This window comes from Roseomonas indoligenes (assembly GCF_017813365.1).
Lineage (GTDB): Bacteria > Pseudomonadota > Alphaproteobacteria > Acetobacterales > Acetobacteraceae > Roseomonas > Roseomonas indoligenes.
Genome location: NZ_JAGIZA010000005.1, coordinates 165,613 through 277,241, shown reverse-complemented (window position 1 = coordinate 277,241; position 111,629 = coordinate 165,613). Strand labels below are relative to the sequence as shown.

Here is a 111,629-nt window from a genome sequence, read left to right as displayed (position 1 = left end):
CGGGGCCAGGGCCACGTGCAGGATGCCCATCTGCAAGGGGTCCGGCATTTCCAGCACCTCGTGGTGGAAGTCCGGCAGGGTTCCCCAGAGGGCGTCGCCTTCCGTGTCGAGATGGGCCATCTCCGTGCGCTCGTCGAGCGCGGCGCGGGCCTGCGGAGGCAGGCCGGGCAGGGCATGGAGGAAGCGGTGTGCCCGGGCGTCGCGCAGGTCGAAGTGCAGCCAGAGCTCCATGCCCGGCCGGCCATGGGCCAGGGCTGCCTCCACGGCGGCGTCGTCCAGGACTTCCGGGCGGTCCAGGCGCCGCGCCCAGAGGAGGCCGTGGCAGGGGGGCAGGCCGATGTCGGGCATCCGTGCTCCGTCCTCATTCGGCGGCCGGAGCGCCCCGCCCTGGCCGCTGCCGGCAGCATGGCCGAGGCGGCAACGGGCGTTCAGGCGCCCCGGAGCTGAATTCAGAAAACTGTCACGGCCCCGGTCGGGCCGGGAGGCGTGCTTTGTCCGGTCACCGATCCAGGAAGGCGAAGCCCATAGTGCGGGCGTGATAGTGCAGCCCGCCATCCTGGACGATCAGGAAGCGCGCCTGCACTGCGCCGCCGTTGTGGTGGGAATGCGGCTCGCCCGGCGGGGTGACGAGGGTGGTGCCGGGCGTCCAGAGGCAGCGCTGGTCGCCGATGGTGGAGTAGCAGCGATCACCCTGCAGGACGAGCGTGACGGCCGCGGAGTTGTGGCGGTGCGACGGCTGGGCATCGCCCGGTGGCAGGGTGTTGAGCGAGAGGGTGAGGACGGGGGTGAGGTTGCGCGCCGCCTCCAGCGTGTCGGACGAGAAGATCACGGCCAGGCCCGAGGTGCCGGGGTTGGTGGTGCAGTCCGCGAGGATCGCGAGCTGCCGCTCGATCTCGGGTGCGGGGTAGTGGACTGGCGCGAGCGGGACGGGGCCGGGACGGGCGGCGTCCAGGGCCAGCAGAGGCTCGTCCGTGACGATCCAGAGGAGGGTGTCCTCGCTCGCGTGCAGGGCCGCCGGGCCGCCGGGGAGGAGAAAGATGTCGCCGGCGTCCCAGGTGAAGTCGCCGGCGTCTCCCCGGCCGCGCAGCGCGTGGACGATGAGGCCGGTGGCCGTCAGATCCAGCGCCAGGGTCTCGCCGGGGCGGATGCGAGCGTAGCGCGCCAGCATCAACGGGGTGGTGGCGGGGAAGGGGCAGCCCAGCGCGCCGGCCTGGTCGCAGGCGTAGAGGCCGGTGCGGGCACCGGGTGCCTCCGCTTCCGCGAGCACCGCGGCGAAGTCTGCGGCGGGGACGGGCGGCAGCTTGATGTTGAAGGCGTTGCCGGAGTTGAAGAAGCGCGCTCTCCCGGCGGCGGCGCTGCGCGGCGCCTCCGGCAGTTGCACGGGCAGGTCGGCCATGTCGCTCATGCGGCGGGCTCCAGGACGAGGCCCGCCGCCACCTCCGCCAGCACGGCGGCGCCGGCGGCGACATGGGCTGGCTCAGCCCATTCGTGCTCCGCGTGGCTCACGCCGTCACGGCAGGGGATGAAGATCATGGCGGCGGGGCAGAGCGGCGCCATGTGGCGGGCGTCGTGGCCCGCGGCGGAGAGGATGGGCATCGCGGCGTGGCCCAGGGCCTCAGCGGCCGCGGCGATGCAGGCGCGGAGGCCGGGATCGAAGTCGTTCGAAGGGGCATCGACGAGGCGCCTCACCTGGACCGTGCAGGGCGGGGCATGGGTGGCGGCCAGGACCTCAAGCCTTTCCCCCGCGGCGTCCAGGACGGCGTTGTCGGGATGGCGCAGGTCGATGCGGAAGGTCAGGCGCGCGGGGACGACGGAAGGGGCATTGGGCTCCATCCGCACCAGGCCGATAGTGAGCTTGATGATGGAGTCGGTTGTGCCGACTTCCCTGAACATCGCGTCCGCCATGCGGGCGAAGGCGGCGAGGGCGTCGTGGCGGTCGGCCATGTCCAGCGTGCCGGCATGGCCCTCCTGGCCCTGCACCACCATTTCCCAGGTCTTCTTGCCCTGAATGCCGGTGACGATGCCGATGGGGGCATGGCGCTGCTCCAGCACCGGACCCTGCTCGATATGCGGCTCCAGGTAAAAGCCGATCGGGAAGCCCAGCGGGCGGCGGGGGATGGCGGGAAAGGCGGCGTGCAGCGCGGCCAGGGCTTCGGCAACCGTGGTGCCCGCCGCGTCGCCCGCAGCGAGGATGTCGTCCAGCGGGCGGACGCCGGCGAAGGCTTCCGATCCCATCATGCCCGGGGCGAAGCGGCTGCCCTCCTCGTTCATCCAGGCAACGACCGTGACGTCCCGCGCGGGGATGGCGCCGAGGGATTGCGCGGCTTCCAGCGCGGCGAGGACGCCGAAGGCGCCGTCGAACTTGCCGCCGGTGGGCTGGGTGTCGAGGTGGCTGCCCATCACCAGCGGCGGCAGGGCGCGGTCGCGGCCGGGCAGGGTGAGGAAGAGGTTCCCGGCGGGGTCGGTGGACGGCTCCATTCCCGCGTCCGCACCCCAAGCGATGACGAGGCGCCAGGCCTCGGTCTCGCCGGGGGAGAGGGCCTGACGGTCCACGCCGCCGCCGGGCAGGGCGCCGATCTCCGCCAGCGCCATGAGGCGCTGCCAGAGCCGGTCCGCGTCGATTCGCGGCTTCACTTCGTCTTCATCACCTGGCCGGGGAGGGCGCGGGGGTCGCGCACCTTCCAGGCGCCGTGCTCAACCTGAGCGAAGAACTCGGAGAGCAGGGCATTGAACGCGGCCGGCTCCTCGAGGTTCAGCGTGTGGCCGGTCTTGGGGAAGATCGAGAGGCCGCAGGCCGGGATAGTCTTCTTTAGGTAGATGCCGGGCTGTAGGCAGTGGTCGTCCTCATCGCCCACGACGACGAGGGTGGGGACCGGCATCGCCTTCAGCTCGTCCTCAAGGTCCCAGAAGGAGGGGCGGCGGGCCTGGACGCCGCGCATGGTCATGGCGGCGCCGACGCGGTCATGTGTGGCCAGCCGGTCCACGAATTCCTGCCAGCCCAGCGGGTCCTTGTTCTGGAACTGCACGCGGGAGGCGCCGGAGCCGTAGATGGGGGCGAAGGCCTCGGCGCCCATGCTCTCGAACTGATCCGCCACCTCCCGGGAGACACCGCGGAAGTATTCCTCGAACTCCTTCTCGCAGCCGTAGCCTGCGCCGGCGACGGTCAGCGACAGGGCGCGCTCCGGCGTGCGGAGACCGAAATGGACGGTGCAGAAGCCGCCCATGGAGAGACCGACGATGTGGGCCTTCTCGATGCCGAGGGCGTCCAGGACGGCGACGGCATCGTCGGCCGCGATGGCCTGGCTGTACCGGTCCAGCTCCGTCGGCACGTCGGAGGGCGGGTAGCCGCGCGCGGCGTAGGTGATGCAGCGATAGCGGCGGGAGAAGTGGCGAAGCTGCGGCTCCCAGCTCTCGTGATTGCCGCCGAACTCGTGGATGAAGAGGATCGGCGTGCCCTCGCCGACCTCCTCGTAGTGCAGGCCGATCCCGTCCTTCGTGGTGATGCGCGGCATGGTGTGCCCCTTCAGAACTGCGGCGCGACGTCGTTGAGGGTGCGCGCCTCCGCCGCGATGGCGGGGAAGGCGTCGCGCAGGCGCTCGGCCCATTCGGTGGGAACGGAGGTGCTGACCTTGATGAAGCGGTCGCCGAAGCGCTCCGTGTGATAGGTGCCCTGGCGGATCATGATGCCGCGGCGCCGGGCGGCCTCCACCAGAGCTTCCGGGCGCAGGCCGGTTGCGCCGGTCTCCAGCACCAGGAAGTTGCCGTGGCTGGGCCAGACGGGGCAGGTCAGGCCGATAGCGGCGGCGGCGTCCCGGATCATGACCTTGTTGGCGGTGTCGATCCGGCGAACCTCCTCCATCCATTCCTTCTTGACGGAGAGGCCAGCCAGCGCCGCGCGCTGAGCGATGACGCTGGCGCCGAGCACGCTGGTGGCCTGGGCCGCGAACTCGCCGAAAAGGCCGCGGGGCGTGACGAGGGCGCCGATCCGCATGCCGGCGAGGCCGAGCCACTTGGAGAAGGAGAGGGAGACGACGGAGTGCTCCGGCGCGACCTTGAGCGCGGGATGGTGGCCGTCGGCAAAATCGCGGTAGGTGCAGTCATGCACCAGCAGGGCGCCGCAATCCCTGGCGATCCGCGCGAAGGCCGTGATCTCCTCGGCGGTGTAGCGGATGCCGAGGGGGTTGTTGGGGTCCACCAGGTAGATGACCGTCGTGGTGTGATCGACCGCGGCGGCCAGGGCCTCCGGCGTCAGCTTGTACTGCGTGCCCGGGTCGTAGATCGGGATCTCCACCACCTCGGCGCCGGCCTGCCGGGCGAACATCAGCGGCCACTTCCAGCTGGGATCGGTGGTGACGAAGCGGGTGCCGGGCTTGCAGCGGGCGCGGCAGACGAGGGCCAGGGCGTTCACCCCGCCCTCCGTCACCAGCGCCTCCGCACCGGGTACGCCAAGATCGGCGGTGATGGCGGCGCGCAGGGCCTCGAAGCCGAGCGGCGGGGCGTAGGCATTGAACTCGCCGCCCTCGATCGCGGCCACCATCGCCGCGCGCACGGCGGGGTGGGCGGCGATGTGGTTGGTGTTCTGGCCCATCCAGGCCAGGTCTGGGGTGGCCGTCAGTTCGTCGAAGTAGCGGTTGCGGACGAGGGCCTTCTCGGTGGCGTCGAGCGGCATGGTCAGATCACCGAGCCGCGGGCGGCGATGCCGCCATCGATGGTGACGACGGTGCCGGTGATGTAGCCGGCGCGGGGGGAAGCCATGAAGGCGACGAGATCGGCGCATTCCCGCGCCGTCGCGGGGCGTTTGCCCGGGTACTTGTCGAACAGCTCCTCCCAGCGCTCCGCGTCGCCCAGCATGTCGATCGCCTTGGTGCGCATGATCTTCAGCATGCGGTCCGTGGCGACAGGGCCGGGGTTGATGCCCACCACGCGGATACCGTCGTCCAGGCTGCGGCCGCCGATGGCCTTGGAGAAGGACATGAGGGCGGCGTTGCCGGTGGAGCCTGCGAAGTAGGCGGCGTCCCAGTTCTCGCCGCTGTTGCCGATCACGTTGATCACCACGCCACCGCCCTGCGCCTTCATGCGCGGGTAGAAGAGGCGGGTGAGGGCGATGTAGCCGAAGACCTTCAGGTCGAAGCCGCGCCGGATCGCCTCGTCCGTGACGGAGGCGAGGTTGCCGGAGGGGATATCCCCGGCATTGTTGACGAGGATGTCGATCTCGCCCGCCGCCTCGGCCAGGGCCTCCATGGCGGGGGTGCTGCCGAGGTCGGCCGCGTGGACGGTGACGCGCACGCCGTGGTCGGCGCGCAGGCGGGCGGCCGTATCCTCCATGGCGGCGCCGTTGCGGGCGGCGAGGTGGAGGTGGCAGCCCTCCTCCGCCAAGACCTCGGCGCAAGCGAGGCCGATGCCCTTGGAGGCGCCGGTGATGAGGGCCGTCTTGCCGGTAAGATCGAGCTTCAAGGAAAGGCTCCGATGTTCAGTATGCAAGGTGCAGCAATTTGCATACCAACCTCTCACTCGAAGGCTGCGATGAAGTCCAGAAGGTTGTCGCCGAGAAGGGTGAGGTGAGAGCGCATGACGGAGTGGGCGCGTTCCGGGTCGCGGCCGGCGATGGCATCCATGATTTCCGCATGCTCCCGGATGGTGTCGCGGATCCGGTCCGGCATGCGGGTGACACGGCGGCGGTAGGTAGCGACGCGGTTGCGGAGCTTCCGCGTCTCCTCGGCCAGGAAGACATTGCAGGAAGCCTCGTAGATGGCTTCGTGGAACTCCTGGTTCACATCGTAGAAGAGGTCCGGGCCGCTTTCCGCGGCGGCTTCCAGGCGGGCGTGGATGGCCGTCATCCGCTCCAGCTGGCGCGGTGAGGCACGGCGAGCCGCGAGGCGGGCGCAAAGGCCTTCCAGTTCGCCCATGACCTGGAACATCTCGATCAGCGTGTGGACGCCGATGCTGCGGACCACGGCGCCTTGTCGCCCGCGCAGCTCGACCAGGCGGTCTGAGGCGAGAAGGCGGAAGGCTTCGCGCACCGGGGTTCGGGAGACGCCGAAGCGCTGGGCGACGTCCTGCTCGTCCAGGCGGGTGCCCGGGTCCAGGCGACCATCGGCGATATCGGCTTCCAGGCGCCGGCGCAGGGCGCTGGCGAGCGTCTCGCCCCCGGTGACGGAGAGGGGTTCCTGCCTCATTCCTGGGCGGGTTGCCTCCTGGCAGGCCTCAGCTTCGCTCATGTGTGTGCAATTTCCTCAATTTTGTATGCCGAGCAGCATATCCCGTGCCGCTGAATTTGGACCCTTCGCGGTGGGCGCTGCTTCGAGAAAGGCGTGGCTGGCATGGCGGTTGCTGAGCCGGAGGGGTAATCCCGCTATCTGCATGCCGGGAGACATGCTCCTTATACAAGGATCCTCCCGGTTTGCCTGAGCCCATGGACGCGACGAGCCCCCTCCTGGAACTGCGCGGGATCGACAAGACCTTCGGCGCCGTCCAGGCCGTGCGCGGACTGTCCCTGAGCGTGCCGGCGGGCGAGTTCGTGACCGTGGTCGGGCCCAGCGGCTGCGGGAAGAGCACGCTGTTCAACATGGTGGCCGGGCTGGACGAGCCGGATACCGGGGGCGCGATGCGCTTCAAGGGCCGCGGCTGCCACGCGCGGGAGCTGCTCGGGCGAGTGTCCTTCATGCCGCAGCGCGACCTGCTGCTGCCCTGGCGCAACGTGATCGACAACGCGATCCTGGCGAACGAGATCGAGGGGGCCGACCGCAAGACGGCCCGCGCGAAGGCGCTCCGGATGCTGCCGGAATTCGGGCTGACCGGGTTCGAGGCGCAGTACCCGCACCAGCTCTCCGGCGGCATGCGCCAGCGCGTGGCGCTGATGCGAACCTTCCTGTTCGAGCGCGAGCTGATGCTGCTGGACGAGCCCTTCGGTGCGTTGGATGCGCTGACGCGCAGCATCATGCAGCGCTGGCTCCTGGACGTGTGGGAACGGCACCGGCGCACGGTGCTGTTCATCACCCACGACGTGGACGAGGCCATCTTCCTCGGCGACCGGGTGCTGGTGATGACCGCGCGTCCCGGCGCCGTGAAGCTTGCCCTGCCGGTGAACCTGCCGCGGCCGCGCCCGGCGGAGCTGGTCACCTCGCCGGAGTTCATCGCCATCAAGCGCGAGATCCTGGCCGCCATCGAGGAGGAGAGCATGAAGTCCTTCCAGTCCTCGGGAATGGCGGCCTGACCACCGGCGCCGGCCGGACCACGAACACCAACGCCCATCGGGGCACCCCCAAGGAGACCGGACCCATGCAGAGGCGCACCCTTCTCACGGCCGCCGCCGCGGCGCCTGCCATCCTTCCCTTCGTCGCGCGCGCCCAGGGCACGCAGAAGGCGACGCTGCGGCTGAAGTGGCTGGCGCAGACGCAGTTCGCCGGCTTCTACCTTGCCAAGGCGCGCGGCTACTATGAAGCCGAGGGCATCGATCTCACGATCAATCCCGGCGGGCCGAACCTGCTGACGGAGAACCTGGTGGCCACGGGGGCGGATACCTTCGGCCTCTCCGGCGGGACGGACAGCGTTTTCGCGGCGCGGGAGAAGAATCTGCCGGTGGTCTGCATCGGCGTCTCGCACCAGCAGACGCCTTTCTTCTTCGTGACGCGCGCCGATGGTCCGATCCGCACGCTGCAGGACTTCAAGGGCAAGACGGTCACCACCTGGTACACCGGCGCAAACTACGTGCTGCTGGGTATGCTGGCGAAGATCGGGCTGAAGCCGGGCGACTTCACCATGCAGCCGCAGCAGGTCTCCGTGACGCCCTTCGTGGAAGGGCAGATCGATGTGGTGACGGCCACGAAGTACAACGAGTTCTACACGCTGATGACCCGCATGGGCCGCGAGAAGCTGCGAACCTTCGTGGCCGAGGACGAGGGCATCACCTTCCCGCGCGACACGCTGATCGTGAGCGAGACGACGGCGCGGCAGAAGCCGGAGACGGTGCGCGGCTTCCTGCGCGCCTCGATCAAGGGGTGGCGGGACGCGCTGAAGGACCAGAAGGCGGGCGTGGACGTCGTGATGGCGGCCTCGCCCGCGCTCGACCGCGCGCACCAGGAATTCATGCTGGTGGAGGCCGGGAAGCTGATGACGGCCGGCGCCGCCGCGCAGCAGGGGCTGTTCTGGATCGACGACGCTGCAATCCGCTCGGCGCATGACTTCCTGCGCCAGAACGACGTGATCAAGCAGCCGGTCGATCTCGCCAAGGCCTATGACGGCAGCTTCCTGGCGGCAATCCCCGTCGCGGATCGGATGGCTTGAGCGGGGCCGTTGCCCTCCCGGCCCCGCGCGGCGCGGCAGGCTTGCGCCGCGCCGCGCCCGTCCTGATGGGGCTGGGAAGGCTTGTGCTCGGGCTCGGCATCGCGGCGGCGGTCTGGGAAGGGGCGGTGCTGGGCTTCGGCATCCGACCGGAATACCTGCCGCGGCTGAGCGCGATCCTGTCCACGATCGCGGCGACGCCGGAGGCCTATGCGGCGGGCTTCCTGCGGACCGCGCTGGAGACGCTGATCGGCTTCGCGGCCGGCGTCGCGGTGGGCGTTCTGAACGGGGTCCTGTTCCTGCGGGCGCCGGTTCTGCGGGACATGCTGTTCCCGGTCTTCGTGGTGTCCCAGACCATTCCCGTCATCGCCTTCGGGGCGCTGGTGGTGCTGTGGTTCGGGAACACGCTGCTGGCTAAGGCGGTGATCGCCTTCTATCTCACCTTCTTCCCCGTCACGGTGAACACGCTGGTGGGGCTGCAATCCGTGGACCCGCGCCAGATGGCGCTGCTGCGCAGCTTCGGAGCGACGGGGCGGCAGGTCCTGCTGCGGCTGCTGCTGCCCTCGGCCCTGCCGCAGATCTTCGTCGCGCTGCGGCTTGGCGCCTCGCTCAGCCTTGTCGGCGCGATCGTGGGGGAGTGGTTCGGGGACACGACCGGGCTCGGCGTCATCCTGCTTCAGGCCATGTACACGGAGCAGGTGACGGTGATGTGGGCGGCCATCCTCTGCGCCGCCGTCCTGGGCACGGGGTTCTACGCGCTGGTGGCCCTGGCCGAGCGATATCTGGTGTTCTGGGGGGCGGAAGCGTGAGCCGCTCCGCGATGCGCGGCGTGCTGGGCGCCGTGCTGATCGTCCTGCTCTGGGAGGGTTCGGCGCGGGGATTCGCGCTGCCTTCCTATACGCTGCCGGCGGTGAGCGAGATCCTCGGCGGGATCTGGGCGCAGCGGGCCGATCTGCTGTCCGGCGGCGCGACCACGCTGCTGGAAGCGCTGCTGGGCTACGGCCTCGGCACGGCCATCGGGATCGCGCTCGCGACCGTCATCACCATCCTGCCCTGGTCGCGCACGGGAATCATGCCGGTGGTGATGGCGGTGAACTCCGTGCCGGTGGCGGCCTATTCGCCGCTGGTGCTGCTGTGGTTCGGGATCGGCGTCTCCTCCAAGATCGTGATGGTGACGCTGGCCGTGGGCTTCACCGTCTTCCTCAGCGCCCTGGCGGGGTTCGACCGGGTGGATCGGCGGTCCGTGGACCTGCTGCGGAGCTTCGGCGCGGGTCAGGCCTCGGTGCTGTGGCGGCTGCGGCTGCCGGCGGCAATGCCGCTGATCGCCGCGGGGATGCGGGTGGCGACCGTGCGCAGCCTGATCGTGGCGATCGTGACGGAGATGCTGGGCGCGCGGAGCGGCCTCGGCTGGATCATATACCAGGCGGTGGTGCAGATCGACTTCGTGCAGGTCTGGGCGGCCATCTTCGTGGCATCGGCCATCAGCCTTGCCTTCTTCGGGCTGATCGGCTGGGTGGAGCGAAAGGTGATCTTCTGGCGATGAGCGCGCGGCAAATGCATTTGGGCCTGTTCCTGCTGGGAACAGGCAGCCATGTCGCGGGCTGGCGCTACCCCGGCGCGGTGGACAGCTTCCAGGACATGGCGGCGCTACGGCAGATCGCGCGGACGGCGGAGCGTGGCCGGTTCGACATGATCTTCATGGGCGACAACCTCTACGCCGATCCGGCCGCCCATCCGTCCTACACGCTGCGGCTGGAGCCGCTGACGATGCTCTCGGCGCTGGCGGCGAGCACGACCCATATCGGGCTGGGCGCGACGGTGGCCACCACCTACAGCGATCCTTTCACCGTCGCGCGCGCCTTCGCCTCGCTCGATCATATCAGCGGCGGGCGCGCGGCTTGGAACGCGGTGACGGGCGCGAGCCCGGCTGCCGCACCGAACTTCGGCAAGCTGCATCCTAACCACGCGGAGCGCTACGCGATCGCGCGCGAGTTCCTGGGGGTGGTGAAGGGGCTATGGGATTGCTGGGCGGACGACGCCGTGGTGGCCGATCGCTCAAGCGGCCTCTACATCGATCCATCCCGGGTGCGGGCGCTGGACCATGACGGCCCGCATTTTCAGGTGAAGGGGCCGGTCAATATCGGGCGCTCGCCGCAAGGCCATCCGGTGGTGCTGCAGGCCGGCGGGTCGGAGCCCGGGCATGCGCTGGCGGCGGCGACGGCGGATGTCGTCTTCTCCGTGGTGCAGGACTTTGAGGAGGCGCGCGCGGGCTACGCCGCCCTCAAGGCGCGATTGCCGCCGCTCGGACGACGGCCGGAGGATGTGACGATCCTGCCCGGCGTGATGCCCGTGGTGGGGCGCACGGACAAGGAGGCCTTCGACAAGCTGGCCGTGCTGCAGGGCTTCGTGGACGGCGGCAATGCCCGGCAGCTCCTCAGCGACCGCCTCGGCGTGGACATGGGCGGCTACGACCTGGACGGCCCGATCCCCGACATCCCGCTGCCCGATACCTACCACAGCTTCGCGAGCGTGATGCTGGGCAAGGCGCGGCGGGAGGGCATGACGTTGCGCGACCTCTACAACCTTACGGCCGCGGCGCGGGGGCATTGGGTTCTCTGCGGTTCGGCGGAGCGGATCGCGGACACGCTGGAGCAGTGGTTCACCGGGGGCGCGGCGGACGGGTTCAACGTCATGCCGCCCTGGTTCCACGAGGGGTTCGAGGATTTCGTCGGTCTCGTCGTGCCGATCCTGCAGGAGCGCGGGCTGTTCCGGCAGGAGTATGCTGGGACGACCCTGCGGGAGAACCTGGGGCTGGAACGGCCGGGACGGGCGGCCTAGCCCGCCAGCCCGGCCATAGCCGCCCTGTAGCGCCCGGCGATCTCCTCCCGCCGGTGGTGCCGCCCGCCGGTGACCACGCTGCGGCCGCCGACGATCACCGTGTCTACGGCGGCCGGCCCGGCGCTGAAGGTGAGGGTGTCGAGCCAGCCGTCGCCTTCGGCCAGGGCGAGGGAGGGATGCGTCCGGTCCAGCACCACGAGGTCCGCGCGGTGGCCGGGTTCGATGCGGCCGATGCGGCGGCCCGCCGCCTGCGCTCCACCGGCCAGCGCCGACTCGTAGAGGCTGCGGCCGGTGGAGGCGCCGGGTGCCGAGGCCAGCAGGTTGCGGCCGCGGCGCGCGAGGCGCTGGGAATATTCCAGCATCCGCAGCTCGCCCGGCGCGGCGATCTCCACGTTCGAATCCGACCCGACGCCGAAACGGCCTCCGGCGGCGAGGAAGGCCGGTGCCTCGAAAACCCCGTCGCCAAGATTGGCCTCGGTGATCGGGCAGAGGCCTGCCACGGCGCCCGTGCGGGCGAGCCCCTCCACCTCCGACGGGTCCATGTGGGTGGCGTGGACAAGGCACCAGCGGGGATCCACCGGGGTATGGGAGAGCAGCCAGGCGACGGGGCGCTGGCCGGACCAGGCGAGGCAGTCCTCCACCTCGCGCATCTGCTCCGCGACATGGATGTGAACGGGGCCCTCGCTCCGGATGTCCAGCATCGCCCGCAGCCCCTCGGGCGCCACGGCGCGCAGGGAGTGGGGAGCCATGCCCAGCGCGGGATCTTCCAGCGGGGCGATCGCGGCGGCGGAGGCCTCGAGCAGGCGGGCATAGCCGTCAACGCCGTGGAGAAAACGGGCCTGGCCGGATGTCGCGGGCTGCGCGCCGAAGCCGCCATAGGTGTAGAGCACGGGCAGAAGGGTGAGCCCGATTCCCGTCTCACCAGCCGCGGCGGCCACGCGGGCGCCCATCTCGGCGGGATTGTCGTAGGGGCGGCCGGCGGGGTCGTGGTGAAGGTAATGGAACTCCGTCAGCGCGGTGAAGCCGCCCTCCAGCATTTCCACCATCGCCTGGGCGGCGACGGCCTGCACATCCTCCGGGGTCAGCCGCCCGAGGAAGCCGTACATCACGTTCCGCCAGGTCCAGAAGCTGTCCTCGCCCGGGCCACGGATCTCGGCCAGCCCGGCCATGGCGCGCTGGAAGGTGTGGCTGTGCAGGTTCGGCATTCCCGGCAGGGCGATGCCGGGCACCCGCTCGCAGCCCTCCGGCGAGCCGCCGGGCTGGACCGCGCGGATCCAGCCGGACTCGATCTCGAGGACGACACCCTGCGCCCAGCCCGAGGGCAGGAGCGCATCCTCCAACAGCAGCCTGCGCCTCGTCATGCCCGCTCCGTCACCCGATCGGGGCGCAGATTAGGCCGGACGGGTCCACTCGGCCAAAGCCCTGCGGCGGGGGTGGCTTTCGTTCCGCTTGCGCCGAACGCAATTACCACCTTAAGCTGTGTTAGTCATCGCGCGGGGGTTGTAGGTGTCCACCCAGGTCGGGCTACCCGATGTCGACGTGGCCGGGGACGCCGAGGTGCGCCTTCTGGTTCTGGAGATGACGGTGGCGGCCATCGCCGCCCGTCTTCCCCAGGAGGATTTCGAGGAGGTTGTCTCCATGCTCGTCTTCGTGGCGAAGAGCTCGGAGGCGGCGGCGGGTGGAATCGGGGAGACTCCCTCCGGCGCGCCCCGGCTAGAGGATGCCAGCCACTTCGCCACCCGGATGCTGGACCGGATCGCCGCCTCTCGGCGCTCGCCCCGCACGTCCGGGCGGCACTGACGAGGATCAGGGGTCCCGTCGGGGATCGGCGGCAAGCCAGCGCGCCTTCATCGATTCCCACTCCACGCGGTCGTCGCTGAACAGGCGCAACAGGTCGTCCGGTACGCGCTCGTTCAGGGCGGCGTCCCAGTTCTCGTGCAGGCTGCGGCGGAGCCAGAGGTCGAAGGGGTCGGCGGACTCGGATCGCCCAGTGGACTTGGCAGGGCGTGTTGGCATGCGGCCCTCGTAAGATTGATTCGCATTTGAAAACGCCCGGCGGCGCACATGGCTTCCACAGCCGAGCGATTTGCGGCGCTTCAGTCCAGCCGAACGCCCCCTTCCTTCACCACCTGTCCCCATTTTGCGACCTCCGCCTTCACGAAACGGGCGAAGTCGGCCGGCTCCGTCGCTTCCACCCGGAATCCCTGGGCGACGAAGGCGTCGCGGATCTCGGGGGCCTGCATGGCCGCGGCGACCTCGGCGTGCAGCCGGGCCAGGAGCGCCGGGGAGGTGCTGGGCGGGGCGAAGAGGCCCTGCCAGGACTCTGCCTGGAAGCCCGGCAGTCCGGATTCCGCCACGGTCGGCACCGCCGGCAGCAGTGGGTGGCGCGAGTCGCCCGTCACGGCCAGGGCCTTCACCGAGCCAGCCCGGAGATGGGGCAGGATCACCAGCAGGTCCGCGAAGGAGGACTTCACCAGCCCCGCCATCAGGTCCGTCACGGCCTGGGCTGAGCCGCGATAGGGCACGTGGGTCAGATCGAGCCCGGCCGCGAGGGCGAACATCACCCCGGTCAGGTGCATGGAGGTGCCGTTGCCCGGGGTGGCGTAGGTGACCGCGCCGGGAGCAGCCTTCGCCGCCGCGACGAAGGCCGCCAGGTCGTTCACCCCCATGGCCGGGTTCACCACCACGACGAGCGGCGCCGAGACGACGCGGGAAACCGGGGAGAAGCCCGCGACGGGGTCGTAGGGCAGGTTAGGGAAGAGGCTGGCGGCGATGGCGTTGCTGCCCGTCACACCCATCAGCAGCGTGTGCCCGTCCGGCGGCGACTTGGACACGTAGTCGGCGCCCGTGGTCCCGCCGGCGCCCGGGCGATTCTCGACCAGCACGGGCTGCCCGAGTGCGGGCGACATCCGTTCGGCCAGCCGGCGCGCCAGGACATCCGTGCTGCCGCCCGGCGGGAAGGGCACGACGATCCGCACGGGCTTCACGGGCCAGGCCTGCGCCCGCGCCGTCCCCGGCGCGGTGCCCGAGGTGGCGATCGCGAATGCGCCGAGCGCCAGGGCGCGACGGGGAAGGGGCGGGATCATCGGCCGGGCCTCCTGCAGGACGGTTCGGATGATTGCAGGAACCGGGCCGCCCGCCTCTCCCGTCAGGCAGCCCGCCGGAAGCGGGTGGGGGAGAAGGGGGAAAGGTCCAGCCCCGGCGCGCGCCCGGCGACGAGGTTCGCCACTTCCCGCCCCGTGCTGGCCGCGCCGCACATGCCGACATGGCCATGGCCGAAGGCGAACCAGGCGTTCTCCGCCCGGGGTGCCGCGCCGATCACCGGCAGACTGTCCGGAAGGCAGGGGCGGTGCCCCATCCACTGGCTGGTCCGGGCGGTGTCGAGGTGGGGGAACATGTCCTTCGCGCGTGTCAGAAGGACATCGGCCCGGGCGTAGTCCGGCGGCGCCTCCAGCCCCGCGAACTCCACCGAGCCGGCGAGGCGGAGGCCCATGCCCATGGGGTTCACCATCATGTTGTGCTCCACCGCCATCACGGTGTGCCGCAGCGCCAGGTTGTTGCTGGCGACGGTGACGTGGTAACCGCGCTGCGTCTCCAGCGGGATGGCGGGGCCGAGCTGCCGCGCCAGCTTCGCGGACCAGGCGCCGCCGGCGAGCACGACGCCGTCGCACTCCACCTCAGGCCCGCCCTCGGTCCGCACGGCGGCGACGTGGTGGCCGTTCATGCGGAAACCCTTGGCGCGCCTGCGGACCGTGGTCGCGCCATCCGCGACGCAGCGGGCGAAGATGGCGCGGGTGAGGGCGGCGGGATCGGTGGTGGAGCCGTTTTCCGGCGCCAGGATGCCGAAGCGGAAGCGGCCGCGCAGGTCCGGCTCCAGCGCCGCCAGCTCCTCCTCCCCCACGTCGCGCAGTTCCACCCCGAGGGAGCGGCGGAGGTTCATGCCCCATTGCCACTGCCGCGCGGCCTCCGGCCCGGAATAGACGTAGAGGCAGCCGCCGCGGTTCACGAGGCCGATGGCGTCGGCGCGCTGCAGGATCGGCTCGTAGCACTCAAAGATCGGCGCCAGGAGGTTGCGGAGGGCGGTGGCGATCCGCACCACCTCCCGCGGCTCGCTCGCGCGGAGGAAGCGGGCCAGCCAGGGCGCGACCATCGGCGCGTAGCGCCAGCGGACGGAGAGCGGGCCCAGCGGGTCCAGGAGCCAGCGCGGCACCTTTCTCCACATCCCCGGCATTCCCACCGGCAGGCAGGCGGAGGGGGAGAGGGAGCCGGCATTGCCGAAGGACGTCGCCTCGGCGGGGCCGAGCGGGTCGATGAATGTCACCTCATGCCCGTCCCGCTGAAGCCAGGCCGCGCAGCAGCTGCCGACGATGCCGTTGCCGATGACCGCGATCCGCATGTTCAACCCTCCGCGCCGGGACGCGCACCGCAAGAAGGATGCCGCCCGTCAGCCCGCGCCGCCATCCTCGCCCAGCAGGCGTGAGGCGCGCCGGCGCAGCTTCTCCAGCATGCCGCCGAGCGCTGCGATCTCCTGCGGCGTCAGCGCCTCGGCCAGTTCCGCTTGTAGCCCATGGGCGCGGGGGACGATGCGGCGGTAGAGTGCCTCGCCTCGCGGCGCGAGGCTCAGCACCTGGGCTCGCTGGTCCTCGGGGTGCGGAGCGCGGGCCACCAGCCCCTTATCGGCCAGGCGGATCACGGCGCGGCTGACCTTCACCCGGTCCATCTCGGTTGCCGCGATTACCGCCTGGGTGGAGAGGGGCGCGCCCTCGCCCAGCACGGCCATGACCCGCCATTCTGGGATGGAGAGGCCGAACTCCGCCTCGTAGCGGGCGGCGAAGGCGCGGCTGACGCTCTCGGCCGCCACGGAGATCCGGTAGGGCAGGAACTCCGCGAGGCGGAGGGGCGGGGGCTCGGGGGTGTCGATGGCGTGCCTCTTGAATCGTCTCAGATGAGATGATACCTCGTGATCATAACATCCAGGCCCCGCCCGTCGATGGGCAAGGTGGCCGGAACCCGGAGGAGTCGGACTTGCACGTCGACTACCAGTCGCTCCGCTTCGACTACCGCCGCTCGCCGGACCAGTCGGCGGGCTCCGCCGCGCGGCACCCGGTGGTGGTCGTGGGCGCGGGCCCGGTGGGGCTGGCCGCCGCGATCGACCTGGCGCAGGCCGGACAGCGCGTGCTGCTGCTGGACGACGACCGCTCCCTCTCCAGCGGATCCCGCGCGATCTGCTTCGCCAAGCGCACGCTGGAAATCTTCGATCGGCTGGGTTGCGGCGAAGCGATGGTGGAGAAGGGCGTCACCTGGAACCTCGGGCGGGTCTTTCACCGCGCCGATCCCGTGTACTCCTTCGACCTGTTGCCGGAAGGCGGTCATCGGCGGCCGGCCTTCATCAATCTCCAGCAATACTATGTCGAAGGCTTCCTGCTGGAGCGCGCCCAGGCGCTGCCGAATATCGAGATCCGCTGGCAGAACAAGGTCACGGCCGTCTCGCAATCCGCGGAGGCCGTGACGCTGACGGTCGAGACGCCGGAGGGCGAGTACAGGCTTTCCGCCGATTACCTGGTGGCCGCGGACGGCGCGCGCTCACCGATCCGCCGCGCGATGGGGCTGGAGAGCAAGGGGCGCAGCTTCCGCGACCGCTTTCTCATCGCCGATGTGCGGATGAAGGCCGATTTTCCGGCCGAGCGCTGGTTCTGGTTCGACCCGCCCTTCCACCCGAATCAGTCCGTGCTGCTGCACAGCCAGCCGGACGGGGTGTGGCGGATCGATTTCCAGCTGGGCTGGGACGCCGACCCGGTGGCCGAGCGCGCGCCGGAGCGGGTGATCCCCCGCGTGCGCGCCCTGCTGGGGCATGACGCGGAGTTCGAGCTGGAATGGGTAAGCATCTACACCTTCTCCTGCCTGCGGATGGAGCGGTTCCGGCACGGGCGCGTGCTGTTTGCCGGGGACTCCGCGCACGGCGTCTCGCCCTTCGGGGCGCGCGGCGCGAATAGCGGCGTGCAGGATGCGGAGAACCTCGCTTGGAAGCTGGCCCTTGTGCTGCGCGGCGAGGCGCCGGACGCGCTGCTGGACAGCTACGACAGCGAGCGGGTGGCGGCGGCGGACGAGAATATCCTCAACTCCACCCGCTCAACCGACTTCATCACGCCGAAGAACGAGGCCAGCCGCGCCTTTCGTGATGCGGTGCTGGACTTGGCGAAGGACTGCGCCTTCGCGCGCCGGCTTGTGAACAGCGGCCGGCTGTCCCTGCCCAGCACCTACCGGAATTCGCCGCTGAACACGCCGGACGAAGACGCCTTTGAGGGTGCCATGCTGCCCGGCGCCCCCGCGCTGGACGCGCCGCTGGAAGGCGGGGGATGGCTGCTGGACCGGCTGGGCCGGGACTTCACCCTGTTGCACTTCGGCGAGGCTGCGCCGGTGGTGGACGGGGTTCGCGTGGTGAACGTGACGCCCGGCGAGGATGCGCAGGGGCTTGCCGCGCGCCGTTACGACGCGCGACCCGGCACCGCCTATCTGATCCGCCCGGACCAGCACGTCTGCGCGCGCTGGCGTCGCCTGAATCCCGCGAAGCTGCGGGCGGCGGTGGACCGCGCCACCGCCCGAGTGCCGGAGATGGCCGCATGCTGAACACCAAGCCCAACATTGCCTCGCCCGACGACTTCTACGAAGCGCTGATCGCCCTGCACGGTGATCTGACGCCGGAGCAGAGCCGTGCGGTCGATGCGCGCCTGATCCTGCTTCTCTCCAACCACATCGGCGATGCCGCCGTGCTGCGCCAGGCGATGGCGCGGGCCCGGCAGGGCATTGAACCGGCGGGGCACGATACCATCCTCGCTGCCCGCGCCTGAACAAGGATATCCGCATGTCCGGTTTTGCCAGCACCAACGACCTCGCCGAGAAGGTCATCTCCTTCGACGAACTTGGCCCGGGCCTTTACGGCTACACCGCCGAAGGTGATCCGAATTCCGGCGTGGTGATCGGCGACGACAGCGTGCTGGTGGTGGACGCCCAGGCGACGCCGCGCATGGCCGCCGACGTCATCGCGCGCATCCGGACGGTGACGGACAAGCCGGTGAAGCATGTCGTCCTCTCGCACTACCACGCCGTGCGCGTGCTCGGCGCTTCCGGCTACGAGGGGGCGGAGATCATCGCTTCCGATGTCACGCGCGACCTGATCGTGGAGCGTGGGCAGCAGGACATGGACAGCGAAATCGGCCGCTTCCCCCGCCTGTTCCGGGGCAAGGAGAGCATCCCCGGCCTGACCTGGCCGCACGTGACCTTCCACAAGAAGATGACGCTCTGGCTCGGCAAGCGCGAGGTGCAGATCATCCATATCGGCCGTTCCCACACGGCCGGCGACACGGTGGTGTGGCTGCCGGAGGAGCGCGTGCTCTTCTCCGGCGACAGCGTGGAGTACGGGGCGACCCCCTATTGCGGCGACGCGCATTTCGCGGATTGGGCGGGCACGCTGGACGCGATCCGGGCGCTGAAGCCCGTGGCGCTGGTGCCGGGGCGCGGTGCCTCCCTCACCACGCCTGAGAAGATCGAGGAGGGGCTGCAGGGCACGGCGGATTTCACCTCCGACCTCTTCGGGATCGCGAAGAAGGGCGTGGCGGCCGGGCATTCGCTGAAGCAGGTCTACGACGAGGCGATGTCGGCCATGCGCCCGAAATACGGGCACTGGGTGATCTTCGAGCACTGCATGCCCTTCGACGTCTCCCGCGCCTATGACGAGGCCAAGGGCCTGGACCATCCACGTATCTGGACCGCCGAGCGCGATGTCGAGATGTGGAAGGCGCTGGAGCACGGCACCGAGATGAAGTCCGCCGAACTGGACCGGTAAAGAAGGAGCTTGCGATGAACGCCCCGTTCCGTCCGCAGCCGCTCACGACCAACGAGACCGGCTACATGCCGGGCTTCGGCAACGGCTTCGAGACCGAAGCCCTGCCGGGCGCCCTGCCCATTGGCCGCAACTCGCCGCAGCGCTGCGCCTACGGCCTCTACGCCGAGCAGCTTTCCGGATCGCCCTTCACTGCGCCGCGCGCGACGAATGAGCGGTCCTGGCTCTACCGCATCCGCCCGACGGTGGCGCATTGGGGCGCCTTCGAGAAGGTGGATGCCGGGCTGTGGCGCACGGCGCCCTGCGCGGAGGTGGATCTGCCGCTCTCCCCGCTGCGCTGGGATCCGCTGCCGCTGCCGGAGGGAAAGGTCTCCTTCCTAGAGGGCATCCGCACCATCACCACGGCGGGCGATGCCGGCAGCCAGTCCGGCATGGGCGCGCATATCTACCTCATCACCCGCTCAATGGAGGATGAGTACTTCTACAACGCCGATGCGGAGATGATGTTCGTCCCGCAGCAGGGCGGCCTGCGGATCTCCACGGAGTTCGGCGTCATCGACCTGCGCCCGACTGAGATCGCGGTGATCCCGCGCGGTGTGAAGATCCGCGTGGAGGTGCCGGAAGGCCCCGCGCGCGGCTACCTGTGCGAGAACTACGGCGGCGCATTCACCCTGCCGGAGCGCGGGCCGATCGGTGCGAACTGCTTGGCGAACCAGCGCGACTTCCTCACCCCCGTCGCGGCCTATGAGGACCGGGAGGTGCCGTCGCGGCTTACCGTGAAATCAGGCGGCTCGTTCTGGCGCACGGAGATCGGGCAGTCGCCGCTGGACGTGGTGGCATGGCACGGCAACTACGCGCCCTACAAGTACGACCTGCGCCGCTTCTCCCCTGTCGGGCCGGTGCTGTTCGACCACGCCGACCCCTCGATCTTCACGGTGCTCACCTCGCCCAGCGAGACGCCGGGCACGGCGAACATCGACTTCGTGATCTTCCCCGACCGCTGGCTGGTGGCGGAGAACACCTTCCGGCCGCCCTGGTACCACATGAACGTCATGAGCGAGTTCATGGGGCTGATCGAGGGCGTGTACGACGCCAAGACCGGCGGTGGCTTCACCCCCGGCGGGTTCAGCCTGCACAACTGCATGCTGCCGCACGGCCCGGACATGGACGCCTTCGAGAAGGCCAGCGCGGCGGAGTTGAAGCCGCACAAGCTGGAGGGCACCATGGCCTTCATGTTCGAGACGCGACTGCCCCAGAAGGTGACCCGCTTCGCGGCGGAAGCGCCGCAGTTCCAGCGGAGCTACACGAACTACGGCCATACACTCGCCAAACATTTCAACCCGAACCAGCGGTAATCCATGCCCGACGCCACGCACGACCCTGCCCTGAAGAGCTGGGTGCGATCCGCCAACGGCCATCCGGATTTCCCGATCCAGAACCTGCCGCTCGGCGTCTTCATTCCGCTCGACATGGGCAGCGCCCGCGTGGGCGTGGCGATCGGGGACATGGTGCTGGACCTGACCATGGCCCCCGTGGCCGAGGACGTTCGGGAGGCGGCGGCGAGCCCTTCGCTGAACGCTCTCTTTGCGCTCGGGGAGGGGCCGCGAAAGGCGCTGCGCGCACGGCTTTCGGAGCTTCTGGCGGACGGGAGCCCGCACCGCGCGGAGCTGGAGCAGCACCTGCACCCGATGGAGGCCTGCACGCTGCTGCTGCCCGCGAAGATCGGCGACTACACCGATTTCTACGTGGGGATTCATCACGCGACCAATGTCGGCAAGGTGTTCCGGCCGGATAACCCGCTGCTGCCGAACTACAAGCACGTTCCCATCGCCTATCACGGCCGCGCCTCCTCCGTGCGCGTCTCCGGCACGCCGGTGAGGCGGCCGAAGGGGCAGCTGAAGGCGCCGGATTCGGAGACGCCGCGCTTCGCGCCCTGCGAGCGGCTGGACTACGAGCTGGAGATGGCGGTCTGGATCGGGCCGGGCAGCACGCTCGGCAATTCCATCCCGGTCGCGAAGGCCGCCTCCCATGTCGCGGGCTACGGGTTGCTGAACGACTGGTCGGCGCGTGACATCCAGGCCTGGGAGTACCAGCCGCTCGGTCCCTTCCTGGCGAAGAATTTCGGCTCCACCGTTTCCCCCTGGGTGATCATGCCGGAGGCGCTGGAACCTTTCCGCATCGCCCAGCCCGCGCGGCCGGAGGGTGATCCGAAGCCGCTGCCTTATCTGCTGGACGAGGCAGATCAGGCGGGCGGCGCGTTGGATCTGGCGCTGGAGGTGCTGATCCTCACCCCCGGCATGCGGGAAAAGGGAATGGCGCCGCACCGGCTCTCCCTCTCCAATGCGCAGCACATGTACTGGACGGTGGCACAGATGGTGGCGCACCACAGCTCCAACGGCTGCGACCTGAATCCCGGCGACATGCTGGGCTCCGGCACCCTCTCCGCCCCGGATGCCGGGGGCTTCGGCAGCCTGCTGGAGACGACGAAGGGCGGGAAGGAGCCGGTTCAGCTTCCCTCGGGCGAGACGCGTAAGTTCGTGGAGGACGGGGACGAGATCATCCTGCGCGCCCGCGCCGCGCGGGAGGGTTTTGCCACGATTGGCTTTGGGGATTGCCGCGCGTCCGTTCTGCCGGCCAACTGATCGAAACGGGACGGGCCGGGCGGCAAGCCCGGCCATCGGGAAGGAAACAAGAATGAATGAGATGACGCTGGGCCGCCGTGCCCTGATGGGCGCCGGCCTTGCCGCGGCCCTGCCGCTGCCGGCGCTGGCCGCCTATCCCGACCGCGCACTGCGCTGGGTGGTGGCTTATGCGGCGGGCGGCGGCACGGACGTGCTGGCCCGCCTCGTCGGTGCCACCCTGTCACAGCGCCTCGGCCAGCCCGTGGTGATCGAGAACCGCCCGGGTGGCGCGACCAATGTCGGTGCGGAGTTCACCGCCAAGGCCCCGGCCGACGGCTACACGGTGATGACGGCCGACAACGGCACGCTGATCTTCAACACCGCCCTCTTCAAGCGCCTGCCCTACGACCCCGCGCGAGACTTCCGGCCCGTGGGCCTGATGGCGCGCTTCCCGCTGTTCCTCGTGACGGGCGAGAAGCCTGCCGCGGCGAATGTGCAGGAGCTGATCGGGAAGACGAAGGCGTCCCCGGTGGATTGCGCAACTGCCGGCATCGGGTCCCCGCACCACCTGGCGATGGAGCGGCTGGCGCGGGAGGCGGGCGTGCGGTTCAACCACGTGCCCTATCGCGGCGCCGCGCCGGCGCTGAACGACCTGATTGCCGGCAATGTGCCGCTGATGGTGCTGGATTACCCTTCGGGCGCCGAGTACCTGCGCTCGGGCAAGGTGAAGGCGCTGGCCGTCTTCTCGCCCCAGCCGGTGGAGGACATGCCGGGTGTCCCCACGATCCAGGCCGCCCTGAGCCTGCGCGGGTTCGAGGCCTTTGCCTGGCAGGGCGTGGTGGCGCCGAAGGCGACGCCGGACGCGGTCGTGGCCCAGCTGACGAAGGAGCTGGATGCCACGATGAAGGACCCCGCCGTGCGTGCCCGCATGCAGCAGATCGGGCTGGAGCCGCTGACGGGCGGCCCCGCGGAGTTCGAGGCGCTGTTGGAGCGCGAGCGCGGCGTGTGGCTGCCGCTGATCCGCGACCTCGGCATCACGCTGGACTAGGTCATGAAGCTTCACGGCTACTTCCGTTCCTCCGCCGCGTGGCGGGTGCGGATCGCGCTGAACCTCAAGGGACTGGGGGCGGAGCACGCGTTCCGCCACCTCCGCAAGGGCGAGCAGCGCGCACCCGACTACCTGTGCCTGAACCCGCAGGGGCTGCTGCCTTCGCTGGAGACGGATGACGGGCAGGTGCTCACCCAATCCATGGCCATCGTCGAGTGGCTGGACGAGACTCATCCGGAACCGGCGCTTCTGCCCGGCGATGCCCTGCAGCGGGCGCGCATCCGCGCCTTCGCCCAGGCGATCGCCTGCGACATTCACCCCGTGCAGAACCTGAAGGTCCTGGCGCGCCTGCGTGCCATGGGCCAGCCGGAGGAGGTGGTGACGGGCTGGGCGCGCGACACCATCCAGGAGGGGCTGGAGGCCTGCGAGGAGTTGCTGGCGGGCGGGGAGGGGCCATTCTGCTTCGGGCCCACGCCGACCCTGGCTGACATCTGCCTCATTCCCCAGTTGGGAAATGCAAAGCGCTTCGGTGCCGACAGCGCCGCGCTGGCGAGGATCAGCGAGGCCGCCCGGGCCTGTGCCGCGCATCCCGCCTTCATCGCCGCGGCACCGGAAAACCAGGCCGACGCCGAGTAACGAAACGGGGAGGGGAATAGCTTTCCCTTCCCCAGCTATTCCGCAGCATGCCGCGCCTACGCGGCCCAAAATGTTTGGAAATCCGCGCTCTATGCCGCGGCGCAGCGTGTTCTTAGCTTTCTGGCATGAACGACACGCCCCCTCGCGCTGCCCCGTTCGGCCGCTGGCCGGGTCCTTGTCGCGGCTGAACGCCGCAACAGACCCGACCGCCGCGCCCGCAGCGGCAACCTGCATAGCCCGGAGTTTCCCAGCATGTCCGAGCACGCCCTCGGCGCGCGCGGCGCCCTCGCGCCGTCCGAGCCTCTCCAAGCCCGCCTGCCGCGCATCGATCTCTCGCGCTATCGCCGCTTCGTCTCGCCGCTCGTCCTCGTCCTGCTCTGGCAGGCGGCCTCGATGGCCGGGCTGATCGCGCCGCGCACCCTTGCCGCGCCCAGCACCATCCTTGCCAGCGCCTGGGAGCTGGTCGTCTCAGGCGAGTTGCCGCGCCACCTGCTGGTCTCCCTCGGGCGGGTCGCCTCCGGGCTGGTGGTCGGCGTCACCACAGGCGCCGCGCTCGCCCTCGTCGCCGGCCTGTCCCGCCTGGGGGAAGAGGTGGTGGACGCGCCGATGCAGATGCTGCGCACGCTGCCCTTCCTCGCCCTCGTTCCCCTTTTCATCCTGTGGTTCGGCATCGGCGAAACGCCGAAGATCGCCCTTGTTGCCCTCGGCAGCGCCTTCCCCGTCTATCTCACTCTCTTCGCGGGCATCCGTGGCGTGGACCCGAAGCTGATGGAAGCGGGCAAGGTCTTTGGCCTCGACCGTCGCGGCCTGGTCCGCCATGTCGTCCTTCCGGCGGCGCTGCCCTCCGGCCTTGTCGGGCTGCGCTATGCGCTCGGCAGCGCCTGGCTCTCCCTGGTGATCGCGGAGCAGATCAACGCGACTTCCGGCATCGGCTTCCTCATCAACGACGCGCGGGATTTCCTCCGCACCGACGTGATCGTCGTCGGCCTGCTCGTCTACGCGCTGCTCGGCCTTTCCGCCGATGCCCTGGTGCGCGCCTTCGAGCGCCGCGCCCTGGCCTGGCGCCCCTCCCTGGTGAAGGGCTAATCCTCATGAGCGACAATCGCCCCCTGAACCGGGTTGTCTCCGTCCGCGGCCTTACCCGCCGCTTCGGCAGCAACACCGTCCTCAACGCGCTGGACCTGGAGCTGGAGCCGGGTTCCTTCACCGCGCTGCTCGGGCGATCCGGCTCCGGCAAGTCCACCCTGCTGCGGACGCTGGCCGGGCTGGACCCGGCGCCGGCCGATGCGGAGATCCGGGTCCCGGCCTCCGTCGCCGTGGCGTTCCAGGAACCGCGCCTGCTGCCCTGGAAGCAGGTCTGGCAGAACGTGACGATCGGGCTGCCCGGCAACGGCGCCCGGGAGCGTGCGGAACGTGCCCTGGCGGAGGTGGGCCTGACGCGCCATGCCGAGGCCTGGCCCGCCACCCTTTCCGGCGGCGAGGCGCAGCGCACCGCCCTGGCCCGCGCGCTGGTGCGGGAGCCCCGCCTGCTGCTGCTGGACGAGCCCTTCGCCGCGCTGGACGCGTTGACCCGCATCCGCATGCATGCGCTGGTGCTGGACCTCTGGCGCGTCCACACGCCCACCACCCTCATCGTTACCCATGACGTGGACGAGGCGGTGTTGCTGGCGGATCGCGTGCTGGTGCTGGATGCCGGGCGCATTGCCGCGGATATCCCGGTTGAGATGCCGCGCCCGCGTTCGCACGGCGATGCGCGCTTCGTCGCGCTGCGCCACCGTCTCCTCTCCGAACTCGGCGTCGAGGCCGAGGTGATCCGGGAGGCCGCGTGATGATCCCGCGCCGCACCGCTCTCCTCGCCGCGCTGGCCGTGCCCGCCATTGCGCGGGCGCAGGCCCCGGTCACCGTCCGGGCCGCGCAGTACAAGGCGGGCGACGGGCTCCTGCTGCGCCTCGCCGGGCTGAGCGACACGCCCTACCGCGTCGAGTGGTCGGAGTTCGGCTCCGGCAACCTGATGCTGGAGGCCGCCAATGCGGGCGCGCTGGACCTCGCCTATGGCAGCGAGATCCCGCCCACCTTCGCCGCCGTCTCCGGCGCGCGCGTGAAGCTCGTGGCCGTGATCCGCGGTGACGTGAACGAACAGACCGTGCTGGTGCCGAAGGACAGCCCGATCCAGTCGATCAAGGACCTCAAGGGCAAGCGTGTCGGCTATGTCCGCGCCACGACGACGCACTACTATCTTTCCCGGATGCTGAACGAGGTCGGGCTCTCCCTGGCCGACGTGCAGCTGGTGAACCTGACGCCCGCCGACGGTGCGGCCGCCTTCCGCAACGGTGCGCTCGATGCCTGGGCCATCTACGGCTACTCCGTGCCGATCGCGCGGCAGTCCGGGGCCCGGGTGCTGCGGACAGCGCAGGGCATCCTCTCCGGCAACTATCCTTACTTCACCCGCGCCAACATTGCCGACGAGCCGGCGCGGGCGGCGGCGGTGCGCGACCTTCTGGACCGCATCCGCCGCGCTCTGCCCTATATTCAGGAGCATCCGGCGGAGTACGCGGCCGCCCAGGCCGCCACGCTGAACGTGCCGGAAGCGACGATCCGCTCGCTGCTGGACAACGTCTCCCAGCCGCGCAGCCTGGCGCCGGTGGACGATGCGGCCATCGCGTCGCAGCAGGCGGTCGCGGACGAGTTCGCGCGCATCGGCGTGATCCCCCGCAAGGTGGACGTGGCGCCGATGTGGGATCGCGGCTTCTGGCGCCCGGGGCGCGCGGCCTGATGGATGGGACCATTCTCTCCACGCGCCCGGACCCCGTGCGCGACGTCGCCCGCCGCTTCGCCGCGACGGCCGCGCTCCATGACCGCGAGGGCAGCTTCCCGCACGAGAACATCGTGGCTCTGCGGGAGGCCGGGCTGCTCGGCCTGACCATCCCTGCGGAGTTCGGCGGGGCGGAGATCGGGCTAGCCGAGGCCGCCCGCATCGTCGGCGCGATCGCGGAGGGCTGCCCTGCCACCGCGCTGGTGCTGGCCATGCAGTTCATCCAGCAGCGCGGGGTCGCCCGAAACGGCGCCATCTCCCGTGCCGTGCGCGCGCGCCTGGCGGAGGGTGCGGTGAAGCGCGGCGAGGTGATGAACGCGCTGCGCGTGGAGCCGGAGCTGGGCACCCCCGCCCGCGGCGGCCTGCCCGCCACGGTGGCGCGCCGCACGGCGTCGGGCTGGGCGCTCAGCGGACGCAAGATCTACTCCACCGGTTCCCCGGCGCTGGACTGGGGCCTCGTCTTCGCGCGCACGGACGAGGAGGCGCCGCGCACCGGCCTCTTCCTCCTCCCGATGCGCGCGCCGGGCGTGCGGATCGTTGAGACCTGGGACCAGGCGGGCCTGCGCGCATCCGGCAGCCACGACGTGCTGATGAACGAGGTGACGATCCCGGAGGACCACGCGCTGGACCTCCGCGCACCGACCGGCTGGAACGAGCGCGACGCGGACGCCGCGGCCTGGAACACGCTGCTGATCGCCGCGCTCTATACGGGCGTGGCGCGGGCGGCGCGGGACTGGCTGGTCGGGTTCCTCCGCAACCGTGTGCCCGCCAATCTTGGCCAGCCCCTGGCCACCCTGCCGCGCGTGCAGGAGGCGGTGGGGCGGGTCGAGGCGCTGCTCCTCACCAATAACCGCCTGGTCGCCTGCGCGGCGCGGGAGGAGACGACCTCCGCCGAGCTCGGGCTGGTGAAGACCGTGGCCGCGGACAACGCCATCGCGGCCGTGCAGGAAGCGGTGGCCCTGTGCGGCAACCACGCCCTCGCGCGCAGCAACCCGCTGGAGCGGCACCTGCGCGACGTCCTCTGCGCCCGCATCCATACCCCCCAGCCCGACGCCGCCCTCCTCGCGGCCGGTCGCGCCGCGCTGCTTCCGATCTGAAAGGGAATGCTATGAGCCTCAACACCCTCCCTGCTGACGGCGTCGAGTTCATCGGCATGGTCCAGCCGCGCGAGCAATCGGAGATCCATCCGGCCAGCGGCCCGTCGATCGATCCGTCCTACCTGATCGCCTCCGCCAAGGCGCATGACGAGGCGGGCTTCGATCGCATCCTCATTGGCTGGCACTCCAATGGGCCGGATGGGCTGCAACTTGCCGCCCATGCCGCCGCGCATACGAGGAAGGTCGGCTTCCTCGTCGCCCACCGCCCGGGCTTCCAGGCGCCCACCACCGCGGCCCGCGCCTTCAACACGCTGGACCAGCTGAGCAATGGCCGCGCGGCGCTGCACACCATCTCCGGCGGCGATGACGTGGATCAGGCCCGCGACGGCGACTGGCTGGACAAGGACGCGCGTTACGAGCGCACGGACGAGTACCTGACGATCCTGAAGTCGGTCTGGGCCGCGAAAGCGCCCGTGGACCACGAAGGTGCCTTCTACCGCATCAAGGGCGCCTCGCCGGAGGTGCGGAGCGTACAGCAGCCCCGCATTCCCCTGTACTTCGGCGGCGCGTCCGAGGCGGCGCTGCGGGTGGCCGGCAAGCACGCCGACGTCTACGCGCTGTGGGGCGAGACCCATGCCCAGGTGCGCGAGATCATCTCCCGCGTGCGGGCGGAGGCGGCGAAGCACGGCCGCGCCGATCAGGTGCGCTTCTCGCTCTCCTTCCGCCCGATCCTGGCGGATACGGAGGACGCGGCCTGGGGCCGGGCGGAGGCCATCCTGCACCGCATCCGCCAGATCCGCGGTACTGCCATCCTTGGCGCGAACACCCATGCGCCGCAGAATGCCGGCTCCCAGCGGCTGCTCGCGGCTGCGGCGCTCGGCGACAGGCCGGAAGGTCGCCTCTACACCGCCATCGCGCGGGAGACGGGCGCGCGCGGCAACACCACCGCGCTGGTGGGCACGCCGGAGCAGGTGGCGGAAGCCTTCCTCGAGTACTACGACCTCGGCGTTACCACCTTCCTCATCCGCGGCTTCGACCCGCTGGAGGATGCGGTGGAGTACGGCCGCTCCCTCCTGCCCGCCACCAGGCGGCTGGTGCAGCAGCGCCTCGCTGGCCGCGTGCAGGTCGCCGCCGAATGATCGCGCGCCGCCTGCTCCTCGGGGGCGCGGCCGTGTTGGCCGCCCCCCGCATCCTGCGTGCCCAGACCCCGCTCCGCGTGGGCGACCAGCGTGGGAACGCCCGCGCGGTGATGGAGGCCTCCGGCCAGCTGCAGGGCTTCGGCGACCGTATTGCCTGGAGCGAGTTTCCCGCCGCGGCCCCGCTGGTGGAGGCGCTGAATGCCGGCGCCATCGACACGGGGCTGGTGGGCGACGCGCCCTTCACCTTCGGCGCTGCCGCCGGCGCACCGATCAAGGCCATCGCGGCCACGCGCGAAAACCGCGAGGGTCTTGCGATCCTCGTGCAGAAGGACAGCCCCTACCAGTCCATCGCGGATCTGAAGGGCAAGCGCATCGCCACGGGGCGCGGCTCCATCGGACATCAGGTGGTGCTGGCGGCGCTGGAAAGTGCCGGGCTGCCGCTGGACGCCGTGCAACTCGTCTTCCTGCTGCCGGCCGATGCCAAGGCGGCCTGGACCCGCGGCTCCGTCGAGGCCTGGGCCACCTGGGAGCCCTATGTGAGCCAGGAGGAGGTGCTGAACGGCGCCCGCCGCGTGGCGCATGGCCAGGGGATCACGCCCGGCCTCGGCTTCCAGGCCGCGCGCGACGACGCCATCGCGTCCCGGCGGGATGAGCTGGCGGAGTTCGTCCGCCGCCTTGCCGCGGCGCGGGAATGGGCGAACGCCAATGTCGCGGGCTATGCGAAGACCTGGTCGGAGCTGATGAACATCCCGGCCCCCGTGGCCGAGCACTGGTTCCGCCGCGCCGCGACCCGCGTCGTCCCGGTTGATGACAGCGTAGCGGCCGACGAGCAGAAGAACATCGACCTTTACGCCCGGGCCGGCCTCGTCCGCCGCCGCGTTCAGGCGAAGGACCTGCTCGACACCTCCTTCAACGCCGCGATCGCGGCCGGGACCCGCCGGGCATGAACCAGATCACCCGCATCGAGGCGCCGACCGAGGCCGGGATCCAGGATTTCGGCGACCTGCTGCGCAACGGCGAGCCGGGGCGCACGGTCGAGGAGGAGCGGCTGCACCGGAAGCAGCGCCTGGCCGCCACCTTCCGCCTCTTTGCCCGGGCGGGCTTCGATCAGGGCCTGGCCGGCCATGTCACGGCGCGCGACCCAGAGTTTCCCGACGAGTTCTGGGTGAACCCGCTCGGCCGCCACTTCTCGCAGATCCGCGTCTCCGACCTGATCCGCGTGAACCATCACGGCGAGGTGGTCTTCGGCGGCCAGCCCGTGAACCGCGCGGCCTTCGCCATCCATGCCGCCCTGCACCGGGCGCGTCCGGACGTGGTGGCGGCGGCGCACACGCATTCCACCTACGGCAAGGCCTGGGCCTCGCTGAACCGGTTGCTGGACCCGATCAGCCAGGATTCCTGCGCCTTCTACGAGGACCATGCGCTGTTCGACGACTTCACCGGCGTGGTGCTGGACACCTCGGAGGGGGATCGCATCGCGGAGGCGATCGGGGAGAGGAAGGCGGTGATCCTGCTGAACCATGGTATCCTCACCGTGGGCCATTCGGTGGAGTCCACGGCCTGGTACTACCTCTCCATGGACAATGCCGCCCGTGCCCAGCTTCTGGCCGAGGCCGCCGGCACGCCGCGCATCATCCCGCACGAGGTCGCGAGGCTCACCCACTCGCAGGTCGGGTCGCAGAAGGGCGGGCTGCTCTCCTTCCAGCCGCTCTACGCCTCCATCACCGCGCTTGAACCCGACCTGCTGGATTAGGCCGATGCAGAGACGCACCCTGCTTGGCGGGCTCCTCGCGGCGCCCGCCATCACCCGCACGGCGTTCGCGCAGGCCACGTCACTCCGCGTCGGCGACCAGCGCGGCGGCATCCAGCCGCTGATGGAGGCCGCCGGCCTTCTCTCCGGCACGCCCTACCGGGTGGAATGGTCGCAGTTCGCCGGCGCCCCGATGCTGCTGGAGGCACTGAACGCCGGCGCCATCGACACGGGTGGCATCGGCGATGCGCCCTTCACCTCCGCGGTCGCGGCGGGGATTGAGGGCAAGGCGGTCTCGGCCGTCCGCTCCGGTGGGGCGGTCACGGCGCTCGTCGTGCCCGGGAGTTCGGCCATCCGCATCGTGGCCGATCTGCGGGGTAAGACGATCGCGACGCTGCGCGGGCAGACCGGCCATTTCCTCACCCTCGCCGCCCTGGAGCGCGAGGGGATGCCGCTCGACTCCGTCCGCTTCGCCTTCATCGCCCCGGACGCCGCCAAGGCCGCCATGGCGAACGGCTCGGTGGATGGTTGGGCGACCTGGGGCCCCTATATCGCCCTGGCCAAGGTGCAGGACGGGGCGCGGGAGATCGTGAACGGCGGGGAAGGGCTGATGAGCGGCCAGAGCTACCAGATGGCCTCCGACACGGCCATCAAGGGCAAGCGCGAGGCCCTGGCCGACTTCCTTCGCCGGCTGCACCGCGCCCGGGAATGGGGCCTGGCGAACCCGGAGGAGCAGGCGAAGGTCTGGAGTGCCGGCACCGGCTTCCCGCTGCCGGTGGGCAGGGAGGTCGTCGCCGTCGCCTCCACCCGGACCGTTCCGATCGATGAGGGGGTTATTGCGGCGCAGCAGCGCGTCACCGACTTCTTCGCCAAGGTGAAGGTCATCCCGCGCGCCCACCGCGTGGCGCCGGCCTTCGATCCGGGCTTCAATGCGGCCATCTTCGCCGCCTGATCACACGAGGACCATCGACATGCCCGACGGCAGCATCACCAAGCAGCAGAGCAACCCGCAGGGGCCCGGTTACGACTGGCGCAACAAGGGCATCCGCCACGTCTCCGCGGCCGACCGCAGCTGCGACACGCCCGAGACGCTCGGCATGAACCGCGAGGTGGCCATCTCCGGCAGCCGCACCGGCTCCACCCATCTCTGGGCCGGCACGAACCGGATCGAGCCCGGCTCCCAGACCGGCCCGCACCACCACGGCGAGCTGGAGAGCATTATCTACATCATCTCCGGCACCGCCCACATGCGCTGGGGCGACCGGCTGGAGTTCATCACGGAGGCGAAGGCCGGGGACTTCTTCCAGGTGCCGCCCTATGTCCCGCACCAGGAGATCAATGCTTCCACCACCGAGGTGCTGCACTGCGCTCTCGTCCGCAGCGGTGTGGAGGAGGTCGTGGTGAACCTGCCGGACATCGAGGTGGCGGAGACGCCGGAGTGGGTGAACGTCAGCTCCGCCGCCATGCCCGGCAAGAAGCCGGTCTGATCGGGCCCCTTGAGGATGGGGGGCGGGGCAGGTGCCCCGCCCGCCCGATACGATGATGGACGAGATCGACCGCAAGATTGTCGGACTGCTGCAGACCGACGCCACGCTCTCCGTGGCCCAGCTCGCCGACCGGGTCGGCCTCTCTCCCACCCCCTGCTGGAAGCGGGTCCAGAAGCTGGAGGCGAGCGGGGTCATCACCCGCCGCGTGGCGCTGGTGGACCCGGAGAAGATCGGCGTCGGGCTGATCGTCTACGTGGCGATCGAGGCCGGGGACCACACGCCGGACTGGCTGGAGAGCTTCACCCGCGCCATCAGCGCCATGCCGGAGGTGATGGAGGCGCACCGCATGGCAGGAGAGGTGGACTACATGCTCCGCGTGGCCGTGACGGGGATGGCGGAGTTCGACGCTCTCTACAAGCGCCTGATCCAGGCCGTGCCGATGCGCAACGTCACCTCGCGTTTCGCCATGGAGCAGCTGAAATACACCACCGCCTATCCTCTCCACCGTGCCAACTTCCGGGATCGGGCGGGGAGGGACCTGGAGGGCGAAGTCCAAGGGCAGGGTTAGCGGGACAACCCCGGCGCCCCGGCGCCGTTGTGCGGGCACCACACGCTTACAGGAGTCTCGCATGAGCATGTTCCGCGACATCATGGGCAAGATCTTCGGTCATCCGGCCGCCGCCCAGCCCGCGCCCGGCGGCATCGGCACCCTGCCGGACGCCAGCGCCTCCTCCGCCAGCCCCGCATCCGGCACCACGGCGCCTTCCACCGCCGGCGCCGCGTCGGGCACCCCCGCCCAGGCCGTGGACGTTGAGGCCGTGCTGACGGACATGGCCTCCAAGAACTCGCAGAAGCTCAATTGGCAGAGCTCCATCGTGGACCTGATGAAGCTGCTGAACCTGGACAGCGGCCTCGAGAGCCGCAAGGAACTGGCGCACGAGCTGGGCTACAGCGGCAGCACCGACGATTCCGCCAGCATGAACATCTGGCTGCACAAGCAGGTCATGCAGAAGCTGGCCGAGAACGGCGGCAAGGTGCCGGACAGCCTCAAGGGCTGATGATCGGCGCCGCTCCGGTAGGTCCGGGGCGGCGCCTTGCCGCTGGACAGGATCGCGCCGTGGGTTCCCAATGCCGCCGAGCATTGGGAGACACGCGCGTGGATGGCATGACCGGGGCCGGCTACCGGCCCGACGCCTTTCGGCAACTCACCTTCCATGACGCGGCCGCTGCCTTCGCGAAGGGCAAGGATAGCCCACGCGCCTATCTCGAACGCTGCCTGGAGACGATCGCGGAGCGCGAGCCCGGGGTGAAGGCCTGGGTCGTCGTGAACGAGGCGGGAGCGCGGGAGGCCGCGGATGCCAGCGCCGCCCGCTGGCAGGCCGGCACGCCCCTCTCGCCGATCGATGGCATGCCGATCGGGATCAAGGACCTGATCGAGACGCGGGACATGCCAACCCAGATGGGCTGCGAGGCCTTTCGCGGCAACTTCCCCAAGCGCGACAGCGCCATGATCCGTGCCCTGCGCGACGCCGGGGCAGTGGTGCTGGGGAAGACGGTCACCACGGAGCTTGGCCAGGGGCATCCCGGCCCGACGACCAATCCCTTCGATCCGCGCCACACGCCCGGCGGCTCCTCCTCCGGCTCTGCCGCCGCCGTCGGCGCGCGGATGGTGCCGGCCGCCATCGGAACGCAGGTCGGCGGCTCCATTATCCGCCCCGCCTCGTATTGCGGGAACGTCGCGCTGAAACCGACTCAGGGCGCCATCAACCGCGGGGAACGCCAGGGCCTGTCGCAGAGCACCGCGGGCGTCCATGCCGGGTCCATCCAGGACATGTGGCTGGTCGCGAAGGCGATCGCGACGCGTGCGGGCGGCGATCCCGGCTCGCCCTCCCTCTTCGGGCCGAACGCGCCGCCCGTGGCCAGCAAGCCCACCCGCCTGATCGTCATGGAGGCGGAGGGCTGGGCGGTCCTCGACGAGGGGTCGCGCCACGCCTTCGCGGCCGTGCTGGATAACCTCCGCGCGGCGGGCGTCGAGATCCTGACCCGTGACTCTTCCCCGGCCATCGAGGCCTTCGAGCGCGCCATCGCGGACGCCAAGGCCGTGACCAACGACATCGGCAGCTTCGAGACGCGCTGGAGCCAGCAGAACCTCGTCGAGGCGAGCCCGGAGGGGGTCAGCCAGCGCTTCCTCAACCGCCACGCGCGCGGGATGTCGATGACGCTGGAGGACTACCGCGCCCGCCTGCTGCAGCGGGAGGCCATGCGGCGCGCCCTGGCCGATCTTGCCCCCCTGGGGGATGCCCTGATCGCCCCTGCCTCGCCCGGCCCGGCGCCGGTCTGGGAAGGGGATCGGCCCGGGCAGCCGCTGGCCCCCCGGCCGACCGGTGACATCGTCTACAACGCCGCCACTTCGGCGCTCGGCGTGCCCTGTGTCACGGTTCCCATGACGGCGGTGCGCGGCCTGCCGATGGGCGTGCAGATCATCGGCCACCCCCACATGGATGCCCGCGTCACGGGCTACGCGCGCTGGATGCTGGAAAAGGTGAAGCCCGTGGTCGTGTGACGGCGGCCTAGGCGTCCGGGCGCACGCCCATGGCGATGGTCCGCTCATCCATGCGCGGATCGTGCCGCAACCCGCGCCGGAAGGCCCAGGTGTTGGTGAGCTGCAGGAGCTGGATGTAGGGCACCGTCTCCGCGTAGTGCGCCACGGCATCCCGCAGCAGCCCTTCCCGCGCCGCGTCGTCCATGGTGGCGGAGGCGCGGGCCACCATCTCGTCCAGCGCGGGGTCGGAGAGACGCCACATGTTGTTCGAACCCGTCAGCTTCTGGCGGTTCGGCGTGCCGGTGATGTTGATGAGGTAGTTCGTCGCCTCGCCGGTGGAGCTTCCCCAGGCCGCCATCTGCATCGGGAACTCGAAGCGCGTCCGCCGCGGGACGAAGGCGGCGTAGGGCATGGAATCCACCGTGGTTCGCACGCCGATGCGCGTCCACATCTGCGCCACCGCCTGGGACAGCCGCGAATCATTCGGCCAGCGGTCGTTCGGGGTCGCGATGGTCAGGCGGAAGCCCTGCGGGTAGCCCGCCTCGGCCAGCAGCCGCTTCGCCGCATCCGGGTCGAAGCTGTCCGGCTTCACCTCCGGGTTATAGCCGAAGGCGCCGCGCGGCAGCCATTGCCCGGTCGGCTCCGCCGCGCCTTCCATCACCCGCTCCACCAGCGCCTCGCGGTTGATGGCCATGGAGAGGGCCCGGCGCACGCGGATGTCGAGGAAGGGATTGCGCGTAAGCGGCGCGCCGCCATTGTCCGTCACCGCCGAGCTGCCGCCTTCCGGCGAGTGCATCGGGGCCATGAACATCGTCCGCAGGCTCGCGATCTCGGAGACGGCCACGCGCGGGTCGCGCTTCAGCTTCGCCAGGTCGCTCGTCGGGATCTGGTCGATCAGGTCCACGTCGCCGGAGAGCAGGGCGGCGGTGCGGGACGCGTCGTTCGCCAGGAAGCGGTAGTTCACGGTCGCCCAGGGCTCCGCGCCGCCCCACCATCCCTCGTTGCGCGCCAGCACCGCGCGGTCGCCGGAGGCGTAGGAGATAAGGCGATAGGCGCCCGTGCCGATCGCCGCCCTGCCGCTGTTGTAGTCCTCCGTCGCCGTCCCGTTCACGTGGCGGGCGATGATGCTGATCTGCGTCAGGTCGATCGGCAGCAGCGGGTGCGGCTGCTTCGTGTGGATGCGTAGGGTGTGCGGGTCCGCCACCTCCACCCGTGCCACTTGGCGCAGGAAGCCGCCGAAGCCGCCGGGGCTGTTCGCTACCTCCGGCACGCGGGCAAAGGTGAAGACCACGTCGTCGGCCGTGAAGTCGCGCCCGTCATGCCACGTCACGCCGCGGCGCAGGCGGAACTCCCACTCCGTGTCGGAGACCACGCGCCAGCTCTCGGCCAGTCCCGGCACCGGCCGCGCCCGCGCATCCCGGTCCACCAGCCGGTCGAAGATCTGCATGGTGAGCGAGTTGTTCGGGCCGTTGTTGTGGAAATGCGGATCGACTGAGGTGGGCGGCGTGCCGACGCCGATGGTCAGCGAACGGCCGGCTGCGGGCGCGGGTGCCTGCGCCGTCAGCGCGACGGGAAGGCCCGCCAGGAGGACGCGGCGTGAAACGGGGATGCCAGCAGCCATGGTCCGCGCCCTCTTCTCTGCGGGGCGAAGGCTAGACGAGGCGCGGCGCCGGGGGATACCCCCGAAGCGTCACGCGCGCGCGGCCATTGCCTCGCCCAGGGCCGCCGCTTCGCTGAGGGAGGTGATGATCACCTCCGCCGAGCCCTCCTCGCGCAGGGCGGCCAGCATGGCGCTGTCGGGGGCGGCGTTCCAAAGCCCCACGATCACCTTCGCCTCCGGCAGTTGCCGGGCGATGCGCCGCAGGAAGAAGCGGATGCCCGCGACGCTGTTCCCCTCCTCCAGCACGGAGAGGAGGACCAGCCGAACCAGCGCGGGGTCAAGGCGGGAGAGGTTGGCCGTCTCCAGCACCGCGCTCGGCTCCGCCCGGGCGCCGAGGCCGGTTCGGTGCAGCACCAGCCCCGCAAGCCGCGCCGTCAATTCGTCCAGCGGGCCGCGCCCGGCGATGCAGACCACCGCGCCCTCCGCACGCCAGGCGGCGGGTAGGGGAGATTCCGCGGCCAGGCCGTAGTCGGAGAGGTCGTCCAGCAGCGTGCCGACCTGGGCGCGAATCACCTCCAGCCGCTCCGGCTCCAGCGCCTCGCGGGACCAGTCGGTCTGGGCCAGCACCAAGCCCCGCAGCGCCACGCCGTCGCCATAGGCGGCGATCGTCGCGCCGGGCTCGTCCAGCGCCTCCCGCGCCTGGTCCACCAGCCCGTCCGCGTCGCCGTCCAGGGCGCGCTGGTAGAAGCTCTCCTCCGGCTGCAACGGCGGCCGGTCGCCGAGAAGCACGTCGAAGAACTCGAAGCGCGGGACGTGGCGGCCCAGCACGACCAAGCCCACCGTGAGGGGGGTGGCGATCAGCAGGCCGATCGGGCCCCACAGGAAGGCCCAGAAGCTCGCCGAGAGCACGACGGAGAGGGGGGATAGCCCGGTGCGGCGGCCGAAGAGGAGGGGTTCGAGCACCTGCCCCATCACAGCACCGCCGAGGATGAACATCCCCAGCACCAGGGCCGCCATGGACCAGCCCGCGTCCACCGCCAGGGCCAGGATCAGGGGCGGCGCCACGGCGATGGGCGTGCCGATGAAGGGCACGAAGCGCATCAGCCCGGCAAGGATTCCCCATAGCAGAGGGCTGGGCAGGCCAATGGCCCAGAGCAGGATGGAGACGATGACGGCATAGGCGGCGTTCAGCGCCACCTGCGCCAGAAAGAGGCGGGAAAGGCGGCTGGCGGCGTCGTTCATCGCCGTCATCGTCCGGTGCAGGTCCCGCGCGCCGGCGAGGCGGATGGCGCGGTCCCGCAGATCCTCCCGATAGAGGAGGACGAGGATGCTGAAGAGGATCACCAGCCCCGCGGTGGCCAGGGGGTGCAGGATCGGGCCGAGCACCGCACCCACCACGTTCAGCAGCGCCGCCTCTGATCGCGGGGCCTGCGCCACGACCACCGTACCGGGCGCGGTGGAGGCTGGCTCCGCAGGTCCGCCGATCCCGAGGCTGCCGAGCAGCCCTTCCGCGCGCCGCAGCAGGTCGCCCAGACCCTGCAGCGTCCCCAGCTTGTCCCGCAGCGTGGCGGCGTAGCGCGGGATGTCCGCCACCAGATCGGCGGCCTGCGCGCCGATGGCCGCCATGATGGCGCCGATCAGGGCGAAGGCCGCCAGCACCGCCGCCATCACGGCAAGGCCCTTGGGCAGCCCCACGCGCTGCAGCAGCCGGGCGATCGGGGCCAGCACGAAGGCCAGCAGCACCGCCAGCACCAGCGGCACCAGCACATCCCGCCCGAAATACAGCGCCGCCACGACGATGGCGGCCGAGACAAGCATGGCGGCCCCCGCCACGGGGTTCCCCGGCGTGGCGGTGGGGGGTAGGCGTCGATCAGGTGGGGCCATGCGGCGCGTCGGGTCCGGCTGAAGCGAGGGGGCGCGGCGGGACCACGCCCCGGCACAACCCGCCAGCCCTGCCCGCGTTGCGCCGGGAAGCGCCACCTGAGTGTCACCGGTTAGGCCCGTGGCCGGAGGAACGCCCCAGACTGCCCCGAGATTACCGAAGGAGCCGACGTGCCCGATACCCTGGCGCTTGAGACCGCTCCCGGTCCTGCCCCCGGTCCCGCTGCGGGATCCGCGCCGGCCCGGCGCCGCTGGCCACGCGTGCCCCTGATCGCCGGCGCCCTGGCCGTGGTGGCGGTGGCGTTGGGCGTGGTGAGCTACGCGATGGACGACCGGGATTCCGACTCCATCGCCGCCGGGGCCGAGCTGGTGGTGGCGCTGGAAGGCGCCCTTTCCGCCCTGAAGGACGTGGAGACGGGGCAGCGCGGCTACCTCCTCGTTGGGCGTGAGGAGTATCTGGAGCCCTACCGCGCCGGGCTGGCGGCGGTGGAGGAGCGGATGCGGACGGTGGAGGCGCTGCGCGGTCCCGCCGGGCTGCCGCCGGAACCGCGGCTGCGCACCCTGATCGCGCAGCGGGAGGATCAGGCGGAGCGCTCCATCGCCGTCCGGCGGGAGGGCGACGCGGACCGCGCCCGCGCCATGGTCGAGACAGGCCGCGGCCGCGAGCTGATGGACACCATCCGTGCCGAGGTGGCCGCCCAGCAGACTGCCGCCCGGCAACGCGTGGAGGCGCTGAACCGGCGGTCCGGGCACCGTGCGCTCTGGCTCGGCGGCGCGGCGCTGGGGGCGGCGCTGCTCGCCTGCGGGCTGCTGGCGGGCTATGCGGTGCACCGGCGCCGGGCGGAGCGCCGCGCCAACTCCTTGCTGGACGCGGTGATGACCGGTGCGCCCGTCGGGCTCGGCTTTATCGGGCGTGACATGCGGGTGGGAAACACCAACCTTGCCTTCGGCGAGATCGCGCGCCGCACCATGGGGCTGGAGGGCGGCAAGGGCGAGTCCCTGCCGCCTGACGTCGCGGCGAAGCTTGAGCCGCGGCTGCGGGCGGTGCTGGAAGGCGGGCGCAGCCAGTCCGCCTCGGAGGTGGAGACACAGCCCCGCCCGGGCGAGGTGCACCACCTCCTCGTCACCCTGTTTCCCGCGGCGGGCACGGCGGTGGAGGGGCTGGGTGCCGGGATCGTCCTCACTGACGTGACGCGCCGGAAGCGCGCGGAGGAGCGGCTACTGCGCAGCGAGGCGCGGTTCCGCAACCTCGCCAACTCGCTTCCCCAGCTTGCCTGGCAGACGGACGCGAAGGGCGAGATCGAATGGTATAACCGCCGCTGGTACGACTACACCGGCCAGGACTACGAAGCGATGAAGGGGTCCGGCTGGACCAAGGTCCACCACCCCGAGCATGTGGACGGCGTGCTTGCCCGGTTCCGGGACGCCATCGCCGCCGGAAGGGACTGGGAGGATTCCTTCCCGCTCCGCGGCGTGGACGGCCACTACCGCTGGTTCCTCTCCCGCGCCGTCCCGATCCGCGATGAGCCGGATGAAACGAACCCGGAGGGCGCGATCCTCGGCTGGTTCGGCACGAACACCGACATCACGGAACTGCGTGAGGCGCAGGAGGAGGCGACGCTGGCGCGCGATGCGGCGGAGGAGGCGAACCGCGCGAAGAGCACCTTCATCGCCAATATGAGCCACGAGCTGCGCACGCCGCTCTCCGCCGTGATCGGCTACTCCGAGATGCTGGAGGAGGAGGCCGCCGATATCGAGGGCGGCGAGGTGCTGACGAAAGACCTGCAGAAGATCGGCGCCAATGCGCGCCACCTCCTCTCCCTCATCAACGACGTGCTCGACCTTTCCAAGATCGAGGCCGGGCGGATGGAGACGCATGTCGAGGAATTCGAAATCGAGACCCTCGTCTCTGAGACGGTGGCGACCGTGCAGGCGCTGCTGCAGCGGAAGGGCAATGCGCTGGAGGTTCGGCTGACCGAAGGACTGGGCACCATGCGCAGCGACCAGGTGAAGCTCCGCCAGTGCCTCATCAACCTTCTCTCCAACGCCAGCAAGTTCACCGAGGGCGGCCGCGTGACCCTCTCCGCCGAGACGGGGCGGGACACCATGGGCCGGCGCGAGATCGCCTTCCGCGTGGCCGACACCGGGATCGGCATGAACCCCGAGCAGCTGGCGAAGCTGTTCCGCCGCTTCACCCAGGCCGACAGCTCCACCACCCGCCGTTTCGGTGGGACTGGGCTGGGGCTGGCGATCACCCGGGCTTTCTGCACCCTGCTCGGCGGCGATATCTCCGTGGAGAGCGAGGAGGGGCGCGGGACCACCTTCACCATCCGCGTGCCGATGGACATGCGGGAGACGGGTCCCGAGCCCTCCGCCGAGCAGCCGATGCCGAGCATCGAGGAGGAGGCTGGCGCCGCCGGGCTGGTGCTGGTGGTGGACGATGATCCGGCCTCGCGCGAGCTGCTCTCCCGCTTCGTGGTGCGGGACGGCTTCTCCGTGCGTTGCGCTCATGACGGGGAGGAGGGGCTGCGGATGGCCCGCCAGCTCCGCCCCACCGCCATCCTGCTGGACGTGATGATGCCGCGGATGGATGGCTGGTCCGTCCTGACCGCGCTGAAGGCGGATCCGGAATTGGCGGAAATCCCGGTGGTGATGGTCTCCATCGTGCAGGAGAGGGCCTTGGCCGTCTCGCTGGGCGCCGCCGATTACCTCATCAAGCCTATCCAGTGGCATCGGCTGCGCGACGTGCTGGACCGCTACCGCGCCCCCGGCGCCGCCCTGGTGGTGGAGGCCGAGCCGGAGCCGCGCATGGAGTTGCGACGCCTGCTGGAGAGCGAGGGCTGGAGCGTGGAGGAGGCCGAGACGGCGGAGGCAGCCATGGCCCGGCTCTCCGCACCCGGCGCGACGTCCTTTGGCCTCGTCCTCGTTGCCATTCCCGGGCCGGACGGGGACGGCCTGCATCTCGTCCAGGGCATTCGCAGCAACCCCGCCTGGAAGGAGGTCCAGGTCATCGCCCTGGCCGGCGGCGGCGTGGCCCCGGCTGAGCTGGAGGCGTTGCGTGGCCAGGTCCAGCGGGTCGTTCCCGCCGACGACGAGCCGCCCGAGGCCCTGCTGACGGAGCTTCGCCGCATCGCGGCATCCCGGAACCCGAAGCCAGCCGCGCCGTTTGAGGCGCAGACGGAGGCCGCATCGCAATGACCAAGATCCTGCTGGTGGAGGATCACGAGGAACTCTGGGATTTCCTCTCCCGCCGCCTTCGCCGCCGCGGCTTCGACGTGGTTCTGGCCCATGACGGGCAGCAGGGCGTGGACGTGGCGCGGGCGGAGAAGCCGGATGTGATCCTAATGGACATGAACCTGCCGGTTATGGACGGCTGGACCGCGGCCCGCACCCTGCGCGCGGACCCGGAGACCGCACGCATCCCCATCATTGCGCTGACGGCCCATGCGATGGCCGGGGACCGGGACAAGATGCTGGCGGCAGGCTGCGACGACTACCATCCCAAGCCCGTGGACTTCCCCCAGCTGCTGTCCCAGATCGACGCCGCGATGCTGGCGGCGGAGGGTTAAGGGGGCGGCTAGAGAAGGAAGGAGAGCGCCTCACCACAGGGCTGCTCGACCTTGAAGGCGAGCAGCTCGTCGGCGCGGGTGCGGCCGATGTTGACGGCCACCACCGGCTTCCCCGCCCGTGCCGCCGCCTGCACGAAGCGGAAGCCCGACCAGACCATCAGCGAGGAGCCGACGACCAGCACCGCATCGGCCGTCTCCAGCGCTTCGTTCGCCGCCTCCACCCTGTCGCGCGGAACGCCCTCGCCGAAGAAGACGACATCGGGCTTCAGCACGCCGCCGCAGGCGGGGCAGGGGGGCACATCGAAGCTGGAGAAGTCCTGCCCCTCCAGATCGGCGTCGCCATCTGGTGCGCGGGCAGCCTCCAACCCGGCCCAGTCGGGGTTGCGCCGGGTCATCTCCTGCTGGAATTCCTCGCGCGGGATCACCCTTTCGCAGCCCAGGCATCGCACCCTGTCCAGGCGGCCGTGCAGGTCCACCACCTCCCGACTTCCGGCGGCCTGGTGCAGCCGGTCCACGTTCTGGGTCAGCAGGAACCGGCTCTTGCCTCGCGCCTCCAGCCGGGCCAGGGCCTCATGCGCGGTGTTGGGCCGCACCCGGCCGAAGCTGCGCCAGCCGACGAGGCTGCGCGCCCAGTAGCGCTGTCGCGCCGCGTGGGTGCCCGTGAAGGCCTGGTATGTCATGGGCTGGGCGCGCTTCCACTGACCGTCCGCGTCCCGGTAGTCGGGGATGCCGGAATTCGTGCTGCACCCCGCGCCGGTGAGCACGAAGATCCTGTCATGGCCGTGGACGAAGTCCTGAAGGCGGGCGCTGTCTGGCATCACCGGCATGTAGGTTGCGCAAGGCAAAACCGCCACGCGCAACCGCCATGTCGTCTGGCGATGCCATCAGCTCAGAGCCGGGGCGCGATCCCCTCCACCCCGGTTGCTTGCTCCAGCCCGGCCAGGGCGTTGAGATACGCGGCGCGCGCGGCATTGGCCGCCACGCGGGTGGCGTTCAGCGTCCGCAGGGCGTCGAGCGTATCCAGCAGGGTCCGCCCGCCGGCGAGGTAGGCGGCCTCCGTGGAACGGTAGGCTTCTTCCGCCCGGCGCAGCGCCGCACCGGTGGTGAGGTCCAGCAGGGCGCGGGACTGGACATAGGTGGCCCAGGCAACGGCGAGGTCGGCCTGCGCCGTGGCCAGCGCCGCTTGCGCCTGGGCCTGGGCCTGACCGCGCTGGGCATTGGCGACCGCGATGTTCCCCTCCGTGATCCGGCTGGTGAAGATCGGGATGGAGACGCCGATACCCAGGGTGTCGTTGGCGCGCAGGCGCCGGCTGGACTCGGGCAGGTCCTGGCTCAGCTCCGTGCGCGTCACGCTGCCGGAAACCGAGAGGTCGCGGGAGCGAGCGGCCTCTGCCAGCCGGGAATTGGCATCGGCCGCGTTCACGTTGCGGGAGGCCACCAGCACGTCCGGGCGGTTCGGCAGCGCGTCGGCCAGGGTCTCGCGGGTCACGTCCAGCGGCGGGGTATTCGTGAAGTCGCCGCGCAGGTCGAAGGGCATGCCGGCGAGGATGGCGGCCACCGGGTCGCGCCCGACGCCCCGCGCCGCCGCCTCCGAGGTGCGGCTGGCGTCCTGCCCCAGAAGCGCGGCCACCTGGGCGGCGGCCACGGCATAGGCCTGGGCGGCATTGGCCACGTCCTGCTCGAAGGGCAGGCGGCTGGCCTGGAAGCGCAGGAGGTCGGACTCCGGGATGGCGCCGTCCCGCACCTGCCGGGAGAGCAGGCCCTCCGTGCCGTTGAGGCTGCTGCGGTTCGCCAGCGCCACCTGCAGGTTGGCGCGCGCCTGCAGCGCGGAGATGAAGGCTTGGCGCAGCGCGAGGAGCTGCCCGCGCAGGGCGTCCAGCACCTGCGCCTCGGCCACGCTGATGTTCTGGTCGGCCAGGCGACGCCGCAGCTCGCGCTTCCCGCCCCGTTCGATGGTGAAGGAGAGATTCACCGAGGCGTTGTTGAGGGGCGAGATATATCGCCCGCCATTGTAGCCGCTGAACCGGCTGCGCTCGTTCACCTGCGCCGTGGTCTGGCTGTACCCCACCGAGCCGGCCGGATTCGTATCCGCCACTAGCCGCTGCGCGCGCGTGATGTCCACGCCGCGCCGCGCCGCCACCACGGCCAGGTTGCGGTCCAGCAGCATCGTCTCCGCCTCGGCCAGAGTTAGGGCCGGAGCGCGGATGGGGACCTCCATCGTGGAGGGGGCGCGGGTGGGGCGGGGCGGCGGCAGGGGGCGCGGCGTCGGCACCGCGGGCACGGCAGCGGGGCTGGTGGCATCGGGTACGACCGGCGCGACCACCGGGCCCTGCAGCACTGGAGCCTGGACTGCCGGCAGCGGGGCGGGCGCCCCGGCGACGGGCGCGGTGGCCCCGGGCAGCGCGGGCACGGGCCGCGTCGGGGCCGGGCCGACGACGCCCTGGGCGAGCGCAGTCGAGGCCAGGGCGGTGGAGGCGAGCAGCGCGGCTGCGAGGACGGCTGGCTGGAGGCGGGTCATCATACGAGTCCTTCGCGACAGTCTTGCGAGGATGGGCGGGCAGGGGAAGGCCGGGCCCGCCAGGGCCCGGCGAGTTCTTACTCGGCGGGGGTGGCGCCCACGAGGGCGGCGAGTTGCGCCTTCTCCTCCCGCTCCGCCCGGCGGCGGCCGAGCAGGTCCACCGTCACCGGCAGCACCACGAGGATGAAGATCGGCACCAGCCCGATCCCGCCCACCACCACGATGGCCAGCGGCTTCGTCACGTCCGCGCCGATGCCGTGGGCCAGCGCCATGGGCAGCAGCCCGCAGAAGGAGGCAAAGCAGGTCATCATGACCGGCCGCAGCCGGTCGAACCCCGCCCGGGTCAGCGCCGGCGTCCAGGCCAGTCCTTCCTGGTCCCGCAGCTGGTTGAAGTAGGAGAGGAAGATGATCGCCTCCATCACCGTGATGCCGAGCAGCGCGAGGAAGCCGATGGCGGCGGGCACGGAGAAGTTCAGCCCAGCCGCCGCCAGCGCCAGCACGCCGCCGGAGATGGAGAGGGGCAGCATGGCAAAGACGATCAGCGTCTCCCGCAGGCGCCCGAAGGCGACGTAGAGGAGCACCGCGATGATGGCGAGGGCGATCGGCACCACCACCATCAGCCGCGCCACGGCGGCCTGCAGGTTGCGGAACTCGCCCACCCATTCCAGCCGGTAGCCCTGGGGCAGCTGCACGTTGCGCTCCACCCGGTCCTGGCTCTCCAGCACCGCGCTGGCCGGGTCGCGGCCGCGGACGGAGAAGCGGACGGGCACGTAGCGGGCAGAGTTCTCGCGGTAGATGTAGGAGGCGCCGGAGATCATCTCGATCTTGGCCACGTCCCGCAGCACGGCGTTGTTGCCCACCGGCACGCGGCCGATCGCGTCCGGCCCATCGCGGTACTGCTGGGAGAGGCGGACGACGATCGGGAAGTTGCGGTCCCCGCCCGGCTCGAAGAAGTTCCCCGCCTCCTCGCCACCGACGGCCGCGGAGATGGCGGTGTTCACGTCGTTCACCGAAAGCCCCAGCCGCGCGGCCTTGGCGCGGTCCACCGTGATGGACAGGGTCTGCTGCCCGACGCTGAGGAGCACGCCGAGGTCCGCGATGCCCTGCACCTGGGACATCTCCCGCCGGATCTGGTCCGCGATGCGGGATGCGACGGCGGGCTCCGGCCCGATCACCTTGACCGCGTTCGCGCCCTTCACGCCGGAGGCCGCCTCCTGCACGTTGTCGGAGATGGCCTGGGAGAAGGAGAACTCCACCCCTGCGAATTCCTCCTCCAGCCGCGCATTGATCTTCGCCACCAGCTCGTCGCGGGTGGGCGCGGTGGTCCACTTCTCCTGCGCGATCAGCGGCACGAAGAACTCGGCGTTGAAGAAGCCCGCGCTGTCCGTGCCGTCATCCGGCCGGCCCTGCTGGGAGGTGACGGTGATCACCTCCGGGAACTCCATCAGCACCCGGCGGACCCGGTTCGCCACCGGGTTCCCTTCCTCCAGGGAGATGGTGGAGGGCATGGTGGCGCGCAGCCAGATCGATCCTTCCTCCAGCGTCGGCAGGAACTCGGCGCCGAGGCGGGACATCACGCCCATGCTGCCCACCAGCATGACGACGGCCAGCAGCATCGTAAGGCCACGCCGGCGCATGCCGCCGTTGAACAGCCGGGTATAGGTCCAGCGGATGCCCTTGACCGCGAAAGTGTCCTTCTCCTCCGTGTCCACCTTGAACAGCGTGGCGGAGAGGGCGGGGGTGATGGTGAAGGTGGCCAGCAGCGCACCGCCGATGGCGTAGGCGTAGGTCTTGGCCATCGGGCCGAAGATGCGCCCCTCGATCCCGCCCATCGCGAAGAGCGGGATAAAGGCTGCGATGATGATCAGGATCGAGAAGAGAATGGCGTTGTCCACCTCGGACGCGGCCTTCAGCACGGTCATCGGCACCGGGCGGGGCTTCTCGCCGGGCTTCAGGTGGTGCCGGGCCAGGTGCAGGTGGCGGAAAATATTCTCCACCATGATGACCGTGGCATCGACCAGAAGGCCGAAATCCAGTGCGCCGAGGGAGAGGAGGTTCGCGCTCTCCCCCTGCACCAGCATCATGATCACGGCGAAGAAGAAGGCGAAGGGGATGGTCGCGGCGATCACTATCGCGCCGCGCAGGTCGCCGAGGAACAGCCACTGGATCACGAGGATCAGCAGCACGCCCTCCAGGATGTTGTGCACCACCTTGACGGTGGTGTTGCTGACCAGGTCCTCGCGGTCATAGAGGGGCACGATCTTCACGCCGGGCGGCAGGACGCCGCCCTCGTTGATGCGCTTCACCTCGGCCTGCACGCCGTGGATGGTGGGCAGGGTCTGCTCGCCGCGGCGCATCAGCACGGTGCCGAGCATCACATCGTCGTCGTTCTCATGCCCGGCGATGCCAAGACGGGGCAGATTCCCCACGCCCACGGTCGCTACGTCGGAGACGAGGACGGGGTTCCCGCCCTGGCTGCCGAGCACGACGTTGCGGATATCATCCAGGGAGTGGATCAGGCCGATGCCCTGCACCACCACGGATTGGGGCCCGACGTTCAACGTGCCCGCGCCGACGTTCACGGACCCCTGGCGGATGGCGTCCACCACGTTGGGCAGCGAGAGGCCGTAGGCGTTCAGGCGGGAGAGATCCACCTGCACCGAGTAGGTCTTGGACCGCCCACCGAAAGAGGTGACGTCGATCACCCCCGGCACGCGCTTGAAGCGCCGGTCAAGCACCCATTCCTGCAGCGTCTTCAGGTCCTCCAGCGGGAAGCCGGGCGGGCCCACCAGCCGGTAGCGCATGATCTCGCCGATGGGGGAGGCGGGGGAGATGCCGGGCTGCGCCCCGTTCGGCAGGGAACCGAGCTGGCCCAGGCGGTTCAACACCTGTTGGACCGCCTGCTCGTAGGAGTAGCTGAAGTTGAACTGCACGCGCACGTCCGAGAGGCCGAAGAGGCTGGTGGAGCGCAGCGTGGTCAGGTTCGGCAGCCCGGACATGGCCACCTCGATCGGGATGGTGATGGTCCGCTCGATCTCCTCGGCGTTCTGGCCGGGGTTCTGGGTGATGACCACCACGGTCGGCGGCACCGGGTCCGGATAAGCCTCGATGTTCAGGGTGCGGAAGCCGAGCACGCCGATGACCATGAACACGGCGAAGAACAGCAGGACGAGCGGACGGCGCTCGAGGGCCTGGGTAACGAGGTGTCGCAAGGTCGCGGCTCCCGCGGGCGTGTAAGTCTCTGGGGTGGTTTTACGGCAGAGCCGGGCGCATGGCTCTGGCGCCCCCTGTCCGGGAGCCCCAATTGGCGCGGTGCGCCAGAAATCGGAAGTGAAAACTTCGGCCTGTAAGCGCCGTGTAAGTTGACCGGTCCATAACACCGCCCATGGATCGGCGGGCAGGGCCACAGGCCCCGCGAGCCGGTCCCGGGACCACGCCGAGCATCATGCGTCAAACGGGTGCAGGAAACAGGGTGACGGCCATGAAGATGATGACCCCGCCGCAGATCGCCGAGGTTGCCTCCCAGAGCGCCGCCGCCCAGGTTGAGGCGCCTGTTGCGCCCCGCCGGCGCCTGCCCTTGCTGCTGGCCGGGATTGCCGTGCTCGCCGTCGGTGGTGGCTATGCCTGGAAGGAGTTCGGCGGTCATCAGGCTCCGGCGGTTATCTCCCCCGCCCAGGCCGCGTCGAATGTCGGCCGCCAGGCCGACGGGTCCTTCCGCATCACCCCGACCGAGGCGAAGCTGCTGCGCGTGGAGCCGGTGGCCGCCCGCGCCTTCCGGCCGGAGCGCGTGGCCGAGGGCCGCATCGCCTTCAACGAGGAGCGGTCCACCCCCGTCTTCTCCCCCTATACCGGCCGCGTGGTCCGCGCCGTCGCCCAGCCCGGCCAGCAGGTCCAGGCCGGGGACGTGCTGTTCGAGATCGAGACGACGGACCTGACCCAGGCCGCGAACGACCTGCTCTCCGCGCTCGATGCCGGCGGCAAGTCCCGCACCGCGGTGGACCTGGCCCGCCGGAACGAGGCGCGGCAGCGCGACCTCTTCGCCGCGAAGGCCGCCGCCCGCCGCGACGTGGAGCAGTCCCAGGCCGACCTGGCCAATGCCATCTCCGACCAGCGGACCGCGGAGGCCACCCTGGCCGCCGCCCGCGACAAGCTGCGCGTTCTCGGCCGCACCCCGGAGCAGATCGCGGAGATCGAGCGGACCCGCCGCGTGAACGCGGTGGTGGCAGTGACCGCCCCCCTGGCCGGCACGGTGGTGTTCCGCCGCATCGGCCCGAACCAGTGGCTGAACGCCGGCAACTCCGACCCGATCTACACCATCGCCGACCTGTCCCAGATGTGGCTGGTGGCGGGGGTGCGCGAGATGGACGCGCCGATGGTCCGCCCGGGCCAGAACGTGCAGGTGACGGTGGACGCGCTTCCCGGCCAGGCCTTCAGCGCCCGGATCGCCAATGTTGCCAACTCGCTGGACCCCACCACCCGCCGCCTGACCGTCCGCGCCGCGGTGGAGGATCCCGACCACCTCCTGAAGCCCGAGATGTTCGCCTCCTTCCGCATCGCGGTGGGCGAGGCGAAGGACGCGGTGGCGGTGCCCGCCGGCGCGCTGATCTACCGGGGCGCCAACACCTCCCTCTGGGAGGCGCTGGGCGACGACCGCTTCATCATGCGGAGCGTCCGCACGGGAATGCAGTCCGACGGCATGGTCCAGATCACGGACGGGCTGAACCCCGGCGCCCGGATCGTCACCGGCGGTGCGCTGTTCATCGACCGGGCTGCGCAGGACTGATTGGACCGTCCAGGGCTTCCACGCCTGGAGCATCTCCCGGGTCGCGCAGCTCGGTCGGGCCGCTAGCCTCCGGCGATCGAACTGGATTCTACCCTATTGCGCCCCGGCTCTCATGAGCCGGGGCGCCTTGCTATAGGCGGCCCCGCCTCAGTCTTTCGCCACAGCCAGGGCCGCCGCGGGCGCCAAGGGCAGGTGCAGGGCGAAGAGCGCTCCGCCCCCGGGCGCGTCCCCCACCTCGGCGATGCCGCCGTGAGAGCTCACGATCCGCTCCACGATGGAGAGGCCCAGCCCCAGGCCGCGGCGCCGCACGTCCCCGGCGCGCCAGTGGCGACGGAACACGTTTTTCCGCTCGGCTTCCGGCACCCCCTTGCCCTGGTCCGCCACCTCCACGACGGCCATGCCGTCCCGTGGCGCCGCGAGGCGCAAGGTCACGGTGCCGGCGGGCGGGGAATGGGCGATGGCGTTCTCCACCAGGTTCCGCAGCGCGCGGCCGATCGCCTCCCGCTCGCCGCGCACCCAGACCGGGGCGTTGGCGGGCGGGGAGTCCAGGGCATGCCCTTCCTTCGCCGCGATGGGGGTGAAGCGGCGGGCGACATGGGCCACCAGCTCGGCAAGGTCGAAGGCGCCATCGGCGACGGGCATGTCGCGGGCGGCCTCCGCGGCTTCCAGCAGGTCGGAGACGAGCTCCGCGAGTTCCTGAACGTCGCGCCGGAGGCGGTCGGTCACGGCGCCGGCGTCCAACAGGTCCAGCTCGGCCTGGATGATGGCGAGCGGGGTCCGCAACTCGTGCGCCACCTCGGCGGAGAAGCCGCGCTGCCATTCCAGGCTGTCGTCCAGCCGGTCCAGGGCGCCGTTCACCGCCCCGATCAGGGGCAGCAGCTCCTGGGGGATGCCCTGCTCGTCCAGGCGCGGAGGACCGCCATGACCGATCCGCTCCGCCTCCCGCGCCGCACGGCGGAGGGGGGAGGAGAGCAGGATCAGCAGCCCGACATTGGCGACGAAGAGCAGGACGCCGCCGATGACCAGCACCAGGATCACCGGGCCGAGCGCCGCCGCCGGCACGTCGTCCAGCACGATGTAGGACCGCTCCATGTCCTGGGCGATCTGCACGGCCATGCGCCGCCCGTCCGGCCCGGTGACCCAGCGGGTGACGCCCCAGAGCCGTGTCCCGTCCTGCCCCTGCTGGAAGGAGGGGGGGATCTGCCCGTTCTCCTGCACCCGCGGCAGCTGGCGATCGACGCCGGGCGAGACGGCCAGGCGGTTGCCTTCCGAATCGGTGACGGCGAAGAGCATGGAACCGGTGGCGGCGTCGAAGCGCCGCCCGCTCTCCCCGCCGAGCGGGCGGGCGAGGCCGGCCGGCCCCTCCCGCTCGATCCGGTTCGTCACCTCCGCGCCGGCGGCCAGGATGCCGCGCTGGTGCTCCATCCACACCACCCGGTTCAGCGTCTGGTGCAGGATCACGCCGCCCACCACCAGCGCACCGAGGCCGATCACCGCATAGGCCGCCGCGAGCCGGGCGACGAAGCTGTGCGGCCGCTCCGGTGGACGGCCTTCGGCCGCATCGGCCGCGGCGCGGCGGGCCAGGCTGGAAGCGCCGCGCATGGCTAGGCCCCGGGGATGGTGGAGGGGAAGCGGCGGGGGAGCGGCATGGGCGGCCTCATCAACCGGCGGTCGGCCGGTCTTCCTGCAGGATCGGGCGGCATTTCCGGCTTGCAGCGCTTGGCAGGGCACGCTCGCCCGACGCAATCTCCGCGCCTGGCCCGAAGAGGATCATGGATGCGCGTTCTGCTGGTGGAGGACAATGCCCGGCTTGCGGCGCTGCTGGCGGAGGGCCTGCGCCGCGCCGGTTGGCAGGCCGAGACTGGCAGCTCCATCGAGGAGGCCGAGGCGGCGCTGGCCACTGGCGACTACGACGTCGTGGTCCTGGACCGCGGCCTGCCGGACGGCGACGGGCTGGACCTGCTGCGCCGCCTGCGCCACCGCCCCGGCGCGCCGCCCGTGCTGATGATGACCGCCCGAGGCGAGGTGGCCGAGGTGGTGGAGGGACTCGACCTCGGCGCCGACGACTACATGGTGAAGCCCGTGGCGCTGGGTGAGCTGGTGGCGCGGCTGAACGCCGCCCGCCGCCGCGGCGGCCGGGGCGTGGCGCCCACGGTCCTCGGCGCCATCTCGCTGGACCCGCTTTCCCGCGCCCTCACCGTCGCCGGGCAGCCCTTCGACCCACCACCGCGGGAGCGCACCCTGCTGGAGGTGCTGCTGCGCGCCGCGCCGCGCCCCGTCTCGAAGGAGACGCTGGAGGGGCGCTTGGCCGGGCCCGACGGCGCCGTGCAGCCGAACGCGGTGGAGGTCTATGTCCACCGCCTGCGCGCCCGGCTGGGCGCGGCTGGGGCAGGGGTGGTGATCCAGACCGTGCGCGGCCTTGGCTACCGGCTTGAGGCCGCGACCGGCGGACCGCCCGCTGCCTGAGCCAAAAGTCATCTATGTTCCATCAGGCCGCAGCCCGGCGCGCCGCCCCGCGTTGCCGGCCCGGAGAGAGGGGAAGAATGCGATGCTTCGAACGCTGATGGGCCCGTTGCTGGTCCTGGGCCTGGCTGCCACGGCGCTGGCCGCCTGCTCGCCGGACCCGCCGCCGGCGCCCATGGAGGCGATTCCCCTGCGCGCGCCGTCCCTGCCGCCGAGGGTTCTGCTCATCTCGCTGCCGGGCGTCGCGCCGGTGACGCATGCGCTGCGAGCGGAACTGACCCGGGGCGGCGAGGCGGTTTGCGCCCCGCTTCTCGGCACGGTGCTGGAACCGGCGGGCGGGGACCGCTTCCGCGTGGTCGTGAACGCGCCCGGTTTCGCCGCGACGCAGGAAAGCGTGCTGCGCCGTACCGTCGGCGCCCCGCCCGGCGGGCCCGAGCTGGCGCTGGACGGCGCGAACAACGGCCGCTGCGACTACGTCTTCCGCATGGCGTCGCGCTGATCGGAGAAGGGGCCGCACCCCGCGCGGGATGCGGCCCCTCCCTCTCGCCTTCAGCCCTGGCGGGAGCCGGACGGGGCTTCCACCGCCACGAAGGCCCGCTGCCCGTCGCGCAGCAGCTGCAGGGCCACGGCGCCGTCATTGGCGGAGAGCGCCTCGCGGATCGCGGAAACGGCGCCGTCCGGATCCTTCACCGCCTTTCCGCCCACGGCGGTGATGACGTCGCCGGGCCGCAGCCCCGCCTCGCCCGCCGGGCTGTCCGGCCGTACGCTGGCGATCACCGCGCCCTCGGTGCCGCGGGGCACCTCCAGCCCGGCCCGCTCGGCCTCCTGCAGGGTGGCTAGGCCGATGCCGATCCGGCCGCGGCTCCGCGCCTCCTCCGTCCCGCCGCGGGCGGTGTCCCCTCCCTCGCGCAGGGCCGCGAGGCGGACGTCCAGCCGGGTCTCCCGGCCGTCGCGCCGGGCGGTCAGGCTCGTGGACGTGCCCTCCCGCAGGGCGGCCACGGCGCGGGCCAGGTCACGCGGGCTGTGCACGGGCGTCTCGCCCAGCGCCGTCACCACGTCGCCCGGGCGCAACCCGGCGCGGGAGGCGGGGCTGTTCTCCTCCACGCCGGCGACGAGCGCGCCCTCCGGCTTCGGCAGGTGCAGCGCGCGCGCCATGGTCGGATCCACCGGCTGTGTGGTGGCGCCGAGATAGCCGCGCTCGACATGGCCGTTCGCCTTCAGCTGCGCCACCACGGTGGTGACGAGGTTGGAGGGAATGGCGAAGCCAATGCCGATCGAGCCGCCCGAGGGGCTGAAGATCGCGGTGTTCACCCCGATCACGCTGCCGTCCTGCGCGAAGAGCGGGCCGCCGGAGTTGCCGCGGTTGATCGGCGCGTCGATCTGCAGGAAGTCGTCATAGGGGCCGCTGTGGATGTCGCGGCCGCGGGCGGAGAGGATGCCGGCCGTCACGGTGCCGCCGAGGCCGTAGGGGTTCCCCACCGCCACCACCCAGTCGCCGACGCGGGCCGCGTCGGAGTTGCCGAGGTTCAGGAAGGGTAGGGGAGCGCCCGCCTCCACCTTCAGCAGCGCCAGGTCCGTGCGGGGGTCGCGGCCGACGATCTTCGCGGTCAGCTCCCGCCCGTCGTCGAGCGTGACCTTCACCTGGGTCGCGCCCTCCACGACGTGATTGTTGGTGACCACATGGCCGTCGGCGTCCACGATGAAGCCGGAGCCGAGGGCCTGCTGCACCCGCGCCTGCGGCTTGCCACCCTCCTCGCGGCCCCCCTGGTCACCGAAGTAGCGGCGGAACATCTGGTCCTGCTGCGATCCCTCGGGGAAGGGCGAGTTGACGTTCTCCGCCTGGGCACGCTCGGTGGCGGTGATGGTCACCACGGCGGGCCGGACCCGCGCGACGAGGTCGCCGAAGCCCGGAAGCGGGACGGCAGGCGCGGCCACGGCGGGGGCCGCCGGCTGCGGCCCTTCCGCGAAGGCGGGGATGGTGAGCCAGCCGGCCGCGCCGGTCAGTGCCGTGCCGGCCAGCAGCATGGCGCCCAGCGCGGCGCCGCGGCGGCGGCGGTTCGAGGGGATGGTCATCGCGTGCATCCTGTTCCTGCGGCGGAGAACCCCGCCGGATGCCGGTAATCTCCGCCCACCCCGGTGGAGGGGCCGCGACAGGAGCATGAAAGAGTTTTCAGAATCCGCCGTCAGGCATCGGGGAGGGGCGGCAGCGTGAGAGTGGCCGAGAGGCCGGGCATCGGCCCTTGTCGGGCATCGCGCAGGATCAGCGCCCCGCCATGCAGCCGCACCACCGCGGCGATGAGGGAAAGGCCCAGCCCCGTGCCCGGCGTGGTCCGGCTGCGATCCAGCCGGTAGAAGCGCCGCACGGCCATCTCGCGCTCTTCCGCGGGGATGCCCGGTCCTTCGTCAGAGACCTCGATCTCCGGTCCTGGCCGTAGCGCCACGTGGATGGTGCCCGCGCCGTGGGCCAGCGCATTGTCCAGGAGGTTCGCCAGGGCCTGCCGGAGTAGGGGCGCGCTGCCGGTGGCGGCGATCCCCGGGGCGAGGACCGTGTCCAGGCTTCGCCCGGCTTCCTCCGCCACGGGCGCATAGGCCTCCGCCACGCCGGCCACCAGGGCCGAGAGGTCCAGCCGCGTGAAGCCCTCCCGCCCGGTCCCTGCCTCGGCGCGCGCGATCCGCAGCAGGGCGGCGAAGGTGGCGAGGATGCCGTCCAGCTCCGCCACCGAACTTTCGAGCACCGCCTCGTCCGCCGCCGGGTCGCGCGCCCGCGCCAGCGCCGCCTCCAGCCGCTGCCGCAGGTGGGACAAGGGGGAGCGCAGGTCGTGCGCCACGTCGTCCGTCACCTGGCGCACCTCGGCGACGAGGGCCTCGATGCGGGCGAGCATCTCGTTGATCGTCTCGGCGAGGCGGTCGAACTCGTCGCCGGCGCTGCTCTCGGGCAAGCGCCGCGCGAGGTCGCCCGCCATCACGGCCCGCGCGGCACCGTTCATGGCGGCGAGCCGCCGCTCCAGCCGGTTCGCCAGCAGGAAGCCCAGCCCCAAGGCGACCAGCGCCGCCAGGCCACCCGCGACGGGCGGTGTCCAGGCCAGGGCGAGGGCGGCGCGATCGACGGAGGAGAGGTCCGTTGCCACCAGGAGGTTCACGCCGCCCGGCAGCACCGCGCCGAGCGCGCGCAGCGGTGCGCCCCCGGGCGGACGAAGCGTGGCGAAGCCGCGAAGCGCCTGCGGCGCGCCGGGAAGGGCGCCGGAGATGAGGCGCCCATCTGGGCCTTGCAGCAGCACCAGCAGGGGGCCTCGGCGCCGGGTGTAGACCTCCGCCGCCTCGGAGAGGCCGCGCAGGCCGTAGGTCTCGTAGTCTCGCAGCAGGCCCTCGGCCTCCGCGGCCAGCACCAGGTCCAGTTGCCGCCGCAGCGCCTCCTGCGCGCGCAACCAGCCCCAGCCGGCGCCGAGGAAGCAGGCCACCAGCACCACCACGGCGACCGCCAGCGCCATGCGCGGCGCGAAGCTGCGCAGGCGGATCACGCGCCGGTCACCCTGGATGGGGCTCGGCCAGGACGTAGCCCGCCCCGCGCACGGTGCGGATCATCGGTGCCTCGCCACCGGCTTCCAGTTTGCGGCGGAGGCGGCTGACATGGACGTCCACCACGTTCGTCGTGGGGTCGAAGGCGAAGTCCCAGACCTTCTCCAGCAGCATGGTGCGCGTCAGCACCTCGCCGGGATGGCGCATCATGTATTCGAGGAGGCGGAACTCCGTCGGCAGCAGCTCCACGGGGCGTCCGGCGCGCGTCACGCGCCGGCGCAGCAGGTCCATCCGCAAGTCGGCCACCGACAACTCGTGCTCCTCGGCCTGCGCGGCCGGGCGGCGGGCCAGGGCGCGGATGCGGGCGCGCAGCTCGGAGAAGGCGAAGGGCTTGGCAAGGTAGTCGTCCGCCCCGGCCTCCAGCCCCTCGACGCGCCGGTCCACCTCGGCCAAAGCGGTGAGGACGAGGACGGGGGTGTTGATGGCGGAGGCGCGCAGGGCGCGGAGGATGGAGAGGCCGTCCGGCCCCGGCAACATCCGGTCCGTCACGATCACGTCGTAGCGCTCGTTCAGCGCGAGGAAGAGGCCGTCCTTGCCGTTATGGGCGACATCGACGACCTGGCCGTCCTCGGTCAGGCCCTTGGCGACGTAGTCGGCCGCAGCGACGTCGTCCTCGATCAGCAGGATCCGCATCCCGTCTCCTCCGGGCCCGGATCGTTCTGCGCCGGCGCAACGGACATGAAAAGGGCCGGGCCGCCTCTCGGCGACCCGGCCCCTGTCAATCGGCGGCGTGAAGCCGCCCCGCCCTTATCAGACGGAGTAGTACATCTCGAACTCGACGGGGTGCGGGGTGTGCTCGAACTTGAACACGTCCTGCCACTTCAGCTCGATGTAGCTGTCGATCTGGTCCTTGGTGAACACGTCGCCGGCCAGGAGGAACTCGTGGTCGGCCTCGAGCTCGCCCAGGGCCTCGCGCAGCGACCCGCAGACCGTCGGGATGCCCTTCAGCTCCTCCGGCGGCAGGTCGTAGAGGTCCTTGTCCATCGCCTCGCCCGGATGGATCTTGTTCTTGATGCCATCAAGGCCGGCCATCAGCATCGCCGCGAAGGACAGGTACGGGTTCGCCGTCGGGTCGGGGAAGCGGACCTCCACGCGCTTGGCCTTCGGGCTCGTCGCGTAGGGGATGCGGCAGGAGGCGGAGCGGTTGCGGGCCGAGTAGGCCAGCAGCACGGGGGCCTCGAAGCCGGGGATCAGGCGCTTGTAGGAGTTGGTGCTGGGGTTGGTAAAGGCGTTCAGCGCCTTGGCGTGCTTGATGATGCCGCCGATGTACCACAGCGCGTAGTCGGACAGGTCCGCGTAGCCGTTGCCGGCGAAGAGCGGCTTGCCGTCCTTCCAGATGGACTGGTGCACGTGCATGCCCGAGCCGTTGTCGCCGTAGATCGGCTTCGGCATGAACGTCGCGGTCTTCCCGTAGGAATGCGCCACGTTGTGGATGACGTACTTATAGATCTGCATGTGGTCGGCCTGCGTGAGCAGCGGGCCGAACTTCGTGCCGAGCTCGTGCTGGCTCTGCGCCACCTCATGGTGGTGCTTCTCGCCGAGGACGCCCATCTCCATCATGGTGGAGAGCATCTCGGCGCGCAGGTCCTGCTCGCTGTCCACGGGCGGGACGGGGAAGTAGCCGCCCTTGACCAGCGGGCGGTGGCCCATGTTCCCCTCGGGGAAGTCCTTCATGGAGGCGCCGGGGCCTTCGCCGGACTCCAGCTTGAAGTGGCCGTAGTTGCCGCCCGTGCCGAACTTCACGTCGTCGAACACGAAGAACTCGGCCTCCGGGCCGAAGAAGGCGGTGTCGCCGATGCCGGAGGACTTCAGGTAGGCCTCGGCCTTCTTCGCCGTGCCGCGCGGGTCACGCGCGTAGAGCTGGCCGGTGGAGGGCTCGATGATGTCGCAGAAGACGATCAGCTGCGGCTTGGCGCTGAACGGGTCCATGCAGGCATTCAGCGTGTCCGGCATCAGGATCATGTCGGACTCGTTGATCGCCTTCCAGCCGGCGATCGAGGAGCCGTCGAACATGATGCCCTCGGCGAAGGTGTCCTCCTCGATGGTGGAGACGTGCTGGGCGGTGTGCTGCCACTTGCCCTTCGGGTCCGTGAACCGGAAGTCCACGTACTCGACGCTGTTCTCCTTGATCATCTCCATCACCTTGGAGACGCTTTCCTTGTCGTTCGCCATTCGCTGGGTCCTGTTCCCGTAGATACGCGTTGATCCCTCCGGGGCGCCGCGCGCCCCGCAGCGCGGGGCTTAGCCTGCCCCGCCCTGGCCCGCCACTGCTCCGCCGACCAGGTCGGGGAGGCCGTGGCGGAAAACCGTCACACGGCGTCCTCGCCGCGCTCGCCGGTGCGGATCCGCACCACGTCCTGCACGTCGGTGATGAAGATCTTGCCGTCGCCGATCCGGCCCGTGCGCGCGGCGGCGGTGATCGCCTCCACGGCGCGCTCGGCCAGGTCGTCCGAGCAGATCACCTCGATCTTCACCTTGGGCAGGAAATCGACGACGTATTCGGCGCCGCGGTACAGTTCGGTGTGGCCCTTCTGGCGCCCGAAGCCCTTGGCTTCGACCACGGTCAGGCCCTGCAGCCCGATCTCGTGCAGCGCGTCCTTCACCTCGTCCAGCTTGAAGGGCTTGATAATCGCTTCGATCTTCTTCATCGGCTCCGTGTCCCGGGGGCGCGGGGCGTCCCCGCTCCTCCCGCGTCTTGGCCACGGCCCGGAGTGGCGGACCGCTGGCGGGCGGACGTTGCACGGCCCGTGCCGCAGGGGCAAGCTTAGCCGCATCCCATTTTTACCGGCCGGTCGGCGCCCCCGCTGCGGCCCCGGGCATTCTGCCTAAAGCGCAGGCATTCCGGCCGCGCGCGATTGCACGGGACGGCATGCGGCCCCATCATGGGGGCGGCCCCGGCGCGCCCCTTTACCGGGCGGGCCTCGGCCTGACCTTCCGGAAGCGCCGATGCCCATGAACGCCCCGCTCAAGCCCCAGAACGCCCTCCTCTCCTCCACCGGCACCACGGTGTTCACGGTGATGTCGGCGCTCGCGGTGCAGCACGGGGCGATCAACCTCGGCCAGGGCTTCCCGGACTACGAGGGGCCGGAACCCGTGATCCGCGCCGCGGCCGAGGCGCTGATGGACGGGCGCAACCAGTACCCCCCGCTGACGGGCGTGCCGGAACTGCGCGAGGCGGTGGCCGCCGCGAACCGCCGCTTCTACGGGCTGGAGATCGATCCGCTGGCCGAGGTGGTGGTGACCTCCGGCGCGACCGAGGCCCTGACCGCCTGCCTCATGGCGGTGCTGAACCCCGGCGACGAGTGCGTGCTGATCGAGCCGCTCTACGACACCTACCTGCCGGTGGTGCGAATGCTCGGCGCCGTGCCGAAGCTCGTGCGCCTCACCCCGCCGAAGTGGGAGCTGCCGCGCGCGGAGCTGGCCGCGGCCTTCGGCCCGAAGACGAAGGCGATCCTGCTCAACTCGCCCATGAACCCGGCGGGGAAGGTGTTCACGGCGGCGGAGCTGGCCTTCGTGGCGGACCTGGTGCAGCGCCATGGCGCCTACGCCATCTGCGACGAGGTTTACGAGCACCTGACCTTCGACGGCTGGTCCCATATTCCTCTGATGACCCTGCCGGGCATGCGGGAGCGCTGCATGCGGATCGGCAGCGCCGGCAAGACCTTCAGCCTGACGGGTTGGAAGGTGGGCTACATCACCGCGGACCGGTCGATCGCCCCGAACATCGCCAAGGCGCACCAGCTCCTCACCTTCACCACACCGCCCAACCTGCAGCGCGGGGTGGCCGTGGGGCTGGTGCTGGACGACTCCTACTTCAACGGACTCTCCACCACCCTGCAGGCGAAGCGGGACCGGCTGGCGGCCGGGCTCTCGGCGCTCGGCTTCGGGGTGCTGGAGGCGCGCGGGAGCTACTTTGTCACGGCCGACTTCCGGCCGCTGGGCTTCGCCGGGGACGATGTGGCCTTCTGTCGGCACATCACCGAGGCCGCGAAGGTCACCGCTATCCCCGTCTCGGCCTTCTACGACGGCGCCGATGCCCCGAACCACTACGCCCGCTTCGCCTTCTGCAAGGGTGATGCGGTGCTGGACGAGGCGCTGGCCCGGCTGGCCGCCTGGAAGGCATCCCGGGCCGAGGGCGTGCGCGCGGCCGGGTGAGGGGCATCGGCGGTTGACGCCAGCCCCCCTTGGCTCTAAATCCCGCCCGCCTTGCCGGGCGTCTATGGCGGCCTTAGCTCAGTTGGTAGAGCGCCACGTTGTGGTCGTGGATGTCACGGGTTCGAATCCCGTAGGTCGCCCATCCCCCCCATTCCCCGGCTGCGATCCGTGATCCTCGTCAGCAGCATCTTCCACCGCAGGCCGGAGCTGATCCGGGACCAGCTGCTTCTCTATAATGCCGCCATGGGCGGTGAGGCCGCCTGCCACCACATCATTCATCTCAATCGGGAATCCGTGCGGCACGGCATCCTGGACGAGCTCGTCCTGCCGCCGAACGTCACGATCAACCCGGTCCACCTGGACACGCATCGCCCGACGTTCCTGGGCTGCCACGTGCTCAACCTTCTCCACGCCGTGCGGGTGGGGATGGAGCACACCCATGTCTACCTCCACACGGATTCCGACATCCCCTACCGTCCCGGGCTGGGCGAGCACATCCGCGCCCACGATCTGGGATTGGGCGAGCCGCGCCTGTTCAAGACCGTCCGGAGCACGAGCGCCTGGTTGGAGCCCGTGATGAACGACCTGCGGCTCCGCGCGTTCGTCGAGCGGTTCGGGGACGGGCGGATCCTCACCACGCGCTACGAGGGCATGTTCGCCACCCGCCCGCTGATGACGGAAATCCTGTTCCAGATGATGGCGGTCCTGCCCTTCGACGAGAACCACTGGCGCGGGGACTACCCCTACGAGGAGTTCGCCCTCCCGACCGTGGTGGAGGCGGTGACCCGCAACCGGGTGCTGCGCCGCTGCCGGCACGCGGTGATGACCGCCTCCTCCTCCCGCCGCTATGAGCTGGCGGACCGGGCGATGTTGCGGGCCGAGCATATCCCGCTGCTGGAGCGGGAGGGGCCGGACATCTTCTGCGCCAAGTTCGCGCCGGGCGACCTCCACTCCCCCGTCCGGGCCTGGGCCCGGCGCGCGCTCGGGGTGCCGGAGCCGGGTTGACATCGCCGCCGCCCTCTCCCGCACTGCGGCCGAGTAAGAACGGAGAGGAACGCCATGCAGCTCACTCTTGAGGGCCGGCGCGCCCTGATCACCGGCGGATCGCGCGGGCTCGGCCTCGCCATGGCCCGCGCCTTCGCCGAGGCGGGCGCCCGGGTCGCGATCGTCGCGCGCGATCCCGGCGCGTTGGAGGAGGCAGCCGGGACCATCCCCGGCGCGACCCCCGTGGCGGCCGACATCGCGACGGAGGAGGGCTGCGCCCGCGCCTTCGCGGCGGCGGATGCGGCGCTGGGCGGCATCGACGTCCTTGTCAACAACGCCGGAACCTCGAAGCGCGGTCCCTTCATGGAGGTGACGGATGCGGAGTGGCAGGCGGACCTGGACCTGAAGCTCTTCGCCGCGATCCGCCTGACCCGCCTGGCCTGGCCGGGCATGGCGGAGCGCCGCTGGGGCCGGATCGTCAACGTGCTGAACACCGGGGCCAAGGCGCCCCCGCCCACCGGCGCGCCGACCGCCGTGTCCCGCGCCGCCGGGATGGCGCTGACGAAGATCCTGGCGGGGGAGGGGGCGCCGCTGGGCATCAACGTCAACGCCCTGCTCGTCGGCAAGATCGACAGCGACCAGTGGGTGCGCCGCCACGCCGCCGATCCCAAGGGCCAGACCTACGAGGAATGGATGGCGGAGGCGGGCAAGCCCATCCCCATGGGCCGGATGGGCAAGGCCGAGGAATTCGCCGCCATGGCCCTGGCGCTCGTCACCGGGCCGGGCGACTACGTCACGGGCACCGCCATCAACGTGGATGGCGGGCTGTCGCCAGTGGTCTGAAGGCTGGCGTGACGGGTGGTGTGAGGAGAGAGGCCTTGGAATGGACGGTCGCGATCGCAGGGCTGGGCGCCATCGGGCTTGAGGTGGCGCGCCTGCTCGATGCGGGCGTGGAGGGGCTGCGGCTCGTCGCGGCCTCCGCACGGGACGAGGCGAAGGCCGCCGAGAACCTGCGGGGGTTCCGCGATCCGCCGAGGCTGGTTCCGATCGAGGCCTTGGCCGACGAGGCCGCGATTGTCGTGGAATGCGCGCCAGCCGCCGTCTTCGAGCGGGTTGCGGTTCCGGCGGTCGCGAAGGGGCGGATCTTCGTTCCCGCCTCCGTCGGCGCGCTGCTCCCGCGCATGCATCTGGTGGAGGAGGCGCGCCGCAGCGGGGGCCGCATCATTGTTCCCACCGGCGCGCTGCTGGGTCTGGACGCCGTCCGGGCCGCGGCCGAGGGGCCGGTGGAGAGCGTCACGATCGAGACCCGCAAGCCGCCGCGCGGGCTGGAGGGTGCCCCCTATTTGGCGGAGCGCGGGCTGGACATGGGGGCGGTGGCCGAGGACATGCTGGTCTTCAAGGGCAACGCACTGGAGGCGGCGCGGGGCTTCCCGGCGAACGTGAACGTCGCCGCCGCCCTGGCCCTGGCAGGCATCGGGCCGGAGCGCACGACTGTGGAGATCTGGGCGATTCCTGGCCTGGCCCGGAACACCCACACCATCCGGGTGGAGGCCGGAGCCGCCCGCTTCACCATGATGATCGAGGGCGTGCCGAGCGAGGCCAATCCCCGCACCGGCAAGCTGACCCCTCTCTCGATCATCGCCTGCCTGCGCGGGCTGGTCTCCACGTTGAAGGTGGGGAGCTGAGGCGCCTCAGTCCTTCCGCGGAAGCTGCCGCTCCACCAGCGTCGCCCACCAGGAAGCGCCGACGGGCAGCACCTCGTCGTTGAAGTCGTAGCGGGGGTGGTGGACCTGCGGGTCCGTCCCCGTCCGCCCGCCGCCGAGCATCAGGTAGGCGCCGTCCTTCGCGTTCAGCATGAAGGCGAAGTCCTCCCCGCCCATGGTGGGCTTCGGCAGCTCTTTCACCTTCGAGGTGCCGGAGACCGCCTCCGCGGCCTCCGCGGCCAGCCCCGTGCTCGCGGCCTCGTTGATGGTGGCGGGATACATCCGCTCAAAGATCACCTCGGCCGTGGCGCCGAAGGCGGCGGCGATGCCGGAGGCCAGGGCCTTCACCTTTGCCTCGAGGATGTCGCCCACCTCCGGCTGGAACCAGCGCGCCGTGCCGCGCAGCGTCACGGTCTCGGGGATCACGTTGAAGGCGTTGCCGCCCTTAATCTCGCCGATGGTCACCACCGCGCCCTCAACCGGCTCCACGTTGCGGGCCACGATGGACTGGAAGGCGGTGACGATCTGCGCCGCGATCACCACGGGGTCGTTGCCCGTGTGCGGCATGGCGCCGTGCGTGCCCTTGCCGGTGATGGTGATGCGGATATCCGCCACGGCCGCCATGACGGGGCCGACGCGCCAGTAGAACTCGCCCGCCGGCAGGCTCGGCCAGTTGTGCAGGCCGTAGACGCGATCCATCGGGAAGCGCTCGAACAGGCCTTCCTTGACCATCACCTCGCCGCCGCCGCCCATCTCCTCGGCGGGCTGGAAGATGACGTAGGCGGTGCCGGAGAAGTTCCGCGTCTCCGCGAGGTAGCGCGCCGCCCCCAGCAGCATGGTCGTGTGGCCGTCATGCCCGCAGGCATGCATCACGCCGGGGGTCTGGGAGGACCAGGGGGCGCCGCTCTCCTCCAGGATCGGCAGGGCGTCCATGTCGGCGCGGAGGCCGATCGCGCCGCCCTCGCCGCGGCCGCGGATCACGCCCACGACGCCGGTCGTCGCGATGCCCGTCACCACCTCGTCGCAGCCGAATTCCCGCAGCTTCTCCGCTACGATCCCACTCGTCCGCACCTCCTGGAAGTTCAGCTCGGGGTGCTGGTGGAAGTCGCGGCGCCACGCCGTCATGTCGTCGTGGAACTCGGCAATGCGGTTGATGATGGGCATGGGAACCTCTGGAACGGGCCTGGGGAAGGGCTAGCGCGCCGGGAAGGTGAGGGCCAGCCCTTCCGCCAGCCCGATCGGCTCAACGCCCAGATCCGCCCGCATCGCGCCGATGTCGAAGGCCTTGTCCTCGGTGAGCCGGCGCAGTTCGGCGGCGCGGATGCGCGGCAGGCCCGGCAGCAGTCGCAACAGCGGCGCGGCGGCGATCAGTGGCGCCAGCGGCAGCGGCACCACGGGCGGTGCGCGGAAGCCCGCGGCCCGGCAGACGGCCCGCAGGAAATCGGCGTAGGACAGGGATTCCGGCCCTGCGATCGTGATTGCGCGCGGTCCCTCCCAGTCCCGGCGCAGGGCCGCGATCACGCTTCGCGTCACGTCGGCCTGGTGAATGGGCTGGACGAGGAAGCGGCCGCCGGAGGGAAGGGGGGCCACGGGCAGGCGCCGCATCAGCGCGGCCAGGCGCTGCACGTTGTCCTCGCCCTGGGCGCCGTAGATCATCGTGGGGTGGAGGATGGCCCCGGGACGGCCGCTCTCCAGCAGGGCGGCCTCGCCGGCCCGTACCCCATCCCCATGGTCGTCCCGCCACTTCGAGAACCGGCGCGTGCTGCCGAGCAGGACCACCGGCACCCCGCAGGCGGCCAGGATCGCCGGCGCATGGCGCGCATGGGCGCAGGAGGCGACGCGGGAGGCCCCTCCCAGAGCGGTCCGCAGCGCCGGCGCATCCGCCAGATCCGCGATCGCCGGTTCCCCTTTCAGGCCGGTGGCCGCCCATTTCACGGCGTTCCGCACCACCGGGCGGTATGGGATCCCCAGCTCACCCAGCGCACGGCACAGCGCCGTGCCGGATCGGCCGGAGGCGCCGATCACGGCCACCATCTCACTCTCTAGCGGCACGTGCCCCAGCCTCCTCGGTCCAGATGGAAATGGTCGCGATGCGCCGCGTTGTAGTCCGGCCCGAGCACCGCGCCGAAGACCCGGCAGGCGGAATCCCGCACCGCCCGCAGGAAGGGGCCGTTGGGGGCGGGATCGTCCCAGTCCCCGGGCAGCCCGATCGAGCGGCCATCGGCCAGGGTGAAACCCGCCACGTCCAGGGCGTTCGCCGTGGCGTGCTGGCTGCGGCGGGCATTCTCGCGGTGATAGACGTTGCGGCAGTTATACGACCCGAGGTGCCGCACCCCCGTCACGCGCTGCCCGAAGGCCTCCTCGGCCGCCGGCTGCAGCCCGTGCCGCTCGAACACGGCCCAGGCGGCGGCCAGGGGGCAGTTCACCACCGGCGCGCCGGGGGAGAAGCGCAGCGGGCCGGGGAGCCGCACGGGCTCGGCAATGCCGCAGCCGTCCCTTATCGGCTGGGGCGGCAGCGCCTGGATCGCGATGCCGGACATGGCGAAGGATTCCGCGCAGAGCCCCGGCTCCCGCGCCATGCGGGAGAGCTTGTAACGCGTCAGCAGCCCCGGCGGCTCCCGCAGGTCCAGCGGCGCGGTGGGGTCGAGCGAGGGCGGAAGCACCACGGCGCGGGGGATCAGGACGATCAGCAGCGCCAGGAGCGGCAGGAGGAGAAGGGGCAGCCAGCGGCGCATCGTCGCCCAGATAGGGGCTTGCAGCCCGTGGCGTCAGGGGTCGGAGCATCTGTGGTATGCTGCTACCACCATCTTTTCCTTGACCGCAGCGGCCGCGCCGTTCATATGCGGCGCCGCATTACTGATTGAACACAACGGATCATGCTGCAAACCCAGACCCGCTCGATCAAGCCGGCCGAGGTCCAGAAGAACTGGATCCTGATCGACGCCGAGGGCCTCGTGCTCGGCCGTCTCGCCGCCATCGTCGCCAACCGCCTGCGCGGGAAGCACAAGGCTACCTTCACGCCGCATGTCGACTGCGGCGACCACGTGGTCATCATCAACGCCCACCGCGTGCAGCTGACCGGCAACAAGGCCGAGCAGTCCGTCTTCTACTGGCACACCGGCTATCCGGGTGGCATCAAGGAGCGCACGACGCGCGAGACCCTCGAGGGCCGCTTCCCCGAGCGCGTGGTCGAGAAGGCCGTGGAGCGCATGATCACCCGTGGCCCGCTCGGCCGTCAGCAGATGCGCAACCTGCACGTCTACGCGAGCGCCGAGCACCCGCATGCCGGCCAGAACCCCACGCCGCTGGATGTGGGCGCGATGAACCGCAAGAACGTTGCCGCCGCGAAGAAGGCCGCCTGAACATGAGCGAGCAGACCACCGCCAGCTCCCTGGCCGACCTCAAGACCCTCGTCGCCGGCACCCCGGCCTCTCCGGAGAACGCGGTCGCGCGTGAGCCGAAGAAGGACCAGTTCGGCCGCGCCTATGCCACCGGCCGCCGCAAGAACGCGATCGCCCGCGTGTGGATCAAGCCCGGCAAGGGCACCGTGGAGATCAACGGCAAGCCGGCCGCGAAGTACTTCGCCCGCCCCGTGCTGCGCATGCTGATCGCCCAGCCCTTCCTGGTGGCGGACCGCTACCAGCAGTTCGACGTGATGTGCACGGTGGTCGGCGGCGGCCTGTCCGGCCAGGCCGGCGCGGTGCGCCACGGGCTGTCCCGCGCGCTGACCAACTTCGAGCCGGGCCTGCGCCCGATCCTGAAGAAGGCCGGCTTCCTGACCCGCGACCCGCGCGTGGTCGAGCGGAAGAAGTACGGCAAGCCGAAGGCTCGACGTTCCTTCCAGTTCAGCAAGCGCTGAAGCCGGCGGGCCGGCTTCACGCCGGTCCGACTTGGACTGTTCATCAGGAGGGGCGGCCCGCAAGGGCCGCCCCTCTTGCGTTTCCAGGACCCTCAACCCTCATATTGCACCCCTCAAGGAGGGCCACATGGCCAAGGGCAGCATCCCCAGCGTCTTCATCGACGGCGAGGCCGGCACGACCGGCCTGCAGATCGTGGAACGTCTCCAGGGGCGCCGAGACGTCCAGCTGCGCTCCCTGCCGCCGGAGCAGCGGAAGGATCCGGAGGCCAAGCGCGCCCTCTTCTCCGAGGTGGACGTGGTGATCCTCTGCCTGCCCGACGCGGCGGCGAAGGAAGCCGCGGCTCTGGCTGCCGGGCTCGGGTCCCAGGCGCCCCGGCTGCTGGATGCCTCCACCGCGCACCGCGTGAACCCGGACTGGATCTATGGCGTGCCGGAGCTGGCCTCAGACCAGCCCGCGAAGATCGCCGCGGCCGCCCGGGTGGCGAATCCCGGCTGCTACCCCACCGGCGGCATCCTGCTGCTGCGTCCGCTGGTCGATGCGGGGCTGCTGCCGAAGGACTATCCGGTGACCGTCAACGCCGTCTCCGGCTATTCCGGCGGCGGCAAGGCGATGATCGCGGATTTCGAGGGCGGCGGTGCGCCGTCCTTCGAGCTCTACGGGCTGGGCCTGGAGCACAAGCACCTGGCTGAGCTGCAGCACTACACCGGCCTGACCCGCCGCCCGATCTTCGTGCCGAGCGTCGCGGACTTCCGGCAGGGCATGCTCGTCTCCGTGCCGCTCCATCTCGACCTGCTGAACGGCAGCCCGGCGCCTGAGGCGCTGGAGGCGGCGCTGGCCGAGCACTATGCGGGCGCCGAGTACGTCCGCGTCCTTCCCACCGCCGGCGAGGCGAAGATCGAGCCGGAGGCGCTGAACGACACGAACCTCATCGAGCTTCGCGTCTACGGCAATGCCGCCCGCGGGCAGGCCGTGCTGGTCGCGCGGCTGGACAACCTCGGCAAGGGTGCTTCCGGAGCCGCGGTGCAGAACCTGGAGCTGATGCTCGGCCTCACGGCCGCGCAGGGCCTGGAGAAGGCCGCGTGAGCGGCCCTCTCTACCCTTTCAAAGGCAAGATGCCGGCCATCCACGCGAATGCGTGGGTGGCCCCCTCCGCCTCCGTGATCGGCGACGTGACGATGGAGGAGGATGCCAGCGTCTGGTACGGCTGCGTCCTGCGCGGGGACACGAACTTCATCCGCATCGGCGCCCGGACCAACGTGCAGGACGGCACCATCGTCCACGTCAACGCCGGCACCATGCCGGCGGTGATCGGCGCCGACGTCACCATCGGGCACGCCTGCATCATCCATGCCTGCACGCTGGAGGACCGCGCCTTCGTCGGCATGGGCGCCACGGTGCTGGACAAGGCGGTCATCCGGGAAGGCGGGATGCTCGGCGCGGGCGGCCTGCTCGCCCCGGGCAAGGTGATCGGCCCGAACGAGCTGTGGCTGGGCTCCCCTGCCCGCCTCGTGCGTGTGATGACGGAGGAGGAGCGGGCGCACTGGGACAAGACCGCGCCCCACTACGTCGCGCTCTCGAAGGAGCACGGCGCCAGCCTCTGAGCCGGCCTGGCCCAGGGAGTGTCGACCCCTGGGCGGGCCGCCTCGAACGGATCAGCCCGCCTCGAAGTCGCGCGGGCGGATGCGGGTGAGGTGGTCGTCGGACGCCACCTCGCCGATGCGGCCGCGGTGATAGCCGCGCTGCCAGCCCTCGGCGCGGGCGGCGCTGTTGGGCTGCTTCAGCCCGGCGTTAAAAGCGCTGCGGGACTCGCTCCACCCGCGATAGGCGGCCTCCAGTTCCGGTTCAGCTGCGATGGGCCGCGTGATCGGCTCCACGCGGGCGATCAGGTCGCGCGGGATGGGGAAGAGGAAGCAGACGGGCTCGCCCGGGGCGAAGCGCACGGGGTGGCGCGAGCGTGTGAAGCGCCAGTTCATGGTGAAGGTGGCGGGGGACCAGTCCGTCTCGACGAGGCCGGTGAGGGGGGCAATGCCGTCCTTGGGAAGGTTGGTCGGGCCGGAGACCCAGAGGCTGATGCCGGGATCGGTCCGGAAAAGCAGGTCGATGTGAAAGGTCAGCACGCCCGCGCCGAAATGGCTGACAGGGGCGGGGCGGCCGACGCGCTCGATGCGGATGGCGATGTCGGCCGGGTCTGGGCCGCCGTTCCACACGGCCTCGAAGCCGCCATCCGTCACCACCTCCCAGCCATGGGCATTGGCGATGGTGAGGGGGAGGCAGCGGTTGGCGAAGCCCTCGGGGGTGGCGTCCATCCAGTCCCGCCGCGTCGGCGCGGGGCGCAGGCGCGGCGGGGCGTCGTTGAGTGTATGGGCCGTCAGCCGGAGGGGCGGCGCTTCGTCCGGCATCGGCCCGCGCCTCAGTTCCCGGTGGTGCAGCGCTTGAGCGGGCTGGGGAACTCGGCGCAGTTCGGGAAGACGATCTCGTTCGGCCCACGCCGCTCGACGCGGAGCGCGTTGGGATTGGCGCAGCCGAAGGCGCTGTCCGGCGGCAGGCGGCCGCCGAGCGGGGGGATGGCCGCGCCAGCGGGGGCGAGGCGGAACTCCACCGCGTCCGGACCGCCGGAGACGGTCTCGATCAGGCGCTGGCGATAGGGCACGTCGAGCAGCGAGACGCGCATGATGACGTCCCGAGTGAAGACCACGGTGGGCTGGGCGGCGCAGGCCGCGCCCTCGGTCTCGGTGGCCGGGAAGATGCCGCCGGTCCAGGTGCCGAAGAGCCAGGCATGGGGCGCCGCCTGTGCCGGGACACCCCCTTGCGGCTGCTGCGCGTCCGCCGCCGCCAGGGGCGCGGCGAGGGCCGCCACGAGAATCCACTTCGCCCAACGCTGCATGACGCGCCCCTCAAGGTCTGGAACGGCCGCAGAAAAGGGGAGGATGGGCCGCCTGTCCACCCCGGATGCGCTTCGTTTCAGGCAATCCGTTCAGGCGGCCGCCGGGCGGATGGCCGGTGCGGGCTCGCGCAGCGGCAGATGGATGAGGGCGGCGAAGATCCCGCCGGCGATGGAGATGATCCACATCGCGTCGTAGCTGCCCGTGCGGTCGTAGATCAGGCCGGGAAGCCAGGCGCCGAGGAAGCCGCCGACCTGGTGGCCGAGGAAGACGAGGCCGAAGATGGTGGCGAGCCAGCGCGTTCCGAAAAGCCGGGCGCAGAGGGCCACGGTGGGTGGCACGGTTGAGAGCCAGAGGATGCCCATCAGGGCGGAGAAGACGAGGATCGAGCCCGTGGTCTTCTCGGCGGCGAAGAAGAAGACGGCCATCACCAGGGCGCGCAGCCCGTAGATGCCCACCAGCAGTTCCCGCCGGCGCCAGCGCTGCGTCAGCTCCCCCGCGCCGAGCGAGCCGACGACGTTGAACAGCCCGATGAGCGAGATGGCCCAGGCCCCGACGCTGGTGGGCAGGTGGCAGAGGGCCACGAAGCCCGGCAGGTGGACGGCCAGGAAGGAAACGTGCAGCCCGCAGACGAAGAAGCCGAAGAACAGGCACCAGAACATGCGGGACCGGAAGGCGCGTGCGAGGGCGGCGCCGGCGGGCTCGTCATCCCCCGCGGTCCTGGTCACCTGGGCGGGGCGGCCGGCGAGGGGGATGGCCAGGGGGATCATGAGAAGGGCGATGCCAGCCATGCCCAGCAGCGCCGCCTGCCAGCCGAAGCCGGAAAGGGCGGCGCCGGAGAGGGGGACGACGAGGAATTGGCCGAGGGAGGAGCCGGCGGTGCCGAGGGCAGCCGCCCGGCCGCGCATGGAGTCCGGCAGCTGGCGGGTGAGGGAGGCGACGATGACGGGCATCCCCGCCGCCGAGACGGCCACGCCCATGACGATCCCCGCGAAGAAGGTGAAGCCGCCGAGGCCGGGGGAGAGGGCCATGCCGGCGATCCCGGCCGCATAGAGCAGCGCCCCGCCGATGACGACGACACGGCCGCCGAAGCGGTCCGCGAGCTGGCCGACGACGGGCTGGCTGAAGCCGTTCACCAGCACCTGCAAGGCGATCGCGAGGGCGAAGCCGCTGGTGGACCATCCCAGCGCCGTGGTCATCGGCGCGAGATAAAGGCCGAAGGACTGGCGGAGCCCCATGGCGAGGGCGGCGCAGCCGACGGCGAGCGTTAGGAGAAGGGCGAGTGACCGGCCTTGCATGGTGCTGCGCTTCCCCAACCCGTTTCGGTCGACGCTAGCTGGGCGGGGCGGGGCGGTCCAACGCGCGTGGCGCGGGGCAGGCGTGCCCCGCCGTCCGTCAGGCGGCGCCGAGCAGCAGGGCGGCGTGCTCGGCGGGCTTCACCTTGCGCCAGATCGCCTTCACCATTCCATCGGCATCGACGAGGAAGGTACTGCGCTCCATGCCCATGTACTTGCGCCCGTACATGGATTTCTCGACCCAGGTGCCATAGGCGCCGGCGAGGGACTGATCGGCATCGGAGGCCAGCGGGAAGGTCAGGGCGAATTTCTTCGCGAAGGCGTCGAGCTTCTTCACCGGGTCGGGCGAGACGCCGATCACCGTGATCCCGGCCTTGCGCAGCGCCTCCAGGTTCTCCTGCACGCCCTGGGCCTGCACGGTGCAGCCGGAGGTATCGGCCTTCGGGTAGAAGTACAGCGCGTAGCGCTTGCCGCGCAGGGCGCCGGCGCTGATCCGGCCGCCCCCGTTCGCCGGCAGGTCGAATTCCGGTGCCTTGTCCCCGACCTCGATCATGCAGCCCCCTTCAGCGGCAGCGGCCCCAGGTGGCGCTCGAAGGATTCGCGCACCCCGGCCGCCGTCAGGCGCATCTGCTCGCGCAGGCAGGGGAGGTCAACGGGCGGCCCGCCCTCCCTCCCGCCGCAGGCCGGCGCCAGGCCGTGAATCAGCACGGGGACCGCGGCTGCGGGCAGCTCCTCCCCGCGCGGGCGGCCCACCGTGAGGCGGAGGAGGGAGAGGATGCTGCGCCAGAAATGGTCCGCGCGGATCAGGGCATCGGCCTCCTCCTGGGGCAGGATGCCGGCCCGGGCGAGGTTGGCCAGGGCGTCGCGCGTGGCGGGGGCAACGATCTTCGGGTGCTCGGCGGCATGAGCGCATTGCAGGGCCTGGGCGATGAACTCCACCTCCACCAGCCCGCCGGGAATGGCCTTCACGTCCCAGGGACCCTCGGCCGGCAGGTCGCGCAGCATGCGCTGGCGCATGGCCAACGCATCCGCCACGGCATGGGGGCCGGAATGGATGATGAGGGCCTCGCGGCAGCACTCGGCGATGCGCTTGCGAAGGGCGGCCGGGCCGGCGACGGGGCGGGCGCGCGTCAGGGCCATCCGCTCCCACGTCCAGGCCTGGCCGCCTTCGCCCGTCTTCGGGCCGTGATACCGCTCGAAGGCGGCAATGCTGGCGGCCACGGGACCTTTGTTGCCGGATGGGCGGAGCCGCATGTCCACCTCGTACGGCTTTCCCTCCGCGCCCGGGGCGGTGAGGGCGGTGACGAAGGCCGTGGCAAGCCGGGCGAAATAGGTGGGCACGGCGAGCGGCTTCGGGCCGTCGCTCTCGGTCGCGTCCTCCGCGTGGTCGTAGATGAGGACGAGGTCGAGGTCCGAGCCCGGCAGCATTTCCCGCCCCCCGAGCTTGCCCATGGCGACCACGGCCATGGCGCCGCCGGGCACCTTGCCGTGGCGGGTGGCGAAGTCCTTCGCGACGACGGGGAGAAGCGTGGAGATGGCGGCGTCCGCCAACTCGCTGCGGGAGATGCCGGCGGCGTCCACGTCCAGCGCGCCCTCCAGCGCGGCCACGTCCACCTCGAACTTGCCCTCCGTGATGATGCGGCGGGCGGATTCCAGCGCCTCCTCATAGTGCCGGGCGGCGCCGACCAAAGCGGGCAGGGCGGCGGCGGAGCCGCCCCGGACATTGGTGAGCAGGCCCTCCAGCGCCGCGGGATCGCGTGCCAGGTGATCGGCGAGCGCCGGGGCGGCGCCGAGTACGCCGGCCACCCGGTCCAGCAGCGCGGGGTTTCGCTGGAACAGGGAGAGGATCTGGACCCCGGCCGGAAGGCGCTCCAGCAGGGAATCGAAGCGGGAGAGGGCGGCGTCGGGCGTCCTCTGCCGGGCGAAGGCGGCCAGCAGGGCGGGCATGAGCGCGGTCAGCAGCTCCCGCGCTCGCTCGCTGCGCGTGGCGCGGCGGTGGCCGTGGTGCCAGGCGCGGATGGTCGAGGAGACGGTGGCGGGGCTGGCGTAGCCCATGCCCTTGAGCGTCTCCAGCGTGTCCGGGTCATTCTCCGGGCCGGTGAAGACGAGGTTGCCGCCGGGCATTCCCTCGCCGCCGGGGAGGGAGAGGGCGGGGGCCACCTCGAACTGGCGGGAATACTGGCTCGCGACCCGGCGCAGATGGGCGGTGAGGGTGGCGGCGAAGGTTTCCGTGTCCGCGAAGCCCATGAAGGACGCGATCCGGGCGAGGCCATCCGGATCCTCGGGCAGTCGGTGGGTCTGGCGGTCCGCCACCATCTGCACGCGGTGCTCGACGTCGCGCAGGAAGACGTAGGCATCGGCCAGCTCGGCGGCGGCCCGGCGGTCCATGCGGCCGGCCGCGGCCAGGGCGGCCAGGGCGCCGAGGGTGGTGGGGTCCCGCAGGCTGGGATCGCGCCCGCCCCAGACGAGCTGGGCGACCTGGGCGGTGAACTCGATCTCCCGGATGCCGCCGCGGCCGAGCTTCACGTCGTGGCCCGCGACGGCGATTTCGGCGCCGGCGCCGCGCTTGCTGCCGTGGACGGCGTGGATCTGGCGTTTGATCGAGTGGATGTCCGCGATCATCGCGAAGTCCAGGTGGCGCCGCCAGACGAAGGGGCGGATCTCCGCGAGGAAGGAATCGCCTAGCGCCCGGTCCCCTGCCACGGGGCGGGCCTTCAGCATCGCAGCCCGTTCCCAGTTCTGGCCGAAGCTCTCGTAATAGGCGATGGCGGCAGGGATGGAGACGGCCAGGGGCGTGGCGGCCGGGTCCGGGCGCAGGCGGAGATCGGTGCGGAAGACGTATCCCTCCGCCGTGCGTTCCTCCAGAAGGCGCACGAGATCGCGCGCCAGGCGGACATATGCCGCCTGGGCGCGATCGGGATGCACCGCCGCCGCCGGATCGAAGAGGACCATCAGATCCACGTCCGAGGAATAGTTCAGCTCGCGCCCGCCGAGCTTGCCCATGCCGAGCACGACGAGGCCCGATCCGCGCGAGAGCGCCTTCGGGTCGCGCTTCGCCGCGTTCGGCAGATGGATCTCGCCGCGCCCGGCCGATTCGCGCAGCAGGTGGGCACAGGCGAGGTCGATGCAGGTCTCCGCGAGGGTGGAGAGCGCGCCCGTCACCTGGTCCAGCCCCCAGTCGCCGGAGAGGTCGGCGGCGGCGGCGATGAGGGCGGCCTGGCGCTTCGCCTGGCGCAGCGCGGCGCCGAGCTGGGCGAAGCTGGCCGCAGGATCGGCGCGGCCCAGCGGATCCAGCGCTGCAGCGAAGGCGGCATCGGCCCCGCGCTCGGCGAGGCGCAGCAGGGTGGTGGCTTCGCGCAGGGCGAGGTCGGCCAGGAAAGGCGAATGCCCGGCGAGCGCGGCCAACAGGGCTGCGCCGGAGGGGGAGGCGGCGTAGGCAGCTTCCGCGGTGCCGCGCGCGGCAAAATCCGCCGTCAGGCGTTCCGCCGCCCCGGGGTCATAGGGGGCGGGTGGGCGGCGGCGGGCTGGCTCGGGTTCGGGCATGCGCGGGAAGGCAAGGCGTGACTGGGCGTCTCGGTCAAGTGGGGCGGTTGCTCGGGCGCGGCCTTGTGGGCGGTGTGTCCTTCCTTCTGCGGCTGGCGATGCTGCTGGTCCTGGTGGCCGGGTTGGGAGTTGCGGCGCTCGGCTGGCGGCTGGCGCAGGGTCCGCTGGCCGTCCCCTCGGTGCCCGGGGTGAACCGGCTGGTGGCGGAACAGCTGGCCGGGATGGCGCCCGGGTTGGAGTTCAGTTGGGGGCAGGCCTTCGTTTCCTGGAGGGGCTGGACAGGCGGCACGCCGCAACCGGTGGAGCTGCGGCTGGACGGGCTGCGGGCGAGGGATGGGGCGGGAAGCACGCGCGCCTCCCTGGGCTCCCTTGAAGCAAGCGTGGCGCTGCCGCCGTTGATGCGCGGGGTGGTGGCCCCCGTGCGGGTGGTGCTGCGGGAGCCGATGGCGCTGCTGCGGCGGGACATGGGCGGAGCCGTCTCGGTCGATCTCGGCGTCTCCTCCGGGCCGCTCGACACGGCGACGCCGGGGGTGGCCACGCCTGACGAAGGGGTGCGCGCGGGGACGGACGCCCTCGCGAAAATCCTGCGCGGAGACGACCCGAACTCGCCTTTCTCAGCCCTGCGCGAGTTCCGGGTGGAGGATGGGGTGGTGCAGGTTCGGGACGATCCGCTGCGCCTCTCCTGGGCTATCCATCGGGTATCGCTCCTCCTTACGCGCGGTGACGAGGGAGCGGTGGACATCGCCGGCTCCGGCGGGCTGCGCCTGGCCGGGCAGGACATCCCCGTTCGCATTTCCGGGCGCACGTCCGGCGACCCGCTCGTCGCGGAGGCTTCGCTGGAGATCGAGGCCGTCAGCCCGCCGGCTCTGGCGACCGCCCTGCCTTCGCTCGCGCCGTTGAAGGCGCTGGAAGCGGAGTTGGGCGCCCGGTTCCAGGCCCGGTACAACTTCGGCAACGGCGATTTCTCCGGCCGGGCCGAGGTACGCTCCTCCCCCGGGCGGATCACCGCCGGGGCGACGCGGACGGAGTTCCGGGAGGCGGAGCTGGTTCTGGCCGGCGACGGGCGGCGGATCGCGGTGGAGCGTTTCGCCCTGACCCTGCCCCCGGGGGCACCGGGCCGGCCCTCGCCGCAGGTCACGCTGTCCGGCGGGGCGGACCGGCAGGGCGAGCGGTGGAGGGGGCGGGTGGAGCTCGGGATCGACGCGATCGCGGTGCCGGACCTGAAGATTTACTGGCCGCCCGGTTTGGCGGAGGGCGGGCGCCGCTGGATCACGGAAAACCTGACCACCGGGCTGGCGCGGGACGGGCGTTGGTTCGCGGAAGGGGAGGCGGCCGCGGATTTCTCGGACGCGAAGCTGACGGATGCCGGCGGCACGCTGCTGGCCGAGGGGCTGACGGTGCACTGGCTGCGCCCGGTGCCGCCGCTGGAGGGGGTGGACGGCACCGTCACCTTCTCGATGAAGGAGATCGTGATCCAGGCACGCGCCGCGCGGCAGAGTGGCACGGCGCTGGCCGTGCCGGAGGCGCGCATCCGCATCTTCGACCTCGGCGTGCCGCTGCCGAACGTCGAGAAGGCGGATATCGAGGGCCGGATCACCGGCCCCTTCGCCGATGCGATCGCGCTGGTGCGCCACCCCCGCCTGCACCTGACGGAGAAGGTGCCTGTGCGGCCGGAGCAGCTGGGCGGCACGCAAGAGACGCGGCTGACCATCACCGCGCTGCCGCTGCTGAACGACCTGCCCATCGACGACCTGAAGCTGGCCACGCAGACCCGGATCACGAATGGCCGGGTGGCGAACGTGGCGGAGGGAGTCTCCGTCGAGCGGGCGCAGCTCGATGTCGGGCTGACGGTAGAGGGGATGACGGTCGCGGGGACGGCGCGGGTCGGCCCGGTCCCGGCGCGGGTGAAGGCGGAGCTGGATTTCCGCTCAGGGCCGCCGAGCCAGGTGACCGAGCGCGTGCAGGTGGAGGGGCGCGCCACGGCGGCGGACCTGGCGCGGTTCGGGGTGGACGTGGCGCCCTATCTCGGTGGCGCCTTCGGCTTTTCCGTGCAGGGGGAGCGGCAGCGGTCCAAGGCGGTGCGGGCGGCGGTGCAGGCGGACCTGCGGGAGGCGCGGATCGCGCTGAAGCCCTTCGACTATACGAAGCCCGCCGGGGCGCCCGCGCGGGCGGAAGCGGTGGTGCGGCTGCGCGGCGAGAACCTGGAATCCGTGGAAGGGCTGCGGCTGGAGGGGCCGGATCTTTCCGTGCGAGGCGGGGTCAACTTCCGGCCCGGCGGGGCCTTTGGCGGGGCGGAGTTGCTGGAGGCGCGGATCGGGCCGAGCGGGCTGGCCGGGCGCGTGGTCTCGCCGGGGGCCTCCGGCGAGCCCTGGGACATTCGGGTCCGCGGGACGCTGCTGGATGCGGAAGGGCTGCTGCGTGATCTCGGCGGCGGGAATGACAAGGGGCGTTCCGGGCGGAACGGCGGCTCCACCCCTCTCCGCGTGGATGCGGCGATCGACCGCGTGCGGCTGGGCGGCGGGCGGGAACTGGCGCCGGTGCGGGCGGTGCTGTTCCGCGACGCGCGCGGCGTGATCCGGGAGGCGGCGATCAGCGCCCGTGGCGTCGGTGGCGGCGGTGTGGAGGCGGTGGTGGTGCCGCGCGGCGCCGGGCGGGCCATGGAGGCGCGTGCGGAAGGGCTGGGGACGCTGCTGCGCGACCTCGGCGTATTCGACGCGGTGGATGGGGGAAACCTCCACGCCTCCGGCACCTGGTCGGGCAACGAGCCGAACTCGCCGCTCGAGGGCGTGGCGGAGCTGCGCGACTTCGGGGTGCGGGAGGCGGCCTCGATCGGGAAGCTGCTGCAGGCGCTCTCCATCTACGGCATCCCCGAGGCGGTACGGGGGCCGGGTCTGCGCTTCACCGTGGCCAGTGCGCCCTTCACCTACACGCCCCAGGCGCTGACGCTGACCGAGGCGCGGGCCGTCTCGGCTTCCCTCGGCATCACCCTGGGCGGGCGTGTGCTGCTGGAGGCGGAGCGCATCGACCTGCGCGGGACCATCGTGCCGTCCTATGCGGTGAATTCGGCCCTGGGGCGTATCCCCGGCATTGGGCGGCTTTTCACGGCGGAACGAAACGGCGGGCTCTTCGCGGCCAATTTCCGTGTCACGGGCAAGCTGGACGACCCGGACCTGGCGCTCGATCCGCTCTCCCTGCTCGCGCCCGGGGCGCTGCGAGGGCTGCTGACGGAACGGGAGGGCCGCTGAACCGCGCTTGACCGGCGGAAGGGGCAGGGCCAAACCCGGGCGAACGAAATCCGGAGGACGCCCGATGGGTTCCCGACGCAATTTTCTTGCTCTGCCCCTCGCGGCCGCCCTGCCGCTCCCGGCCCTGCACGGCGCACGGGCGCAGGGCGCGACGGTGATGCGGCTGTCGCACCAGTACCCGCCATCCCACCACATCGCCGGCGTGCTGGCGCGCTTCGCGGAGGAGGTGAAGACGCGCAGTAACGGTGCGGTGGACGTGCAGGTCTTCCCGGCCGAGCAGCTGGCGAAGGTGGCGGAGAACTTCCCGGGCGTGGCGCGCGGCGCCTTCGAGGCGGCGGTGGCGACGAACTTCACCTGGGGCAACACCATCCCCGAGATGTCCGGCCAGACTATCCCCTTCTTTTTTGCCGACCTGGAGAAGAACCGGCGCTTCCCGGCCTCCGAGGCGAGGAGATTCCTGGACGGGATCACGGCGCGGCGGGCGGTGCGCTCCGTGGCGTGGCTGTTCACGACGAACCGGGCGATCTTCACCTCGCAGAAGGCGCCGCTGGTCAGCCCGGCGGATTTCCGCGGCGTGAAGATCCGCGGCATCAACAGCCTGATCGACACCGCGCTGGTCGCCGTAGGCGCGGCGCCTGCCGCGACGCCGGCGCCGGAGGTGGTGGGGGCGCTGCAATCGGGCGTGCTGGATGCGGGGCTGACGGATGTCTCCGCCGCGGTGTCCCGCCGCTTCTACGAGGTGCAGAAGTACGGGACCGTCTCGCCCTTCTTCGCCGTCTCCACCCAGGTCTACGTGAACCCGCGCTGGTGGGACCGGCTGCCGGCGGAGCAGCGCGGGATTATCGAGGCGGCGCTGGCCAAGGCCGAGGCCGAGGCGGTGGACGTGACGGTGAAGACCGCCGACGCCGCCGTGGGCGAACTGCGCGAGAAGGGCATGACGGTGACGGAGCAGACGCCGGAGCAGGTGGCGGCCTGGCAGGCCGCGATGCAGAAGCCCGTGATGGACGCCTTCCTGAAGTCCGCGCCGGAGAGCGGGCCGCGGCTGCTGGACCTGCTACGGGCCGTCTGACCGATGCAGCGCGCTGTCGGCCTGCTTTCCCGCTTCGCCTGCGGGTTGGCCTCGCTCTCCACCGTCGTCTGTCTCGTGCTGATCGGGATTTCGGTCGGCGCGCGCTATCTGTTCCACTCGCCGCAGCCCTGGGTGGATAAGGTGGCGGGGTGGCTGGTGGTGGCTCTGGTGCTGCTGGCGGCGCCGGAGGCGCAGCGGCGTTTCGAGCATATCGGGGTGGACGTGGCCGTCTCGCGGCTCGGGCCGCGGCTGGCGAGGGCGGCGCATGTGGTCGGCGCCGCCTCCGTCGCCTTGGTGGCGGGCATCCTGCTCTGGGCGGGGTGGGAGACCGTGGAGTTCTCCATGATGGTGGGGCTGATGACCGATATCCCCGGCGTGCCGGAATGGTGGGTCCAGGTGCTGCTGCCGATCGGCGCGGCGTTGCTGCTCCTCGTCTCGCTGGCGCAGTGCCTGGTGCTGCTGGCCGGCGGCACGCCGGACTACCTGCCCACGGGCGACGAGGAATTGCCGCGGGACACGCTGGCGCGCGGCGAGTAGGCGACTTCCCATGTCCTTCCTGATCCTGATGGCCGTGCTGATCGGCCTTCTCTATCTCGGCCTGCCGATGTTCGCGGCGCTGTTCCTGCTGCCCCTGGGCGTGCTGCTCTATGTGGAGGGCGGCATCCCCGCCTTGGGCGAGATCGTCATCGGGAACCTCAACGGCTACCTGCTGGTCGCCATCCCGCTGTTCATGATGATGGCGCATGTGATGGTGCGCGGGCGGGTGGTGGACGACCTCTACGGAGCCGCCTTCGCTCTGATGCGGAACGTGCGGGGCGGCGTTGGTATCGCGACGGTGATCGCCTGCACGATCTTCGCGGCGATCTGCGGGTCCTCGGTCGCCACTGCGCTCACCATCGGCAAGATCGCGATTCCGCAGATGCTGCGCTACGGCATGTCCCGCCGCGGGGCATTCGGGGTTGTGGCGGGCGGCGGGACGCTCGGCATCCTCATCCCGCCCTCGGCGCCCATGGTTCTCTATGCCTTCGTGACGGAGACGAGCGTCGGCGCGCTGTTCCTGGCGGGCGTGGTGCCGGGGCTGATGATGGCGCTGGCTTTCGCCCTCTATGTCTGGGCAACGGAGAAGCGGGCCATTGCGCCGGCGGACGAGCCGCCACCGGAGCGCCTCGGCACCTCCTTCCGGCGTGCAGGGTGGTCCATGACGCTGCCGATCTTCGTGCTGGGCGGCATCTACATGGGCGTCTTCACCGCCACGGAGGCGGCGGGGGCAGGGACGCTCTACGCCATCGTGATCGCGGCGGTGATCTACCGCACGATCACCTGGCGGGACCTGTGGGACGGGGTGCAGGACGCGACGCGGACCAGCGCGATGCTGCTGATGATTATCGCGGGCGCGGCCGTGTACGGCTACATGCTGACGAAGCTGCACATCCCGCAGGAACTGGCGGCGCTGGTGACGGATATGGGGCTTTCCCGCACCGGCTTCCTGGTGGCGATGATGGTCCTGCTGTTCCTGCTGGGGCTGGTGCTGGAGAGCTTCTCCATCATCCTGCTGACGATGCCGGCCATCATGCCGGCCATGGCGGGGCTGGGCATCGACAAGGTGTGGTACGGGGTGCTGCTGACCCTCTCCCTTGAGATGGCGCTGATCTCGCCGCCCGTTGCGATGAACCTCGTGGTGATCAAGGCGATCACGGGGGCACCGTTGTCGGAAGTCAACCGCTCCATCATCCCCTACATGCTCATGCTGGCGGTGGGGACGGGATTGCTGATCGCCTTCCCCGGCATCGCGCTGTGGCTGCCGCGGCAGGCCGGGTATGGCGGGTAGGGGCTAGCCGGCGGGAAGGGGGGCCGGGCGGGCGAAGAGGTAGCCCTGGGCCATCTCCACGCCGAGCGAGGCCATGACGGCCGCGTGCTCCTCCGTCTCCACCTGCTCCGCGATGACGCGGGCGCCGACGGCAAGGCTGAGATCGACCATGCTGGCGACGAAGGACCGGTCCTTCTCGCTGCGCAGCGCGGCTTTCACATAGGCACCGTCCACCTTCACCCAGTCCACCGCGAAGTTGCGGAGGTAGCGGAAGGCGGCTGCGCCGGCGCCGAAATCGTCGATGCAGAGGGCGATGCCGCGTTCCCGCAGCATGTCGATCGTGGCGCGGGCGGCCACCTCATCCTCCACTTCCACGGATTCGGTCAGTTCCACCATCAGGCGCGGGACGATGCTGGCACGGGCATCCAGCCGGGCCTTCAAGGCCTCCCGGAAGCGCGGGCTCTGCATGGAGAGGCCGGAGACGTTCAGGGCGATGCTGGCGCGCGGCGAGAAGCGCAGCGCGTCCAGCACCGTATCGGCCACGGCAAGGTCCAGCTCCTCCGTCAGCCCCACCGTCTCGGCGCAGCGCACGAAATCCTCCACCCCGCCCTCACGCGGGCGCAGCAGCGCCTCGTAGTGATGTGTGGCGCGCTGCCGCAGGTCCACGATGGGTTGGTAGAGAAGGTTGAACCGCCGTTCGGCGATGGCCCGCCGCACCTCTCCCGCGCGCGCCGCGATCTGGCGGAGCGACTCCGCCAGCCCGCCTTCCGGTACGCCCGCCATGCCGTGACCGGCGAAGCGGGAAAGCGCATGGCGCAGCGCCCGCGTGGCCTGGGCCGGGGTCAGCCCCGCGGTGTCCAGGGACAGGCTGCGGGCCGCGACGTCCCCGGGAAGGCCGTGCGAACCGAGCACGTCCTCGATTCGGGCAACGAGAGCCTCAAGGCTACCGGATTCACCCCCCAGCACCAGCCCGTAGCGGCCCCGTGCCAGGCGGCCCGCAAGGCCGCCGCCGCCCTCCGCCAGCAGGGCGGCATCCAGCGCGCCTTCCACATCCGGCCGGCTGCCGATGGCCTTCCTTACCTCCTGCGGCAGGTCGATGAGGGCGAGGGTGCCGTGACCGGCCGCGCCCGCGGCGGCGCGGGTGAAGACCGTGCGCGAGGCCATGGCGGCGGCCTGGGGCGGCACGGGTAGCGGGCCAAGGGTGAGGCAGAAGCGGCCGCCCGGCCCGGCCGGGGCCAGGCCGGCGAGGCAGAAGCTCGGCCGGCGTGGGCCGTTCAGCCGCGTGGCGGTTGGAGGAAGCCGCCCGCGTGTGGCCAGGATCTGCATGGACATGCCGAGCGCGTTCCGTTCCTCCGCGGCGATGAGGCTTTCCAGGGGGCGGCCGAGGAAAGCCTCCGGCGTCTGGCCGAGGTGATGGCGGAAGGCACCGGCGGCGAAGGTGACGATGCCCTGCGGGTCGGTCTCCACTAGCAGGTCCGCCGCCGCGAAGGCGAAGGTCACGAAGATGTCGCGGGGGTCCGCCGCCGTCCGGCGGCCAGTGCCCGGCGGCGGGGGCGCGCGGAGGGGTTCCATAAGGGCAGGTTGAACGGCCCCGCTGAATCGCCGGTTAAGCCGCGCCTTCAACCGACCTTGAGTGCCTCGTCACCCTTCTGCCAGTTGCAGCCGCAGAGTTCCCCCGTGAGCAGCGCCTCCAGCACGCGCAGCACCTCCTGCGGGTTGCGGCCCACGGCGAGGTCGTTGACGGAGACGTGGCGGATGACGCCTTCGGGATCCACGAGGAAGGTCGCGCGGAGCGGCACGCCCTCCACTGGGTCGAGGATGCCGCATTCCCTGGACAGCTCGCGCCGGACATCGGAGAGCATGGCGAAGGGAAGGTTCCGCAGCTCCGGGTGGTGCTGCCGCCAGTGCATGTGCACGAGCTCGCTGTCGAGGGATGCGCCGTAGAGCACGGCGCCCCGATCCTCGAACTCACGGGCGAGCCGGGCGAAGCCGAGGATCTCCGTCGGGCAGAGAAGGCTGAAGTCCTTCGGCCAGAAAAAGATCAGTTTCCAACGCCCGGTGTCGTCGGCGTCGCTGACGGTGGTGAAGGCCGTTTTCGGGTCCAGTCCCCGCGGGCCGCCCTCCACGGCCGAGAGCCGGAAGCTGGGGAAGCGGTCGCCGATGGTGAGCATGCGCGTCGGGGTCTCCTGGTGGGCCAGTGTTGGGCCGAGGGGAGGAACGGGGGGCAAGACGCCCCGTTTCTCACGGTGTCGAAGTGTGAGAGAGGCCTTTCCTCCCTTGATGTGGGAAAAATTCCCACGAATATGAGGGCTCCTCAGCAGGTGGCGATGATGGTCATCGACGATTGGTACGACCGGATGGGTGTCCCGGGTGAACTGGCCTGGCAGGCGATGCCGTACATGGGAACGCCGGTGGCCCGGGACGCTGGCGGCAAGGCGTGGCACGGCACCGCTCGCAGGGGGAATGCGACGGTGCTGCGGGTGCGGGAGGTCCGGCTGCGCGCGATCTGGCGTCGTGCCGGTCTTGTTCCGGCCGCTGTCCGGCCGGGCACGGCCTGACGGCCAGGGCCTCAGGCGGCCATCCGGTCCACCCGGTCGCGCAACCGGTACCAGCCGCCGACCAGGGGCAGGAACCAGGGACGGCCGGAGTAGCCGGGCGCAGTGGGGAAGGGCAGGTCGGCCAGGGCGAAGGGCTCGTTCTCCGCCCCGGCGATCCGGAGCGCGGCCCGGTGGCCGAGCCAGCTGGCCATGGCGACGCCAGAGCCTTGGCAGCCCGCGGCGTAGTGGATCCCTTCCTGCGTTCCGACATGCGGCAGGAAGTCGAAGGTGAAGGCGACGTTGCCCGTCCAGGCATGGGTGATGCGGGTCTTCGCCAGTTCCGGGAAGACGGCGGTCATGAAGCCATGCAGCACGGGCGCCGCTTTCTCCGGCGTGGTGGGGCCGAAGGAGGCGCGGCCGCCCCAGAGCACCCTCCGTCCGTCCGGCGAGGGACGGAAGTAGTTCAGCACGCGCTTCGTGTCGCTGATCATGCGGCGGCCGGGAAAGAGGCGGTCGATCGTCTCCACCGGCAGTTCCTCCGTGGCGATGATGTAGGACCCGACGGGGATGAGGCGGCGGGCCAGCCACGGCATGGCGCTGCTGCCGGCCATGTCCAGGCTGTAGCCATTGGTGGTGACGAGGACGGCATCGGCGCGGAGCACGCCGCGCGAGGTCTTCAGCAGGAACCCGTCGCCCTCCCGCGCGATGCCCCCCACCCGGGTGGAGTCAATGAGGGCGGCGCCGACCTTCGCCGCGGCGCCGGCTAGGCCGCGCGCGTACTTGCCGGGGTGCAGGCTGCCCGTGGCGGCGGCCAGCATGCCGCCGTGGTAGTGGTCGCTGCCCAGCGCCTCGTGCTGGCGCTCGCGCGGCAGCATGGAGGCGGGAAGGCCGGTGGCCTTCTCAATGAAAGCGAGTTTCCCGGCCTGGGCGCGGTAGTGCGCCGGGGTCCAGGCGGCGGCGAAGCGGCCGCAGCGGAGATAGTCGCAGTCGATCCCCTCCCGCGCGATCAGCTCCTCAATGAAGGGGAAGGACGCGGCCGAATCGCGGGCGATCGCCGCGGCACGCTCGGCGCCGTGCTGCTTTTCCATCTCGCCGGAGGCCACCTTGAGGCCGCCCGAAACCATGCCACCGTTTCGGGAGGAGGCGCCCCAGCCGATCCGCTCCGCGTCCAGCACAACGGGGCGGTGGCCGAGGCGGGCGAGGGTGAGGGCGGCGGAGAGGCCGGCATAGCCGCCACCCACCACCGCCACCTCGGCCCGGTCGGGCAGCTCGGCCGGGCGCGGGGCCGGCTCGGCGGCCTCCCACCACCAGGGGGTGGTGCGGAAGCCTTCGGCGAAGAGAGGGTGGCTCATTGCGTCGGTGCCCCGGCCTGTCTCAGACTGCTGGTATCAAACTTGCTGGGAACGTTCCCACGCGCCGATCAGGGTCGCGCCGCATCGGCGTTCCGGCAAGCTGTCCGGAGCGAGGGGAGAGAGGGATGTCGCAGAGCTTCCAAGAGGACTGCGCCGATCTGGCGCGTCGCGCGATCGAGCGCGGGACCGTCTCCCGGCGCGGGGCACTGCAGGCGCTCGGCGCAATGGGCCTGCTGCCCGTGGCGGGGGGCGCGGCGCGCGCGCAGGCGGCGAAGGAACTGGTGATCTGCAACTGGGGTGGCCTCGCCAACGAGGGCTTCTCGCGCAACTACGGCGCCCCCTTCGAGGCGGCGAACCCCGGCATCAAGGTCGGCATGAACAGCACCGGCCCCTCGGCCGGGCGGATCAAGAGCATGGTGGACAGCCGGGCCGTCACCTGGGACCTCTGCGACAGCTCCGCCTCCTCCTCCCGCGTGCTGGGGAAGGACAACCTGGTCTCGAAGATCGACTACAACGTCGTGAAGAAGAGCGACGCGATCTCCGAGGCCTTCACGCTGGAATACGGGGCGGCGCCCTACTCCTTCTCCTCCGTGCTGGCCTATGACAGCGCAAAGTTCCCGAATGGCGGGCCGCAGAACTGGGCGGACTTCTTCGACACGCGCAAGTTCCCGGGCACCCGGCTGCTGCGCCGGGATGCGCTGGCGGTGCTGGATGCGGCGCAGATGGCGCTGGGGAAGGATCCGGCGAAACTCTACCCGCTGGACGGGCGCGCCTGCCTGGCGAAGATCAAGGAGATCCGGCGCAACGCCGTGTTCTGGAACAGCGGCTCCGAGAGCGAGCAGTTCATGCGCACGGGCGAGGCCGTGATGGGCATCATCTGGCACACCCGCGCGAAGGTGCTGGAGGACGAGTCCAAGGGCCGGATCAAGTTCACCTGGAACCAGGGGCTGCTCCAGGCCGGCATCTTCGTGATCCCGCGCGGCAATCCCGGCGGTGCGGACGCGCAGCGCCTGCTGGCGAGCATGTTGGCGAACCCGGAGCCGCAGGTGGAGCTGTTGAAGCTTCTCGGCAATGGGCCGACCAACCCGCGCGCCGCCGCGCTGGTGCCGCAGGAGTTCAAGCGCTTCAACCCGACCGATCCGGCCAACGCCGCGCAACAGGTCACGCTGGACGGCAACTGGTGGGGTGACAACTACACCGAGCTGAACCAAGAGATGGTCGACATCATCACGGGTTGATCCATGCTTGTCGTGAAGGCTCCGGGCACGCGTTACATGAAGCAGTGGTGCGACCACCTGTCGCATCTCGTGCCCGGTCTGGAGATCCGGCCGGGGACCGACGAGGTTCCGCCGGAGAAGGTCCGCTACGCCCTGACATGGGAACCGCCCTCGGGATGGCTGGCGAGCCTGCCGAACCTGGAGATGGTCGTCTCCATCGGCGCGGGGGTGGACCACATCACGCGGGATCCGCAATGGCCGCGGCACCTGCCGCTGGTGCGGATGGGCGGGGCGGAAATCGGGCAGCGCATGGGCGAGTACGTCGCCTGGGCCTGCCTGCACCTGCTGCGCCTTGGCCGCACCTATGCGGTGCAGCAGGCGGAGGCGCGCTGGAACTACGTGAACCCGGAATTCACGGCGGAGGACCTCACCGTCGGCATCATGGGCATGGGGACACTTGGCGCGCAGGTCGTGCCGATGCTGGGAGGGCTGGGCTATTCCGTGGTCGGCTGGTCCCGCAGCCGGAAGAACGTGGCCGGTGCCGAAAGCTTCGCGGGGCCGGAGGAGTTCGACGCCTTCATCCGCCGCAGCAACGTGCTGGTCTGCCTGCTGCCCTCCACCCCGGAGACGACGGGGATCATTAATGCGGAACTGCTGGCGAAGCTGCCGGAGGGCGCGGCGGTGGTGAATGCCGGGCGCGGACCGCATCTGGTCGTGCCGGACCTCGTCGCGGCGCTGGATTCCGGCCATCTCTCTGGTGCGGTGCTGGACGTGTTCGAGCCGGAGCCGCTGGCGGCCGATAGCCCGCTCTGGGCACATCCGAAGGTGACGGTCACGCCGCATGTGGCGAGCGTGGCGCGTGTGAAGGACCGGGCGCGCTTCGTGGCCGACGTCATCACGGAATTCGAGGCGGGACGGCCGGTGCCGAACCTCTACGATCCGGCGCGAGGGTACTAGACATGCCGCTTCCCCCGCCGCCCGTGCGGCCCGATCCGAACCATGTGCCGACTGAGGCGGAGCTGCGGCGCGACCTGGCCTGCGCCTATCGCCTGATCGCGCATCTCGGGATGACGGACCTGGTCTACACGCATCTCTCGGTGCGCGTGCCGGGGGAGGGACACCGGTTCCTCGTCAATCCCTACGGCCTGCTGTTCGAGGAGATCACCGCCTCCTCCCTCGTCCTGGTGGATGCGGAAGGGGAGCTGGCGCAGGAGACGAGCTGGCCGGTGAACCCGGCGGGCTTCGTCATTCACTCCGCCCTGCACATGGGCGCGCCGAACGCGCAATGCGTGATGCACACGCACACCCTGGCCGGCATGGCGGTGGCGGCGCAGAAGGGCGGGCTGCTGCCGCTGAACCAGATCAGCACGGAGTTCCACGACCGCGTGGCCTTCCACGACTACGAGGGCGTGGCGGCGGACGACAACCTGGGCGAGCGTGAGCGGCTGGTGCGCGACATGGGCGACAAGCCCGCCATGGTGCTGCGCCATCACGGGCTGCTGACCGTGGGCCGCACGGTGGCCGAGGCTTTCTACTGGATGTACTACTTGGAGCAGTCCTGCCGCATCCAGATCGCCGCCCAGTCGTCGGGCGCCGAACTGGACATCCCGCCGGAGGAAGTGGTGCTCCGCGCGCGGGAGCAGGGCGGGAACAGCCCGGTGAAGGGCTGGCTGGTCTGGCAGGCCATGCGGCGGAAGATGGACCGCGAGCAGCCGGACTACATGACGTGAGTGCGGCTGGGCACGCCCTGTCGCTGCAGGGCATCGGGAAGCGCTACGGTGACTTCGTGGCGGTGCGGGACGCCTCGCTGGAGGTGGCCAGCGGGGAGTTCCTGACCCTGCTGGGGCCATCCGGATCAGGGAAGACGACGATCCTGATGATGGTGGCGGGGTTTGTGGAGCCGACCGCAGGCCGGATCCTGCTGGATGGGCGGGACATCACCGACCTGCCGCCGGAGCGGCGCGAATTCGGCATGGTGTTCCAGGGCTATGCGCTGTTCCCGCACATGACCGTGGCCGAGAATGTTTCCTTTCCCCTTCGCGTGCGCAAGCTCGGTCGGGCGGAGCGGGATACGAAGGTGCGGGCGGCGCTGGATCTCGTGCAACTCGGGAGGTTCGCGGATCGGAAACCCTCGCAGCTCTCCGGCGGGCAGCAGCAGCGCGTGGCGCTGGCGCGGGCACTGGTCTTCGATCCCGCCCTGCTGCTTCTGGACGAGCCGCTTTCCGCTCTCGACAAGAAGCTGCGGGCAGAGCTGCAGGAGGAGCTGAAGGCGCTGCACCGGCGCGTGGGGCGCACCTTCATCAACGTGACGCACGACCAGGAGGAGGCGCTGAGCCTCTCCGACCGGATCGCCATCCTCAATCACGGCAACCTCGTGCAGGTGGGCACGCCGGAGGCGCTGTACGAACGCCCGGCGACGCGCTTCGTGGCGGACTTCCTGGGCAAGTCCAACTTCATCGAGGGCGATGCGGTGGTGGATGCCGGCGGCATCACCCTGCGGCGCGGTGGGGCGCGTGTGCTGGCGCGCGGCACGGCCGACGGGCCCGCGGTGCTCTCACTGCGGCCTGAGAAGATCGTGCTGCTGCCGGACGGCGCGGCGGAGGACAACGTGGTGGGCGGGCGGATCGCCTCCTGGTCCTATCTCGGCACCGGTTACGGGCTGGTGGTGGAAACCCCCGACCTCGGGCCGATCCGGGTGCATCTGCCGGCTTGGCGGGCCGCGGTGGCGCCGGCCGAGGGCCTGCCCGTGCGGCTGGGCTTCTCGCGCGATGCGGCCGTGGCGGTTCTGGAAGACGCGGCTTGAACCCCAGGGGCCGTGCCGCGCTGGGCTGGTGGGCGCTGATTCTGCCCGCCTTCCTTCTGCTGACCGCCTTCTACCTGGCGCCGATCGTCCAGGTGCTGGCGATCAGCGTGACGGAGCCCCGGCCGGGCTTCGGCAATTACGAGCGGCTGTTCACGAGCGAGAGCGTGCAGCGCGTGATCCTCACCACGCTGCGAATCGGTGTGGTGACGACCGCGATCGCGCTGCTACTGGGCTATGCGCTGGCCTTCCGTGTCGCCATGGCGGGACCCAGGGCCCAGCGCTGGTGGCTGCTGGCGGTCCTGGTGCCGCTCTGGATCTCCGTGCTGGTGCGGGCCTTCGCCTGGGTGACGCTGCTGCGGCGGCAGGGGCTGGTGAACGAGGGGCTGCTGGCCATTGGCGCGATCAGCGAACCCCTGCCACTGGTGTGGAACGAGTTCGGCATCATCGTGGGGATGGTGCACTATATGGTGCCCTACGCGGTGCTGCCCATGCTTTCGGCCATGCGGGAGATCGATCCGCGCGTGCTGGCCGCGGCGCGGGGGCTCGGCGCTTCCCGCGCATCGGCCTTCCTGCGGGTGTTCCTGCCGCTGTCCATGCCCGGCGTGATCGCGGCTGGGGTGCTGGTCTTCATCTTCAGCCTCGGCTTCTACATCACCCCCGCGCTGCTCGGGGGCGGCAAGACGCTGATGGCGGCGGAGTGGATCAAGCTGCAGATCCTGGACCTGATCCGCTGGGGGCTGGGCGCGATGATGGCGACGGTGCTGGTGGTGGCGATCCTGGTCACGCTCGCCGTTTTCTCCCGCCTGGTGAACCTGCGGCGGCTCTTCGGATCGGGAGGCTAGGGGGATGGGCGGATACCGGCCGGGCTGGCTGAACGGCGCCGTCGCCTGGATTACCGTGATCTACCTGATCCTGCCGATTACGATCATCCTTCCGGTCTCGCTCACGGATCAGCGCTTCCTGTCGCTGCCCTATCACGAGCTGTCGGCGCAGCACTACGTGCGGCTGCTGACCACGCCGGCCTGGACGAATGCCATCCTGCAATCCGCCTGGATCGCCACGGCCTCCACCCTGCTGGCTGTGGTGCTGGGAACGCTCTGCGCCATCGGGTGCTGGCGGCTCTCCAGGCGCAGCACGGACCTGGTGCGGGCGCTGATGCTGCTGCCGATCATCATTCCCAGCATCGCCTATGCGATCGGGCTGTACCGCTATTTCGCCGGGTTGGGGCTGCTGGACAGCTTCCTCGGCGTGGTGCTCGCCCATGGGGTGACCGGCATGCCCTATGTCGTCATCACCGTCTCCACGGCCCTGGCCGCCTTCGACCCGCGGCTGGAGAGCGCGGCGCGGGGGATGGGCGCCTCGCTCCTCCAGACCCTGCGCTGGGTCATCCTCCCCCGGATCATGCCGGGGGTGGTCTCCGGCGCGATCTTCGCCTTCATCCATTCCTGGGATGAACTGGTTGTGGTTCTCTTCATCGCCTCACGCCGGGTCTTCACCCTGCCGCGCAAGATCTGGGACGGGATCAACGAGAACCTGGACCCGGCGATGGCGGCGGTGGCGGTGCTCCTGGTGGGGATGACGGTCCTGCTGCTTCTGCTGGACCTGACGCTGCGCCGCCGGCGCGAGGACTGACGCCCGGACCGGGCGAGGGGAGAGGAACGACGTGACCGAAAAGCACCCCGTCACAGCCCGGCAGGGCGTGGTGGTGACCAACCATCCCCTGGCCTCGGGCGCCGGGGCGGAAATGCTGCTGGCCGGCGGCAACGCCGTGGATGCCGCGGTCGCCGCGCTCTTCACGCTGACGGTGGTGGAGCCGATGATGGTCGGCGTGCTGGGCGGCGGGGTGGCGCATCTGCGCCTGCCGGATGGCCGGCACGTGGTGGTGGACGGGCTCTCCACCGCGCCGCTGGCCGCGCGGCCGGACATGTACCGGCCGGTCTCCGACACCCTGCCGGACTACCAGGAGACAGAGGGCCGGGCGAACCATTTCGGCCCCCTGGCCATGGCCGTGCCCGGGGCGCTGCGGGCCTGGTGCCACACGCTGGAACGCTACGGCACCCTGCCCCTGGCCGACGTGATCGACCCTGCGATCCGCATCGCCGCCCGGGGCTGGCGGGCCACGCCCTACCTCGCGGACTGCATCGCCGACAATGCGGCGGAACTGGCGACGGATCCCGGGCTGACCAGCATCTTCCTGCCGGGAGGCTCCCCGATCCAGGCCGGGCAGAGGATCGTCCGCGCGGACCACGCGGACAGCCTGCGACTTGTGGCCAAGGCCGGGCCGGATGCGCTCTATGACGGCCAGCTCGGCGACGCGCTGGTGCAGCATATGGAGGCGACGGGCGGGCTGATCTCCGCCGAGGATCTTCGCCGCGTGGCGCCGATCGAGCGCGAGCCGATCCGGGCCACCTATCGGGGCCACGAGGTCATCGGGCCGCCGCCGCCCTCATCCTCCGGCGTGCACATCGCGCAGATGCTGAACGTTTTGGAAGGGTTCGACCTGCGGTCGCTGGGCTTCGGCACGCCGGACGGGGTTCACCTGCTGGCGGAGGTGCTGAAGATGGCCTTCGCCGACCGGGCCGTCGCCACCGCGGACCCGGCCTTCGTGGACGTGCCCGTAGCCCGGCTGACGGACAAGGCCTACGCCGCCGCGCGGCGCGCGGAAATCGAGATGGGGCGGGCGAAGGACTGGAGGCCCGGCGCGGGGCTGCTGGAATCGGCCAACACGACTCATGTGACGGTGGCGGACGGTAAGGGCGGCATCGTCTCCACCACCCAGACCATCAACGGGCTGTTCGGTGCACGGTTCACCGTGCCGGGCACGGGGATGATCGCCAACAACTACATGTACAACTTCGATCCGCATCCCGGTAAGGCGCTGTCCGTGGCGCCGGGGAAGCGGGTCTTCACTTCCATGGCACCGATGATGGTGCTGCGGGAGGGACGGCCGGTCGCGGCGCTCGGGCTGCCGGGAGGGCTGCGGATCTTCGGCTCCGCCATGCAGGCGATCATCAACCTGCTGGACCACGGCATGACACCGCAGGAGGCGGTGGAGGCGCCGCGGGTCTGGACCCAGGGCCACCGCCTGGAACTGGAACCCGGCATCTCGGCCGAGACGGAGGGGGCGCTGGTCGCGCGCGGTCACGTCGTGGAGCGGGTGCGGACCATCGGCGGCGGCATGGGGGCCGTCACCTTCGCCGGGGACGGGATCATGACAGGGGCGGCATGCTGGCGGGCGGACGGCACGCCGATCGGCATCGGGGGCGGCCTGGCGCGGGCAGGGGTTCGGTTCAACCCGGAGGCGGGGCAGCGCTAGACCGGGCGCCGGCGGGAGTCCTCAGCGGAGCTCGACGAGGAGCGGCGCCACGGCATCGCGGAGATCCTGTGGAAGCGGCGTGGGCCGGGTCTGGGTAGCGCGATCCACATAGACATGGACGAAATGGCCCTCGGCGCTCGCCTCATCTTCCTCATTGCGGAAAATGCCGATCTCGTAGCGGACGGAGGTGTTGCCGATCCGGGTCACCCGCAGGCCGGCAGTGACGAGGTCCGGGAAGGAGATGGGCGCGACGTAGCGGCACCCCGTCTCCACCACCACGCCGATCAGGGGAGAGGTCTTCAAGTCGATGGCGCCTGAGGCCAAGAGGAAGCGGGACACGACCGTGTCGAAGAAGGAATAATAGGTCACGTTGTTCACGTGGGCATAGGCGTCGTTGTCGCCCCAGCGCGTGGGAATTTCCAGGAAATGACGGAAATCGGCCCGCTTTGGGCGCCTTTTGTCTGGGGATATCGCGCTCATTCCGGGATTCCTGTGGCCGTGGGGTCGCGCCGCAGGGTTCCCGTGCGGCGCCCGGCGCGCAAGGCTTCGCCTGCCGGACACTTCCCTGTAATGTGAGCGGCGAACCGCTTCCCAGGACCACCCCCGCCCGCATGTCCTCCCCCGCGTCCGAAGCCCGACTGGAGCCGTTCCGGCTTCGCGGGGGCAATTTCAACCTGCTGGTGCTGCGGCTGCTCGACCCCCGGGTGGAGGTGATCGTGCCCGCCCTGGCGGACCAGTTCCGCCGCGCCCCGGGTTTCCTGCGGAACGCGCCCATCGTGCTTGGGCTGGATGACCTGGACCCCGCGGCGGTGCCGGATTTCGGGCACCTGATCGGCCAGCTGCGGAGCGTCCATATCGCGCCGATCGGCACCACGGGCGGGGCGACGGATATCCGCGCCGCCGCCCAGGCCGCCGGGCTGCCGCCGCTGCGCGCCGCCGGGGCCGAGCTGCCCGTGGCAGCGCCCGCCGCGCCCGCGCCGGAGCCCGTGGCGGAACTGCCGCCCCCGCCCTCGGACTGGCAGCCGACCATGGTGGTGGACCAGGCGGTACGGGCCGGGCAGCGGATCTGGGCCCAGGGCTGCGACCTGATCGTGCGCGGCACGGTGAACCCGGGGGCCGAGGTGATCGCGGACGGCAATGTCCACATCTACGGGGCCCTCAAGGGGCGGGCGATCGCGGGCGGGGCGGAGAACCTTTCCGCCCGGATCTTCGCGCTGAACTTCGAGCCGGAGCTGGTCTCCATCGCCGGCTACTACGCGGTGCGGGACGGGCTGGGCGACGCCCCGCTGGGGCGGGCCGTGCAGGTCTGCCTCATCGGCGAGAGCATGCGGTTCGACCGGCTGGGTTGAGGGAAAGGGCCGGGATTCCCCTTCCAGGGGAAAGGCCGGCCATGCGATGGAAGGGTCGTTCCGCCGGCACGCGAGGGGGCGGCCGGTGGGGCAGGGGGTTGGAGAAGAGCGCATGGCGCAGGTGATCGTGGTAACTTCGGGCAAGGGGGGCGTGGGCAAGACCACATCCTCCGCCGCCTTCGCGACCGGGCTGGCCCAGGCGGGCAAGAAGACCGTGGTGATCGACTTCGATGTGGGCCTGCGGAACCTCGACCTCATCATGGGGGTGGAGCGCCGGGTGGTGTTCGACATCGTCAACGTCATCACCGGCGAGGCGAAGCTGAGCCAGGCGCTGATCCGGGACAAGCGGGTGGAATCCCTCTCCATCCTTCCGGCGAGCCAGACGCGGGACAAGGACGCGCTGACGAAGGAGGGCGTGGCCACCATCATCGAGGAGCTGTCGAAGGAATTCGACTACATCCTCTGCGACAGCCCCGCCGGCATTGAGAAGGGCGCGCTGCTGGCGCTGTACTTCGCTGACCAGGCGATCGTTGTGACCAACCCCGAGGTCTCCTCCGTCCGCGACAGCGACCGGATCCTGGGCGTCCTCCAGTCCCGCTCCAAGCGGGCCGAGGAGAAGAAGGAGCCGGTGAAGGAGCACCTTCTCGTCACCCGCTACGACCCGGTGCGGGTGGAGCGGGGCGAGATGTTGAAGCTCGACGACATCCAGGAGATCTTGCGCATCCCCCTGCTGGGCGTGGTCCCGGAGAGCGAGAGCGTGCTGAAGGCGTCCAACACCGGCAATCCCGTGATCCTGGACGCTGAATCCCAGGCCGGGCAGGCCTATAAGGACGCGGTGGCGCGCTTCCTCGGCGATGATCGGCCGATGCGGTTCACGGATTCGGAAAAGAAGGGCTTCCTGTCCCGGCTCTTCGGTGGGAGGGCGGCATGAGCTGGCTGAAGCTGTTCCGCGGGAAGCAGGCGGAGATGCCCCAGACGGCGACCGCGGCGAAGGAGCGGCTGCAGATCGTGCTGGCGCACGAGCGGATCGGCCGGCAGGGCGAGGACTTCCTGCCGAAGCTCCAGAAGGAAATCGTGGAGCTCGTGGCCAGGCATGTCTCCATCGATCCGGGCCGGGTGAACATTTCCCTCGAGCGGGGCGGGGATCTCTCAACCCTTGCGATCGCGGTGGAGCTGCCGGGGCCGGAGCCGGTGCGCCGCGCCTCCTGAACGGGCCCGCTTAACGTTAGGGCAAGGCCACCCACCCCATCATCCCGCCCTGACCGGGACGGGAATCGGGGTGGATGGCAAGGCGGTTCTTTCCGCAACAGGGTCTGCGGTCGCGGCTGATCCTCCTCTCGGCCGCGCCTTCGCTCCTCTGCCTCTTCGTGACCGTGGTGGCGGTATCCTGGCTCGTCCGGGACCTGCAGCACGACATGTCCGAGCGGATGCTGCAGGCCGCGGGCAGCCGCTTCGAGGCCCGGACAGCGAGCGTGCAGGGCAGCCTGGAACGGCTGGCACGCGGGCTGGAGGGGGACTCTGCTCTCTCCTTTACCCTGGCCGGGGGGACCGGCCCACACCAGGCTGACGGATTGCGCGGCCTACTCTCGACGTTGCGGACCGCCGAGCCCCTGATCCGCGCGGTCGAGATGCGGAGCTGTCCCTCCGGCGGCGTCATGCGGGCCGCTGCCGGCTGCGATGCCGCCGATTGTCCGGGCACCGACCTGCCGGGTGCGGAGGCGCTGGCGCGCCTGCCGCTCGCCGGAGGAGGCGATGCCGAAGTCCGGCTGATTGCTGCGTTGGATCAAGGTGCCCTGGAGGAACTGGCCGCGGCGGAGGGCGGGGCCGCCATCCTCTTCGTGGAGGAGCACCCCCGGCTGGCAACTTTGCCGCTGCCCGCCGTCCCGACCTCGCGCTGGACGCCGGATTGGCTCCGGGTGGCCCTGACGGCCGGCCGGCCGGCCACGGGGTCGATTTCCGTCGGCGGGCGTGCCTGGATGGCGCGGGTCACGCCGATCCCGGCCGCGCGGGCCAGCGGGCGGGCTGCCATGGTCCTGCTGCTGCCCGCGGCAACGGGGGTGCTGACCGCGGATGAGACGCTGGGCATCGTGGTGCCGGCCTTCGCGGCCGTCCTCATTCTCGGGACGGTCTACGCCGCCGGCGCGGCGCGGCGGCTGGGGGGAATGCTGACCGGGCTGACCGAGGCGCTGCGCCGGCTCGGCCGCGGGGACCTGACCGTGTCCATCCCACCGCCTCCTCCCGGAGCGCCGCGCGAAGTGGCGGAGCTGACGGATGCCTGCATCCTGTTCCGGGACGCCTCCGCCGAGAGAAGCCGCCTCTCCGAGCGGCTGCGCTGGCTGGCGAACTTCGACGGGCTGACAGGGCTGCCGAACCGGGCGCTTCTGGGTGATCGGCTGGAGCTGGCCTTTGCCGCCGCCCGGCGGGACGGCACCCATATGACCGTGCTGGCCATGGACCTGGACCACTTCAAGGAGGTGAACGACACGCTCGGCCACGCTGCGGGGGACGAGGTGCTCCGGGTGGTCGCGGCCCGGCTGCGAGGCTGCCTTCGAGCGACGGACACGCTGGCGCGCGTAGGCGGGGACGAGTTCGTGCTCGTCGCGCCCGACCTCGGCCATCCGGAGGCGCTGAACGCCTTCGCGGCCCGGCTGCTGGCGGCGGTGGACGAGCCCGTGCTGCTGGGATCGGAGTTCCGGACGGTCGGGCTCTCCATCGGCGCGGCGGTGCTCGCGCCCGGTCCCTTCGACGGACGGCCAGAGGCGCTTCTGCAGGATGCGGACTTGGCCCTGTACCAAGCCAAGGCGGAGGGCGGATCCTGCCTGCGGGTCTTCGAGCCGGAGCTGGACGAGCGACTCAGGACCCGCCGCCTGCTCATCGCCGACCTCCGGAACGCGATGGCACGGCAGGAGTTGACGATCCTGTTCCAGCCGCAGGTTTCCACGGCGACACGGCGGATCAAGGGGGCAGAGGCGCTGCTGCGCTGGCACCACCCGCAGCGCGGCATGATCTCGCCGGACGTCTTCATCCCGATGGCCGAGGAGACGGGGCTGATCATCCCGATCGGCGCCTGGGTGCTGGAGCAGGCCTGCCAGGTGGCGCGTGGCTGGGGCGGGCTGAACCTAGCGGTGAACGTCTCGGCCATCCAGGTGCGGCAGGCGAGCTTCGTCGCCACGGTTGAGGGTGCCCTGGCCCGGTCCGGCCTGCCGCCCGCGCAACTGGAGTTGGAGATCACGGAGGCCGCGATGCTCGCCAACAGCGCGGAGACGCTTGCCATCCTCTCGCGCCTGCGCTCGCTCGGCGTGCGGCTGGCGATGGATGATTTTGGGACGGGCTACTCCTCGCTCGCCACGCTGCAGCGGTTCCGCTTCGACAAGATCAAGGTGGACCGGTCGTTCATCCGGCACATCGCGATGGATGCGAAGGCGGTGGCCCTGCTGCGGGCGGTGATCGCCCTGGGCAGTGCGCTGGACGTGACGACGAATGCCGAAGGGGTGGAGGACGAGGGGCAGCTCTCCATGCTGCGGGCGGAGGGCTGCGAGGAGGCGCAGGGCTTCCTCTTCGGCCGGCCGATGTCAGCGGCGGACTTCCAGGCCCGGGTGGGGCAGCAGGATGCCCGGGCGGCGTGACGGCTAACGGCGGAAGCGGAGGTCCAGGCCGGCGGCCTTCCACGCGGCCTCGGTCGCTTCCATGTCGATGACGCCCGAAGGATTGGCCTTGCGGGGCTGGCGAGCGAGATAGGGGGCGCGGTCCCGGCGCCAGATGGCGAGGAGCCGGGAAAGCTCCTTCAACGGCTCCGGGTGATCGTCCACGCGGATGTCGAGGTCCGGGAAGTCTTCGGTGGTGACGAGGCGCATCCCGGCGGATTGACGGCCGCGGCGGTCACCTCCGGCGGCCTCGCCGGCCTCCAGCGCCAGGGCCAGCCGTTCCGGCAGGGGCAGGTGGCCGTTGATGGCGAGGGCCGCGACGGTGTCGTGCAGCACGGCGGGGCCGGCGAGCATGTTCCCGGCCACCGACTGGCTCCGGCCGATCCTCTCGCCGGCCCAGTCCACGCAGTTCTTGCCGGTGAAGGCGGCGCTGCGGCCGAAGCGGTCCACGGCATGGACCTGACGAAGGTGCCGGCCCTCGTCTCCGGCCAGGGCACCCTCGATCGCCGCGGCGGGGGGAAGACCGCGCGCCATCCCGTCCAGCACGGCGGGGCCGAGATAACGGTTGGTGAAGGACTGGGTGGAGACCGCGCCAACACCGGCCCGGAGATGCGGGCAGGAGGCGCCGACGGCGAAGCTGCAGGTGGTCACGGCGACCGCGAAGGCGCCGCTCTCCGGCTCATGGATGACGATGGACCAGGTCACGGGCTGTGCGTCCGCCTCATGGCTTGCGGGCGAGGAAGAGCAGCCAGGCGGCGTGGCGCGGGTCCATGGTCTCGGCCGCTTCCTCCAGGATGGCTGCGGCTGGGTCGCCGGCCGCCAGGCCTGGCGGCGGGGCGTCCGAGGTGGCGCGCCAGGAGTCGAGGGCGTGGCCTTCCAGGCGCTCGGGGATGAGGCCGGCCGCGTGGAGCGCGCCGCGGATCGCCTCGACGGACATCCCCGCCGGGGCAGGGCGGCCGAGAGTGGCGGAAAGGCGCCGCCCGAGCGAGGTGGCGTTCTCCGCGACGACGAGAAGCCGGCCGCCGGGGCGGAGAAGGCGCGCTGCCTCCGCGGCCAGCCCGGCGAGCGAAGCCTCGTCGGGCGTGAGGAGGGCCAGGTCGAAGCAGGCGTCGGGCTGCCCTTCCGAACCCTCCGAGACCAGGGCGGACCGGGCCAAGGCGGCGCCGGCGAGGGCGGGCGCCCTCCGGCCCAGGGCAGCAACGCGATTTCCGGCGCCCGTCCCCAGCGAGGCGGCGACGCGGGCGGGCAAGGTGCCTTCCTGATCCGGCGCTCTCGGCTGCCCGACAGTCGGTGATACCGGGTGGGCCGGGGCGGGCGGAGGCTCCGGAACGGGGGGCGCCGAACGGGCCGGCATGGGCACCGGAACCGGGGGCACATTCGCTTCGGGGCGGGGCGCGGGGGCTGGTGCAGGGGGCGGAGTGAAGGACGGTTGCGGCTGGGCTGGCGGCTGGACAGGGGGAACGGCGAAGAGGGACGGGGCGGGGGCCGGGATTGGCGGCGCATTCCCGGGAACAGGCGCGAGGAAGAGGCGGGGCGGCGTCGCCTGCTCTGGCGGCGGGACGAAGAGGCGCGGCGGCTCGGGAGCGGCCGCGCCAGGGTGCGGGACGGGGAAGGCCGGACGTTCCGCTCGGGGCGGCGCGGGCACCTGCAGCGCGAGAGCCTCCGGCGGCAGGGCGGCGCGGGGGATGTCCGCCCCATGCGGCGCGACGAGGGGTGTCATCGCGGCTTCCGGCGGGGCCGCGGCCCTGGGGAGGCTCGCCTCCAGCAGGCTGGGGCCGGACGACTGCTGGATGGGAACCCCGAGAGCGGCACCATCGGCCAGGGCGCGCACCGCCGGCGCGTTCCGCATATCCGCCAGCCCGAAAGTGGGGCGCCGCGCGAAGATGACGTAGCCCTCATTGGCGAAGACCGGGGTCGTCTCAGCGAGGAGGCGCCGGAGGAGGCCTGGCGGAAGAGCTCCGGTCGCGGCGGTCCGGACCACCGCCCAGTCCGGCAGCACGTTCGGGTCCGGCGCGGAGAGGGCGCCGGTCAGGCGGGCGAAGCTGTCGGGCGCGATCACCCGTCCGCCGGGCGGGATCCGGCCTTCCAGGAAGCGAGCGGCGCCGGCCCAGGCCGGGTCGGCCGAATCGTCGGCGGGAGTGGTCTGCGACATGGCCCCAGGGTCGCTTTCCCCGGCGCCGGGATCAAGCCGGCAGGACGGGGTCACCCGCCCTGAAAACAGGGCACGTCTTCCACGTTCCTTGTCTCGAGCGGAACCGAGCCGTTGCCCGGCTCTCCCCCGACCATGATGCTTGCGGCACGATATCGAACCGGTTCAAGGAGGGCCTCATGCCAAGCGATCCCATTCGCTCCAGCGCGGTCATGCGCGACCAGGCCGCGGCGAGCCCGGACTCAGCCGCGCCGGCCGGGATGGCAGAGGCCCGGCACCCCTCGCCCCGCCCCATCTCCCACGCCGAGGAGGGTGAGGCGGGCCGCGGGGAGTGGTGGTCCCTCATCAGGGCGGTGCTGATCGGCGTGGTCGTGCTGATGCTGCTCGGCTGGCTCATCTCCCGCTGAGTAACTGATCCGGTTACCCGATTCGGCTTTGCAGCCCGGGTTCGCCGGGGGTATGCGTCCGCGCATGCGAAGACGCGATGTGCTTTCCGGCCTCTCGGCCGGCCTGCTTCCCGCCATGGCGTGGGCGCAGGGAGGAGGCCAGGCGGGCTCGGCGGTGCCGGCGGGACCGGGGCCGCAGAGCTGGGATTCCGTGTTCCGCCTCGCCGCCCGTTTGCGGAAGCTGGGGCAGGATGGGCTGGACCCCGCCGCCTATGCCGTGCCGCCGGATGCGCAGGGGGCCTCCGAGCCGGCGGTCTTCCACACGGCGGTTTACCAGGCCGCCAACGCGGCCCTGGGCGACCTCGTTCTCGGACGGCTGCGGCAGCCCTCCGGCCGGGCCGACATCCTGCGCGACCCGTCGACGGACTTCACGCGCTGGCAGGCCGAGCTGGTCGGGCTGCCGGAGCCGGCGACCCTGATCGACCGGGCGGCGAACGTGCCGGAGGGTGCGGCCGCGATCCGGTCGGAGCTGGCGAAGGCGGCCGGGCTGGTCGCGTCCGGGGGATGGACGACGATCCCCGTCGGCGAGGGCACGCTGGATCCGGGGATGACCGACGCCGCGCGCATTCCCGCGCTGCGGGCCCGGTTGAAGGCCGAGGATCCGGTGCTGGCCGCGGCGCGCGACGGCGGCGCCCTTTACGACGCCCCGCTGGAGGCGGCCGTTCGGCGCTGGCAGGCGGCGAGCGGGCTGGAGGCGGATGGGCGCGTCGGCGCGATCAGCCTCGGCCTGCTGAACCGCCCGGCTTCCAGCCGCGTGGCGCAGCTTCGCGTTGCGCTGGACATGAGGCGCAACGCCCTGAAGCCGGGCGAGGAGCGCCGCATCGAGGTGAACATCCCCGACTACGTCCTGCTGGTGCAGGAAGGGGATCGGGTGCTGATGCGGATGAACGTGGTGGTCGGCAAGCCGGCGCGGGCCACGCCGACGCTGCGCGCCCGCCTGACCACCGTTCAGTTCAACCCCACCTGGGGCGTGCCCGAGCGCAACGCGCGCGAGGACCTTCTGCCCCGCTACCGCCGCGACCCGGCGGGCATGGCCGCCAAGGGCTTCCGCCTCTACAGCGTGGTGGGCGGCGAGCGCGTGGAGGTCGATCCCGCCACCGTGGACTGGTCCGCCGTGCGGACGGACCGTTTCCCCTACCTCATCCGTCAGGACGCCGGGGACGAAAACGCCCTTGGCCGGATCAAATTCATCATGCCCAATTCCGACGACATCTACCTGCACGACACGCCCGATCGCCGGCTGTTCGGCCGGCCGGATCGGGCCTTCTCCTCGGGGTGCATCCGTCTCGGGCTTCCCGACGACCTTCTCCTCCTCGTGATGGAGGGGATGGGCTGGGACATGGCGCGCGCGCAGCGCGTCTATGACAGCAAGCAGACGCAGTCGGTGGGCCTGCGGCGCCCGCTGCCCGTGCGGCTGCACTACACGACCGTCACCACGGAGGGCGCGCGCGTGAAGATGCGGCCCGATATCTATGGTCTGGACGCCGCCTATGCGCGGGAGATGGACCGGGGCGGGCTGCGGGTCGCCACGGCGGGGGCTGCACGATGAGCACCACCTGGAACGGCCGCCGGCCGCACGCGCCCGAGTGCCCCTGCTGCGAGGACCGGCGACTGGGCCGGCGCAACCTTCTTGCTGCCGGCGCGGGGCTGCTGGCCTGCGCCGCGCTGCCGGGCGGGGCCGAGGCGCAGGTCGCCCGCGGCGCGCGGCGGGTCAACGTGCAGCGCGCCTATACCGGGGACGCCTTCCAGGGCGTCTATTTCCAGGATGGGCGCTACGTGACCGAGGCGCTGCGAAAGCTGGACTGGGTGTTCCGCGACATCAACCGCGAGGAGGTGACGCCGATGGATCCGCGCCTTTTCGACGTAATGAACGCGGTGGCGGCGAAGATGGAGACCAACGACGCCTTCCAGGTGATCAGCGGCTACCGCACGCCCGAGACGAATTCGCGCCTCACGGGGCGGGTCTCCACCGTCTCCCTGCACATGTCCGGCATGGCCGGGGACATGCGGCTGCCCGGGCGGGATTCCTACGGGATGGCGCGGCTCGCCGCCTCGCTGGGGCTGGGCGGCGTCGGGCTCTACCGACGGGATGGGTTCGTGCACCTGGATTGCGGGCAGTCCCGCCGCTGGTAGGGCGGGCCGCTCTCGGATCGGATGGGCCGGGGAGGAAACTCCCCGGCCTTTTCTATGAGTTGGCGCGGAGCGGGTTCGCGAGGAGCAGCCCGCCGCGCCGGAGGATCAGCCCTAGGGCGAGGGCCGGGCCGAGGGCCGCGTAGGCGGAGGCGGGCGGGGCGAGGCGGAGGAAGACCGCCAAGGCCTCCCGCCGGGTAGCCCGCTGGGCCAGGCCGATGCCCATCAGGAGCGATCCTTCCGCTGGGGTCAGGCGGGGGCAAAGGCGGCATCCCATGGCGCCCGGGCAGGCGAGGGCGCGCAACAACGCGTCCAGCGCCGGTGCCGCGGCGGCCAGGCCTTCGGTCGCAAGTGGGAGGCGCAAGGCGGCAATGGGGGAGCCCCCCGACCGGGTCGCCTCCACCCAGCCGCGCACGGCATCCAGCAACACGCCCTCCGCGGATGGCAGATCTTCGGGCGCGGCATCGGCGAGGGGCCAGCTGGGCAGTCCGCGTGTGGCCATGGGGGAGTCTCCCGGCATTTGGTTTGCCCAGGCTGCCTGGAATGATAATCGTTCGCAAGTTCCTTCTGTTGGCTGCTCCGCGCAAATTGGGCTTCCCATTCCCGCTGCTGCGGCGCAGCAAGGGCGCGCTTCAACGACGCAGGATCCCATGCCGCCCTGGCTTCCCTTGCTGCTCGGCTTCCTGACGGCCATCAATCCGATCTCCACGGACATGTACCTGCCGGGCTTCCCGCAGATGGAGGCCGAGTTCGGCACCGGCCAGGGCGGGGCGCAGCTGACGCTGGCCACCTGGTTCGTCGGGCTGGCGGTGGGGCAGGTGACCCAGGGCACGCTGTCCGACCGCTTCGGGCGGCGCGGGCCGCTGATCGTCGGGACGGTGGTCTATACCCTGGCGACGGTGGGCTGCGCGCTGGCGCCGAGCATGGGGTGGCTGGCGGCCTTCCGTTTCATGGAGGCTTTCGGGGCTTCCGCCAGTTCCGTGATCCCGCGCGCCGTGGTGCGGGACAAGGTGACGGGGCTGGAGGCGGCGCGGATCATGTCCCGCCTCATCCTCGTTATGGGGGCCGCGCCAATCCTGGCGCCCTCCCTCGGCGGGGCGCTGCTCGGGGTGGCGGATTGGCGGGCCATCTTCTGGGTCATGGCGGGCTACGGCGCGGTGTCCGGCCTGCTGGTCTGGTGGCTGCTGCCGGACACGCTGCCGCCGGAGCGGCGGTTGCGCCTGGGCTTCGGCGCGCTGATGCGGAACTACGGCCGGGTGCTGACGGAGCCGGTCTTCCTGACCCACGCGCTGATGGGGGCGACGGTGATGTTCTCGATGTTCGCCTATATCAGCGGCGCGCCGGCCGTTTACATCGAGTATTTCGGGATCCCGCCGGGGCGCTTCGCAATCCTGTTCGGCATGGGCGCCGTGGGCTTCATCGGTGGGGCGCAGCTGAACCCCTGGCTCGTCGGGCGCTTCGGGGCCAATCGGGTGCTGTCCGCGGGCGCGATCGCTTTCCTGACCTCGGCCGCTGCGCTGGTTCTGCTCGTCTGGACGGGGTGGGGAGGGTTCTGGGGGTTCTTTTTCCCGGTCTTCGCCATGCTGGCCTCCGGCAGCATGATCATGCCCAACTCCGCGGTGGGCGGGCTGGCGCGGCACGGGCAGAGGGCCGGCACGGCTTCCGCCCTGCTGGGAACGCTGCAATTCGCGGTTGCGGCGCTGGGCAGCGTGGCGGTGGGACACTTCGCGAACGGCACGCCGCGGCCGGTGGCGGCGGTGATCCTCGCCGGGGCCGTGATGACGATCGGGCTGGACGCGCTGCGGCGCCGGCACGGCTGACGCGCCGGATCGGTTGTTGCGCCGGGGCCCCAACGCGGCCAGATACGGCGCATGGATCAGATTGCCCCCGACACCGCCGGGATCGGCCATAACCGCCCGCCCGAGGCCGAAAGCAAGGTCGCCCAGGAGGCCGCGCGGCGGCGCGCCTTCGCCATCATCGCCCATCCGGATGCCGGCAAGACGACGCTGACGGAGAAGCTGCTGCTGCGCGGCGGCGCCATCCAGCTGGCCGGTCAGGTGCGCGCCAAGGGCGACCGGCGCCGGACCCGCTCCGACTGGATGAAGATCGAGCAGGACCGCGGGATTTCCGTGGCCACCTCCGTCATGACCTTCGAGCGGGACGGGGTGGTCTTCAACCTGCTGGACACGCCGGGCCACGAGGACTTCTCGGAGGACACCTACCGCACGCTGACGGCGGTGGACGCGGCCGTGATGGTGATCGACGCGGCCAAGGGCATCGAGGCGCAGACCCGCAAGCTGTTCGAGGTGTGCCGCCTGCGGGACATCCCGATCATCACCTTCATCAACAAGATGGACCGCGAGAGCCGGGACGTCTTCGAGCTCCTGGACGAGATCGAGAAGACGCTGGCGCTGGACGTGACGCCGGCGGCCTGGCCGGTGGGCGCCGGGCGCGGGTTCCTCGGTACCTACGACATGCTGGAGCCGGCGCTGCACCTTCTAGCCGAGGGGTCGGGGGCGGTGAAGCTTTCCGGACTGGACGATCCGAAGATCGACGAGATGGTGCCGGCCTCCGAGGTGGAGGCGCTGCGCGAGGGGGCGGAGCTGGCCTCGGCCTTCCCGAGCTTCGACATCGAGGCGTTCCGGCAGGGGACGATGACGCCGGTCTATTTCGGCTCGGCACTTCGGGATTTCGGGATCGGGCACCTGCTGGAGGGCCTGGCGCGCTTCGCGCCGCAGCCCGGCGCGCGGCCGGCGGATACGCGGCGCGTGCAGCCGGAGGAGCCGGCGCTGACGGGCTTCGTCTTCAAGATCCAGGCGAACATGGACCCGAACCACCGGGACCGCGTGGCCTTCCTCCGCATCTGCTCCGGCCGGCTGGAGAAGGGGATGCGGCTGCGCCAGACCCGCACGGGCAAGCAGGTGCCGGTGAACGCGCCGCTGTTCTTCTTCGCGCAGGACCGGCAGGTGGCGCAGGAGGCCTGGCCGGGCGACGTGGTGGGGATCGCGAACCACGGCATCCTGCGGATCGGCGACACGTTGACCGAGGGCGAGGTGCTGAATTTCCGGGGCGTGCCGAGCTTCGCGCCGGAGATCCTACGGCGCGTGATGATCGAGGACGCGATGGTCGGCAAAAAGCTGCGCACCGCGCTGGAGCAGCTGGCCGAGGAGGGCGTGGTGCAGCTGTTCCGCCCGCTGGACGGCACGCCGCCGGTGGTGGGCGTGGTGGGCGCGCTGCAGCTGGACGTGCTGGCGGAGCGGCTGAAGGCCGAGTACTCCGTGCCGAGCCGCTACGAGAGCACGCCCTGGGGGATGATGCGCTGGGTCGCCTCCGACGATAAGGCGGCGATGGAGAAGTTCCGGCAATCCGCGCCGCACGACACGGCGGAGGACCATGACGGGGCGCTCGTGGCCTTCTTCACCTCCGATTGGCGGCGGAACCGGGCGGAGGAGGAATGGCCAATGCTGAAGTTCCTGAAGCTTCGGGAGCAGCATGCAGCCGCTTAGCCGGTTTTTCCGCCGGGGGGCGGCATGAGCGCGCACACGCTCTTCCTCGACCTGGACGGCGTGCTGGCCGACTTCGATCGCGGCGTGAAGGCCGTGACCGGGCGTCGGCCGGAGGAGCTGCCATTGAAAAAGATGTGGGCGGCGCTGGCGAAGGCGCCGGCCTTCTTCGACACCCTGGACTTCATGCACGACGCGGAGGCGCTGTGGCGCTTCTGCGAGCCGCACCGCCCCACGATCCTGACGGGCCTGCCCCTGGGATCCTGGGCGCCGGCGCAGAAGAAGCAGTGGGTGGCGCGGATGCTCGGCGCGCATGTCCCGGTGATCACCTGCATGAGCCGGGAAAAGCCGCGCTGGTCCGGGCCGGGGCATGTGCTGGTGGATGACCGCGCCTCCGCCCGCGAGGGGTGGGAGGCGAAGGGCGGGATCTTCGTCCACCATGTCTCGGCCGAGCAGTCCATCGCGGCGCTGCGAGAGTTGGGCTTCGCCGGCGAGGGGCCGGGCGCCGGCTGATCGGCCCTACATCGTCGTGTCGAAGACTGCTGGTTGCAGACGGACGTCGCGCGGGTGGTCCAGCGGCGTCCAGCGGTGGCGCCGGATGACCTCGTTGCTCTCCACCGGCTTGCGCCCGGAGCCCAGGGACCAGGTGATGTGCCAGGTGGAGCCGTCCGGGCGGCGCGTGGTGGCACCGATCTCCACCACCAGGGCCTGCACGCCGCTGCCGTCATCCGCCACGCCGACGATGCGGCCCGATGTCTCGCGCGGCAGCTCCGCACCCCGCCGCACCCCGGCTTTCAGGGTGACGTGGTGGGCGAACACGCGGGCGTAGCGGGGCGGGACGAGGGCGAGCAGCGGCTGGCGCTCCTCCTCGGGCAGGAGCCAGCCGAGCACGAGAAAGGTCATCGTATCCTCCCTTGCCGGAGCCTGATGTCAGGCGGGAAGGGCGACAGGCGTGACCGTCACGACCGCGCCAGGGATCAACGCGCGCAGGTCGGCCACCACGGCGTCGGCCACGCGCTGGATCTCCCCGATCCGCCGCTCCCGCTCGAAGCCGAGGGCGATCTCCACCACGGCCTGCTTGCCGGCAATGCGGGACTTCACCTCCAAGAGCGCGTCATAGTCGGCGAAATGCCCGGCCAGGGCGCGGTTGATCGAGGCCTGGCGCGATTCGTCCAAGCTGCGGTCGAGCAGTTGAGGAACTGACTCCCGCCAGAGCGAGATGGCGAGCTGGATCATCACCAGCCCGACGAAGCCGGTGCCGATCGCCTCGGCCAGCGGCGCGAGCCAGGGCGGCGCGCCGCCGATCACCTGCGCGGCGGCATTCACCGCGATCGCGACGGCGACGATGCCGGAGGAGGCGAGCTTCACGGTGCGGCTGCGGATCTGCACCGTCATGATGGCCGATGTGCCGTCCCGCCCGGCGGACCACAGGGCGCGCAGGGCGATGCCGTTCATCACGACATTGGCGAGGGACAGGGCGGTGGCGAGGACCAGGCCCAGTCCCTCCTGCTCCGGCGGGAAGAGCCAGCGGGAGGCGGCCGAGATCGTGATCCAGACCCCCGCGGCGCCCATGGCGACGCCGATGGCGAGGTTGGCGAATTCCTCGATCTTCGCCGCGCCGTAGTCGTATTCGGTGATACGGCCGCGATGGATACGGCGGAGCACCACCAGCAGCACCATCTCCAGCACGACCATCAGGGAACCGCGGATGGCCTCCGCGACGAGGGTGAGGGAGTTCGCGGAGAGGCCCACGGCCAGGAAGGGCAGGATCAACGCCCAGTCCAGCAGGCAGGCAAGGAGGATGGAGCGTTCGCGCCTGAGGGCGGCTGGGTCCGGGGTCCCCGGGCGGAGGGGCGAAGGGCTGCTCACGCTGGGAAGGATGCGATGGCCGCCGGCCGGATGCGAGCGGGAAGTGTCATGAAAGCGCCTGCGCCTAGCCGTCGGCAGAGAGGGCGGCCTGGACGGCGGAGCGGAACTCCCGCCGATGCAGCTCGGACACCACCCAGAGGGAGGCGAGGATGAAGGCAATGGGGTGGACCATCCAGGCCAGCACGGCCAGGCCGAAATAGTAGGCGCGCAGGCCCGTGTTGAAGTGGCGGGCGGCGCGGTTCACGACCTCCGCCGCGATCTCGGCGGCCGGAATGGCGGCTGGAGTGCGGCCGAGTCCGCCGATGAGGATGGAGCCGTAGTTGAACTGGCGCAGCGCCCAGGTCAGCTCGAAGAAGGCGCGGACGAAGATGAGGAGGATGAGGAGGATCCGCGTTTCCCAGCCGCCATCCGTCATCGGTGCCTCGGAGAAGGGCATGGCGCCGAGAACGCGGCGGCCGACCTCCGGCGAGGCGAGGAGCGCCATCGCACCGCCGATGATGAAGATGCAGGTATTCGCGAGGAAGGAGGTGGAGGACATGAGGTTGCCGACGATGGCAACGTCCGCCACCCGGTTCTCCTTCGGCAACAGAGCGACAAGCCAGCGGCGCCGGTGCTCGTTCATCGCGTGGATCACGCTGCGCCGATGGATGGAGGGCACGCGGTCCACCACCGTGGCATAGCCCACCCAGCACAGGACGAAGACCGCGAGGGCGACAAGATCGAGCGGCGTGAGGAAGCCTGGCATCGCATGTCCCGGAAAAGGAGAGGGGGCGGGGCCTTCCGGCGCCCGCCCCCTCCGGTGCTAGCAAGTGGCCTGCCGCCGGGCGGCGGGCCGGCGCGGGATCAGCCGCGGGCCTTCTGCAGGTTCTCGTCCAGCTTGGCGAGGAAGGCCTGGGTGTTGAGCCAGGGCTGGTCCTTGCCGACGAGGATGGCGAGGTCCTTCGTCATGTGGCCGGATTCCACCGTCTCGATGCAGACCTTCTCCAGCGCGTTGGCGAATTCGACCACGTCGGGCGTGTCGTCGAACTTGCCGCGATAGGCGAGGCCACGAGTCCAGGCGAAGATCGAGGCGATCGGGTTCGTGGAGGTCTCGCGGCCCTTCTGGTGCTCGCGGTAGTGGCGCGTGACGGTGCCGTGCGCCGCCTCGGACTCCACCGTGTTGCCGTCCGGGGAGAGGAGGACCGAGGTCATCAGGCCGAGCGAACCGAAGCCCTGGGCCACGATGTCGGACTCCACGTCGCCGTCGTAGTTCTTGCAGGCCCAGACATAGCCGCCTTCCCACTTGAGGGCGGAGGCAACCATGTCGTCGATCAGGCGGTCCTCGTAGGTCAGGCCGCGCTTCTCGTACTCGGCCTTGAACTCCTCGTCGTAGATCTTGCGGAAGATGTCCTTGAAGGTGCCGTCATAGGCCTTCAGGATCGTGTTCTTGTGGCTGAAGTAGACCGAGAAGTTGCGCTGCAGGCCGTAGTTCAGCGAGGCGCGGGCGAAGCCCTCGATCGACTTGTTCAGGTTGTGGATCATCATCGCGACGCCGCCGGTCTCGGGCATCGGGAACTCGCCGATCTCCTGCGGCTCCCCGCCCTCCGGCACGTAGGTCATCTTGACCTTGCCGGCGCCGGGCACCTTCATCTCGACGGAGCGATAGATGTCGCCATAGGCGTGGCGGCCGACGACGATCGGCTTGGACCAGTGCGGCACCAGGCGCGGCACGTTCTGGCAGATGATCGGCTCGCGGAAGATCGTGCCGTCGAGGATGTTGCGGATCGTCCCGTTGGGGGACTTCCACATCTTCTTCAGGTTGAACTCCTTCACCCGCGCCTCGTCCGGGGTGATGGTCGCGCACTTCACGCCCACGCCGTACTGCTTCGTGGCGTTGGCGGCGTCGATCGTCACCTGATCGTCGGTCTGGTCGCGGTACTCGACGCCGAGGTCGTAGTACTTCAGGTCCACGTCGAGGTAGGGGAGGATCAGCTTCTCCTTGATGAAGCCCCAGATGATTCGGGTCATCTCATCCCCGTCCATCTCGACGACTGGGGTCTTCACCTTGATCTTGGCCATGCCGATCCTCGTTGAGTCAGGGGCGAGCCGGGCCCGCCGGTCGAAAGCTTATGGGCCGGGGGCACCCCCCCGGCGGCGGGCGGACATTCGCACCGGGGGCGGGCCCGTTCAAGGCGGGGGCGGGGTTTTCAGTGCCGGGCGGCGCACCAGATGGACGGGAAGCCGGAGACGCCCATGGAACCCATCCGCGAATGCCCGCATTGCGGGGAGCCGACCGTGCCGAACCGGCTGGGGGATGGGCAGGTGACCTGTTCCTGCGCGGCGGAGCGGGAACTGCCCGGGCCGCGGCCGGTCGGGGATGCGGCCCGGCCGGAGGACGGCCCGGCAAGCGGTGGGGTCAGCGGCGGGCGGCTGCCGCGCCCTCAGGGCTAGGCGCCGGCAGCGGCGCGCCAAGGCGGCCGGCCATGCGCGGCAGCACGTCATGTCCCAGGGCGAAGCGATGGATGACCACCATCGCGACGTGCCCTGCCACAACGGCCAGGAGGAACCAGGCCAGTTCGCCATGGGCGGCGTTCCCCGCCTCCACCAGGGCCGGGATCTTCGCCTCATGCGCCTCCCAGAGGGGGATGCCGAAGGGGGCGAAGGCGCGGCCCGATCCGTACTGACGCAGAAGGGCAAGGCTGGGGACCACCACCATCAGTGCGTAAATCGCGAGATGGCCGAGGCTGGCGGCCCAGCCCAGTGGACCCGGGCGGTGCGGCGGGCGGCGGTGGGCGCTGAGCAGCCCCCAGCTGCCCCTCAGCAGGACGAGGACGAAGAGCAGGGTGCCCACGCCGTAATGGGTGCCGACGAAGAATGAGGAGACGGGGTGGCGGCCCAGCGCCAGCTTGATCCCCATGCCCGCGAACTGCCAGGCGAAGAGGGCCGCCATGCCCCAGTGCAGCGCGCGGCTGACAAGGCCGTAGCGATCCGGGGAGTCGAGGAGAGGGCTGGGCGCCACGTCGGCCGATCCATGTGAACGGGACATGGACCGGATGTTATCTCAGCCCACCCGCCGCCGCACCGGGCTTCCTGTCCCGAAGCGTTTCAGCCCGGGAGGATGGCGGTGGCCTCGATCTCCACCCGGGCCTCGGGCTCGGCCAGGGCCACCACCTGCACCAGCGCCATGGCAGGGAAGTTGCGGCCCATCACGGCGCGGTAGGCACGGCCGAGGTCGGGCAGGCAGCCCCGGTACTCCTCCATGTCCACCACGTACCAGGTGAGGCGGCCAATATGCTCCGGGCCGGCGCCTGCCTCCTTCAGCACGGCCAGGATGTTGCGGAGCGCCCTCTCGGTCTGGGCGACAAAACCTTCTGCGAAGCGGCCCGCCTCGTCCCAGCCGACCTGGCCGCCGACGAGGACAACCTTCCCGTGGCCGGCCATGCCGTTGGAGTAGCCCTTCGGGGCGGGCCAGCCAGGGGGCTGGAGGTTCTGGAGCGGTCCGCTCATGCCGGGATCTCCTGGCCTGCCGCGTTGCCGCATTCGTCCTGGTAGCGCAGCAGGGCGGCGCGCAGATCGGGCGGCACCGGGGTGCTGGTGCGGGTGGCGAGTTGGGTCGTGGCGGTGACGAGGTCCAGCCGCGCCAGCTCCTCTTCCCCGCGGTGGATGTGCATGTCGAGGGCGTAGGAAGCGTTGCCGACACGCCGCAGGAGCGGCGTCATGAGAACCTCGTCCCCCATCGTGCCCGGGCGCATGAAAGTCCCGGCGGCGTGGACGAAGCCGGTGCCGATGCCGCGCGCCGCGTGCATCTGGTGGAAGTCGATCCCCAGGCGGAGGCGGAACAGGTCCTCCACCGCCGCGTTCGCCATGGCGAACCAGTTGGGGAAGAAGAGGATGCCGGCCGGGTCGCAGTCGCCGAACCGGATGCGGAAGGGGGCGCGGAAGGCGGCGGCAGGTAGGGAGGAGGCCGGGATCGGCGCCGGGCGGCTCATCCCGCGGCCATGCGGCGGAGCGCGAAGCGCTGGAGCTTGCCGGACTCCGTGCGGGGCATCGCCTCCAGGAACTCGACGGCGCGCGGGGCCTTGAAGGGCGCGATCTCGGCCTTCACGTGCTCCTGCAGGGCCTTCACCAGCGCCTCACCCGGCAGGTAATCGGACTTCAGCGCGACATAGGCCTTTACGATCTGCCCGCCCTTGCCGTCCGGCGCGGCCACCACGCCGCATTCCCGCACGGCGGGATGGGTAAGCAGGGCGCCCTCCACCTCGGGCCCGGCGATATTGTAGCCGGCGGCGATGATCATGTCGTCGCCGCGGCCCTGGTAGCGGAAGAACCCGTCCTCCTCCTGCACGTAGACGTCGCCGGGGATGTTCCAGCCCTGGCGGACGTAATCGGTCTGCCGGGGGTCATCGAGGTAGCGGCAGCCGATGGGGCCGCGCACGGCAAGCCAGCCCACCGTGCCGCGCGGCACCTCGTTGCCATCGTTGTCCACGACCTTGGCCTGGTAGCCCGGAACGGGAAGGCCGGTGTAGCCGGGCCGCAGCGTCTCCTCCGGCGCGGCGAGGTAGATGTGCAGCATCTCCGTCCCGCCGATGCCGTCCATCAGGCGCAGGCCGGTGGCCTTCTCCCAGGCGTCGAAAATGGCCTTGGGCAGGGTTTCGCCGGCGGAGACGCATTTGCGGAGGGAGGAGATGTCGAACCCATCCACCTTCTGCGCCATCACGCGGTAGGCGGTGGGGGCGGTGAAGCAGATGGTGGCGCGGTACTTCTCGATGGCGGGCAGCAGCTCGTCCGGCCCCGCCTTCTCCAGCACGATGCCCGTGGCGCCGATGCGGAAGGGGAAGAGGACGAGGCCGCCCAGGCCGAAGGTGAAGGCGAGGGGAGCGGAGCCGATGAAGCGGTCCGAGGGCTCCGCGCGCAGGACGTGGCGGGCGTAGCCGTCGCAGATGATCAGCATGTCCCGGTGGAAGTGCATCGTCCCCTTCGGCAGGCCGGTGGTGCCGGAGGTGAAGCTGATAAGGCAGACATCGTCCGCGGCCGTGTCGCAGGCCGTGAAGTCCGGGGAGACGGCGTCGCAGCGGGCCTCGAGATCGCCGTTGCCCCAATAGGCGAGGTGGCGGAGGTGGTTCGCCTCGGCGGCGGCCTTCTCCATCTCGTCGCGCAGCTTGACGTCGCAGAGGGCGTGGGTGATCCGCGCCTTCTCCATCATCTGGCCCAGCTCCTTCGCGCGGAGGAGAGGCATGGTGGCCACGACCACGCCGCCCGCCTTCAGCACGGCAAGGTAGGTGGCGACCATCCAGTTGTTGTTGGCGCTGCGGAGCAGGACGCGGTTGCCCGGCACCATGCCCAGCTCCCCCGTCAGCACGTTGCAGATGCGGTTCACCCGGTCCAGCAACTGCGCGTAGGTGAGCGTCTCCTCGGGGGAGATGAGGGCGGTGTGGCCGCCGCGGCCATTCGCCACGTTGCGGTCCAGGAACTCCACGGCGCAGTTCAGGCGCTGCGGGTACCTGTAATCCTCCATGTCGAAGGCGAGTTCGGGCCAGAGCTCGCGCGCGGGCAGGTTCTCGCGCGGGAAGGTGTCGGTATGCGCGCTGGGCGCGAAATCCGGCGTGGAGCCGGACCAGACGTTCTGCTTCATACAGCCCCCTCGGACCGCGCGCGCTCGGCGCGGGCGATGTCGCGCTCGGCGCGCGCGATGATGATCCGCTGCACTTCGCTGGCGCCCTCGTAGACGCGCAGCGCGCGAACCTCCCGGTAGAGTTTTTCTGCGGGGTGGTCGTGGACGACGCCGTGCCCCCCGTACATTTGCACGCAGCGGTCGGCCACGCGCTGCGCGGCCTCCGTTGCGTGGAGCTTGGCCATCGACGCCTCCCGCGAGACGCGGGGCGTGCCGGCATCCTTCAGCCAGGCGGCGCGGTAGACGAGGAGGGCGGAGGTCTCTACGTCCACCGCGCTCTCGGCGATGGCGGCCTGGGTCATCTGCTGGTCGAAAAGCGGACCGCCGAAAAGCTGGCGGTCGCTGGCGCGCTGCACGGTGAGGTCCAGGGCGTGACGGGCGAAGCCGAGGGCAGCCGCGCCTACGGTGGCGCGGAACACGTCCAGCGTGGCCATCGCGACCTTGAAGCCATCGCCCGGCGCGCCGAGCCGGTGGCTGTCCGGCACGCGCATGCCCTCGAAGCGCAGCGTCGCGAGGGGGTGGGGGGCGGAAACCTCGATGCGCTCCGCGATCGTCAGGCCGGGGGTGTCGGCCGGGACGAGGAAGGCGGTGAGGCCCTTGGCTCCCGGCGCTTCGCCAGTGCGGGCGAAGACGAGGTAGGT

Annotated in this window: 108 protein-coding genes and 1 tRNA gene (2 of these 109 only partly in view); 62 read left to right on the top strand and 47 right to left on the bottom strand. The window is 70.9% G+C overall.

What is annotated here, in order from left to right:
• From J5Y10_RS10970 to J5Y10_RS10940, 7 genes are all read right to left on the bottom strand, one after another.
• Positions 1–348: the 5' portion of a CorA family divalent cation transporter gene (locus tag J5Y10_RS10970; protein WP_209373474.1), read on the bottom strand. The gene continues 657 nt to the left of window position 1, outside the view; only the first 348 of its 1,005 coding nucleotides appear in the window; it begins with the start codon at positions 346–348; its stop codon lies off the left edge, out of view.
• 151 nt (positions 349–499) lie between these two features.
• Complete coding sequence (locus J5Y10_RS10965; RefSeq protein WP_209373473.1) at positions 500–1,405, bottom strand: cupin domain-containing protein; 906 nt, start codon at positions 1,403–1,405, stop codon at positions 500–502.
• Positions 1,402–2,634, bottom strand: coding sequence for a hydantoinase/carbamoylase family amidase (locus tag J5Y10_RS10960; RefSeq protein WP_342452894.1), 1,233 nt, complete (start codon positions 2,632–2,634; stop codon positions 1,402–1,404). Before J5Y10_RS10960 ends, J5Y10_RS10965 begins: the two co-directional genes overlap by 4 nt.
• A complete protein-coding gene (locus J5Y10_RS10955) occupies positions 2,631–3,512 on the bottom strand; it encodes an alpha/beta fold hydrolase (RefSeq protein WP_209373472.1) in 882 nt (293 codons plus the stop codon). The genes J5Y10_RS10960 and J5Y10_RS10955 overlap by 4 nt, the downstream gene beginning before the upstream one ends.
• Positions 3,513–3,523: 11 nt before the next feature.
• Positions 3,524–4,669, bottom strand: a complete 1,146-nt coding sequence (locus tag J5Y10_RS10950) for a pyridoxal phosphate-dependent aminotransferase (RefSeq protein ID WP_209373471.1) — start codon at positions 4,667–4,669, stop codon at positions 3,524–3,526.
• A gap of 2 nt (positions 4,670–4,671) precedes the next feature.
• Positions 4,672–5,454 (bottom strand): SDR family oxidoreductase, encoded by a 783-nt coding sequence (locus J5Y10_RS10945; RefSeq protein ID WP_209373470.1) that lies wholly within the window; start codon positions 5,452–5,454, stop codon positions 4,672–4,674.
• Positions 5,455–5,507: 53 nt separating this feature from the next.
• Positions 5,508–6,176, bottom strand: coding sequence for a GntR family transcriptional regulator (locus J5Y10_RS10940; protein ID WP_209373469.1), 669 nt, complete (start codon positions 6,174–6,176; stop codon positions 5,508–5,510).
• 224 nt (positions 6,177–6,400) lie between these two features.
• Between J5Y10_RS10940 and J5Y10_RS10935 the strand changes: the two genes are divergently transcribed.
• The 5 genes from J5Y10_RS10935 (at position 6,401) to J5Y10_RS10915 (ending at position 11,118) form a co-directional block, all read left to right on the top strand.
• On the top strand, positions 6,401–7,213 hold the full coding sequence (locus J5Y10_RS10935; protein ID WP_245214542.1) for an ABC transporter ATP-binding protein: 813 nt from the start codon (positions 6,401–6,403) through the stop codon (positions 7,211–7,213).
• Between the two features lie 65 nt (positions 7,214–7,278).
• Positions 7,279–8,283 (top strand): ABC transporter substrate-binding protein, encoded by a 1,005-nt coding sequence (locus J5Y10_RS10930; RefSeq protein ID WP_209373468.1) that lies wholly within the window; start codon positions 7,279–7,281, stop codon positions 8,281–8,283.
• Positions 8,280–9,089: an ABC transporter permease gene (locus J5Y10_RS10925; RefSeq protein WP_209373466.1), complete on the top strand. Its 810-nt coding sequence runs from the start codon at positions 8,280–8,282 to the stop codon at positions 9,087–9,089. Before J5Y10_RS10930 ends, J5Y10_RS10925 begins: the two co-directional genes overlap by 4 nt.
• Positions 9,086–9,823 (top strand): ABC transporter permease, encoded by a 738-nt coding sequence (locus tag J5Y10_RS10920; protein WP_209373464.1) that lies wholly within the window; start codon positions 9,086–9,088, stop codon positions 9,821–9,823. The genes J5Y10_RS10925 and J5Y10_RS10920 overlap by 4 nt, the downstream gene beginning before the upstream one ends.
• Complete coding sequence (locus tag J5Y10_RS10915) at positions 9,820–11,118, top strand: LLM class flavin-dependent oxidoreductase (RefSeq protein WP_245214541.1); 1,299 nt, start codon at positions 9,820–9,822, stop codon at positions 11,116–11,118. Before J5Y10_RS10920 ends, J5Y10_RS10915 begins: the two co-directional genes overlap by 4 nt.
• On the opposite strand, the gene J5Y10_RS10910 is transcribed toward J5Y10_RS10915, so the two are convergent.
• Entirely contained in the window at positions 11,115–12,479 is a 1,365-nt protein-coding gene (locus J5Y10_RS10910; RefSeq protein ID WP_209373461.1) for a formimidoylglutamate deiminase, read from the bottom strand. The genes J5Y10_RS10915 and J5Y10_RS10910 overlap by 4 nt on opposite strands.
• A gap of 145 nt (positions 12,480–12,624) precedes the next feature.
• On the opposite strand from J5Y10_RS10910, the gene J5Y10_RS10905 reads away from it, so the two are divergent.
• Positions 12,625–12,918 carry a hypothetical protein gene (locus J5Y10_RS10905; RefSeq protein WP_209373459.1) on the top strand — a complete coding sequence of 98 codons (294 nt, stop codon included), beginning with the start codon at positions 12,625–12,627 and terminating at the stop codon, positions 12,916–12,918.
• A 6-nt stretch (positions 12,919–12,924) separates the two neighbouring features.
• Here J5Y10_RS10905 and J5Y10_RS10900 read toward each other — a convergent pair whose 3' ends face one another.
• The 4 genes from J5Y10_RS10900 to J5Y10_RS10885 form a co-directional block, all read right to left on the bottom strand.
• A complete protein-coding gene (locus J5Y10_RS10900) occupies positions 12,925–13,134 on the bottom strand; it encodes a hypothetical protein (protein WP_209373458.1) in 210 nt (69 codons plus the stop codon).
• 80 nt (positions 13,135–13,214) lie between these two features.
• Positions 13,215–14,204 carry a Bug family tripartite tricarboxylate transporter substrate binding protein gene (locus J5Y10_RS10895; RefSeq protein WP_209373457.1) on the bottom strand — a complete coding sequence of 330 codons (990 nt, stop codon included), beginning with the start codon at positions 14,202–14,204 and terminating at the stop codon, positions 13,215–13,217.
• Positions 14,205–14,266: 62 nt separating this feature from the next.
• Complete coding sequence (locus J5Y10_RS10890) at positions 14,267–15,514, bottom strand: NAD(P)/FAD-dependent oxidoreductase (RefSeq protein ID WP_209373456.1); 1,248 nt, start codon at positions 15,512–15,514, stop codon at positions 14,267–14,269.
• 48 nt (positions 15,515–15,562) lie between these two features.
• Entirely contained in the window at positions 15,563–15,979 is a 417-nt protein-coding gene (locus J5Y10_RS10885; protein ID WP_342452893.1) for a MarR family winged helix-turn-helix transcriptional regulator, read from the bottom strand.
• Between the two features lie 164 nt (positions 15,980–16,143).
• On the opposite strand from J5Y10_RS10885, the gene J5Y10_RS10880 reads away from it, so the two are divergent.
• From J5Y10_RS10880 to J5Y10_RS10790, 19 genes are all read left to right on the top strand, one after another.
• Positions 16,144–17,745, top strand: a complete 1,602-nt coding sequence (locus tag J5Y10_RS10880) for an FAD-dependent oxidoreductase (protein ID WP_245214540.1) — start codon at positions 16,144–16,146, stop codon at positions 17,743–17,745.
• Complete coding sequence (locus J5Y10_RS10875; RefSeq protein WP_209373452.1) at positions 17,739–17,966, top strand: DUF2783 domain-containing protein; 228 nt, start codon at positions 17,739–17,741, stop codon at positions 17,964–17,966. Before J5Y10_RS10880 ends, J5Y10_RS10875 begins: the two co-directional genes overlap by 7 nt.
• 14 nt (positions 17,967–17,980) lie before the next feature.
• On the top strand, positions 17,981–18,961 hold the full coding sequence (locus J5Y10_RS10870) for an MBL fold metallo-hydrolase (protein WP_209373450.1): 981 nt from the start codon (positions 17,981–17,983) through the stop codon (positions 18,959–18,961).
• A 14-nt stretch (positions 18,962–18,975) separates the two neighbouring features.
• Entirely contained in the window at positions 18,976–20,313 is a 1,338-nt protein-coding gene (gene hmgA, locus J5Y10_RS10865) for a homogentisate 1,2-dioxygenase (RefSeq protein ID WP_209373448.1), read from the top strand.
• A gap of 3 nt (positions 20,314–20,316) precedes the next feature.
• On the top strand, positions 20,317–21,600 hold the full coding sequence (gene fahA, locus J5Y10_RS10860; protein WP_209373446.1) for a fumarylacetoacetase: 1,284 nt from the start codon (positions 20,317–20,319) through the stop codon (positions 21,598–21,600).
• Positions 21,601–21,652: 52 nt separating this feature from the next.
• Complete coding sequence (locus J5Y10_RS10855) at positions 21,653–22,627, top strand: Bug family tripartite tricarboxylate transporter substrate binding protein (protein ID WP_209373444.1); 975 nt, start codon at positions 21,653–21,655, stop codon at positions 22,625–22,627.
• A gap of 3 nt (positions 22,628–22,630) precedes the next feature.
• A complete protein-coding gene (gene maiA, locus J5Y10_RS10850; protein ID WP_209373442.1) occupies positions 22,631–23,263 on the top strand; it encodes a maleylacetoacetate isomerase in 633 nt (210 codons plus the stop codon).
• Positions 23,264–23,515: 252 nt separating this feature from the next.
• On the top strand, positions 23,516–24,349 hold the full coding sequence (locus tag J5Y10_RS10845) for an ABC transporter permease (protein WP_209373440.1): 834 nt from the start codon (positions 23,516–23,518) through the stop codon (positions 24,347–24,349).
• A 5-nt stretch (positions 24,350–24,354) separates the two neighbouring features.
• Positions 24,355–25,092: an ABC transporter ATP-binding protein gene (locus tag J5Y10_RS10840; protein ID WP_209373437.1), complete on the top strand. Its 738-nt coding sequence runs from the start codon at positions 24,355–24,357 to the stop codon at positions 25,090–25,092.
• Positions 25,092–26,036 (top strand): ABC transporter substrate-binding protein, encoded by a 945-nt coding sequence (locus J5Y10_RS10835; RefSeq protein WP_209373435.1) that lies wholly within the window; start codon positions 25,092–25,094, stop codon positions 26,034–26,036. The genes J5Y10_RS10840 and J5Y10_RS10835 overlap by 1 nt, the downstream gene beginning before the upstream one ends.
• The gene (locus J5Y10_RS10830; protein ID WP_245214539.1) at positions 26,036–27,172 is read left to right on the top strand and encodes an acyl-CoA dehydrogenase family protein; all 1,137 of its coding nucleotides are present in this window, start codon (positions 26,036–26,038) and stop codon (positions 27,170–27,172) included. The genes J5Y10_RS10835 and J5Y10_RS10830 overlap by 1 nt, the downstream gene beginning before the upstream one ends.
• An 11-nt stretch (positions 27,173–27,183) precedes the next feature.
• Positions 27,184–28,311: an LLM class flavin-dependent oxidoreductase gene (locus tag J5Y10_RS10825; protein ID WP_209373433.1), complete on the top strand. Its 1,128-nt coding sequence runs from the start codon at positions 27,184–27,186 to the stop codon at positions 28,309–28,311.
• Positions 28,308–29,258, top strand: coding sequence for an ABC transporter substrate-binding protein (locus J5Y10_RS10820; RefSeq protein WP_245214538.1), 951 nt, complete (start codon positions 28,308–28,310; stop codon positions 29,256–29,258). Before J5Y10_RS10825 ends, J5Y10_RS10820 begins: the two co-directional genes overlap by 4 nt.
• Positions 29,255–30,064, top strand: a complete 810-nt coding sequence (locus J5Y10_RS10815; RefSeq protein ID WP_209373431.1) for a class II aldolase/adducin family protein — start codon at positions 29,255–29,257, stop codon at positions 30,062–30,064. Before J5Y10_RS10820 ends, J5Y10_RS10815 begins: the two co-directional genes overlap by 4 nt.
• A 4-nt stretch (positions 30,065–30,068) precedes the next feature.
• Positions 30,069–31,013: an ABC transporter substrate-binding protein gene (locus J5Y10_RS10810; RefSeq protein WP_209373429.1), complete on the top strand. Its 945-nt coding sequence runs from the start codon at positions 30,069–30,071 to the stop codon at positions 31,011–31,013.
• Positions 31,014–31,032: 19 nt separating this feature from the next.
• Positions 31,033–31,548 carry a cupin domain-containing protein gene (locus J5Y10_RS10805; protein ID WP_245214536.1) on the top strand — a complete coding sequence of 172 codons (516 nt, stop codon included), beginning with the start codon at positions 31,033–31,035 and terminating at the stop codon, positions 31,546–31,548.
• A 31-nt stretch (positions 31,549–31,579) separates the two neighbouring features.
• Positions 31,580–32,116, top strand: a complete 537-nt coding sequence (locus J5Y10_RS10800; RefSeq protein WP_342452892.1) for an Lrp/AsnC family transcriptional regulator — start codon at positions 31,580–31,582, stop codon at positions 32,114–32,116.
• A 61-nt stretch (positions 32,117–32,177) separates the two neighbouring features.
• Positions 32,178–32,606, top strand: a complete 429-nt coding sequence (locus J5Y10_RS10795) for a DUF3597 domain-containing protein (RefSeq protein WP_209373425.1) — start codon at positions 32,178–32,180, stop codon at positions 32,604–32,606.
• A 107-nt stretch (positions 32,607–32,713) separates the two neighbouring features.
• Positions 32,714–34,111: an amidase gene (locus J5Y10_RS10790; RefSeq protein ID WP_209373692.1), complete on the top strand. Its 1,398-nt coding sequence runs from the start codon at positions 32,714–32,716 to the stop codon at positions 34,109–34,111.
• A gap of 7 nt (positions 34,112–34,118) precedes the next feature.
• Here the strand turns inward: J5Y10_RS10790 and J5Y10_RS10785 are convergent, their stop codons facing one another.
• Both J5Y10_RS10785 and J5Y10_RS10780 read right to left on the bottom strand, forming a co-directional pair.
• Positions 34,119–35,711 carry an ABC transporter substrate-binding protein gene (locus J5Y10_RS10785; protein ID WP_209373423.1) on the bottom strand — a complete coding sequence of 531 codons (1,593 nt, stop codon included), beginning with the start codon at positions 35,709–35,711 and terminating at the stop codon, positions 34,119–34,121.
• Positions 35,712–35,780: 69 nt separating this feature from the next.
• Positions 35,781–37,574 carry an AI-2E family transporter gene (locus tag J5Y10_RS10780; protein ID WP_209373421.1) on the bottom strand — a complete coding sequence of 598 codons (1,794 nt, stop codon included), beginning with the start codon at positions 37,572–37,574 and terminating at the stop codon, positions 35,781–35,783.
• A 168-nt stretch (positions 37,575–37,742) separates the two neighbouring features.
• Between J5Y10_RS10780 and J5Y10_RS10775 the strand changes: the two genes are divergently transcribed.
• The gene (locus J5Y10_RS10775; protein ID WP_209373419.1) at positions 37,743–40,769 is read left to right on the top strand and encodes a response regulator; all 3,027 of its coding nucleotides are present in this window, start codon (positions 37,743–37,745) and stop codon (positions 40,767–40,769) included.
• Positions 40,766–41,140 (top strand): response regulator, encoded by a 375-nt coding sequence (locus J5Y10_RS10770; RefSeq protein ID WP_209373417.1) that lies wholly within the window; start codon positions 40,766–40,768, stop codon positions 41,138–41,140. The genes J5Y10_RS10775 and J5Y10_RS10770 overlap by 4 nt, the downstream gene beginning before the upstream one ends.
• 8 nt (positions 41,141–41,148) lie before the next feature.
• Here J5Y10_RS10770 and J5Y10_RS10765 read toward each other — a convergent pair whose 3' ends face one another.
• The 3 genes from J5Y10_RS10765 to J5Y10_RS10755 form a co-directional block, all read right to left on the bottom strand.
• The gene (locus tag J5Y10_RS10765) at positions 41,149–41,967 is read right to left on the bottom strand and encodes an NAD-dependent protein deacetylase (RefSeq protein WP_245214534.1); all 819 of its coding nucleotides are present in this window, start codon (positions 41,965–41,967) and stop codon (positions 41,149–41,151) included.
• A 62-nt stretch (positions 41,968–42,029) separates the two neighbouring features.
• Entirely contained in the window at positions 42,030–43,658 is a 1,629-nt protein-coding gene (locus J5Y10_RS10760; RefSeq protein WP_209373414.1) for a TolC family protein, read from the bottom strand.
• Positions 43,659–43,735: 77 nt separating this feature from the next.
• Positions 43,736–46,870 (bottom strand): efflux RND transporter permease subunit, encoded by a 3,135-nt coding sequence (locus J5Y10_RS10755; protein WP_209373411.1) that lies wholly within the window; start codon positions 46,868–46,870, stop codon positions 43,736–43,738.
• A gap of 269 nt (positions 46,871–47,139) precedes the next feature.
• Here J5Y10_RS10755 and J5Y10_RS10750 point away from each other — a divergent pair, with 269 nt between their 5' ends.
• Positions 47,140–48,441, top strand: a complete 1,302-nt coding sequence (locus J5Y10_RS10750) for an efflux RND transporter periplasmic adaptor subunit (RefSeq protein ID WP_209373408.1) — start codon at positions 47,140–47,142, stop codon at positions 48,439–48,441.
• Positions 48,442–48,588: 147 nt separating this feature from the next.
• Here J5Y10_RS10750 and J5Y10_RS10745 read toward each other — a convergent pair whose 3' ends face one another.
• A complete protein-coding gene (locus J5Y10_RS10745) occupies positions 48,589–50,043 on the bottom strand; it encodes a sensor histidine kinase (protein ID WP_209373407.1) in 1,455 nt (484 codons plus the stop codon).
• 174 nt (positions 50,044–50,217) lie between these two features.
• Here J5Y10_RS10745 and J5Y10_RS10740 point away from each other — a divergent pair, with 174 nt between their 5' ends.
• Positions 50,218–50,907, top strand: coding sequence for a response regulator transcription factor (locus tag J5Y10_RS10740; RefSeq protein WP_209373405.1), 690 nt, complete (start codon positions 50,218–50,220; stop codon positions 50,905–50,907).
• Between the two features lie 82 nt (positions 50,908–50,989).
• Positions 50,990–51,403, top strand: coding sequence for a hypothetical protein (locus tag J5Y10_RS10735; protein WP_209373403.1), 414 nt, complete (start codon positions 50,990–50,992; stop codon positions 51,401–51,403).
• 50 nt (positions 51,404–51,453) lie between these two features.
• Here J5Y10_RS10735 and J5Y10_RS10730 read toward each other — a convergent pair whose 3' ends face one another.
• The 5 genes from J5Y10_RS10730 to J5Y10_RS10710 form a co-directional block, all read right to left on the bottom strand.
• Positions 51,454–52,977 carry a DegQ family serine endoprotease gene (locus tag J5Y10_RS10730; protein WP_245214532.1) on the bottom strand — a complete coding sequence of 508 codons (1,524 nt, stop codon included), beginning with the start codon at positions 52,975–52,977 and terminating at the stop codon, positions 51,454–51,456.
• Positions 52,978–53,087: 110 nt separating this feature from the next.
• Positions 53,088–54,422, bottom strand: a complete 1,335-nt coding sequence (locus J5Y10_RS10725) for an ATP-binding protein (protein ID WP_209373401.1) — start codon at positions 54,420–54,422, stop codon at positions 53,088–53,090.
• Between the two features lie 7 nt (positions 54,423–54,429).
• Positions 54,430–55,113, bottom strand: coding sequence for a winged helix-turn-helix domain-containing protein (locus J5Y10_RS10720; RefSeq protein ID WP_209373400.1), 684 nt, complete (start codon positions 55,111–55,113; stop codon positions 54,430–54,432).
• Between the two features lie 117 nt (positions 55,114–55,230).
• Positions 55,231–56,652: a type I glutamate--ammonia ligase gene (gene glnA / locus J5Y10_RS10715; RefSeq protein ID WP_209373399.1), complete on the bottom strand. Its 1,422-nt coding sequence runs from the start codon at positions 56,650–56,652 to the stop codon at positions 55,231–55,233.
• Positions 56,653–56,789: 137 nt separating this feature from the next.
• Positions 56,790–57,128, bottom strand: a complete 339-nt coding sequence (locus J5Y10_RS10710) for a P-II family nitrogen regulator (protein ID WP_209373398.1) — start codon at positions 57,126–57,128, stop codon at positions 56,790–56,792.
• A gap of 298 nt (positions 57,129–57,426) precedes the next feature.
• Here J5Y10_RS10710 and J5Y10_RS10705 point away from each other — a divergent pair, with 298 nt between their 5' ends.
• From J5Y10_RS10705 to J5Y10_RS10685, 5 genes are all read left to right on the top strand, one after another.
• Positions 57,427–58,635, top strand: a complete 1,209-nt coding sequence (locus J5Y10_RS10705; protein ID WP_408901578.1) for an aminotransferase — start codon at positions 57,427–57,429, stop codon at positions 58,633–58,635.
• Positions 58,636–58,702: 67 nt separating this feature from the next.
• A tRNA-His gene (locus tag J5Y10_RS10700) sits at positions 58,703–58,775 on the top strand.
• Between the two features lie 28 nt (positions 58,776–58,803).
• Positions 58,804–59,640: a hypothetical protein gene (locus J5Y10_RS10695; protein ID WP_209373396.1), complete on the top strand. Its 837-nt coding sequence runs from the start codon at positions 58,804–58,806 to the stop codon at positions 59,638–59,640.
• Between the two features lie 54 nt (positions 59,641–59,694).
• Positions 59,695–60,462, top strand: coding sequence for an SDR family oxidoreductase (locus J5Y10_RS10690; protein ID WP_209373394.1), 768 nt, complete (start codon positions 59,695–59,697; stop codon positions 60,460–60,462).
• A 35-nt stretch (positions 60,463–60,497) separates the two neighbouring features.
• The gene (locus tag J5Y10_RS10685; protein WP_209373392.1) at positions 60,498–61,304 is read left to right on the top strand and encodes an aspartate dehydrogenase; all 807 of its coding nucleotides are present in this window, start codon (positions 60,498–60,500) and stop codon (positions 61,302–61,304) included.
• Between the two features lie 6 nt (positions 61,305–61,310).
• Here J5Y10_RS10685 and J5Y10_RS10680 read toward each other — a convergent pair whose 3' ends face one another.
• From J5Y10_RS10680 to J5Y10_RS10670, 3 genes are read right to left on the bottom strand one after another with little or no spacing between them, the layout of a single operon-like run.
• Entirely contained in the window at positions 61,311–62,486 is a 1,176-nt protein-coding gene (locus J5Y10_RS10680) for a M20 aminoacylase family protein (protein WP_209373390.1), read from the bottom strand.
• A gap of 30 nt (positions 62,487–62,516) precedes the next feature.
• The gene (locus J5Y10_RS10675; RefSeq protein ID WP_209373686.1) at positions 62,517–63,356 is read right to left on the bottom strand and encodes an SDR family oxidoreductase; all 840 of its coding nucleotides are present in this window, start codon (positions 63,354–63,356) and stop codon (positions 62,517–62,519) included.
• A gap of 8 nt (positions 63,357–63,364) precedes the next feature.
• Positions 63,365–64,057 carry an extensin-like domain-containing protein gene (locus tag J5Y10_RS10670; RefSeq protein ID WP_209373387.1) on the bottom strand — a complete coding sequence of 231 codons (693 nt, stop codon included), beginning with the start codon at positions 64,055–64,057 and terminating at the stop codon, positions 63,365–63,367.
• Between the two features lie 141 nt (positions 64,058–64,198).
• Between J5Y10_RS10670 and rplM the strand changes: the two genes are divergently transcribed.
• From rplM to J5Y10_RS10650, 4 genes are all read left to right on the top strand, one after another.
• A complete protein-coding gene (rplM, locus tag J5Y10_RS10665; RefSeq protein WP_209373385.1) occupies positions 64,199–64,684 on the top strand; it encodes a 50S ribosomal protein L13 in 486 nt (161 codons plus the stop codon).
• Positions 64,685–64,686: 2 nt separating this feature from the next.
• The gene (rpsI, locus tag J5Y10_RS10660; protein WP_209373383.1) at positions 64,687–65,181 is read left to right on the top strand and encodes a 30S ribosomal protein S9; all 495 of its coding nucleotides are present in this window, start codon (positions 64,687–64,689) and stop codon (positions 65,179–65,181) included.
• Between the two features lie 127 nt (positions 65,182–65,308).
• Entirely contained in the window at positions 65,309–66,265 is a 957-nt protein-coding gene (gene argC, locus J5Y10_RS10655) for an N-acetyl-gamma-glutamyl-phosphate reductase (RefSeq protein ID WP_209373381.1), read from the top strand.
• 29 nt (positions 66,266–66,294) lie between these two features.
• Entirely contained in the window at positions 66,295–66,783 is a 489-nt protein-coding gene (locus J5Y10_RS10650) for a gamma carbonic anhydrase family protein (protein WP_209373684.1), read from the top strand.
• 51 nt (positions 66,784–66,834) lie between these two features.
• On the opposite strand, the gene J5Y10_RS10645 is transcribed toward J5Y10_RS10650, so the two are convergent.
• The 5 genes from J5Y10_RS10645 to J5Y10_RS10625 form a co-directional block, all read right to left on the bottom strand.
• Positions 66,835–67,581, bottom strand: coding sequence for a DUF6065 family protein (locus J5Y10_RS10645; RefSeq protein ID WP_209373379.1), 747 nt, complete (start codon positions 67,579–67,581; stop codon positions 66,835–66,837).
• An 11-nt stretch (positions 67,582–67,592) separates the two neighbouring features.
• A complete protein-coding gene (locus J5Y10_RS10640) occupies positions 67,593–68,066 on the bottom strand; it encodes a hypothetical protein (RefSeq protein WP_209373377.1) in 474 nt (157 codons plus the stop codon).
• A 90-nt stretch (positions 68,067–68,156) separates the two neighbouring features.
• On the bottom strand, positions 68,157–69,362 hold the full coding sequence (locus J5Y10_RS10635) for an MFS transporter (RefSeq protein ID WP_209373375.1): 1,206 nt from the start codon (positions 69,360–69,362) through the stop codon (positions 68,157–68,159).
• A gap of 97 nt (positions 69,363–69,459) precedes the next feature.
• A complete protein-coding gene (gene bcp / locus J5Y10_RS10630) occupies positions 69,460–69,912 on the bottom strand; it encodes a thioredoxin-dependent thiol peroxidase (RefSeq protein ID WP_209373373.1) in 453 nt (150 codons plus the stop codon).
• Complete coding sequence (locus J5Y10_RS10625) at positions 69,909–72,902, bottom strand: bifunctional [glutamine synthetase] adenylyltransferase/[glutamine synthetase]-adenylyl-L-tyrosine phosphorylase (RefSeq protein WP_209373370.1); 2,994 nt, start codon at positions 72,900–72,902, stop codon at positions 69,909–69,911. Before J5Y10_RS10625 ends, bcp begins: the two co-directional genes overlap by 4 nt.
• A 17-nt stretch (positions 72,903–72,919) precedes the next feature.
• Between J5Y10_RS10625 and J5Y10_RS28720 the strand changes: the two genes are divergently transcribed.
• From J5Y10_RS28720 to J5Y10_RS10605, 4 genes are all read left to right on the top strand, one after another.
• Positions 72,920–76,147 (top strand): AsmA-like C-terminal region-containing protein, encoded by a 3,228-nt coding sequence (locus J5Y10_RS28720; RefSeq protein WP_209373367.1) that lies wholly within the window; start codon positions 72,920–72,922, stop codon positions 76,145–76,147.
• A gap of 64 nt (positions 76,148–76,211) precedes the next feature.
• The gene (gene dctP, locus J5Y10_RS10615) at positions 76,212–77,216 is read left to right on the top strand and encodes a TRAP transporter substrate-binding protein DctP (protein WP_209373365.1); all 1,005 of its coding nucleotides are present in this window, start codon (positions 76,212–76,214) and stop codon (positions 77,214–77,216) included.
• A 3-nt stretch (positions 77,217–77,219) separates the two neighbouring features.
• Positions 77,220–77,753: a TRAP transporter small permease gene (locus J5Y10_RS10610; protein ID WP_209373362.1), complete on the top strand. Its 534-nt coding sequence runs from the start codon at positions 77,220–77,222 to the stop codon at positions 77,751–77,753.
• Between the two features lie 10 nt (positions 77,754–77,763).
• On the top strand, positions 77,764–79,044 hold the full coding sequence (locus J5Y10_RS10605; RefSeq protein WP_209373360.1) for a TRAP transporter large permease: 1,281 nt from the start codon (positions 77,764–77,766) through the stop codon (positions 79,042–79,044).
• A 3-nt stretch (positions 79,045–79,047) separates the two neighbouring features.
• Here the strand turns inward: J5Y10_RS10605 and J5Y10_RS10600 are convergent, their stop codons facing one another.
• Positions 79,048–80,595, bottom strand: coding sequence for a sensor domain-containing phosphodiesterase (locus J5Y10_RS10600; RefSeq protein ID WP_209373358.1), 1,548 nt, complete (start codon positions 80,593–80,595; stop codon positions 79,048–79,050).
• A 47-nt stretch (positions 80,596–80,642) separates the two neighbouring features.
• Positions 80,643–81,194, bottom strand: coding sequence for a peroxiredoxin (locus J5Y10_RS10595; RefSeq protein ID WP_209373357.1), 552 nt, complete (start codon positions 81,192–81,194; stop codon positions 80,643–80,645).
• A 156-nt stretch (positions 81,195–81,350) separates the two neighbouring features.
• Here J5Y10_RS10595 and J5Y10_RS10590 point away from each other — a divergent pair, with 156 nt between their 5' ends.
• Positions 81,351–81,581 (top strand): hypothetical protein, encoded by a 231-nt coding sequence (locus J5Y10_RS10590; protein ID WP_209373356.1) that lies wholly within the window; start codon positions 81,351–81,353, stop codon positions 81,579–81,581.
• A gap of 11 nt (positions 81,582–81,592) precedes the next feature.
• On the opposite strand, the gene J5Y10_RS10585 is transcribed toward J5Y10_RS10590, so the two are convergent.
• Entirely contained in the window at positions 81,593–82,912 is a 1,320-nt protein-coding gene (locus J5Y10_RS10585) for an NAD(P)/FAD-dependent oxidoreductase (protein WP_209373355.1), read from the bottom strand.
• Positions 82,913–83,037: 125 nt separating this feature from the next.
• Between J5Y10_RS10585 and J5Y10_RS10580 the strand changes: the two genes are divergently transcribed.
• From J5Y10_RS10580 to ggt, 7 genes are read left to right on the top strand one after another with little or no spacing between them, the layout of a single operon-like run.
• Positions 83,038–84,150, top strand: a complete 1,113-nt coding sequence (locus tag J5Y10_RS10580; protein WP_209373354.1) for an extracellular solute-binding protein — start codon at positions 83,038–83,040, stop codon at positions 84,148–84,150.
• A 3-nt stretch (positions 84,151–84,153) separates the two neighbouring features.
• The gene (locus J5Y10_RS10575) at positions 84,154–85,086 is read left to right on the top strand and encodes a 2-hydroxyacid dehydrogenase (RefSeq protein ID WP_209373353.1); all 933 of its coding nucleotides are present in this window, start codon (positions 84,154–84,156) and stop codon (positions 85,084–85,086) included.
• A gap of 2 nt (positions 85,087–85,088) precedes the next feature.
• Entirely contained in the window at positions 85,089–85,859 is a 771-nt protein-coding gene (locus tag J5Y10_RS10570) for a class II aldolase/adducin family protein (protein ID WP_209373352.1), read from the top strand.
• Positions 85,856–86,932, top strand: a complete 1,077-nt coding sequence (locus tag J5Y10_RS10565) for an ABC transporter ATP-binding protein (RefSeq protein ID WP_209373350.1) — start codon at positions 85,856–85,858, stop codon at positions 86,930–86,932. Before J5Y10_RS10570 ends, J5Y10_RS10565 begins: the two co-directional genes overlap by 4 nt.
• The gene (locus J5Y10_RS10560; RefSeq protein ID WP_209373348.1) at positions 86,929–87,774 is read left to right on the top strand and encodes an ABC transporter permease; all 846 of its coding nucleotides are present in this window, start codon (positions 86,929–86,931) and stop codon (positions 87,772–87,774) included. Before J5Y10_RS10565 ends, J5Y10_RS10560 begins: the two co-directional genes overlap by 4 nt.
• 4 nt (positions 87,775–87,778) lie before the next feature.
• Positions 87,779–88,564: an ABC transporter permease gene (locus J5Y10_RS10555; protein ID WP_209373346.1), complete on the top strand. Its 786-nt coding sequence runs from the start codon at positions 87,779–87,781 to the stop codon at positions 88,562–88,564.
• A gap of 31 nt (positions 88,565–88,595) precedes the next feature.
• Positions 88,596–90,248, top strand: coding sequence for a gamma-glutamyltransferase (gene ggt, locus J5Y10_RS10550; protein WP_342452891.1), 1,653 nt, complete (start codon positions 88,596–88,598; stop codon positions 90,246–90,248).
• A gap of 21 nt (positions 90,249–90,269) precedes the next feature.
• Here ggt and J5Y10_RS10545 read toward each other — a convergent pair whose 3' ends face one another.
• On the bottom strand, positions 90,270–90,728 hold the full coding sequence (locus J5Y10_RS10545) for an acyl-CoA thioesterase (protein WP_209373344.1): 459 nt from the start codon (positions 90,726–90,728) through the stop codon (positions 90,270–90,272).
• 131 nt (positions 90,729–90,859) lie between these two features.
• Here J5Y10_RS10545 and minC point away from each other — a divergent pair, with 131 nt between their 5' ends.
• From minC to J5Y10_RS10525, 4 genes are all read left to right on the top strand, one after another.
• Positions 90,860–91,597: a septum site-determining protein MinC gene (gene minC / locus J5Y10_RS10540; protein WP_209373342.1), complete on the top strand. Its 738-nt coding sequence runs from the start codon at positions 90,860–90,862 to the stop codon at positions 91,595–91,597.
• A 112-nt stretch (positions 91,598–91,709) separates the two neighbouring features.
• Positions 91,710–92,528, top strand: coding sequence for a septum site-determining protein MinD (minD, locus tag J5Y10_RS10535; protein WP_209373340.1), 819 nt, complete (start codon positions 91,710–91,712; stop codon positions 92,526–92,528).
• Positions 92,525–92,806 (top strand): cell division topological specificity factor MinE, encoded by a 282-nt coding sequence (gene minE / locus J5Y10_RS10530; protein ID WP_209373339.1) that lies wholly within the window; start codon positions 92,525–92,527, stop codon positions 92,804–92,806. Before minD ends, minE begins: the two co-directional genes overlap by 4 nt.
• A gap of 74 nt (positions 92,807–92,880) precedes the next feature.
• Positions 92,881–95,223, top strand: a complete 2,343-nt coding sequence (locus J5Y10_RS10525; RefSeq protein WP_209373338.1) for a putative bifunctional diguanylate cyclase/phosphodiesterase — start codon at positions 92,881–92,883, stop codon at positions 95,221–95,223.
• 3 nt (positions 95,224–95,226) lie between these two features.
• Here the strand turns inward: J5Y10_RS10525 and J5Y10_RS10520 are convergent, their stop codons facing one another.
• Both J5Y10_RS10520 and J5Y10_RS10515 read right to left on the bottom strand, forming a co-directional pair.
• The gene (locus tag J5Y10_RS10520; protein ID WP_209373337.1) at positions 95,227–95,946 is read right to left on the bottom strand and encodes a DUF1028 domain-containing protein; all 720 of its coding nucleotides are present in this window, start codon (positions 95,944–95,946) and stop codon (positions 95,227–95,229) included.
• 16 nt (positions 95,947–95,962) lie between these two features.
• Positions 95,963–97,393, bottom strand: coding sequence for a hypothetical protein (locus tag J5Y10_RS10515; RefSeq protein ID WP_209373336.1), 1,431 nt, complete (start codon positions 97,391–97,393; stop codon positions 95,963–95,965).
• Between the two features lie 176 nt (positions 97,394–97,569).
• Here J5Y10_RS10515 and J5Y10_RS10510 point away from each other — a divergent pair, with 176 nt between their 5' ends.
• From J5Y10_RS10510 to J5Y10_RS10500, 3 genes are all read left to right on the top strand, one after another.
• A complete protein-coding gene (locus J5Y10_RS10510; RefSeq protein ID WP_209373335.1) occupies positions 97,570–97,797 on the top strand; it encodes a hypothetical protein in 228 nt (75 codons plus the stop codon).
• 64 nt (positions 97,798–97,861) lie between these two features.
• Positions 97,862–99,385 (top strand): L,D-transpeptidase family protein, encoded by a 1,524-nt coding sequence (locus J5Y10_RS10505; RefSeq protein WP_245214530.1) that lies wholly within the window; start codon positions 97,862–97,864, stop codon positions 99,383–99,385.
• Positions 99,382–99,969 carry a YcbK family protein gene (locus tag J5Y10_RS10500; RefSeq protein ID WP_209373334.1) on the top strand — a complete coding sequence of 196 codons (588 nt, stop codon included), beginning with the start codon at positions 99,382–99,384 and terminating at the stop codon, positions 99,967–99,969. The genes J5Y10_RS10505 and J5Y10_RS10500 overlap by 4 nt, the downstream gene beginning before the upstream one ends.
• A 52-nt stretch (positions 99,970–100,021) precedes the next feature.
• Here J5Y10_RS10500 and J5Y10_RS10495 read toward each other — a convergent pair whose 3' ends face one another.
• Complete coding sequence (locus J5Y10_RS10495) at positions 100,022–100,468, bottom strand: hypothetical protein (protein WP_209373333.1); 447 nt, start codon at positions 100,466–100,468, stop codon at positions 100,022–100,024.
• 148 nt (positions 100,469–100,616) lie between these two features.
• Here J5Y10_RS10495 and J5Y10_RS10490 point away from each other — a divergent pair, with 148 nt between their 5' ends.
• Genes J5Y10_RS10490 through J5Y10_RS10480 form a run of 3 tightly spaced genes read left to right on the top strand, consistent with a single transcriptional unit; the run spans position 100,617 to position 103,982 of the window.
• Positions 100,617–101,786 (top strand): multidrug effflux MFS transporter, encoded by a 1,170-nt coding sequence (locus tag J5Y10_RS10490; RefSeq protein WP_209373331.1) that lies wholly within the window; start codon positions 100,617–100,619, stop codon positions 101,784–101,786.
• 51 nt (positions 101,787–101,837) lie between these two features.
• Complete coding sequence (locus tag J5Y10_RS10485) at positions 101,838–103,472, top strand: peptide chain release factor 3 (RefSeq protein WP_209373329.1); 1,635 nt, start codon at positions 101,838–101,840, stop codon at positions 103,470–103,472.
• A 24-nt stretch (positions 103,473–103,496) separates the two neighbouring features.
• Entirely contained in the window at positions 103,497–103,982 is a 486-nt protein-coding gene (locus J5Y10_RS10480; protein ID WP_209373326.1) for a hypothetical protein, read from the top strand.
• A gap of 6 nt (positions 103,983–103,988) precedes the next feature.
• On the opposite strand, the gene J5Y10_RS10475 is transcribed toward J5Y10_RS10480, so the two are convergent.
• The 4 genes from J5Y10_RS10475 to J5Y10_RS10460 form a co-directional block, all read right to left on the bottom strand.
• A complete protein-coding gene (locus J5Y10_RS10475; protein ID WP_209373324.1) occupies positions 103,989–104,372 on the bottom strand; it encodes a hypothetical protein in 384 nt (127 codons plus the stop codon).
• A gap of 27 nt (positions 104,373–104,399) precedes the next feature.
• Entirely contained in the window at positions 104,400–105,338 is a 939-nt protein-coding gene (locus J5Y10_RS10470; RefSeq protein ID WP_209373322.1) for a cation diffusion facilitator family transporter, read from the bottom strand.
• 64 nt (positions 105,339–105,402) lie between these two features.
• Entirely contained in the window at positions 105,403–106,083 is a 681-nt protein-coding gene (locus J5Y10_RS10465) for a DUF599 domain-containing protein (protein ID WP_209373321.1), read from the bottom strand.
• Positions 106,084–106,181: 98 nt separating this feature from the next.
• Positions 106,182–107,396, bottom strand: a complete 1,215-nt coding sequence (locus J5Y10_RS10460; protein WP_209373320.1) for an NADP-dependent isocitrate dehydrogenase — start codon at positions 107,394–107,396, stop codon at positions 106,182–106,184.
• A 174-nt stretch (positions 107,397–107,570) separates the two neighbouring features.
• Between J5Y10_RS10460 and J5Y10_RS10455 the strand changes: the two genes are divergently transcribed.
• Entirely contained in the window at positions 107,571–107,768 is a 198-nt protein-coding gene (locus J5Y10_RS10455) for a hypothetical protein (protein WP_209373319.1), read from the top strand.
• Here the strand turns inward: J5Y10_RS10455 and J5Y10_RS10450 are convergent.
• The 5 genes in view from J5Y10_RS10450 to J5Y10_RS10430 are tightly spaced (at most 59 nt apart) and all read right to left on the bottom strand, a layout consistent with a single transcriptional unit that may run on beyond the window.
• Entirely contained in the window at positions 107,734–108,363 is a 630-nt protein-coding gene (locus J5Y10_RS10450) for a cytochrome b (protein WP_209373318.1), read from the bottom strand. The genes J5Y10_RS10455 and J5Y10_RS10450 overlap by 35 nt on opposite strands.
• 59 nt (positions 108,364–108,422) lie before the next feature.
• Positions 108,423–108,824 (bottom strand): RidA family protein, encoded by a 402-nt coding sequence (locus J5Y10_RS10445; protein WP_209373317.1) that lies wholly within the window; start codon positions 108,822–108,824, stop codon positions 108,423–108,425.
• On the bottom strand, positions 108,821–109,306 hold the full coding sequence (locus J5Y10_RS10440; RefSeq protein WP_209373315.1) for an acyl-CoA thioesterase: 486 nt from the start codon (positions 109,304–109,306) through the stop codon (positions 108,821–108,823). The genes J5Y10_RS10445 and J5Y10_RS10440 overlap by 4 nt, the downstream gene beginning before the upstream one ends.
• A complete protein-coding gene (locus J5Y10_RS10435; RefSeq protein WP_209373313.1) occupies positions 109,303–110,949 on the bottom strand; it encodes an AMP-binding protein in 1,647 nt (548 codons plus the stop codon). Before J5Y10_RS10435 ends, J5Y10_RS10440 begins: the two co-directional genes overlap by 4 nt.
• Positions 110,946–111,629: the 3' portion of an acyl-CoA dehydrogenase family protein gene (locus J5Y10_RS10430; RefSeq protein ID WP_209373311.1), read on the bottom strand. Its footprint extends 495 nt past the window's final position; 684 of the gene's 1,179 nt are visible here — the last part of the coding sequence; the start codon falls outside the window, past its right edge; it ends in the stop codon at positions 110,946–110,948. The genes J5Y10_RS10435 and J5Y10_RS10430 overlap by 4 nt, the downstream gene beginning before the upstream one ends.

Coding starts and splice junctions, on each gene's coding strand:
- J5Y10_RS10900 (WP_209373458.1), bottom strand. CDS start 13,134: ATGCCAACACGCCCTGCCAAGTCCACTGGGCGATCCGAGTCCGCCGAC.
- J5Y10_RS10930 (WP_209373468.1), top strand. CDS start 7,279: ATGCAGAGGCGCACCCTTCTCACGGCCGCCGCCGCGGCGCCTGCCATC.
- J5Y10_RS10575 (WP_209373353.1), top strand. CDS start 84,154: ATGCTTGTCGTGAAGGCTCCGGGCACGCGTTACATGAAGCAGTGGTGC.
- J5Y10_RS10600 (WP_209373358.1), bottom strand. CDS start 80,595: ATGGAACCCCTCCGCGCGCCCCCGCCGCCGGGCACTGGCCGCCGGACG.
- J5Y10_RS10840 (WP_209373437.1), top strand. CDS start 24,355: ATGAGCGACAATCGCCCCCTGAACCGGGTTGTCTCCGTCCGCGGCCTT.
- J5Y10_RS10495 (WP_209373333.1), bottom strand. CDS start 100,468: ATGGCCACACGCGGACTGCCCAGCTGGCCCCTCGCCGATGCCGCGCCC.
- J5Y10_RS10855 (WP_209373444.1), top strand. CDS start 21,653: ATGAATGAGATGACGCTGGGCCGCCGTGCCCTGATGGGCGCCGGCCTT.
- J5Y10_RS10490 (WP_209373331.1), top strand. CDS start 100,617: ATGCCGCCCTGGCTTCCCTTGCTGCTCGGCTTCCTGACGGCCATCAAT.
- J5Y10_RS10545 (WP_209373344.1), bottom strand. CDS start 90,728: ATGAGCGCGATATCCCCAGACAAAAGGCGCCCAAAGCGGGCCGATTTC.
- maiA (WP_209373442.1), top strand. CDS start 22,631: ATGAAGCTTCACGGCTACTTCCGTTCCTCCGCCGCGTGGCGGGTGCGG.
- J5Y10_RS10805 (WP_245214536.1), top strand. CDS start 31,033: ATGCCCGACGGCAGCATCACCAAGCAGCAGAGCAACCCGCAGGGGCCC.
- J5Y10_RS10965 (WP_209373473.1), bottom strand. CDS start 1,405: ATGAGCGACATGGCCGACCTGCCCGTGCAACTGCCGGAGGCGCCGCGC.
- minD (WP_209373340.1), top strand. CDS start 91,710: ATGGCGCAGGTGATCGTGGTAACTTCGGGCAAGGGGGGCGTGGGCAAG.
- J5Y10_RS10785 (WP_209373423.1), bottom strand. CDS start 35,711: ATGGCTGCTGGCATCCCCGTTTCACGCCGCGTCCTCCTGGCGGGCCTT.
- J5Y10_RS10500 (WP_209373334.1), top strand. CDS start 99,382: ATGAGCACCACCTGGAACGGCCGCCGGCCGCACGCGCCCGAGTGCCCC.
- J5Y10_RS10675 (WP_209373686.1), bottom strand. CDS start 63,356: ATGGTGGCCGTGATCGGCGCCTCCGGCCGATCCGGCACGGCGCTGTGC.
- J5Y10_RS10625 (WP_209373370.1), bottom strand. CDS start 72,902: ATGCCCGAACCCGAGCCAGCCCGCCGCCGCCCACCCGCCCCCTATGAC.
- J5Y10_RS10950 (WP_209373471.1), bottom strand. CDS start 4,669: ATGCCGCTCGACGCCACCGAGAAGGCCCTCGTCCGCAACCGCTACTTC.
- bcp (WP_209373373.1), bottom strand. CDS start 69,912: ATGATCGAGGTCGGGGACAAGGCACCGGAATTCGACCTGCCGGCGAAC.
- J5Y10_RS10640 (WP_209373377.1), bottom strand. CDS start 68,066: ATGCAGCGTTGGGCGAAGTGGATTCTCGTGGCGGCCCTCGCCGCGCCC.
- argC (WP_209373381.1), top strand. CDS start 65,309: ATGGCCAAGGGCAGCATCCCCAGCGTCTTCATCGACGGCGAGGCCGGC.
- J5Y10_RS10795 (WP_209373425.1), top strand. CDS start 32,178: ATGAGCATGTTCCGCGACATCATGGGCAAGATCTTCGGTCATCCGGCC.
- J5Y10_RS10680 (WP_209373390.1), bottom strand. CDS start 62,486: ATGCCCATCATCAACCGCATTGCCGAGTTCCACGACGACATGACGGCG.
- J5Y10_RS10845 (WP_209373440.1), top strand. CDS start 23,516: ATGTCCGAGCACGCCCTCGGCGCGCGCGGCGCCCTCGCGCCGTCCGAG.
- J5Y10_RS10730 (WP_245214532.1), bottom strand. CDS start 52,977: ATGACCATCCCCTCGAACCGCCGCCGCCGCGGCGCCGCGCTGGGCGCC.
- J5Y10_RS10915 (WP_245214541.1), top strand. CDS start 9,820: ATGAGCGCGCGGCAAATGCATTTGGGCCTGTTCCTGCTGGGAACAGGC.
- J5Y10_RS10875 (WP_209373452.1), top strand. CDS start 17,739: ATGCTGAACACCAAGCCCAACATTGCCTCGCCCGACGACTTCTACGAA.
- J5Y10_RS10955 (WP_209373472.1), bottom strand. CDS start 3,512: ATGCCGCGCATCACCACGAAGGACGGGATCGGCCTGCACTACGAGGAG.
- J5Y10_RS10460 (WP_209373320.1), bottom strand. CDS start 107,396: ATGGCCAAGATCAAGGTGAAGACCCCAGTCGTCGAGATGGACGGGGAT.
- J5Y10_RS10820 (WP_245214538.1), top strand. CDS start 28,308: ATGATCGCGCGCCGCCTGCTCCTCGGGGGCGCGGCCGTGTTGGCCGCC.
- minC (WP_209373342.1), top strand. CDS start 90,860: ATGTCCTCCCCCGCGTCCGAAGCCCGACTGGAGCCGTTCCGGCTTCGC.
- J5Y10_RS10910 (WP_209373461.1), bottom strand. CDS start 12,479: ATGACGAGGCGCAGGCTGCTGTTGGAGGATGCGCTCCTGCCCTCGGGC.
- glnA (WP_209373399.1), bottom strand. CDS start 56,652: ATGGCGAACGACAAGGAAAGCGTCTCCAAGGTGATGGAGATGATCAAG.
- J5Y10_RS10720 (WP_209373400.1), bottom strand. CDS start 55,113: ATGCGGATCCTGCTGATCGAGGACGACGTCGCTGCGGCCGACTACGTC.
- J5Y10_RS10455 (WP_209373319.1), top strand. CDS start 107,571: ATGGAACCCATCCGCGAATGCCCGCATTGCGGGGAGCCGACCGTGCCG.
- J5Y10_RS10610 (WP_209373362.1), top strand. CDS start 77,220: ATGCAGCGCGCTGTCGGCCTGCTTTCCCGCTTCGCCTGCGGGTTGGCC.
- J5Y10_RS10895 (WP_209373457.1), bottom strand. CDS start 14,204: ATGATCCCGCCCCTTCCCCGTCGCGCCCTGGCGCTCGGCGCATTCGCG.
- J5Y10_RS10780 (WP_209373421.1), bottom strand. CDS start 37,574: ATGGCCCCACCTGATCGACGCCTACCCCCCACCGCCACGCCGGGGAAC.
- J5Y10_RS10475 (WP_209373324.1), bottom strand. CDS start 104,372: ATGACCTTTCTCGTGCTCGGCTGGCTCCTGCCCGAGGAGGAGCGCCAG.
- J5Y10_RS10595 (WP_209373357.1), bottom strand. CDS start 81,194: ATGCTCACCATCGGCGACCGCTTCCCCAGCTTCCGGCTCTCGGCCGTG.
- minE (WP_209373339.1), top strand. CDS start 92,525: ATGAGCTGGCTGAAGCTGTTCCGCGGGAAGCAGGCGGAGATGCCCCAG.
- J5Y10_RS10650 (WP_209373684.1), top strand. CDS start 66,295: ATGCCGGCCATCCACGCGAATGCGTGGGTGGCCCCCTCCGCCTCCGTG.
- J5Y10_RS10710 (WP_209373398.1), bottom strand. CDS start 57,128: ATGAAGAAGATCGAAGCGATTATCAAGCCCTTCAAGCTGGACGAGGTG.
- J5Y10_RS10670 (WP_209373387.1), bottom strand. CDS start 64,057: ATGCGCCGCTGGCTGCCCCTTCTCCTCCTGCCGCTCCTGGCGCTGCTG.
- J5Y10_RS10825 (WP_209373433.1), top strand. CDS start 27,184: ATGAGCCTCAACACCCTCCCTGCTGACGGCGTCGAGTTCATCGGCATG.
- dctP (WP_209373365.1), top strand. CDS start 76,212: ATGGGTTCCCGACGCAATTTTCTTGCTCTGCCCCTCGCGGCCGCCCTG.
- J5Y10_RS10635 (WP_209373375.1), bottom strand. CDS start 69,362: ATGCAAGGCCGGTCACTCGCCCTTCTCCTAACGCTCGCCGTCGGCTGC.
- J5Y10_RS10515 (WP_209373336.1), bottom strand. CDS start 97,393: ATGTCGCAGACCACTCCCGCCGACGATTCGGCCGACCCGGCCTGGGCC.
- J5Y10_RS10435 (WP_209373313.1), bottom strand. CDS start 110,949: ATGAAGCAGAACGTCTGGTCCGGCTCCACGCCGGATTTCGCGCCCAGC.
- J5Y10_RS10580 (WP_209373354.1), top strand. CDS start 83,038: ATGTCGCAGAGCTTCCAAGAGGACTGCGCCGATCTGGCGCGTCGCGCG.
- J5Y10_RS10505 (WP_245214530.1), top strand. CDS start 97,862: ATGCGAAGACGCGATGTGCTTTCCGGCCTCTCGGCCGGCCTGCTTCCC.
- J5Y10_RS10450 (WP_209373318.1), bottom strand. CDS start 108,363: ATGTCCCGTTCACATGGATCGGCCGACGTGGCGCCCAGCCCTCTCCTC.
- J5Y10_RS10835 (WP_209373435.1), top strand. CDS start 25,092: ATGATCCCGCGCCGCACCGCTCTCCTCGCCGCGCTGGCCGTGCCCGCC.
- J5Y10_RS10890 (WP_209373456.1), bottom strand. CDS start 15,514: ATGCGGATCGCGGTCATCGGCAACGGCATCGTCGGCAGCTGCTGCGCG.
- hmgA (WP_209373448.1), top strand. CDS start 18,976: ATGAACGCCCCGTTCCGTCCGCAGCCGCTCACGACCAACGAGACCGGC.
- J5Y10_RS10440 (WP_209373315.1), bottom strand. CDS start 109,306: ATGAGCCGCCCGGCGCCGATCCCGGCCTCCTCCCTACCTGCCGCCGCC.
- J5Y10_RS10790 (WP_209373692.1), top strand. CDS start 32,714: ATGACCGGGGCCGGCTACCGGCCCGACGCCTTTCGGCAACTCACCTTC.
- J5Y10_RS10765 (WP_245214534.1), bottom strand. CDS start 41,967: ATGCCGGTGATGCCAGACAGCGCCCGCCTTCAGGACTTCGTCCACGGC.
- J5Y10_RS10940 (WP_209373469.1), bottom strand. CDS start 6,176: ATGAGGCAGGAACCCCTCTCCGTCACCGGGGGCGAGACGCTCGCCAGC.
- J5Y10_RS10485 (WP_209373329.1), top strand. CDS start 101,838: ATGGATCAGATTGCCCCCGACACCGCCGGGATCGGCCATAACCGCCCG.
- J5Y10_RS10735 (WP_209373403.1), top strand. CDS start 50,990: ATGCTTCGAACGCTGATGGGCCCGTTGCTGGTCCTGGGCCTGGCTGCC.
- J5Y10_RS10745 (WP_209373407.1), bottom strand. CDS start 50,043: ATGCGCGGCGCTTCCAGCCTGGCCCGCCGCGCCGCGGCCGATGCGGCC.
- J5Y10_RS10740 (WP_209373405.1), top strand. CDS start 50,218: ATGCGCGTTCTGCTGGTGGAGGACAATGCCCGGCTTGCGGCGCTGCTG.
- J5Y10_RS10770 (WP_209373417.1), top strand. CDS start 40,766: ATGACCAAGATCCTGCTGGTGGAGGATCACGAGGAACTCTGGGATTTC.
- J5Y10_RS10480 (WP_209373326.1), top strand. CDS start 103,497: ATGAGCGCGCACACGCTCTTCCTCGACCTGGACGGCGTGCTGGCCGAC.
- J5Y10_RS10590 (WP_209373356.1), top strand. CDS start 81,351: ATGATGGTCATCGACGATTGGTACGACCGGATGGGTGTCCCGGGTGAA.
- J5Y10_RS10705 (WP_408901578.1), top strand. CDS start 57,427: ATGCCCATGAACGCCCCGCTCAAGCCCCAGAACGCCCTCCTCTCCTCC.
- J5Y10_RS10810 (WP_209373429.1), top strand. CDS start 30,069: ATGCAGAGACGCACCCTGCTTGGCGGGCTCCTCGCGGCGCCCGCCATC.
- J5Y10_RS10645 (WP_209373379.1), bottom strand. CDS start 67,581: ATGCCGGACGAAGCGCCGCCCCTCCGGCTGACGGCCCATACACTCAAC.
- J5Y10_RS10445 (WP_209373317.1), bottom strand. CDS start 108,824: ATGAGCGGACCGCTCCAGAACCTCCAGCCCCCTGGCTGGCCCGCCCCG.
- J5Y10_RS10760 (WP_209373414.1), bottom strand. CDS start 43,658: ATGACCCGCCTCCAGCCAGCCGTCCTCGCAGCCGCGCTGCTCGCCTCC.
- J5Y10_RS10465 (WP_209373321.1), bottom strand. CDS start 106,083: ATGCCAGGCTTCCTCACGCCGCTCGATCTTGTCGCCCTCGCGGTCTTC.
- J5Y10_RS10605 (WP_209373360.1), top strand. CDS start 77,764: ATGTCCTTCCTGATCCTGATGGCCGTGCTGATCGGCCTTCTCTATCTC.
- J5Y10_RS10585 (WP_209373355.1), bottom strand. CDS start 82,912: ATGAGCCACCCTCTCTTCGCCGAAGGCTTCCGCACCACCCCCTGGTGG.
- J5Y10_RS10525 (WP_209373338.1), top strand. CDS start 92,881: ATGGCAAGGCGGTTCTTTCCGCAACAGGGTCTGCGGTCGCGGCTGATC.
- rpsI (WP_209373383.1), top strand. CDS start 64,687: ATGAGCGAGCAGACCACCGCCAGCTCCCTGGCCGACCTCAAGACCCTC.
- J5Y10_RS10555 (WP_209373346.1), top strand. CDS start 87,779: ATGGGCGGATACCGGCCGGGCTGGCTGAACGGCGCCGTCGCCTGGATT.
- J5Y10_RS10570 (WP_209373352.1), top strand. CDS start 85,089: ATGCCGCTTCCCCCGCCGCCCGTGCGGCCCGATCCGAACCATGTGCCG.
- fahA (WP_209373446.1), top strand. CDS start 20,317: ATGCCCGACGCCACGCACGACCCTGCCCTGAAGAGCTGGGTGCGATCC.
- J5Y10_RS10870 (WP_209373450.1), top strand. CDS start 17,981: ATGTCCGGTTTTGCCAGCACCAACGACCTCGCCGAGAAGGTCATCTCC.
- J5Y10_RS10815 (WP_209373431.1), top strand. CDS start 29,255: ATGAACCAGATCACCCGCATCGAGGCGCCGACCGAGGCCGGGATCCAG.
- rplM (WP_209373385.1), top strand. CDS start 64,199: ATGCTGCAAACCCAGACCCGCTCGATCAAGCCGGCCGAGGTCCAGAAG.
- J5Y10_RS10830 (WP_245214539.1), top strand. CDS start 26,036: ATGGATGGGACCATTCTCTCCACGCGCCCGGACCCCGTGCGCGACGTC.
- J5Y10_RS10690 (WP_209373394.1), top strand. CDS start 59,695: ATGCAGCTCACTCTTGAGGGCCGGCGCGCCCTGATCACCGGCGGATCG.
- J5Y10_RS10750 (WP_209373408.1), top strand. CDS start 47,140: ATGAAGATGATGACCCCGCCGCAGATCGCCGAGGTTGCCTCCCAGAGC.
- J5Y10_RS10510 (WP_209373335.1), top strand. CDS start 97,570: ATGCCAAGCGATCCCATTCGCTCCAGCGCGGTCATGCGCGACCAGGCC.